We start from the raw sequence: 115,343 nt of genomic DNA, 5'->3' as shown, positions 1-115,343 counted from the left end.
AATTATTGGTATTGACTTAGGTACAACAAACTCTTGTGTGGCTGTAATGGACGGCGACAAACCGCGTGTTATTGAGAATGCGGAAGGGGATCGTACAACTCCGTCAATTATTGCTTATACAAATGATGGCGAAACCTTAGTCGGTCAGCCTGCGAAACGTCAAGCAGTAACAAATCCAAAAAATACATTATTTGCAATCAAACGTTTAATCGGTCGCCGTTTTGAAGATCAAGAAGTACAACGCGATGTGAACATTATGCCATTTAGCATTGTGAAAGCAGACAACGGCGATGCGTGGGTTGAAGTGAAAGATGAAAAAATGGCACCACCGCAAATTTCTGCTGAAGTGTTGAAAAAAATGAAGAAAACAGCAGAAGATTTCTTAGGTGAGCCAGTAACTGAAGCGGTAATTACTGTACCAGCTTACTTCAACGATGCACAACGTCAAGCAACCAAAGATGCTGGCCGCATTGCAGGTTTAGATGTTAAACGTATTATTAACGAACCAACAGCAGCAGCGCTTGCTTATGGATTGGACAAAGGTAAAGGCAATCACACTATCGCAGTATATGACTTAGGTGGTGGTACATTTGACTTATCTATCATCGAAATTGACGAAGTAGATGGCGAAAAAACCTTTGAAGTGTTAGCAACCAATGGTGATACTCACTTAGGTGGTGAAGACTTTGATAACCGTGTAATTAACTACTTAGTTGACGAGTTCAAAAAAGAGCAAGGTGTTGATTTACGCAACGACCCACTTGCAATGCAACGTTTGAAAGAAGCAGCAGAGAAAGCGAAAATCGAACTTTCTTCAGCACAACAAACTGATGTGAACTTACCTTACATCACTGCAGATGCAACAGGGCCAAAACACTTAAACATTAAATTAACTCGTGCGAAATTAGAAGCCTTAGTAGAAGATTTAGTAGCACGCTCATTAGAGCCTGTGAAAGTGGCATTGAAAGATGCAGGTTTAAGCGTATCAGACATTGATGATGTGATCTTAGTAGGTGGTCAAACTCGTATGCCATTAGTACAACAAAAAGTGGCTGAGTTCTTTGGCAAAGAGCCTCGTAAAGATGTGAACCCTGATGAAGCTGTTGCAATCGGTGCAGCAATTCAAGGTGGTGTATTAGCTGGTGATGTGAAAGACGTATTGTTATTAGACGTAACACCGCTTTCATTAGGTATCGAAACAATGGGTGGCGTGATGACTACCTTAATTGAGAAAAACACAACGATTCCAACGAAGAAATCACAAGTGTTCTCAACCGCCGAAGATAACCAAAGTGCAGTAACCATTCACGTGTTACAAGGTGAGCGTAAACAAGCGTCTGCAAACAAATCACTAGGTCAATTTAACCTAGAAGGCATTAACCCAGCACCACGTGGTATGCCACAAATTGAAGTAACTTTTGATATTGACGCGGACGGTATTATCCACGTTTCAGCGAAAGATAAAGGTACAGGTAAAGAACAACAAATTACCATTAAAGCGTCATCTGGTTTAAGCGAAGATGAAATCCAACAAATGGTGCGTGATGCAGAAGCCAATGCAGAAGCTGACCGTAAATTTGAAGAATTAGTTCAAGCGCGTAACCAAGCTGATCATCTTGTTCACAGCACACGCAAACAATTAGGCGAAGTTGGCGATCAATTATCTGCTGATGATAAAGCCCAAATTGAAAAAGCCGTGAGCGAACTTGAAACAGCAGCGAAAGGTGAAGACAAAGCTGAAATTGAAGCGAAAACCAAAGCATTAGTGGAAGCATCACAAAAATTAATGCAAGCCACAGCACAACAAGCTCAAAGCGGTGAACAACCACAACAAAACAACGGTGATGATGTGGTAGATGCTGAGTTTGAAGAAGTGAAAGACAATAAATAATTCACATTCAACAATAATCCAAAGGGCATAGCAATATGCCCTTTTAGCGTATAAAAAATAGGATAAAAATGGCAAAACGAGATTATTATGAAGTGCTTGGCGTTGAACGTGGTGCAGATGAAAAAGCGATTAAAAAAGCCTACAAACGCCTTGCAATGAAATTACACCCCGATCGCAATCAAGGGGATAAAGAAGCTGCCGAGAAATTCAAAGAAGTGCAAGAAGCCTATGAAATTCTAGGTGATAAAGAAAAACGTGCTACTTACGATCAATATGGACACCAAGCCTTTGAACAAGGTGGATTTGGTGGCGGTGCTGGCGGCGGTTTTGGTGGCTTCAGCGGTGCTGATTTTGGCGATATTTTTGGTGATATGTTCGGCGATATTTTCGGTGGTGGTCGCTCACGCCAACAGCGTGTTGTGCGCGGTGAAGATTTACGCTACGACATCGAAATTACCCTAGAAGAAGCGGTTCGTGGAACGAAAAAAGAAATTCAGTTTGATACCTTGGCAGAATGTGATCATTGCCACGGCACTGGGGCCGAAAAAGATTCTAAAGTGGAAACCTGTCCAACCTGTCACGGTGCGGGACGAGTACGTCATCAGCGTGGTTTCTTTGTAACTGAAGATGTGTGTCCAACTTGTCACGGCACAGGTAAAAAAATTGAAAATCCGTGTAAAAAATGCCACGGTGAAGGACGCGTTTACAAGAAGAAAAATCTTTCCGTTACCATTCCAGCAGGCGTGGATACCGGCAACCAATTACGCTTAGCTGGTGAAGGTGCAGCAGGGGAGTTTGGAGCGCAAGCGGGGGATTTATATGTGGTGATTCACGTTAAACCGCACCATATTTTTGAGCGCGATGGCAATAATCTTTACTGCGAAGTGCCAATTAGTTTCACAATGGCAGCGCTTGGTGGTGAAATTGAAGTGCCAACCCTTGATGGTCGCTTAAAAGTGAAAATCCCAGCAGAAACCCAAACAGGCAAATCCTTACGTTTACGCGGTAAAGGCATTAAGTCTGTGAGAACAGGTTATACTGGGGATCTCATCTGCAAAGTGATTGTGGAAACCCCAGTGAAACTCAACGCTGAACAGAAAGAGTTATTAAGAAAATTTGAAGAAAGCCTTGAAAGCGGTAAGAAAAAACACCGCCCGAAATCTTCAAGTTTCTTTGACGGTGTGAAAAAATTCTTTGATAATTTAGGCAAATAGCTTGTTAAATTCGCTGAAATAGTGAATTAAAACAGGATTATTTGAACTAAACCAGCCTTTAAATTAAAACGATCGCATTTTATAAGTGCGGTCGTTTTTTTACGTTTTTTGTGATGGCTATCACGGTCGTGCTTGAAATAAGCTATTGCATAATAACTATAAATGCTATAAAATTCGCCCGTTTTTGCTTTAGATAAAGCAAGTGAAATTTCGTTCTTCTGCGTTGCAGAAAATTGTTTTAATCATATAGAGGAATAAGATTATTAAAACCGTAAAAAAAGCACCAACAACAAATCGCCCAAATCGCATTAACGAAGAAATTCGGGCGAAGGAAGTTCGCTTGATTAACCAAGATGGTGAGCAAGCAGGAATTGTCAGTCTGCAAGAGGCTTTAAATAAAGCGGAAGAAGTAAATCTCGATCTCGTGGAAATCAGCCCAAATGCTGAGCCACCAGTTTGCCGTATTATGAATTACGGTAAGTTTCTTTATGAAAAAGGCAAAGCAGCAAAAGAGCAGAAGAAAAAGCAAAAAGTTGTTCAAGTTAAAGAAATTAAATTCCGTCCGGGAACAGATGAGGGTGATTACCAAGTTAAATTGCGTAGCATCTTACGTTTCTTGGAGGATGGCGATAAAGTAAAAATTACCGTGCGTTTCCGTGGACGCGAAATGGCTCACCAAGATATTGGTTTAAATGTGTTAGAGCGTGTTAAACAAGATACCTCAGAAATCGCAATGATTGAGTCAGCACCGGGTAAATTAGAAGGTCGCCAAGCTGTAATGGTGATTGCACCGAAGAAAAAATAATTTTATTTCTTGCGTAAAACGGATGGATCTTATAGAATTCATCCGTTTTTCTTTGCAGAAAAACAAAGTGATAATCAGGTAAACTACGCAACCTGATTTCCTTGTGTATGATAGCCTTTGGCTAACAAATAGAAATAATTAGTGCTTTACAAGTAATTTATTATTAAATTGATAAATTCGCCTAATTATCCAACCTAACTTAAACAATGCGGAGTTATTTAAACAATGCCTAAAATTAAAACAGTACGTGGTGCTGCGAAGCGTTTCAAAAAAACAGCTTCTGGCGGTTTCAAACGTAAACAATCTCACTTACGTCATATTTTGACTAAGAAAACCACTAAACGTAAACGTCATCTACGTCATAAATCAATGGTTGCGAAAGCAGACCAAGTTTTAGTTGTAGCCTGCTTGCCATACGCATAAGCGTAAACAAGTAAAGCGTACGTCAAGTGAATTTTAGTTAATAATATTGTATAGGAGATTAAATAATGGCTCGTGTAAAACGTGGTGTTATTGCAAGAGCTCGCCATAAGAAAATTCTTAAGGCAGCTAAAGGTTATTATGGTGCGCGTTCACGCGTTTATCGCGTTGCGTTCCAAGCTGTAATTAAAGCAGGTCAATATGCTTATCGCGACCGTCGTCAGCGTAAACGTCAATTCCGTCAATTATGGATTGCGCGTATCAACGCTGCAGCCCGTCAAAATGGCTTATCTTACAGCAAATTTATCAACGGCTTGAAAAAAGCATCTGTTGAAATCGATCGTAAGATCCTTGCTGATATTGCAGTATTCGACAAAGTTGCATTTGCAGCATTGGTTGAAAAAGCAAAATCTGCGCTTTAATTTTTAAAGACTGATTGTGAAAGGACGCTCTATAGCGTCCTTTTTCTTATAAACCGATTTTATCCAAATACGCATAAGAATAATTTATCAAGGTTTTTTATTCGCTTAAAGAGCGGTGAAAAAATGATGAATTTTCCCACCGCTCTTTGCTCTGTAGGGGCAGACCTATGTGTCTGCCCGAAACAATATTTTCTAAACAACTGATGGGAAAATGAACACGGGCGAACACATAGGTTCGCCCCTACGAGGAAATAATGGTAAATCTCACCTACCCCTTCTCTACAAAAGAGAGTAACTTTTCACTGGGAATAAATAGAGCTCGGTAAAAGTTAATAAAATAAAAAAAGAGCGGTGGAATTTTGGCTCTTTAAAAAGAACCTGTAGGGACGGACCTATGTGTCCGTCCGTATAAAACCAAAAGCAAAGTACGGCGGAATTTTGGCTATTTAAAAGAGCCTGTAGGGACGGACCTATGTGTCCGTCCGTATAAAACGAAAAACAAAGTGTGATGGAATTTTAGCGATTTAAAAAGATCTCGTAGGGACGGACCTATGTGTCCGTCCGCACAAAATTAAAAACAAAGCTCGGTGCAAATTTTATTTATTTTTTGATTGTTTTTAGTAAACTTGCCCACAAATAGATAAACAGAAAACCTTGAAAATCATTCATACAATTTATCATTTCACGCCTGATGAAAACGGACGTGATCCTATATATAAAACCAATGAAAAATACAAAACACAAACAACCATTTAGCCCATTACAAAAAGCCTTATTTGCTCAATTAACGGAGATGATGAACGTGGATTATCGCCGTCTGCAAGGGCGAATTAAAGGGCTGCATCAAACCAAAAATCCGCAAACTCAAGAAAAAGTCGCAGCAGAAATTCAACTACAAATTCAACAGGCGCAAGCACGTTTACAGCAACGAGAAAGTGCGGTGGAAAAAATTGAATTTCCTGAAAACTTGCCGGTAAGCCAGCGCAAAGATGAAATTCTCAAAGCCATTGAGCAAAATCAAGTGGTGATTATTGCAGGGGAAACGGGGTCAGGAAAAACCACTCAGTTGCCGAAAATGTGCCTTGCATTAGGGCGTGGAAAAAAAGGCTTGATTGGACACACTCAACCGCGCCGCATTGCCGCACGCTCTGTGGCAACACGCATTGCCGAAGAGCTACATTGTGAGCTAGGAACTCTGGTGGGTTATAAGGTACGTTTTAACGATAAAATCAGTGATGATACCCAAATTAAGCTGATGACAGATGGTATTTTGCTCGCTGAAATTCAAAGCGATCCTTTTTTAAATCAATACGATACCTTGATCATTGATGAAGCTCACGAACGCAGCCTGAATAACGATTTTATTCTTGGTTATTTAAAACAGCTGTTGCCAAAACGCCCAGATTTAAAAGTGATTATTACCTCGGCAACCATTGATGTAGAGCGTTTTTCGCGTCATTTTAATAATGCGCCAATTATTGAAGTTTCGGGGCGAACCTATCCTGTGGAAGTGCGTTATCGCCCTGTGGCGGAAACGGAAGAACAAGATCAAATTCAGTCCATTCTCAATGCCGTTGATGAATTGCAGGCGGAGGGGCGGGGCGACATTTTGATTTTCCTAAATGGTGAGCGTGAAATTCGTGACACCGCAGAAGCCTTGGAAAAACAGCACTTAAAACACACTGAAATTTTACCGCTCTTTGCTCGCTTATCGGCGCAAGAGCAAAATAAAATTTTTCACCCAAGTGGCTTAAATCGCATTGTGCTTGCTACCAACGTGGCAGAAACTTCATTAACTGTACCGGGCATTAAATATGTGATCGACCCCGGCACGGCGCGCATTTCCCGTTATAGCTACCGCACCAAAGTGCAACGTCTGCCTATTGAGCCGATTTCACAAGCTTCGGCAAATCAACGCAAAGGGCGTTGTGGACGGGTATCCGAAGGGATTTGTATCCGCCTTTATTCGGAAGAGGATTTTAATCAGCGCCCAGAATTTACCGATCCTGAAATTTTGCGTACCAATCTTGCCTCGGTTATCTTACAAATGACCGCCCTTGGGTTAGATGATATTAGTGCATTTCCTTTCGTTGATGCTCCTGACAAACGCCATATTCAAGACGGCATTAAGTTATTGGAAGAATTGCAAGCTTTCCAAATTGTGAAAACCAAGCACGGCGAAAAACGTCAGCTCACGCAAATTGGACGCCAGCTTGCTCAGCTACCTGTTGATCCCCGCTTGGGTAAAATGTTGCTGAGTGCCGTAAACAGCAATGCGTTGCACGAAGTGATGATCATTGTGTCGGCACTTTCAATTCAAGATCCTAGAGAGCGTCCACAAGAAAAACAACAAGCGGCAGATGAAAAACATCGCCGTTTTGCGGATAAAAAATCAGATTTTCTCGCATTCTTAAACTTGTGGAATTATCTGCAAGAACAGCAAAAAGCCTTGAGCAAAAATCAGTTCCGCCGTTTGTGTCAGAAAGATTATTTGAGTTATATCCGCGTACGCGAATGGCAGGATATTTATCATCAAATTCGTTTAACTGTGCGCGAGATGGGCTTGCCGATTAATTCGCAAATAGCAGAATATCCGCAAATTCACACCGCACTTTTATCAGGTTTGCTTTCTCATATTGGTATGAAAGAAGCGGAAAAACAGCAATATTTAGGCGCAAGAAATGCCCATTTTGCGATTTTTCCGAATTCCGTGCTATTCAAGAAGCAGCCAAAATGGTGTATGGCAGCAGAATTAGTGGAAACCTCTAAATTATGGGGACGAATGGTGGCAGAGATCGATCCCGAATGGATCGAGCCATTGGCACAGCATTTAGTGAAAAAATCTTATGCCGAGCCACGTTGGTCAAAATCCAAAGGGGCGGTTATCGCTAATGAAAAAGTTACCCTTTATGGCGTACCGATTGTGGCAAGTCGCCCGGTGAACTATGGAAAAATTGATCCAGCGGTGAGCCGTGAAATTTTCATTCAATCTGCCTTGGTGGAAGGAAATTGGCACACGAAACACACCTTCTTCTTGCAAAATCAACGCCTGATTCGCGAAGTGGAAGAGTTAGAGCATAAAACGCGCCGCCGAGATATTTTGGTGGACGAACGCCGTTTATTTGAATTTTATGATCAACGCATTGGCACAGAAGTGGTGTCGCAAAAGCATTTTGATACTTGGTGGAAAAAAGCGCGGCAAAAAGATCCTGAATTGCTGAATTTTGAAAAAGCCTTTCTCACCAATGACAACGCCAATGTCAGCGAGCTAGATTTCCCTAATTTCTGGCATCAAGGCAATTTAAAATTAAAGCTTAGCTATCAATTTGAACCGGGTATGGAAGCCGATGGCGTAACCGTGCATATTCCTTTGCCACTGCTTAACCAAGTGGAAATGCAGGGTTTTGACTGGCAAATTCCGGGCTTACGCAAAGAATTGATTATCGCCCTGATTAAATCTTTACCAAAAACATTACGCCGCCATTTTGTGCCAGCACCGAATTATGCGGAAGCCTTTCTTGGGCGCGTGAATGATGTGGACAAACCTTTGCTAGAAACGCTGTCTGCGGAATTACGCAAAATCACAGGTGTTTATGTAGCCCCTGATGAATGGAATCTCGCACAAATTCCACCGCACTTAACAATGACATTCCGTGTGGTTAATGAAAAAGGTAAGAAAATTGCCGAGAGCAAAAATTTAGATGAACTCAAAGTGAGTCTGAAAGCGCAAGTGCAGGAAACCTTGTCAGCGGTGGCAGACGAAGGCATTGAGCAAACAGGGATTCATTTATGGAATTTCGACCAATTACCGCAATATTATGAGCAGAAAAAACAAGGCTTTACCATCAAAGCCTATCCTGCCATTGTGGACGAAAAAGATTCTGTTGGGATCAAATTATTTGAAACAGAATTTGAGCAAGCTGTCGCAATGGAACAGGGACTACGCCGTTTATTATTGCTTAACGTGCCATCACCGATAAAGTATTTGCACGAAAAACTGCCCAACAAATCAAAATTAGGGCTGTATTTCACGCCCTTTGGCAAAGTGCTGGAATTGATAGACGATTGTATCGCCTGTGCCGTGGATAAATTAGTGCAAGATTTTGGCGGTTTTGTGTGGAATGAACAGGATTTTGAACGCCTAAAAGACTATATTCGAGCCAATTTAAACGAAACTACGGTGGATATTGCCAAACAAGTGGAAGAGATTTTGACGCTCGTGTTTGAAATCAACAAACGCTTAAAAGGCAAAATGGATTTCACCTTAGCCTTTGCTCTTTCGGATATTAAAGCGCAAATTAATCATCTTATTTACCCAAATTTTGTGCAGAAAACGGGTTATCAACGCTTGCCTGATTTATTACGTTATTTGCAAGCCATTGATAAACGCATTGACAAATTACTGCAAGATCCCAACCGTGATCGTGCTGCAATGTTGCGGGTAGAAAATGTCGAAAAGGCGTATCAGCAGTTATTATTAAAATTGCCAAAATCCAAGCCAATCCCCGCAGAAGTGGCAGAGATCCCTTATATGATCGAAGAACTACGCGTCAGCCTATTCGCCCAACAACTCGGAACGAAATATCCTATTTCGGATAAACGAATTTTGAATGTGATTAATGAGGTAGGGTAGCAGCACAATTATTGAAAAGTCACCGCACTTTATTTATTGCTTTTTTCTTGGTGTAGCTAACGGGTTTCGCCGTTGGCGACTTCCTTTCTTTTGCTTACCCAAAAGAGAGTAAGCAAAGAAAAGAGCCCCGATCATCGTCAAATTTCTCTTACTTTCAGATTGTGTTATTTTGTCTTGCCGTACTGGCGTACTGTCTTCGCCAAAATGCCTTGTCTGTAAGTGAGAAATTTGACGAACTCGCGTTTTCCTCATTTCAATAAAATTTTTTTCACGAAAAATCAGCCTGATGTTCGCTTTGCTCTCGCTTGGCGTGATTTTCCGTGAAAAAAATTTTATCTCCATTCGGGCGGTTTGGACGGGGAAATTCTATTAGGGAGAATTTTAAAGTGCGGTGGGAATTTTGGGATTTTTAGAAAATACAAAGAAAACTCCCTTATTTCAGCCACAGCGTGGCTGTGTTATCTAACCGCCTACGGCTCGTAGTGGTGAAGTGTCTTCCAGAACAAATCTCCCCTAACCCCTCTTTACTAAAGAGGGGGATTGATGGGGGCAATCTATGAAAACGCACCATCTCCCGTGTAAATTGCCTTCATTTTTAACAAATTTTTAGAAAAGTAACGCCTGAACGCAGCGAAGCGAGTATGGGCTTACTTTTCGTTAAGAAAATTTGTTAAAAATGAAGATCAGCAATTTAGTCGGGGGCTTTTTTCTTTGCCTACTTTCTTTTGAGCAAGCAAAAGAAAGTAGGTCGCTCAACGAGCGAAACTGGTTATTAATCACAAAGAAAAAAGTGATTTAACGGCGACATAAAAACTTTACTTGCTTCCATTCGGGGAACGCAAAAGAAAGTAGGTCGCCAACGGCGAAATCCGTTATTAATTCCAAAGAAAAACGAAATTTAATATAGAAAATTTAAGATAAAGTGCGGTGGAAATTTTTCAGATATTAAAAACCTCAGAAAATTACACCGCACTTATTATTTTTTATAACTTAACCTTAAACATCATAAGTGCCCATTACGCTCGCTTGCGCAAGGATATGATTTTGCATTGCGAAGTGTAAGTCATTAAATCTAAAACCTGCTTTAAGATCGAGTTTGGTGTCTAAGGCGTAAACGATTAATTCATAGCGGTGACGGCAATTTGGTGGGGCCATTCCTCCGTAGAATGAGGCTTCAGCGATGTCGAATTTGCCTAATACACTCGCCCAACTGTTTGCGCCTTGCACATAATCTGTCGCACTTTGGCTTTCATTTTCTTGTACGGAGGTGCGTTCTAAATTGGCAATGAGCCAATGTATCCACACAAAACCGCTGGCGGTAATGGCGTCTTTATCTTCTAACACCACTGCGAAAGATTTTGTGCCTTCTGGTGCATCTTCAATTTCAAAAGGAATAGAGTAAGTTGGCATTCCGTTTGAGCTAAATTGCGTGCCGCGTTTTCCATATTTATCCAAAAAAACGCCTTGTTCAATGGCTTGGCTGGTTACTTTCATCCTGTTCTCCTTAATGAAAATAGTTGATAGCAAGAAATTAGAAATAAAAAGTAAAATAGTTTTAACCTTTCATTAATAATTTATCGGAAAAAATAAATCAAAGAAGTCATTTATTTGAATGGGATCACAGTAAATTCTAAGCAAGTTTTTTATATTAAACAAGCAGTAATCAAACAGTTTGAGGTTTTATATGGGAATTAGACAACTTTGGCAAGGAATGCAAACCTTGAATAATAAAAAACTTTTTTGCTTTCTTTTTTCTATTATTTTTGCTTTATTGCTTACCTTGCTTTCTTCCGATGCAAGTTTCACGAAAATTCAAAATTATGTGTTATTTCTGCTATTGTTGACGGTTAGGTTTATGGTGAACGGAAAAGATCCCTTTTTCCATCAGTATATAGTGTGATTTGATTGTTTCTAGTCTTTTTACTGAAGCAATGAAGAAAACCAAACTAATATTATTGTGGGGTTTTAATCAACCGTTACGATTGGTAGTGCGGGCGAAGTGGTAAAAAATTAGATACTGCATTAACGTTAGCGCAAGGATTAAAAGGCAGTAAGCCATAATTCACAGCATAATTTAAAATCTCGTTTATCAAGCGAATAGTGCGTTTTAGTGTGTCGCTTTTGCCTTGCTGGCTTAACGGTTCAAGGGATTTAATCACCACATTAGGCAGCATTTCAGCAACGGGCAAATGTCCGAGCAAAGGGAAAACATAAGTTTCCAAGCGTCGCCAATTCTTCTTCAAGGTGATAGGCTCAATTTCTAATGCTTTTTTCTCTTTCCACTTTTCAGCTACGGACAGAAAGCAATTTTCTATCTGCTCATTGATAGCCTGTTCTTCTTCCTTGGCTTTCTCTTGCGGATCGATACCTTGAGCAAGTAACGCACGAAATTCTTCACGCTTAGCGCGAGCCTGGGCTAGGGTAATGCTTGGGTAAACTCCAATCGTAAAAGTAGTTCTCTTTTTCGTAACTGGATGATAATAATTAAATAGCCAAGCCTTAGCGCCAGTAGGCTTAACTCTTAAAATAAGCCCGTTACCGTCGGTTAAGTTATACTCTTTATTTTTGATTTTAGCCTTATCTATTTCTGTGTTGGTGAGTGGCTTCGTGATGCGTGGCATAAGCATTCCTCGTAGTTGTAGTAACAAGATTTTTTGGGAAATATTTTAAAGTGTAGCATCTTGTTACTAAACTTGTTACTAAAATCCGCGCCTTAACTCAATTAGCTACGATTAGTTGCGATAGGTGAAATGCGATAAACCCTTGGAATTACAGGCATTAAAAAAGCCTTTCGAGTGGTTACGAAAGGCTTAGTTAAGTGTTTTGGTGCCTGGGCGAGACCTGATCTAAATAAAAATTTTATTATAAATCAATATGATGATAATTGGTTTATTTATTATAGTTACTATCGTAGTTACTAAAAATGAAGTTCATCTAAATTCATTTCCTGCTAGCTTGCTATTCTATTCTTACTTTTTATTAAATCAAATATATTTTTTTATAACTGTGTTCACCGTGTTCACCTTTTAAAATTTTAAAGAAAAAATACTTATATATTAATATCTTATATTCTATTTTTAGGGTGAATACTAGTGTTCACCGGTATTCACCCGTGTTCACCCTTTAAAAATCCTATTTTTCTTTCCTTTCTTTGGTTAAAAAGTAATCGTTTAAACTTTATTAACTTTTCATAACTTACCGTATCTAATCGCCTAAAAAATAAGCTATTTACTTTCCTAAATATCTGTTTATCTTGTGATATGGGCTAATTGTAGCCTTCTTAATTAAGAAGAAATTTGAGGCAAAAAATGAATATTCATAGTGAAATCAGAAAACAGGTTTTAGCTAATCTTCAAGGAAAGATCGAAGGGATTGAGCGCTTTATTAATGGGCGTCCAGTTTTTGCGGATGTTGAAAAAGAATTGCCGGCGATTGCGGTTTTTATTGATGAAGTGATGCTAGAAGAAATGACAATGTGCGGAAATCAAGGCGACGGCGTTTTAACGGTTGGGATTTATTTGCCGTTCTATATGACAGAAGAAGCCTTAGATGAAGTTGCTGAACTTGTTACTAATATGCTAGCTGATGCTGAAATTCCTGTATTAGATACCTTCAGATTAGCAAAATTTAGTTATAGCTATGATGAAGCTCAAGCAGCTTGGATCTCAGCTAATTTGCATTATGAAATTCAATATCAACAATAAGGGTTTAAATTATGTTTAAAAAGTTATTAGAACTTCGCCAACAAAAAGCACAACACGCGGCAGAAATGCGCGCTTTGTTGGAAAAAGCAGAAAAAGAAAATCGTTCATTAAACGAGGAAGAAAGCGGTCAGTTTGATAAGCTGAAAGAGTTAGTTAAACAGATGTCTGATGAAATCGCCCGCTATGAAGCGGTGGCAGATGAAGAACGTAGTCAAAAAGGTGAGCCAGTAGAAACCCGCAATAAAGCCCAATTTACCAATGATGAATTACGTCATTACATTAAAACGGGTGAGTTGCGTTCTAATCTTTCCACTACGGCAAATGATGATGGCGGCTATTCCGTGATCCCACAATTAGACAAAGAAGTGATGAAACGCTTAACAGATGATAGCGTAATGCGTCAGATTGCTAATGTGGTGCGTTTGCCTGTTGGTGCGAAAGAATATAAGAAATTGGTTTCTGCTGGCGGTGCTATGGTGAACCACGGTGAAGAAGGTCAAGCTCGCACAGGTACTAACACCCCGAAATTAAATGAAGTTACCATTGCACTAAATCCAATCTATGCTTATCCAAAAACAACCCAAGAGATTTTAGATTTTTCTTCTATTGATGTGTTGGGCTGGCTGACTGAAGAAATTAGCGAGAGCTTCACCGAAACGGAAGAAGTTGATTTAACTTCTGGCGATGGCGACAAGAAAGCAAAAGGGCTATTAGCTTATACGCGTTCTACTGCGAATGATAAAGCCCGCACTTTTGGCGAATTGCAAAAATTAGAAGTTACCAGTGCGGACAAAATCACGGCTGACACGCTGATCGATTTATTCTACACCTTGCATAGCAAATACCGTAAAAATGCGGTTTGGGTGATGAGTTCAAGCATTGCGGCCACATTGCAGAAATTGAAAAATAAAAACGGTGATTTTATTTGGCGTGATGGTTTAACGGTTGATGCGCCAAGCACGTTATTAGGTCGCCCAGTTTATTATTTGGAAACAATGCCAACCGGTGGCGCGGGTAAAGCGGTGCTTGCTTTTGGTGATTTTAAACGTGGTTATTACATTGTGGATCACGAAACCGGCGTGCGTACTCGTCCAGACAATATCACCGAGCCGGGCTTTTATAAAGTTCACACGGACAAATATTTGGGCGGTGGCGTGGTGGATAGTAACGCCATCAAGTTTATTGAAACAACAGCATAACCAATCAGAGGGGCTTTCAGCCCCTTTTTTGTCAGTAGGTAGATTATGAATAAAGATTTTGAAATCCGTTCATCTGATATTCAAGCACAAGATAAAAAGCTGGTTGGCTATGTGGTGCAATGGAATAGCCCAAGTGAATTGATCTGGGGGGATTTTGTTGAACAGTTTGCACCGAATGCTTTTGCAGCGAGTTTAGCCAGTGGCCAAGATGTGCGGGCGTTATTTGAACACGATCACACTAAGCTACTTGGGCGAACCAGTGCCGGCACATTGAAATTGGAAGAAGATGCCGTTGGATTGCGCTTTGAGCTTACTCCGCCAGACACCACGTTAGGGCGTGATTTATTAGTCAGTGTAGAACGTGGCGATATTTCAGGAATGTCTTTTGGCTTTTATGCCAAGGCGGAAGCGTGGGATTTTGAAGCCACGCCGTGCTTGAGAACGGTCAATAGTGCGGAATTGGTGGAAATCACTGTAACCAGCATTCCCGCTTATCCTGAAAGCAATGTGCAGATTGCCAACCGTTCAATGGCGCAAGCCAAAGCAAAAATGCAGCAAAAAACCACCGCACTTTTATCTTATTGGGCTGATTTAGCGGGGTTATAAGATGTGGCCATTTAAACGTAAGACAGAACAACGTAGCCAGCCTTTGGGAATTGATGAGTTAATTTCTTATTTAGGCGTGGCAAATACGTCAGCAGGTGAGTTTGTTAGCCCACAAACGGCGGAAGCCTTGCCGGCAGTAATGAATGCCGTTACCGTGATTGCGGAAGCGGTGGCGTCGATGCCGTGTTATTTGTATCAATTAAAGCAAGATGGGCGTGAGCGTGTTTTCGATCACCCTGTTGATTATTTATTGAATGAAATGCCGAACCGCAATCAAACGCCGTATCAATTCAAATATACCCTAATGCGCCATTGTTTACTAAATGGGAATGCTTATGCCGTGATTGAGTGGAATAAGCAGGGTGAGCCAGTCAGCCTTACGCCTTATCAGCCTAGTGCGGTGAATATTTTGCGCACGCCAAAAGGTGAGCATATTTATCAAATCACCGATTTAGACGGCAAAACAAAGAATTATTTGCAAGATGAAGTGTTGCATTTGCGTCATTCTTCACTTGATGGCTTTATGGGACGTTCACCAATTGCTATTTGTCGCGAAACCGTAGGCTTAGGAATGGCACAGCAAAAACACGGTGCGGCAGTGATGAAGAATGGCTTGATGGCCAGCGGGCTAATTACAACGGCAGAATGGTTAGATGAAGCCAAAGGCAAGAAAGCATTGAAAGCCTTGGAACGTTACAAAGGGGCAAAAAATGCAGGTAAAACGCCAGTGCTTGAAGGCTCAATGGAATATAAGCAGTTAGGAATGACAAACCAAGATGCGGAATGGTTGGCAAGCCGCACGTTTACGATTTCCGATATTGCGCGCATTTACAATATCAGCCCGATCTTTTTGCAAGATTATTCCAATAGTAGCTATTCCAATTTTAGCGAAGCAAGCCGTGCTTTTTTATCGCAAACCTTACGCCCGTGGCTGACTAACTTTGAACAACAGTTAAAAGATGCGTTGATGGTGGACGTTAGCCGCCAAAGCAAGCAACGTTATTTAATTGAATTTGATACCAGTGATTTATTGCGAACCAGTCAAAACGATCGCTTCAATAGTTACGACACGGCCATTAAAGCCGGCATTATGAACCCTAATGAAGTGCGCAGACGTGAAGGGCTTTCGCCTTATGTTGGTGGTGATGAATTTAGCCAAGCGTGGAAACAGACCGTAGAAGTGAAAAAAGGTGGTAACAATGGCGAGAATGATTAGAGCCGGAAAATATAACAAAGTGATCACCTTGCAAGCACGCAATCACGAGAAAGAAAAGCAGCTCAATCCTTATGGTGGCAATAAAACATTTTGGGAAGATGTGGCAACGGTGCGGGCAAGTATTGAACCCTTGCAAGGGCGCGAATATTTTAGTGGGCCATTTCAATTAGGTGAAAATATTATCCGCGTGCGCATTCGTTATTTGCCCAATGTAACAAGAAAAATGCGGGTGAAATATGGCGATCAACATTGGGACATTTATTCAGTAATCGACAGCAAGGACGAACACAGAGAACTGCAGTTAATGTGTAAGGAAGGGGAAGCTTATGGCGAACGTTGATCTTGTTATTCCGCTAGAGGAAATCAAAGCACACTTGAACATTATGGAAGATTTTGATCTTGATGATGACTTGTTAGAACGCTATGCCGTAGTATCAATCGAAGTGGCACAACGTCATATAGGGAAAACTTTTGCGGAAGAAGAAAGCGCAACCACAATCCCTTTTTATCCAACAATCAAAGTGGGCTGCTTGATGTATATTGCTTATCTCTACACAAATAGAGAAGCCGTTACTGACTTGGCAAATTTAAAACCCGCACCGATGACAATCAAATCCTTGTGGGAAGTGTACCGCGAACCCTGTATCTATTAAGGTGATGTTATGCCTTATCAACCTTTAAAGCGTTGTTCTTTCCCTGGTTGCCGTAATCGCGTGAAATCTGGCAGATGTGAAGAACATCAGACTAAACCAAAAGACAACCGCCCAAGCAGTAGCGCAAGAGGCTATGACCACAAATGGAGCAAATACCGCGCACAATACCTAAAGCATAATCCTTTGTGCGTGATGTGTTTAACAAAGGGATTACATACGCCTGCAACAGTAATCGACCACATCAAGCCCGTAGAGAATGGGCAAGCTGATCCGCTCTTTTGGGTAGCAAGTAATCATCAGGCCTTATGCCGTGATTGCCACAGCTACAAGACAAGGGTGATAGACAAGCGCGGATTTGGGGCGAAGAAGTAAGTTGTGGTGATATAACCATCACTACTTCAACCGTGGGCATATGCCCACAGTTCATTCAGTTGTGTACATATGTACACGGTTGCAAGTCAATCATTTCGATATCGAAACACTTCAGCCGTTGCGATATCGAAACAACTGAACCAGTCCAAAATTGGGCGCGTTGATTAAATGTTAGACGAAGTACAGAGATGGATTTTACAAAACTCAATTTTGAGCTTTGTTTTAAAATCAATAGGATAGGTGAACGCAATTTTGCGTTTAGCTTTAAAAACAATGAGATAGACACGGTAGGGGGAGTTTTAAAAAGAAAAGCCGAAAGCCGTAGAACCGCCCGTCCCCTCAAATTTTTATGCACAGTGATTTTTTTGAAAATAAGGAAAACAATGAATAAACGAAAAAGCTATAAAGCACCTGAATTTTTAGATGAGATTGCTAAATCACAATGGAAAGCACGCATTAAGCAACTTTCAGAACGTGGCGATATTAAACCCGAAGATTTAACAAACCTTGAAATTTATTGCGAAAACTACGCAATTTGGCGCCATTCTGTGGCAGATTTAGCGAAAAATGGCTTTATTATTATCAATTCTCAAGGTACACAATCACGCAACCCAGCACTTTCTGCAAAATCAGATGCGGAAAAAGTGATGATTAAAATGTCTTCCTTGCTGGGGTTCGATCCTGTTAGTCGCCGTAAAAATCCGGTAGAAACGGAAGAAACGGACGCTATTGATGAAATCTTGGTGATGTAAATGCCGTGGCATCGTTATGCTGAGCAAGTGCAGAACGGGGAAATTATCGCTTGCCAGAAAATCAAACAAGCCGTAGCCCGTTATTTTGCGGATTTAAGCAACCCTGATTATTTCTTTGATGAAAGTGCGGTGCAAAAATTCCTTGCTTTCTCTCGCTTATGTCCGCACGTCAAAGGGCATCTAAGAGGGCAGCCGATCGAATTATCGGATTGGCAAATCTTTCTTTTTGCTAATTTGCTTGGTTTCAAGCGCAAAGAAACCGGCTTGCGAAAATACCGATCCGCCTATGTGCAAGTAGCAAGGAAAAATGCGAAATCTGCCGTTGCGGCCGTATTGGCGAATTGGTTTCTGATTATGGAAAAAGGGCAACAAGATATTTACACCGCAGCCGTAAGCCGTGATCAGGCGCGTATTGTTTTTGATGATGCGCGCCAAATGTGCTTGCTTTCTGCACCATTGAAAAAGCGGATCAGCATTCAACAGCACAAACTGATCAACCCCAAGAATAACAGCTTAATGCGCCCACTGGCAGCCAAATCTAGCACCATTGAAGGAACTAACCCAAGCCTTGCTATTGTTGATGAATATCACCTACACGCAGACAACAGCGTTTACAGTGCGTTAGAACTTGGGCAAGGAGCAAGACCAGAAGGGCTATTATTTGCCATCACCACCGCAGGCAGTAACACCATTTCAGCGTGCAAGCAGCATTATGACTATTGCGCCCAAATTCTGGCAGGCAATGAACAGAATGATAGCTTGTTTATTCTGATTTTTGAATTAGATGATGAAAGCGAAATTGACCAACCTGAAAACTGGATCAAAGCCAACCCCAATATTAACAAATCTATCCCGCAACTTGATTTTGAAAACACCATCAAAAAAGCCCGTGGCATACCTTCCGAATGGGTGGAAATGCTCACTAAACGCTTTAATGTATGGTGCCAAGGACAAACGCCGTGGCTAAGTGAAGGCAGCTGGGCGCAGTGCAAGCGTGATTACAGCGAACAAGATTTACTTCACCAAGATTGCTATATGGGCTTGGATCTCTCTTCAACCAACGATTTAACCAGCATTTGCTACACCTTCCCACAAGAAAAGAAAGTGCGGTTGATAACGCGTCATTATTTGCCTGAATATCAGCTTAATAATGTGGCCAACAAAAATCGCGCCATCTATCGCCAATGGGTGCGGCAAGGTTGGCTAAGGGTAACAGAGGGGGATTGTATCGATTATGACAAAATCCGCGATGATATTTTGAAAGATGCCGAACAATTCAACATAAAAATGATTGGCTTTGATGTTTGGAATGCCACACACCTAAGAACCCAGCTACAAGCGGCAGGGCTAGAAGTTGAACCCTTCCCGCAAACCTATCAACGCTTTAGCCCCGTGGCAAAATCAACGGAAGTCTTAATCAATCGCCAAGTGATAGAACACAACGGCGATCCCGTGCTTGCCTGGGCATTGTCTAACGTCGTAATGGAAACCGACGCAAACGCCAATATCAAGCCAAACAAGAAAAAAGCAGCCAATAAAATTGACCCAGCGATCGCCTTCTTGATGTCTTTTGGCACTTATCAGCTTGAATATGGTGATGTGATTTTTGAACTATCCAACGAACATCAACAGGCATTAGAACAATTTAACGGAATAGATTTATAGATGAACAGTGAATTAATTTATCTGCTGATTTACAGCGGTGCAATGTATTATTTCTTTTATTATTGGAGTAAATAAAATGAGTGTATCAGTCAAAATAACAGGATTGAAAGAGATAGAACGCAATATTAATAAAACAATAAAAAATATTGCCAAAAATGCGAGAAAACCAATTAGAAAAGCCCTAAATGCAGGTGCAAGAGAATTAGAAAAAGCCATTAAGCCAACCGTGCCAATTTTAAAAACAAGCACCAATTTCCGGCAAAAAGGCACAATAAAAAATAATATCAGACACAAAACAAGTGTAGCCAAGAATGGATTAAGTGGACTAACTAAAATCCGCGTAATGCGAACCAAAGGGCGAAAAATGGCAAGAGTTGGGCAAGCGGTAAGAGATAGAACCGATCCATTTTATTGGTGGATGGTTGAATATGGCACAGTAAAAATGAAAGGCCGCCACTTTATGGAAACAGGTGCAGAACGTGGCAAGGCTCACGCATTGAAAGTAACAAGAGAAACCTTTGAAAAAGAATATAAAAACGGGTTAAAATTGAAATAACACCAAATCAAACACGCCTAGGCTGATCACCGAAAACAAGCCCCCTTAGCTTGCTGGCGTGTTTCCATTCATAAGGGAAAATGCGAAAGGGGCATTTATGGGAAATATAATTGAGAAACTTTTAGACGCTTTAGAAAAAATAGAAAAGGAAGCTAATTTAAGCCAAGATGAGATGACAAAGGCTTTTGAAGAATTATGCCCAAGTATAGAAAGTTTTGGAAATGATGAAGAAAATATTTTAAATGATATTCTCTATAATCAATTAAATAATAAGAATATAAAAGATAATATCTTTCAATTATTAGATTTTTTAGAAAATATTTTTGTTGATTCATTGAGTGCAAAAAATGACTTTATGCTGAATGATCTTAAATTTATCTTGCTTGATGATAATGAATTGAAAAATGAAATTTCTGCCCGTTCAAATATTGATGTTAGAAATAAAAGACTATTTTTAATAGTAAAAACATTTTTGAAAACAAAAATAAATGAACTATACGCTTATTCAAATGTAACGCCTAAAGCGGATAGAATAATAAAAGGAAAATCTAAAAAATCCAAAAAGCCTGAACAAGTTAAAGCTGAAGAATATGCGATAGATATATGGAAAAAAGATCCCGCTATAACGCAAGAAAATATGGCTTATCAATTAAAAGATAAATTAGAATTATCACAAACTATACAAACAATAATTCGTTGGATTAGACCTTTCCAGCCTAAGAAGTAAGAATAGAATGATCAAAAGCAGCTTATTCACTATGATAATCTGCTTTTTTATTATTATAAGTAACTTATTGATTTTTCAAAACTTCTAAATTCCTTTCTAATACCCCTCGTAACGTTACGAACCCTACAAATAGTTCAACAAACGAGAGGTATTTTTTATGAACCAATCACAAACCCAATCTAAAAAATTGATTTCAGGCAAAGAAGTTACTGCCGTTGTTGGCTTTGGCCGCACAAAATTAAATGAACTAGTCAAAGCAAATCAATTCCCCCAACCTATCCGCTTTTCACAAAACTTTATCCGCTGGGATTTAGAGGAAGTGAATGCTTGGATTGAAGAACAGAAAGCGACAAGGGGGCAATAATGAATAACGCATTGAAATTACTTTTAGAGCCAATAACGCACAAATTCCACCACAAGGAAATAAATGGCGTAAATGCGCGTAATTTGCATAAAGCTTTGCAAATTGGGCGAGATTTTTCAACGTGGATAAAAAACCGTATTGAAGAATGTTCATTTATTAAAGACAGTGATTTTATTATTGTTGAAAATTTGAGTTCCCCAAAACGGGGGAGCGCAAATAGTGAACAATTTACGCCCGAAATAGAGAATATAAATAAACAATCATCAAAAGCACGCCCGCAAAAGTTGATTGATTACATCATCACTTTTGATATGGCGAAACACCTTTGCTTATTGGAAAAAAACGAAGTGGGCCACGCAATCCGCCAGCACTTTATCGAAGCAGAAAAGCAATTTGCGCAGGTTGCCCCTCACCTACACCGCAACACCTTAGAGCGAACCAAAGCAAGGCTTGCCACGATTGACCACAATCGAGCAATGACAGACGCCATCAAAGATTACTACCAACGCCAAGGCAAAGAGTCAAAGCCGTATCACTTCAGCAATGAACAAGTAATGCTAGATAGCTTGCTTTTAGGCGAAAACGTCCACCACTGGAAAGAAAGAACTGGCGTGGCAAATGTGCGGGATAGCTTTACGACAAATCAACTTAATTTGCTCAAATTACTGCAGCAGACAAATACCACGTTACTTGTATTAGATATGCCGTTTAAACAACGCAAAGCGAACCTTGAAGCATTGTTACAGCGAATGAACCGAACCAATTTTGGTTTGGTTGAATAGCAGATATAGCAAAGGCTACTGAAACCAGTAGCCCCGCTATTAAAGGATTTTACTAATACGTCTTATTTATTTGCTATTGGATACATTGCAGCAATGTTATTTAACTGGGCATCACTATGAACAAGATACGCAGAAACGGACTTGGCATATTGCAACCTACAATATCAATAGTTAATAAAAAAACGAATGAACTAAACCCAAAGGATATTCTATGAATTTAATTCAAAATGATTTTATCAAACGTGAAAATAATTCATAACCAAAATTCTTTACAACCGAGGCAAATTTATCGTATTTTAACACCGCACTTTCAAACAGTGCCGAGCCTGAGAACTCGAACAATAAACTTGTGGCGGATAAATGCACGCCTATTAATGCGTGTTTTTTTATGCGTAGCACAAACACACCCAAAGAACGCCTAAAAATGGCGTGTTCTTCTATGGTAGCGTGTTATGGGAAAGGTTTCGCCCTTTGCTGTGTTCCACAAGTCGCAGTTTCTCAGCCCGTAACACGTTACCGCCCAAGCCTGAGAACTTTCGCGGTAACTTCACGAAAACTATTTACTTGTGGAGCAAACGCAATGAAACTCTTCATTTTTGCGGCAATCCGTCGCACAGACTTAACCAACAAAATTTATAAAATCCGCATTTTTGCTGAAACTGAAATGCAAGCAAGAGCAAAATTAGCTAAGCAATTCGTTCTTATTTTTGCCGGTTGCATTAACGTTAAAAACTTAGCAAAAAACGACCGCACTTTATCCCCTATCGTACTCACTTCAGCTATGGCGGAGGTGCAGAATGGATAACAAAGATTTAGCCTTTCAACTAGGGCTTTTAGAGCGTGATATTGAAAATCTTCATCAACCAGCAACACTTATTCACGCATTAGCTCACTATTCAGATTTAGACAAGTTTGACTATTGTGAGTTAGAAGAAGCGTTAAAAGGTATTAATACAGCACTTTATAACCATATTAATTCATTAAATCACCGTCTGAATTTTATTAAAGAAAAATTGGGGGTGAACAATGACTAAACCAACTAAAACCACACAAGAACAACACTATTTGCAAGCACAATCCCGCTTATGGGAAGCCTATACCATTGTTTTAATGGCAGCTAATGCAAATGAAGAACAAGTGAATGTCATTGATATGCAAACCGCTTTGCGTGGTGCGCTGGTATTAATGGATCAAGGTTTAGCGCATTTAGGGGAGGTATAGAATGGCCAAAGCAATACGTTCACGCAGAACAAAAATTAAACCTTTTGAACCTGAAATCTTGCCAAACTGGGAGCAGTTAGTCAAAGCGATTAAAGATGCCGAGCTTTATCTTGGCTTTGCCAAAAACTATCTACATAACGGGCATTTAAAAGGGGCGGTAGATGCGTTGAAATCTATCAAAAGCAGCGCAACAAAAGGATTAAAAGTTAAGAAAGGGGGAAGCAATGAATAATGATGAAGTCAATTTTGATAAATTGAATGAAACCGAATTACAAGCAATAGGCATTCACAACGGTAATTTTATCAATGGCACAAATAACCCTGAATTTCCTTATTTGGCCGTTGCTTTTGATGAATTGGCTAATGTGTTGGCTGGGATTGCCGAGATTGATCCGCTTTCATCAATACAATTTGCCAAAGAAGCGAATGTCATTTCTCAAAGATTGCTTGAACTTGCCCCTAAAGCACCAACAAAAGATTACAAGGAATTGATGAAATTATTCAGTAATGAAGAAATTGCCGAACATTTACTTAATTCAGTGATTTGTGGCTTTTTGGCTGGGCAACTTCAACAAATGGTAACAAAAGTTCTCACACAATTAGAAAAAGTAAAACGCGGGGGAAATAATGGGAAAATTCACTAAAAACGCACCGCACTTAAAAGAGCCGTGGAATAATCGCCCTTTTGATGATTTACTTGTTCTTGTTGGCTCTCGTGCGTGGGAAGTATGGAACAAGGGAGCAGGTATAGAGTGGCAGAATATCGCCGATGGCTTGCAAATTGCACCATTTAAAACCGCAGGGGGAGAAATCCCCCGCTATGCGCAAAACCCCGTGATTTTGAGTGATAGTCAGTTAGATGAACTTGCTAATTTGCGTATTGCCACCAATGAACAACGTGCAATAAAGCTCATTCAATGTGGTGAGCTTTCTCAAGAAAAAATCACCGCACTTTGCTTAAACCTTGCCACCACCACGAAAGCCGAAATCGTGGAGCTGGTTGACGGTGCTACCTTGACCTTGAACGAAAATTTAAGCGGTTATATTCAACGCCTGCGAGAACAAGGCGAAGAAGCAGAAACCGCTAAAATTATCGCACAAGCAAGCGAGAATGAAGCTATGACAGTGAAAGACAAATCTGCAACGAGCGAAAAATCTCGCGCGTTTAAGCAGTGGTTAGGATTGGATTTAGCTTTACAACGTGGCAGCCGTGAAATCTATGCTTATAACGGCACAATTTGGCAACAGTTAGACGATGAAACCTTGGAAGAAAAAGCCGTAGAATTTTTTGAGACAAATCAACTTTTATATAGTGATAAAACCATTGAAAGGCTAATCAACACGTTAAAAATACAGCTGCCGAAAATGATTGAGCCAAGCCCTGCACTCATCTATTTCAGAAATGGCACATTAAACCGCAGCACGTTGTTATTTGAGCCAATCAAGCGGGAAGATTTTGTTACTTCTCATTTGAATTGCGATTATAGCAGCCAGCCACAAAATACGCCGCACTTCGATCAGTGGTTGGAATTTGTCGCCAATGGTAACGACCAGAAGAAAACAAATATTCTGGCGGCGCTTTATGCCGTTTTAACCAACCGCTACGATTGGCAGTTATTTCTTGAAATCACCGGCGACGGCGGAAGTGGCAAATCTGTTTTTGCCAAGATTGCGACAATGTTGGCCGGCGAGGATAGCACCGTACCGGGAAGCCTAGAAGAAATAGATAGCCCGAAAGAACGCTTACTTTTCTTCAATCAAAGATTAATTATTTGTTCAGAACAGGCACGCTATGGCGGAAATGGAGCGGGGTTAAAGAGCATCACCGGCGGCGACACGGTAAAAATTGAACCGAAATATAAAAACGGGTTTAAAGCCGTTATTCAAGCAATTGTGATGATAGTCAATAACGAAGCCACTCGATTTACAGAACGTTGCGGGGGAATTGACCGCCGTCGCGTAATCTATCACTTCGATCGCGTTGTACCTGATGAAAAGCGAGATCCGCAATTACTGGCAAAGATTGAACAGGAAATTAGCGGCATTGTGTTTCAGCTTATGCAACGCTTTAAAGACCCGATAGACGCAAAGCGGGCTTTGCATAATCAGCAGACCAGCGCAGAAGCATTAGAAGTGAAATCGCAAACTGACCATATCACGGAATTTTGCGGGTATTTCCTGACAAGTGATAAGTGCGATGGGCTTTTTATTGGCAATGCAAGAATGTTTGGGAAAGAAAGAACGCATCTTTATCCTGCTTATCTTGCTTTCACGGGCGCAAGTGGCATAAAAGAGCTGAACCTAAATAATTTTGCCATTTCACTTAGGCAAGGCATCAAACAACAGCGCAATGAATTTGATTATAACAAACAAAAAACCAAAGCAGGGGTTAGAACGAACATTCACTTTAAAGACGTGGACGAGTTCATAAAAAACTTTTTAAAACAATGAGTTAAGGGCAGAAATGCCCTTTTTTTATTGCCTAAAAGGGTGATCACCGGGTGAATATGGGTGTTCACCCCTTAACCTATTGAAATATAAAAGGAAAACAGGAAAATAAGCGAGGTGAACACCCTTTTGCAAAAAAAATTTCTTTGATTAACTTTTCTTTTCGCACGCTTCCACATAATCGCCCCAAAGCTGCATTACTGGTTTACGCTGTTCAAGATAATCAGAACGATTATAAGCACGTCGAACTTGATCTTTAATGCCGTGAGATAGACAAGCCTCAATAACATCAGGCGAAATCATCGGCTCATACTCATTCAGATAAGTGCTACCAATTGAGCGCAATCCGTGGCCTGTCAGTTTGTCTTTATATCCCAAATCAACAAGCGCTTTATTCACAGTTTGGCTATTCATTGGCTTGTTTGGCACTCTCGCACTTTGGAAAACATACTGCGCATTGCCCGTAAATTCTTGCATTACATTCAGTACCTGCTGGGCTTGGGTGGAAAGTGGCACGATGTGCGGCTTTCTAGTTTTCATTTTTTCTGCGGGGATAGCCCACAACGATTTAGCCAAATCAATTTCAGTCCATTCTGCGCTACTGGCTTCAATTGGCCGCGTCATCGTTAAAAGCTGGAATTTGATTAAGCAGCGAGTAAATAGCGTCATCTTTGAATTTTGTAGCTTATAAAGCAGCTCTGGCAATTCTTCAGGGCGAATAGTGGGATTATGCTCATTCTTGCCAAAATTAAACACCGCATTAACATTAGCGCAAGGATTAAAAGGCAATAAGCCATAGTTCACGGCATAATTTAAAATCTCGTTTATCAAGCGAATAGTGCGCTTTAGTGTGTCGCCTTTGCCTTGTTGATTTAACGGTTCAAGGGATTTGATCACCACATTAGGCAGCACTTCAGCAACGGGCAAATGTCCGAGCAAAGGGAAAACATAAGTTTCCAAACGCCGCCAATTCTTCTTCAAGGTGATAGGCTCAATTTCTGTAGCTTTTTTCTCTTTCCACTTTTCAGCTACGGACAAAAAACTGTTCTCTATTTGCTCATTGATAGCCTGTTCTTCTTCCTTGGCTTTCTCTTGCGGATCGATACCTTGAGCAAGTAGCGCACGAAATTCTTCACGCTTAGCACGAGCCTGGGCTAGGGTAATGCTTGGGTATGCGCCTATGCTGAATTTTGTTCGTTTTTTGCTAAAGGGGCGGTGATAATTAAATTGCCAAGTTTTCGATCCAGTAGTAGAGATAAGTAAAAATAGCCCATTGCCATCGGTTAAAGTGTAGGGGGTGTCTTGTGGCTTTGCCCGCTCAATTTCTGTATTAGTTAAAGGCTTGATAATACGCGCCATATCTAGGATCTCCGTAATTTTAGTAACTATGAAAGAGCGATTAGTAACTATATTCCGCTCGTGGTTACTATTATAGTTACTAAAAACTGCGGTTTAAGTCAATTAGCTACTATTAGTTGCGATAGGTAAAATAAGCTAAACCCTTGAAATTTCAGACATTAAAAAAGCCTTTCGCGTGGTTACGAAAGGCTTAGTTAAGTGTTTTGGTGCTCTGAGCGAGACTTGAACTCGCACGTCCTGCGGACACTACCCCCTCAAGATAGCGTGTCTACCAATTCCACCATCAGAGCAAAATTCGGTTTAAATTATTGTGGAATATCTGAATTTTGTTTTTTTTCCACTTTTGGTTGCTGTTCTTGAATTTTTTCGGCAACTTGTGAAAGATTATCAAATTTGCCTTGTTTAACTTCACCGTGGTGAGAATTAATATTCGCGATAGCAAGGCTAGTAATAAAGAAGATAATTGCTAAGATTGCCGTTGTGCGAGATAAAAAGTTACCCGCACCACTTGAACCAAATACTGTACCTGATGCACCGCCACCAAATGAAGCACCTGCATTCGCCCCTTTACCTTGTTGGATTAGAATAAAACCAATAAGGGCAACAGATACAACTAAGTAGATAATTAACAGTGCTTGATACATTATTTCTTCTCTTATTATTGGATACCAAAAATTAACGGGCGAATATTAGCGAATATTAAAACGCTGCGCAAGGAATTTTCTAAAAAAAATCATTGATTGTTTTAATTATAAGCAATTTAGCGTTCAACAAAATTTACGATTTTCTCACCGCACTTTTCTTTCTCGGTACTTTTGCTTTTTGAGTTGTTGCCTGCTGCCGTGATAATGCACTCAGCTGTCGCAGCGCATCAAAATTGGTATAACTGAGCATTGCAGGCAGGGATTGCACCAATTCGTGCATAAATTGATGATAACTCAGCGCTTTTTGGCTAATACTGTTGAGCTGTGCTTCCCAGTGGGCGGTCATATCTGGTAGCGTGGCGATGTCAGGCAAGGCTTGAATTAAAATTCGTCCTGTTTCAGTGCTATGAATATGACGCCCTTTTTTATAAACAAAACCACGCTTAAATAGCAGTTCAATAATGCTGGCGCGCGTGGCTTCTGTGCCTAAACCATCGGTTTCGCGTAGGATTTTTTTCAACGCTTTATCTTGTACGAAACGCGCGATCCCAGTCATTGCGGAAAGCAGCGTTGCATCTGAAAACGGTTTTGGCGGTTGCGTTTTTTTACTCATAATTTCGCCTTTTTCACAGAATAATTCTTGTCCTTTTTTTACTTCAGGCAGCAAGGGTTCAGCGTTATTTTGTTCATCATTTTCTTTGCCCCAAAGTTCTTTCCAGCCAGCCACTTGTAAATTGCTCGCTGCTGCGGCAAATTTTCCCCCTGAAATATTTAAGGTTATTTTACAGCGGCGGTATTCCGCATCTGCGCAGAATTGGGCGAGATATTGGCGCGCGATAAGCTGATAAATATTGCGTTCCATTTGCGTCAGATTGACAGGCCGATTTTTTGCCGTTGGAATAATTGCGTGGTGTGCTTCCACCTTTTTATCATTCCAGCAACGGTTTCGCTGTTCAGGATTGATAATAGTCGGTAACGACTGATAATCAGGCGCGTGAATGGAAATGGCATTCATCACCTTATGGCGTTCAGCGAAATGTTCTTCAGGCAAATAACGGCAATCGGAACGCGGATAAGTAATCAAGCGGTGCGTTTCATATAAGCGCTGGCAAGTATCCAGCACTTCTTGTGCTGAAAGCCCATAGCGTTTTGCCGCATCAATTTGCAAGGCGGAAAGGGAATAAGGCAAGGGCGCAGTTTCTTTTTCGCGTTTGTCTTGATAATCCGTTATCGTTGCAGGCTGGCCAGTAATACGCTTCACCACATTTTCCGCTAAGGCGCGGGAAAGCACACGGCCGTCTTCATCTTGATAATCCTCGCACGCTTTACTTGGCTGCCAAAGTGCGGTGAATTTTTGCGGAATTTCTTCCTTAGTTTGTACAAAAGCCTGCACTTCAAAATAATCTTTCGGTTGGAAGTTTTCAATTTCTAAATCACGGCGAACGATTAAGCCCAGCACAGGCGTTTGCACTCGTCCTACCGAAAGCACGCCACGATAGCCCACATTCTGTCCACGCTTAGTGTAAGAACGCGTCATATTGATGCCATATAGCCAATCCGCTCTGGCGCGCGCAAGCGCAGAGGTGGCAAGAGGGATAAAGTTTTGATTCGATTGTAATTTTTTTACCGCTTTTTGCACCGCACTTGGGTTTAAATCGCTAATTAAGCAGCGTTGAATTTGTGCTTTTTTCTCAGCCGAAAGATTGGCGTAGCTAAACACTTCGTCCACCAATAATTGCCCTTCACGATCTGGGTCGCCGGCATTGATAAGTTGATCGGCTTGATGAATCAGCTTTATTACCGTATCTAGCTGTTTTTTCACTGATTTTTTGGGGATAAGCAGCCATTTTTGTGGCACGATAGGTAAATCTTCCACGCGCCAAGTTTTGAATTTGGGATCGTAAGCGTCAGGTTCGGCTTGTTCTAACAGATGACCAACGCACCAAGTAACACAATCATTTTCACCACAGCGAATAAAACCATCGCCGCGCTGATGAGGTTTGGGCAACACATCAGCAATGGCGCGGGCAAGACTAGGTTTCTCGGCTATAAATAATCGCATAGGGGACAACATCAATCATCTAAAACAAAGTTCGGCATTCTAACACAGATTTGATTATTCCCAATTTATTAATTTTTCGTTAGAATGTCGCCACTTATTAACATTGAGGATAAAAATTATGTTTGGAAAAGGTGGCTTAGGCAACTTAATGAAACAAGCTCAACAAATGCAAGATCGTATGCAAAAAATGCAAGAAGAAATTGCACAGTTGGAAGTAACAGGCGAATCAGGCGCAGGCTTGGTAAAAATTACCGTGAATGGTGCGCATAATTGTCGCCGTATTGAAATCGATCCTTCGCTAATGGAAGACGATAAAGAAATGCTCGAAGATCTTATCGCAGCAGCGTTCAATGATGCAGTTCGTCGTGCAGAAGAATTGCAAAAAGAAAAAATGGCATCCGTTACCGCTGGAATGTCATTACCGCCCGGCTTTAAAATGCCATTCTAAATTTTCCCTAATTTTGCACCGCACTTCGTTTCTTATTAAAAATCAAAGTGCGGTGCGTTTTTTGTTTATTTTTAGGCAAAACAATGCAAACAAGCCCATTATTAGAAAATCTTATTGACGCATTACGCTGTTTACCTGGTGTCGGCCCGAAATCTGCACAACGAATGGCGTATCATTTATTGCAACGAGATCGCAGTGGTGGAATGGATCTGGCGCGTGCATTAACTGCCGCAATGTCGCAAATTGGCCACTGCGAACAGTGCCGAACCTTTACTGAAGAAGAAGTTTGCACCATTTGCAATAATCCACGCCGTCAAAACACAGGCTTGCTTTGTGTGGTAGAGCAGCCTTCCGACATTCAAGCCATTGAACAAACAGGGCAATTTTCAGGGCGTTATTTTGTGTTGATGGGGCATCTTTCCCCCTTAGATGGTATTGGGCCAAAAGAAATTGGGTTAGATTTACTCAATCGGCGCTTGCAAAATGAATCGTTCAGTGAAGTGATCCTAGCAACCAATCCAACCATAGAAGGCGAGGCCACGGCAAACTATATTGCAGAGCTTTGTATGCAACACAATATCAGAGTAACTCGCATTGCACACGGCATTCCTGTAGGCGGTGAGCTAGAAACTGTGGATAGCAACACCCTCGGGCATTCTTTCTCAGGGCGGAGAGAGATTCAGTATTAAATATTGGAAAATTCAATGCGGGTATAATAAAGAAAAGAATGGTGCGACTAGCTGGACTCGAACCAGTGACCCCCACCATGTCAAGGTGGTGCTCTAACCAACTGAGCTATAGTCGCACTGAAATTTGCGAGCTATCTTAGCGAGTTTTATTGCGTAAGACAAGCACGTTTTGCATATCAAATAATTAATTGACATAAATTTAATCAATGGCTTAGCGTTTTTTGCTGTTTTTTTCGTGTGGGCGATCTCGATCTCGTCTTGTTTTAGGCGTATAATAGCCCGCAATTTTTAGTTTGTATTTTGAAGAACAATGGAGTAAGTAATGTCTAGAAGACTAAGAAGAACCAAAATTGTATGTACTATGGGACCTTCTACAGACCGTGGTAATAATTTAGAAAAAATTATTGCGGCGGGCGCAAATGTAGTGAGAATGAACTTTTCTCACGGTACGCCTGAAGATCACATTGGGCGTGCGCAACGTGTGCGTGAAATTGCACAAAAATTAGGTAAAACCGTGGCAATTTTAGGGGATCTACAAGGGCCTAAAATCCGTGTTTCAACCTTTAAAGATGGCAAAATTTTCTTAAATGTTGGTGATAAATTTGTTTTAGACGCAGAATTACCAAAAGGTGAAGGTGATCAAGAGTCTGTAGGTTTAGATTATAAAACCTTACCGCAAGACGTTGTTCCAGGTGATATTTTATTATTAGATGATGGTCGTGTTCAGTTAAAAGTATTATCTACTGAAGGCGCGAAAGTATTCACTGAGGTGACAGTTGGCGGCCCTCTTTCAAATAACAAAGGGATTAACAAATTAGGTGGTGGTTTATCTGCAGATGCCTTAACTGAAAAAGATAAAGCTGACATTATCACTGCAGCGCGTATTGGTGTGGATTACTTAGCGGTGTCTTTCCCACGCTCAAGTGCAGATTTGAACTACGCGCGTCAATTAGCGGAAGAAGCAGGACTTAAAGCAAAAATTGTTGCGAAAGTAGAACGTGCGGAAACCGTAATGAGTGATGAAGCAATGGACGATATTATCCTAGCTTCTGACGTGATTATGGTGGCACGTGGTGATTTAGGGGTTGAGATTGGCGATCCTGAATTAGTGGGGGTGCAGAAAAAATTAATCCGCCGTTCACGTCAATTAAACCGTGTGGTGATCACCGCAACACAAATGATGGAATCGATGATCAGCAACCCAATGCCAACGCGTGCGGAAGTAATGGACGTAGCAAATGCGGTATTGGACGGTACAGATGCAGTAATGCTTTCAGCGGAAACTGCTGCGGGTCAATACCCAGCTGAAACAGTAGCTGCGATGGCGAAAGTATGTTTAGGCGCAGAAAAAATGCCTAGCGTAAATGTTTCACGCCACCGTGTTGATCGCACTTTTGAAACGATTGAAGAAGCGGTTGCGATGTCAGCAATGTTCGCGGCGAACCATATGAAAGGAGTGGCGGCAATTATTGCAATGACAAACAGCGGTCATACAGCGAAATTAATGTCGCGTATTAGCTCTGGCTTACCAATTTTCGCATTATCACGTCATCAAGAAACCTTGAATCTTTGTGCGTTATATCGTGGTGTTGTGCCAGTTCATTTCGATCAAGAAAGCCGTACAATCGAAGGCTTAAAAGCTGCGATTCAATTGTTGAAAGATAAAGGGTATTTGGTAACAGGTGATCTTGTATTATTAACTCAAGGTGATCTTTTAACTTCTGGCGGAACAAACACTTGCCGCACATTAGTGGTTGAATAATCTGATTTTTAACCAAAACTAGGTTTGAAAAAGAAAAGTTACCCACAAAATGGGTAACTTTTTTATTTGACGCCTATCAACTTTAGTCGGAATAACATTTCCTTATTTTTCCTACTGATTGTTATAATGACGAAGTTTAATTTGATCGGGAGAAAGCATAATGAGCGTATTTAGCAAAGACCAAGTATTAGACAGATTTCGTTTTCGTGCCGCAACACGTTATTACGATCCAAATAAAAAAGTGAGTCGTGAAGATTTTGATTATATTTTAGAGCTTGCACGTTTATCGCCAAGTTCTGTAGGCTCAGAGCCTTGGCACTTTGTGGTCATTCAAAATCCCGAATTGCGTGAAAAATTGAAACCAGTGAGTTGGGGAATGGCAACGCAACTTGATGATGCGAGTTATGTAGTGGCGCTTTTAGCAAAGAAAAATGCCCGTTACGATTCAGATTATTTTCATAATGCTTTGGTTAAGCGTGGATTAACCGCAGAACAAATGGAAAAAGCAAAAGAAAAATACCGCACTTTTCAGCAAAATGATATGAAAGTGCTAGAAAGTGAGCGTGCATTATTTGATTGGACAAGCAAGCAAGCCTACATTGCACTAGCAAATATGATGACTGGCGCGGCATTTATTGGTGTGGATAGCTGTCCGATTGAAGGCTTTAACTATGAAGCGGTAAATCAAATTTTAGCCGAGGCTGGTGCGTTTGATCCTGCGGAGTGGGGCGTTTCTGTGATGGTAACCTTTGGTTATCGTGCGAAAGAGATTAAAGCCAAATCAAGAAAACCGATGGAAGAATTAGTAACTTGGGTGGAATAGCAGATTTAATCTAAATAAAGAAACTCCTATATTTTATTCTAACGATCTATTTTTTAAAACCCACTGTCCCTGACCTTGATGAAATCGTTCCCTTACCCCCAGCCAAACTTCCACCTTGGGACGGTAAAATCGCTTTTCAACGTTGGTTTGAAGGCCCTTCACCGCAAAAACCAAGTGATGAGTTAATGCAGAAACTGGCTGAAAAAGCCGGGTTAGATTGGCAGACTGGATTGCCGATGAAAAAATAAGGGAAAAACCACCGCACTTTTTATTGAGAGCAGAAAAAAGTGCGGTGGAAAATTAAGGCGGATTTATGGTTTTTGTTTAAACATCACTGTTCTATTTTTATCCTAATGTAGCGAGGTTAGACTAATGAAATCAATCAAAAAACTTGTATTATTCAGTCTTATTGCCAGCTTGTGTGCGTGTCACACAGTGGCCTCAACCAGTAAGGATAAGCCAATGCAAAAAACCAACAGCATTTTAGATAATCTCACCTTTGAGTGTAAACACGAAGTGCGTCCATCTATTGATAAAGAAGTACATAGCCTCTATGACTATGCCCTTTATCATGATTTACACAATATGTGGCGGGGCAAGAAAGGTGATGAGGTCTGGCAAAATATGGCCGTGTATTACCGTATTGCTGCCTATAATGGTGATTATCAAGCCAATTTACGCCTACAGTGGCTGCTGGAAACCAAACGTGTGGTGGTGAAGAAACCACAAACAGAAGTGTATCACTTAAATAAAGAACTGGAAAAAACTTTACCTGCCACGGCGATGTATAAACTTTACTACCACCTTGATAGTAACTATGGGGTAAAAACTACCCCAGGGGGAAAGTTTGCTTATCTGCGTAAAGCAGCTGATATGGGAAGTCGAGATGCACAATACGAGATTGGGCAAATATTATTTAGGCTTCAAGATCCAGGCACTTTACGATTTCGATTAGATTTGAGGGAGCGGTTATTAGAATGTGCGTCTAATCAAGGTCAAGGAGATGCGGCAGAATGGTTAGGTATTTATTATAATTCTGATAAAAAATATAACAAGGCTATAGAATATTATCATACTGGGGTCAAGGCAGGTAATCAGCAATCAGCATTCAGATTGGCAGAGGGTTTTAGTGCGATAAGCTCTAAACAACCAGAGTATTTAGGTGTTCATGTAGACACTGAACGTTCAACGCGCTATGAAATGATCAGTAGTTATTTGTTTAAATATTACTTTTTAAAACCCACTGTCCCCGACCTTGAGGAGATCGTGCCCTTACCCCCAGCCAAACTTCCGCCTTGGGACGGAAAAATCGCTTTTCAACGTTGGTTTGAAGGCCCTTCACCACAAAAGCCAAGCGATGAGTTAATGCAAAAACTGGCTGAAAAAGCAGGGCTAGATTGGCAAACTGGATTGCCGATGAAAAAATAAGGGAAAAACCACCGCACTTAAGTGCGGTGGTTTTTTCTCAATTTTTAGTTTTTATTAAGCCAGTTCAGCACGCAATTTCTTCGTCACATCAACCATTACTTCTAATTGCTGTAAGGTTTCTGTCCAACCGCGGGTTTTTAAGCCACAGTCTGGGTTTACCCATAAACGCTCTTTTGGTACCACTTTCAAGGCTTTGCGTAGCAGATGTTCGATTTCCTCTGGTTTTGGTACGCGTGGGCTGTGAATGTCGTACACGCCTGGACCGATGTCGTTTGGATATTTGAAATCAGCGAATGCGTTTAACAATTCCATATCTGAACGTGAAGTTTCAATGGTGATCACGTCCGCATCCAGTGCCGCAATGGCTGGCAAGATGTCGTTAAATTCGGAATAACACATATGGGTGTGAATTTGTGTGTCATCTTGCACGCCCATTGAGCTTAAACGGAATGCTTCGCCTGCCCATTGTAGATACGCGTCCCAGTCTGCACGTTTAAGCGGTAAGCCTTCGCGGATTGCTGGTTCGTCAATTTGGATCACTTTAATGCCTGCTTTTTCTAAATCTAACACTTCGTCAGAAAGTGCCACGCCAATTTGTTTACACACGGTGGCGCGTGGAATATCGTTTCGCACGAACGACCATTGTAAAATCGTAACAGGGCCGGTGAGCATTCCTTTCATTACTTTGTTGGTTAGGCTTTGTGCATATTGCGACCAACGAACTGTCATCGGCACAGGGCGAACGACATCACCGTAAATAATTGGTGGCTTAACGCAACGTGAACCGTAGCTTTGCACCCAACCGAATTTGGTAAAGGCGAAGCCATCTAATAATTCACCGAAATATTCCACCATATCGTTACGTTCCGCTTCACCGTGTACTAACACGTCTAAATCCAAACGCTCTTGCTCACGCACCACCAATTCAATTTCTTTTTTCATCGCCGCTTCGTAATCTTCAAGGCTTAATGTGCCTTTCTTAAATTGCGCACGCGCTTGACGAATTTCGCTGGTTTGTGGGAATGAACCAATATTTGTGGTTGGCAATAATGGTAAATTTAGCCACGCATTTTGTTTTGCAATACGCTCAGCAAATGGCGATTTACGTTGATCTGCGCCTGCTGGCAAATTAGCTAAACGTTCAGCCACTTCAGGGCGATGAATTTCAGTGCTGTTGGCTCGCGCATCTGAGGCGGCTTGGCTAGCATCTAATTCTGCTTGCACTGCGGAACGGCCTTGCTCAAGTGCGGTCTTAATTACCGATAATTCTTGCACTTTTTGAAGCGTAAACGCCAGCCAGTTATAAAGTTCAGGTTTATTTTCTTTTAATTGCACTTCCACCGATAAATCATAAGGGCTATGCAATAAAGAGCAGCTTGGCGCAATCCATAAACGCTCGCCCAATTTCGCTTTTAACGGCTCAAGCACATCTAGCACTTGGTTGAGATTCGCACGCCATACGTTGCGTCCGTCAATCACACCAGCTGACAGCACTTTGTCATAATCGGCAAAGGCAGCCAGTTGCTCAGGCGCACGCACTAAATCAATGTGTAAGCCGTCCACAGATAAGGATTTCAATAAGTTCGCGTGTTCTGCTACCGAGCCAAAATAGGTCGCCAATAATAATTTTGCGTTTACTTTTTCGCTTAACTCAGCATAAACCGCTTGATACGCTGCAACCCACTCAGCAGGTAAATCTACCGCAAGGGCAGGCTCGTCAATTTGAATCCATTCCACACCTTCTGCGGCTAACGCATTAAGAATTTCCACATAAACAGGTACGAGTTTATTTAATAATTCAAAGCGATCAAAGGCTTCACCTTTTTCCTTACCTAAATGTAAGAACGTCAATGGGCCAACAATGGTCGGTTTCACATTTAAACCAAGGGCTTTTGCTTCACGAATTTGTTGCACATAATGGGCTGGGTTGGCTTTAAATTCGGTGCTTTTGTGGAATTCTGGCACTAAATAGTGATAGTTGGTATCAAACCATTTTGTCATTTCAATGGCGAATTGCTCTTTGTTACCACGCGCCAGTTGGAAATATTGATCAAGCGTTAATTGCTGGCTATCAAAACCAAAACGCGCAGGAATTGCCCCTGTTGCCACTTGCAGATCTAAAATATGATCATAAAAAGTGAAATCGGCCACTGCCACATAATCCGCATTGGCAGCTGCTTGGTGTTTCCAGTTAATCTCACGCAAGGCTTTGGCAATATCTAATAAATCTTGCTCTGCAATCTCGCCACGCCAATAACGCTCTTGGGCAAATTTAAGCTCACGTTTCGCACCAACACGCGGAAAACCTAAAAGATGAAATGTTGTCATAATCGAACTCCTGTCTTTATTATTAATCAAATAGACGTCTAAACGTCTTTCTTGCGTCTAATAATGCCGAAAGGCTCAGTATTATGCAACGTCATAATTTTCACGTTTTGTATGAATAAAATTAATATTCATATAATGGCAAAAAATTTACTCAAAAAGCACCGCACTTTAGCTAGCGTGCTTTGTTTATATAAATCATTGTGTTGTGCTACAATCTCGCTCATTTTAACCTTTTAGGATCATCAAAATGAAAAAAGCCCTATCACTTATTGTGTTATACAGTGTGCTATTACTTGGAAGCGAATTACTCTATCGCATTGTGTTTGCTGTTCCAGCTTTGCCTATGGGTAAATTAGCGGAGAATTATGCGTTTATTTTGGTATTTGTTGCATTGTTATATTTTGTTAAATCAAGGGTAGCGCAATGCTTGCTTCTTGCTTTCTTTGCAATGAGTTTTATTGGTAACAATATCCATTATGCTGCTTATCAAGGCTGGATCACGCCAATGAATTTATATTTGCTATTTAAAGAATGGCACGAAGTAATAGGGGCAACTAGCTCATTGGTTGGAAAGACATTATTTCCAGCATTATGGGGTTTGTTAGAAGTTATTTTTGTCAGCTCTATTTTATGTTTTCAACGTAAACGTTCTTGGATTGCTGATGGCGTATTTTTTCTCTTGATGATTTTCGGTATTGTTCGTGTGGCTTTAGATGAGAGTAGAAGCGTCATTTCCCCAAAACTTTCTTATAGCCGAATTAAAACGAATTATCTCAGCTTAAGTTCATTTGCCGGACATACCTTACCCTATAAGTTTTTGCACTTAAGTGTTGTGCCTGATTATCAAATGGCAGAGCCACAAGTTGCGAGCAAACCTAAAGTTCGCAATATTATTTTCTTACTTGGTGAGAGTGAAAGTGCTAAACACGTCAGTTATTTTGGTTATGATTTTGAAAATCGAAACACCACGCCATTTTTAACTCGGTTTGCTCAATCTGATGCTCAACCTATTGTCAAAGAAACCTATTCTGCGGGATTACTTACTGCAATTGCACTTCCTTCTTTATTCAATGCTATTGAATATCCAAATGGATTATCCCAAATTTCTAAAGGTACAACGAATTTATTTCGTTTAGCTAAACAGCAAGGCTACCAAACTTATTTTTATACTGCGCAATCTCAAGAGGATATGGATCTGCTTAATTTATTAGGTAAAACGTGGATTGATGAGCTGAAATATCCTACAAATCTTGGTTTTGGATTTAAACAACATATGCCCGATAGGGAATTATTACCCTTATTGAAAAAGATTAATTTACAGGACGGTAATCATTTCATTATTTTACATCAGCGTGGTTCGCATATGCCTTATGGCAAGATTTTAACGGCGGAACAAAAAGTATTTGGCGATAAAACGGCAAATGATGAATATGACAATACTATCTATGCCACAGATAAATTAATGGCAGAGATTATTCATTATTTGCAACAGCAACCTACGAAAGACTGGTTGTTTGTTTACACTTCTGATCACGGGCAATTTGTTACCCCTGAGCGTCATATTCAGGCAACAATGGACGAAGATAATTATCTTGTTCCAACGGTGTTATATACCCCTGACAGTGTGTTGCAACAACAATTACATCAAGATTTCTCACAATGTGATCGTTTATTTCATCAGCAGATTGCTACGTTATTGTTAAATAGCTTTGGTTATCAACAGCGAATTAGTTCTTGTGAACAAGGGTATGTCAATAATAATGATCTTTCAGGCGATCAGGGTTATTTACAAATAACGCCAAATGCAATCAAGTGGGTGAATCCTAGCAAATCTCTTAAATAAAGAAAATGAGGTAGAGTAAAGCGCTATCTCATTTTTGATCTTTCTTCTCTGTCAATTCTAACCTGTACAGTACTCCTATTTTTGTGTTTTGACAAAGCATATGCAGTTAAAAATAGGAGTGCCATTTCATAAAAAGATTTTATGTTGTTTAACGATGCATTTACTTCCTGATATTTTGTGTTAGGATAATAACTTATTTTTCTTTAAAAAAAAAGGTGTTTTGTAATGCAACGTTTTGATTCGAAATATTTTTCTTTGAGTTTTTTCGCGTTTTTTAGTGCGTGTTATTGTTATGGGCAGGAAAATGTTGAAAGCACACAGCAACTCGCGCCAATTTTTGTTGAGGCTGAGGCGGTGAGAAATGCTGTGCCAGATCATTATCTCAATACGCAGTATCGTATAAATCAAGGCCAGCTTAGCAATAATCATTCCACCACATTAGGGGCTGTGGTAGAGAAAGTATCTGGTGTGCAAAGTAGCGCCTTTGGGCCAAATGCTTCTCGCCCTATTATTCGAGGTTTGTCGAGCCAGCGTGTGGCAGTGTTAGCGAATAATATGCCAATTAATGATTTAGCCGTGGTGAGCGGTAATTTGGCGACTTCAATTAACCCGTTAAATGCTACGGGGATTGAGATTAGTAAGGGCGGTGCCGCGGTGCTTTATGGCGGAAGAAGCCTTGGTGGGGCAATCAATATTTTAGATGATGCTATTCCAAAACAAATTTCACAAAATAAAATAAGTGGTGAGGTTAGCCTAAATAAAGGTTTTAATGCGCCTAATCAAGGGGCTTTTAAACTGAATATTAATAATGGTGAACATTGGGCATTTTATCTTGATGGTGCAATGAGTAAAATTTCGTCAATAAAAATACCGCACTTTAGTAAAGCAGGTGTGTGTTATGATAAGGCTTATTTGCAGTCTCGCACGGATTTACAGCGTCAATGTCAAGTGAGCATTCCTGTGTTATCTAGCCTTAATCCTGCGTATTTTAAATATATTAGCCAATATTATTTGGATAATTATCAAGATAAAAGTTTGGGGCTAACTGAGGAAGATAAATATACCAATCGTCGTGGGTTTATGGGGGGAAATCCTGAGAATCCACTTTATGTGCCAAACAGTCCTTACTATATGGAAAAATTTGGTGATTTGAAGGAATATCACTCCTACCCCAAAGGAAGAATTCCAAATAGCCATTCTGCAACACGCACTTTTACTCTAGGCAGCAGTTATATTGATCATTTTGGTTATACTGGGGTGTCTTGGCATTATTTTGATACGGATTATGGTGTGCCGGGCTTTGCTTATTTAGCTAGCCAAGCGAATGAGGGATATGCGCCTGTAACAGTGAAAAACCAAACCCACCGTTTGAATTGGGATACCCATTGGGTGATGCCGATCAAAGGAATTGAGAGCGTAGATTTTCAAGTGAATTATCAACACGCGAAGGATCAAGAGTTCTTAGGGGCTGTGATGTCTAATGGTTTTTTGTCTGATAATTATGCTTATCGATTATCTGCAATTCACGCCCCTTTATTTGAGCGATTAATTGGAACTGTTGGTACGGATTTTTCATATCAAAAGGTTAGTGCCAAAGGTCAGGATAGCTACCTTCCCGATTTAAAACGCAAAGCATACAGTATCTTTGCGATTGAAACCCTTGATCTTGCTCCTTTTACGTTGGAGGTTGGACATCGTATTGGAAAAGTGCGTTATCAGTTAGGAGAGTTGCATCGCGAGAGATCGCAAAGTGTTGGAGCTTACTATGCAAAAGATCGTCATTTTTCCTTACAAAATACTCATTTCGCTTTTCAATTTAATCCTAGCGAAAGTAGTTATATTAAGCTTCAGCGTACTTTTGCTGAACGGGCATTAGAAATGAATGAATTGTACGCTAATAATAACCATTATGCTCTGTTGATTGAAGAAAATGGTGATGCACGTTTGCAAAAAGAGAAGAACCATACTTGGGAAATTTCTGCCGGTATTGGGCAAAATGGGTTCAATGGGGCGGTGAGCTGGTATCGAAATCATTTTGATCATTTCACTTATTTAGGTTACACCAGTCTTGTGCGCAATGGTTTAATGGTAAAACAATGGCGTCAAACACCGCTCATCTTAACTGGGTGGGAAGTGGATTTAAGTTATCAATTAGAAACATCGCATTGGGGTGTTTGGAATTGGCATCTCTTCTATGATCATATTAAACAAAAATTGCCACAGCGTTTAACGGGATTAGGCAATTATTTACCGAATTTACCGTCTTCGCGTTTTGGTGGGGATGTGAATATGGAGTATAAAAATTGGCGCGCCTTTCTTGCGGCAACGCATTATAAAACACAGAAGTATGTGAGTAATGAAGTTGATGAGAAGCTAGTTAATCCATCATTTACTTTGGTAGATATGGGCATCAGCTATGTTTACCCTTGGAAACAAAGTGAAATGGAAATTTATTTCCATATTAATAACTTAACTAATCGAGAAGCGCGTTCGAATACTTCTCCATTAAAATTTCTTGCGCCACAGGCTGGGCGAAATGCCGTATTTGGGATAAAAGTGAGCTTTTAGCTTTATGCTCCCTCATCGTTGAAGGTGGGGGAGTTACACAAAGATAAATTGGACAAGTATCATATACAAACCTGTGCCGACAATCATTGATAAAAACATATTCTTTTTCCAAAAATGTAAGCCTAAAACCACCGCACCTGCGATAAAATCGGGCGCGCCAAAATAGGCGGTGGAAAAATCAATGTTTTTATAACAATACACCACTAACATTCCAAACATTGCGGCAGGCAATACTTTACCTAAATAGCGAATATAGGGAGGAGCAGAGCGATGTGCAGGAAAAATAATAAAAGGTAAAATCCGACACAGTTGCACGGCAAAAATGGCAATAATGATAGTAAGGATTTGTTCTGTTAAGGTCATTATTCCACCTTGTTTAATTAGCTGGTTAATTTAGGTCGCCAAAGGGTTAGCGCGACTAAGATTCCGATAAGGGTTGGAATGAGAAAATGATTTTTACCAACCACAATTAAGCACACTAACGCGATACCTAAGCCTAACAAAGAACTTTCGTGTGATTTTTCTTTCAGCCAATTTTCCGCAAAAATAACCAGAAAAAGTGCTGTCATCGCAAATTCAATGCCTTTTAAGTTAAACGGCACGAGATCGCCAAATAAATTGCCGATCACCGCACCAATCACCCAATAACAATGCAAATATAAACTCACAAATAGCATATACCAGCCTTTATCTAAGCGCGGTGGGATTTTTGCCATATAATTGAGTGAAAAACTTTCATCTACCAGCGTGCTGATCAAATACCAGCGTTTTTTACCCAATTTTGAATGGTATTTTTCCAGCATAGAAAGGCTATAAAAGAGCTGGCGTAAGCTCACCATTAAGGTCAGCAAGAAAATATGCAAGGGCGCGAAAGCCATCACTAATGCCCCTGCAACAATAAATTCGACTGATCCCGCGTAAATTAATGCCGCCATAAAAAAGGGATACCACGCGCCAAAACCTAGGGCTTTCATATAAAGGCCGTAAGCCATGCCAAGAAAAAGAAAGCCGATCACCATTGGCAAAGAATAAGGAAATGCTGCCTTGGCTGCCGCCCAAACTGGGCTTGAATATTGTGCTGATTGATTACTACTCATCTAAAACAGATAACCCCGGTAATGTAGAAAAACTTTGTGCTTTCACCGTTTGATAAAAATCATCGACAAAAGCGACATCTGCATCTATTTCACGGAATGCAGCATAAAGATTGCTGTATAACCCTTGTGGAGTGATTTTTCTTGCCACAATATAGCCGCGATCTAAATAAGGTTTTGCTGCCCAAAATGGCAGTGCGGCAATGCCTCGTTTACTGGCAACAAGTTGAATAATGGCAATGGTTAATTCGCTAGTACGGCGAGTTGGATTAATGCCTTGTGGATTTAACACTTTTTTCAGTAAATCCAGCATATCATCAGGTACGGGATAAGTAATTAACGTCTGAGCGATGAAATCTTCCGCTTGCCAAATTTCTTTGTTTGCTAATGGGTGATCTTTGGCACATAAGCCTACCATTTCGTAGGAGAATAACGGCTTATGCACAATGCCAGCGGTTTCCTCTATTTCTGATACCACTGCCCAATCCGCACGATGGCTGAGTAACAAGCCTACGGTATCTGTATGAAATCCTGATACAATATCCAACTCAACTAACGGCCAATTTTGGCGAAAACTATCCATAGCCGGCATCAACCAATCAAAGCAGGTATGGCATTCCACGGCAATACGCAATTCCCCCGCTTCACCTTGTTTAACTCGTGCGAGATCGCGCTCAGCCTCCACAACTTTAGGCAAAATATCATTTGCCAACTTAATTAACCGCTCCCCCGCCGAGGTAAAACGCAGGGGCTGGCTTTTACGCTCAAATAACGGCAAGCCGTATTGCTCTTCCAACAATTTAATTTGATGAGAAAGGGCTGATTGGGTGAGATACACACGCTTTGCCGCCAGCGAAACACTGCCTGTTTCTTTCAGCGCTAAGAGTGTTTTTAAATGGCGCAGTTCTAGAAATATAGGTTTCATTACATTACTTATCACAATCAAAGAATGGTGGGATTATACAATAAAAAGTTAATGCTTTCAGTTAAATAAAAATTGGACTGTTTTCCTTAGTAGTAAATGGATAGCGACATTTTATGATGATGGCGGATTTTCCTGTCGCTTTTATTTCTGTGAACGTTATATAATTTATTCCAATCTTACTGTCTCAAGGAAATGAACCGTGCGGAAATCTAACTCTTTTTTTATTGCTGTTTTCGTTGTGCTTTCTAGTTTATGCACCTTGCCTGCACAAGGGAAATTAACCGTCTTTGCTGCTGCCTCAATGACCAATGCGCTAGAGCAAGTGAAAGCGAGCTATCTCAAACTTCACCCTAAAGAAGAGATTGATTTTTCTTTTGCGTCTTCTTCCGTATTGGCACGCCAAATCTCGCAGGGTGCGCCGGCAGATATTTTTATTTCGGCCAATCAAAAATGGATGGATTTTTTAGCCGAGCAGAATGCGATTGACCCCAAAACGCGGGTGAATTTAGTGCAAAATACCTTGGTGATGATCGCGCCGAAAAACAGCAAGATTGAAAGTGTGAAGCTAGAAAATCCGCAATGGCAAGCGAATTTAAAAGAGAGTTATCTCGCCGTGGGCGATCCTGCGTACGTTCCCGCAGGGAAATATGCGCAACAAGCCTTAACCAGCCTAAATCAGTGGCAGGCAGTGGAAGAAAAACTCGCGCGCGCCAATAATGTGCGTGCGGCATTGGCCTTGGTGGAACAAGGGGAAGCGCCCTTAGGTATTGTGTATGGCACCGATGCGGCGGCAAGCCAAAAAGTGAAAGTGGTGGCAATTTTTCCTGCAAATTCTCACGCCCCGATTGAATATCCTGCGACGATTGTAGCAGGGCATCATAACCAAGAAAGTCAAACTTTTTTAGATTATTTAACATCTGACGAAGCGAAGCAAATCTTCACTCAAGCTGGCTTTTCGGTGAAATAAAAGGATTTAATGCAAATGGATTGGCAGATGTTTTTTCATTTTTCCCCCGCTGAGTTGAATGCCATCGCCTTGAGTGTGAAAGTGGCGTTAGTGTCCGTGCTGGCAGGATTACCTTGGGCGATCTTGGTGGCTTGGCTGCTGGCACGGAAAGATTTCTGGGGAAAATCGTTGCTCAACGGCATTATCCATTTGCCTTTGGTTTTACCGCCTGTGGTGGTGGGGTATTTATTGTTAATTGCAATGGGGCGAAATGGCATTATCGGGCGTTATTTATTGCAATGGTTCGATTTTAGCTTTGGTTTTAGTTGGTATGGTGCGGCGTTGGCCTCTGCCATTGTGTCTTTCCCATTAGTGGTGAGATCGATCCGCTTGGCGATTGAAAATGTGGATTTCAAGCTCGAACAAGCAGCGCGCACCCTGGGAGCGTCTGCCTTGAAAACCTTTTTTACCATCACCTTGCCCCTTGCGTTACCCGGCGTGTTGGCAGGCGTTATTCTGGGATTTGCGCGTTCGCTAGGGGAATTTGGTGCGACCATCACCTTTGTTTCCAATATTCCAAAAGTTACGCAAACCATTCCCCTTGCAATGTTTTCCTTTATTGAAACCCCAGGGGCAGAAAGTGCCGCAGCGCGTTTATGTCTCATAGCCATTGCTATCGCCTTGATTTCCTTACTCATTTCTGAATGGTTAGCAAAATACACACAAAAACGCTTAGGACAATCCAATGTTAGAAATTAATGTACGCAAACAATTAGGCAAAATGGCGTTTGCGGTGGATTTGCAGCTGCCCACGCAAGGCGTAACGGCATTATTCGGCTTGTCTGGTTCGGGCAAAACCACGCTGATTAATTTAGTCAGCGGTTTGTTGCAACCTGATCAGGGTTATATTCGTTTGAACGGACGAGCGTTAGTCGATACGCAAAAGCAGATTAATCTTCCGCCTAATCATCGTAATGTGGGCTATGTTTTTCAAGAGGGCAGATTGTTCCCCCATTATTCGGTGAAAGGCAATTTGTGCTATGGAATGAAGCAGAAAGATAGCGCAGAATTTATGCGCATTGTGCAGCTTTTGGGGATTGAACATTTGCTTAAACGCTATCCGATCACCTTATCAGGCGGTGAAAAACAGCGTGTTGCCATTGGACGAGCGTTGCTCAGCCAGCCTGAAATTTTGCTGATGGACGAACCGCTTTCCGCCCTTGATCTGCCGCGCAAATTAGAATTATTAGATTATTTGGATAAACTCGCGCAAGAAATTGCTATTCCCATTTTATATGTTACTCACAGCCTTGAAGAATTAGCACGCTTAGCGCAACAAGTGGTGTTGTTGGATCAGGGCAAAGTGATCGCCTATGATCAGTGGCAAAATATGCAAGACAGCCCATTGTTTGCTCTTTGGCGAGAAAGAGAAAAGTAAAGCGAAAAACAAAAGTGCGGTAAAAAATTTCAACATTTTCCACCGCACTTATTTTCTTTGCTATTTTTCTTTCCTATGATTTTTTCTTCGCTAACATTGTTACAAATTTCATTTTGATGCGATTACCGTTTTCATCGGTTTTGTGCAGTTCGCCCATTTCTTCTTGGTATTTAATCAATTCCCAATCTTGATAATAATTTTTCAGCTCGCCCTCTTTAAAAGTGAAAGAAAACGGCATTGGACAAGGCACATCATCAGTACTCATTGCCGCCACAATCAAGTTATAACCGCCTGCGTTTGTGTGATTTTGCATATTCTCAATAATGGCAGGAATGGCATTGCGGTCAAGGAACATAAACACCACGGTGGAAAGAATAAAATCGTAATTTTCCTGAATATTGGCATCATTGATATTGTAAAGTGCGGTCTGAATATTGAGATTTTCTTTTTCTGCCGTGCTGGTGAGGAAAGCAAGGCTGTTTTCGTTGTGATCCCAAGCGGTAACATCGTAGCCGAGTAGGCTTAAAAAGAGCGAGTTGCGTCCTTGTCCACAGCCAAGATCCAGCACTTTACAAGGGGGAATAATTTCTACCGCACTTTTCACTTCAGAATGGGTTGGCGTCATATTGTATTTTTTGCTGAAGTAATCTTCTTTTTTGCAATAAAATTCTAAATAACATTCCAGATCATCAGATGCCGCTTCCACGCGGTGCCAAAGTTGAGGTTCAACAAAAGGCGTATCATCTTGCGCGGTGAAAATATGTTCGCTCACCACTTCGCCGTCTTCCGTTAAAACGTAAAACTTCAATTTGCCTTGTAACACGGTGATTTTGCCCCAAGTGCCAACTTTGGTGTTGTGTTTTTCTTGGAACATTTTCGGCAGGCTGTCTTTGTTCCATACAGGCATTTTTTTGTAGCAAATTAATTCATTTTTCATTGTATTTCTCCAAATATGAAAATAGTTGAGTGATATAGTAGGAAATTAATTCGCCTAAGGCAATAAGGCAAGGCAAAAAGTCGCAAAATACCTGCGTAAGATCATTTTTTGCCCTATAAAGATCGTAAAAAAAGGGAAATTTTGCTACAATCCAAGCCTTTATAAGAAGAATTTTTACGCTGTTTTAGCACTTAAAATGGAAAATACCATTTAAAAGGGGATTGGGAGGATTTATGCGTTGTCCTTTTTGTTCAACAGAAGAAACCAAAGTGATCGATAGCCGTTTGGTGTCCGATGGCTTTCAGGTTCGCCGCCGCCGTGAATGTGGCCATTGCCACGAGCGTTTTACCACCTTTGAAATTACCGAATTAGTGATCCCAAAAATTATTAAAAGTGATCAATCCCGTGAACCCTTTGATGAAGAAAAACTGCGCCGTGGTATTCAGCACGCTTTAGAAAAACGACCAGTGAGTTCTGATGATGTGGAAAAATCCATTAACCGCATTATTCATCAACTGCGCGCGACAGGGGAACGTGAAGTGCCAAGCCATTTTGTCGGCCAGCTGGCTATGAATGAGCTAAAAAAATTAGACAAAGTGGCCTATATCCGTTTTGCTTCCGTTTATTTAAGTTTTGACGACATCAACCAATTTACCAAAGAAATTGAGAGCCTGAAGGATTAATATGCAACAAAATGCACAACAATTTACCCAGCAAGAGCAGCAGTTTATGCAAATGGCGTTGGATCTTGCTAGCCAAGGGCGTTTTACCACCACGCCAAATCCTTCCGTGGGCTGCGTTTTGGTAAAAGGCGGCAAGGTGATCGGAAAGGGGTTTCATCTAAAAGCAGGGCAGCCCCACGCAGAAGTAATGGCATTGCGTGAAGCTGGGGAAAATGCGCGTGGTGCAACGGCTTACGTTACCCTTGAGCCTTGTTCCCATTTTGGCCGCACGCCACCTTGTGCCAAAGGATTAATTGAAGCAGGCGTGGCGAAAGTGATTGCCGCAATGACCGATCCCAATCCGCAAGTAGCAGGGCGTGGATTGAAAATGCTCGAACAAGCTGGCGTGCAAACTGCGGTGGGATTATTGGCCGAAAAAGCAGAGTTGCTCAACCAAGGTTTTCTAAAAAGAATGCGTAGCAATCGCCCATTTGTGCAACTGAAAATGGCAATGAGCATTGATGGACGCACCGCAATGGCAAGTGGGGAAAGTAAATGGATCACGGGAGAGCAGGCTCGCCAAGATGTGCAGCAATACCGTGCGGCCGCTAGCGCAATTCTTTCTACCAGCCAAACGGTGCTAATGGATAATCCTATGTTAAATGTACGTTGGGAGCAACTTCCGTTGAGTGTTCAGCAACAATATCCTGATAGTGAACTGCGTCAGCCTGTGCGGATCATTTTAGATAGCCAACACCGCGTAACGCCAGAATGTCAATTATTTCAACAACCTACGCCAGTTTGGTTGGTGAGTTCTGGTGCAAGAGATATGCAAGGTTTCCCTGATTTTTGCCAAGCAATACAGATTGAAAAAAGTGCGGATTTTTTCACCGCACTTTTAACCGAACTGGCGGAACGCCAGATTAACAGCGTATGGATTGAAGCGGGCGCACAATTAGCGGGGGCGTTGATTGAAGCAAAATTGGTTGATGAATTAATCGTTTATATTGCGCCGAAATTATTAGGCGATGCAGGCAAAGGACTGTGCCATTTGCCTCATTTACACAAATTGGCTGATGCCCCTTTATGGCAGCTGCAATCTGCAACGCCAGTGGGGGAGGATTTAAAGCTCATTTATCAGCCGAAAAACTAACCCAAGTTCAAATTTAACAAAAGTAAAGCAACAACCAGAAAAAACAAAAAATACAAAGAGAATCAGAATGTTAAGAAAGATTATCCAATCGATCATCATTGGTTTACTTGCCGCAGGGGCAATTTTGTTGATTAGCCCTTCCCTGAAGCAAGGTCAGCCTTTGTTTCAAAAAGAAATCTTTTCTTTTAAAGATGCGGTTCGGCTTGCCTCGCCTGCTGTGGTGAATGTGTATAGTCAATCTTTCACTTCAGTGAGTGGACAACCGCAGATCACTAATCTTGGCTCAGGCGTGATAATGGCGAAAGAGGGGTACATTCTCACTAATAAACACGTTATTCAAAATGCCGATCAAATTGTGGTGGCAATGCAAAATGGACGAATTTTTGAAGCGAGTTTAATTGGCTCTGATAATCTCACCGATTTAGCTGTGCTGAAAATCCGTGCAGATAACCTGCCGACCATTCCTAACACCAAGCGTAAATTGCACGTTGGTGATGTGGTGCTGGCCATTGGTAATCCTTATAATTTAGGACAAAGTGTTTCGCAAGGCATTATCAGTGCCTTAGGGCGCAACGCTGTAGGCGATTACATTGGACGACAAAATTTTATCCAAACAGATGCGTCCATTAATCGCGGAAATTCTGGCGGCGCGCTGATAAATTCCCTTGGCGAATTAGTGGGAATTAGCACCCTGAGTATTGGTAAAAATGCCAATGAAATTGCCGAAGGGCTGAATTTCGCCATTCCCATTGATCTTGCCAATGACGTAATGAAAAAAATTATCCGCGATGGACGCGTGATCCGCGGTTTCCTAGGTATTCAAACGGACGTATTGTTTAGCGATGGGCAAGCGAGCAGCAAAGGCATTGAAATCACCAGTGTGAGAGAAAACAGCCCTGCGGCTAAAGCAGGCTTGCAAGCGGGTGATATTATGTTGCAATTTGGCGATATTAAAGCAGAATCGCCCGCGCAAATGATGAATGTGATCAGCAACACCAGACCAAACACCAGGGTGAATATGGTGATTTCACGCTTAGGGAAAATAATTACATTACCTGTAACCATTGAGGAATATTCGGTGAATTAAATGTCTTTACAATCTCTACAACCTAGCCATTTTTTTGCTTGTTTGGATCGTTTGAAACTCATTCAACGCTGGTCTTTAATGCGTAATATTGAAAAAGAAAATCTTGCCGAACACAGCCTGCAAGTGGCATTTGTGGCGCATATGCTAGCGGTGATCAAAAATAAATTTTATTCAGGGCAGGTGAACCCTGAACGCATTGCCGTAATGGCAATGTATCACGATAGCTCAGAAATTTTTACCGGTGATTTGCCTACGCCAATTAAATATTTTAATGACAGCATTACTCAAGCCTATAAAGAGATCGAAAGTGCGGCGGAATTTCATTTATTGAGTTTATTACCTGAAGAACTGCAAGCTGATTTTGCTCCTTATTTACATAGCGAGCAGTTTTCTGATGAAGAAAAACACCTTGTAAAACAAGCGGATCTGCTTTGTGCTTACATTAAAGCGAAGTTTGAATTGGAGCAGGGGAATCAAGAATTTTCATCAGCAAAAACGCGTTTAGAAAAATTAATGGCAGAATGGCACAGCGAAGAAATGAATTATTTTATTCAAGTGTTTATTCCGAGTTTTGGGCGTAGCCTTGATGAAATTGCGTTGTAATGGCTGAATTAATAAGTGCGGTGGAAAATTTCAAAAAATTCCACCGCACTTTATTTTTGCTTTAATGTGATGACATTTTCTCGTTTTTATTCTGATTAAACCAAGCCAGATAATCAAATTGATCATAATAGCGTTTGCCAAGCCAGCCAGAATAAGCAAAAAGATCACCGACACAATCTTGTTGTTCAAAGCCTTTAATATAAAAAGCAGAACGAATTTCGGGATAAGGTTTGTGGGTGAATACCACTTTGTTTTTGTAAGGCAAGGCATCAAAATCGTTGAGATCTTGTTCTGTACAGCCATCGCGATCGGTCATAATGATAAAAAGATTATCGAAATCAATACGTTGTGAACGCTGTTGCCATTTTTCTTGAGCTTGTTGAGCATTGGCATAATGCACAAAATGGATTTTTATATCATCTAAATAAGCCACAGGGTAGGGCTTATCGTTATCTTCTACAAATTTTAGCGGTTGTTGCTGATAGTGTTCAATGCGTTGCAAATAACGAATGAAATCTTGTGGCTTAAGGTATAAATTCACAAAAGGTGAATTGAATGGTTGCCCTAAATCGTGCAACATAAATGCCCCATTGCAATTACTGGCTAATACGCTCATTCCCTTATTTTTCAAGCTATTACGAAGTTTGGGATTAATGAAAAGTTTGCGCATTAGCGCGCTGATTTTAGTTTTGATGAAAGAAAATAACATTATTAATCCTTTAACCGTTCTTTTTCTTGCTCAATGGCTTTTTGGCGGCGGCGGTTTAATTCTTCGCGGATTTTTTCTTTTTGAAATCCGTCAGCAATCACTTGTTGCACATCAACTTGTAATGCGGCTTGGTACAGTTTGAATAGAAAATCCGCTTGCGGGTAATCCACTTGCTCAAAGCCTGTGCGGCCTTTGGCATCGGCAGTGCAAACAAGTAACACTTCTTTAAAACGTTCTGGCTTACGCCACACATCGAGTTGATTGAATAATTTTAAGATAGTGGCAGGGCGTAGCTCAAAGGCTCGGTGAACGTTGGTATGCGTTTCGCAAACAAGGCACGCCAGTTCTTTAATGTAACTTGGCACTTTGAGCCGATTGCAAAGATTGCGCGTTGGCATAACGCCTTTTTGTTCGTGGCCAAAATGGCGTGGCAGAAGATCTTTTGGCGTGAGCGCTTTGCCAAGATCGTGGCAAATTGCCGCAAAACGCACCGCACTTTTTTGTTGTGCAGGGCTATTTTCAGTGAGCTTTGTGGCTTGTTGCAACACCAGCATTGTGTGGATAAAGCTATCCACTTCGGGGTGATGTTGCACGGGATTTGGCACGCCGTAAAGGGCGTTAAGCTCAGGGAAAAGTACCGCTAATGCTCTAATTTTTCTTAAAATATCAAAATAAATTTCAGGATTTGGCGTTTGTAAGGCTTTTTCTGTTTCTAGCCAAACGCGTTCTGCCGTGAGATGTTCAAGCTCGCCCGATTTGGTGATTTGTTTCATTAAGGCAAAGGTTTCAGGGGCAATTTGGAAACCTAAATAATGGTAACGCGCAGCAAAACGTGCCACTCTTAACACGCGCAAAGGATCTTCGGCAAAAGCAGGGGAGATATGGCGCAGTAGGCGATTGTTCAGATCATTGATACCACCGTAAGGATCGTGCAACTTGCCTTGGCTATCTTGCGCAATGGCGTTAATGGTGAGATCGCGGCGGATCAGATCTTGTTCTAAGCTAATGTCGGGGCTGAAATCGCACACAAAACCAGTGTAGCCCACACCCGCTTTTTTTTCTGTGCGTGCAAGGGCATATTCTTCTTTATTTTTAGGATCAAGAAAAACGGGGAAATCTTTCCCCACTTGAATATAGCCTTGTTGCAATAGTTGCTCTGGCGTTGCGCCAATTACCACCCAATCTCTGTCTTTAACAGGGAGATTGAGTAGTGCATCGCGCACGGCACCGCCAACTAAATAAATTTCCATTTTGCTGAATGGGGTGGTTATGCCCAGCCATCACGGCGGCGACGTTTTGGCATAATGAAAGGTAAGATTAAACCAAGTAGCAAACCAACACCTAGCACTGAACCGCCATAAATAAACCATTGGATCGCAATTTCACGTTTGCCTGCATCAAGCATTGCTTCTAAATCGCGGTTTTTATTTTTGGTGATTTCAAGTTCACGGTTGAGCTGAGAATTTTGCTCTAATAATTGGCTGCTTTGTTGCTCAGCTTGTTTGGTGCGGCGTTGCATTTCGCTGGTGCGTTGTTGCCAATCACCGTCTAATTGATTGAGTTTTAAGGTTAATTCTTCAATTTTTGCTTTTAATCTTGGATTTTCATCTTTACTGCTCGGCGTGCTAGAAAGTTCAGAGGTTAAGATCCAAGCTTCACGATTTTTGCTATCACGAATAAGCGTATAGCGATCTTTGTGGTTTAGCACGGTTACCGGTTCGCCTGAACGAATTGCCCCTGCAATTTTAAATTGATCGCCCGCCCCTTTGCGTAAAAAGGTGGAAAGGTTTTCTGTTACATAACGGGTTTCCGCTTGCGCGAAGGGTACGGAAAGAAAGAATAAAAACAAGATCTTAGTAATTTTTCGCATTACAACACCTTAAAAAATAGACAATAAAAAAGTGCGGTAAATTGTACCGCACTTTCTTTCATTCACAAAATCTTTGTCTTATTTTGTGTGCTTTTTCTATGGCTTACGCAAATTAGATGAAAATGGCGTGCAGCACATAGTAAATTAAAATCGCAAAGAATGCGCCTGCAGGTAAGGTGATCACCCAAGAGGCGATAATATTGCGAATTACCGTTAAGTTTAATGCGGCGATACCACGCGCGAAGCCGATACCTAAAATCGCACCAACAAGGGTTTGAGTGGTGGAAATTGGTAATCCCGTACCAGAAGCGAGTACCACGGTGGTTGCCGTTGCAAATTGAGCTGAGAAACCACGGCTTGGGGTGAGATCGGTGATCCCTGTGCCAATGGTTGCCATTACTTTATAGCCCATAATAATCAATCCTAACGCAATACCTGCCGCCCCTAATGGCAAGATCCACCAAGCAAGTGGGGTTTTTGCCATAATTTCACCGCCGTTATCCACAATAGACACCACGGCAGACAATGGCCCAATAGCGTTAGCCACATCGTTTGAACCGTGCGCAAACGCCATTGCACAGGCGGTTAGTAGCATTAGTATACTAAATACTTTTTCTACTGCACCGAATGTGCCTGATTTCACTGTTTGATGGAATTTTTTGCTACGAAAATAGAAATGACTGGCCACCACAGAAATGGCGCTGATGCCTAATGAAATAAAGAAAGTTTCGCTACCAGTTAAATGTAAGCCAACGTGCTTTAAGCCTTTTATCATTGTTACTACGGACAAAATAAAGATGGTGAGTCCCATATAATACGGGCCATATTTTTGTGCGTTGCGTAACGGTTTTTCCGTATCGAAAATGAGTTTTTGTGTACTGAAGAAAATGCCATATGCCACTAGGCCTGCAATCACAGGGGTGATAAACCAACTGCCCACAATATTGCGGATAGCTGACCAATCAATTGAGTTTGGCCCAACAGTAATTAAACCAAAACCGATAATTGCGCCAATAATGGTGTGTGTGGTGGAAACTGGCCAGCCCATTCGCGAGGCGATGAGCAACCATAATCCAGAAGAAAAGAGGGCCGCCATCATACCTAAGGCCAAAATTTCTGGTGTGGCGATATATTCTGTTGGATTTAAAACCCCGCTTTTAATGGTTTCTGTTACTTCACCACCGGCTAAATATGCCCCAGCACATTCAAAAATCATCGCAATGATAATGGCTTGTTTGGCGGTAATTGTGCCTGAACCTACAGAGGTTCCCATTGCGTTAGAAACATCATTTGCACCCACGCCAAAGGCCATAAAAAAGCCAAAAGCCGCGGTGATAATCACTAGTAAAGTGCCATATTGTTGAATAACTTCCATAGTATTATTCCTATGCTGTTTAACAATTATGAACGAGCCAACATTAATTCAATGCGTGAACCCACACGTTGCGCTTGATCTGCAAGCACACCAATCCATTCAAGGATTTTGTATAAAAACATCGCGTCAATCGGGTTAAATTCATTTTCCATTGAACGCAACATTAAGCGTAATTTAATTTGCATTTGATCCGTATCGTCTTCAATATCATCTAGGGTTTGGATCATTCGATTCACAAATTGGACTTCACGGCCTTTGAAACCCGTTTCAAGTAAACCGTCCATTTCATCAATCACCAAATGAGCTTGCTCTGCTGCGTCAATACTGCGAACGACATATTTCATAAAATCTTCTTGCATTTCAGGAGGGAATGGACATTGGCGACCAATCATTCTGCCTGCAATATCTTTGGCGTAGTTCGCTAATTTATCTTGTTGCGTAACCAATTCTAATAAATCAGTACGTTCAATAGGCATAAACAAACCGCGTGGCAGTTTTAAGCGAATTTCACGCTTTAATGTATCTGCTTGGCGTTCTGTGTCAGAAATCTTTTTGCGTAATTTCTCTGCATTTTCCCAATCACCTTGGAAAGTGTATTCAAAAAATGGAATGAGATATTTACAACAATCAGTTACCTTAGCAGAATGACGTGCTAAAGGCTTTAATGGGGAATGGGCAAATAATCCTAAAATATTATTTACAGCCATAAGATAACTCCTTCTAGGGGTTAGGTTGATAAATTTTTGCGCATATTCATCTTGTTCAAGGCTATGCGGGCGTAAAAATACACTATATTTCATCGAAAAAACAAGGAATTTATTAGATAATATGAAAAAACTTGATTAAGATTGGAAGGAATAGACAAAATGAGTACAGAAATTGAATTAAAACTACTAATTCCGCAATTTGGCTTAAATTCATTCAAGCAAAATTTACTGAAAAACGCACCGCACTTTCATCAGCAGGCATTTTTAGGTAATACTTATTACGACACCGTCGATAAATTTTTCGCGCAGCACCAAATGGGCTTGCGTGTTCGCAAAGAAAATCAACAGTTTACCTTAACCTTAAAAACCAAAGGGGAAGCACTAGGTGGCTTGCATATTCGCCCTGAATATAATTTGCCACAGCAAAATGAAACGCCTGATTTGGCGCGATTAGTGGAAAACTATGATCTCGATCTCAGCTGGAAAACACTTGCATTACAGCCGATTTTTGCCACGGATTTTACGCGAGAAACTTTCCTTATCCGCCCTGAATTTTCGTCAGAAACGCCAAAAACACAGGAAACAGCAGAAATTGAAGTGGCGCTTGATCAAGGCAAGATTTTGGCTGGTGATAAACAGGTAGAAATTAGCGAAGTGGAATTTGAGTTAAAGCAAGGTAATGTGGCGGATTTGCTCGAATATGTACGTTCTTTGCCATTGGAAAATGGCGTGCGATTAAGTGCCATTAGCAAAGCGCAACGGGGTTATGCCTTGGCAGAAAATTATCAGCCTAAAGCACAAAATTGGTTAGATAAATGGCGAGATTTTTTAGATTTCGCGCAAAGTGCGGGCAATTTTTCGCAAAAATTAACCGCACTTTTCCAGCTGGAACAAGGTCTAATTGAAGAAACCTTTGCCCTAGGGAAAACCTATTTTGCTGAAGACTTTTTGCGCACGGTGGAGCGAATCGGCGCGTTTTTCAATCTTTATCATTTTTATACGGAAAATGGCAATTTGTTGGAAAATGCTTTCAATCAACAAGGTTTAAGCGATGCGCTTAAAACAGATTGGCTGGCGTTGGTGGAAAGTAGTCAGCAATGTTTGGCAGAATGTAAACAGCTGATTGCACTTCATAGCGAAACCAAAAATAACGCCGAAGTGATCGCGCAATTATTTGATTTATTGCAATCGGCATTTTATTTACAGCGAATGTTAAATCTGATTTCGCTCACTTATGTTGAAGAGAATGAAGCAGCGAATTTGGAAAATTTGGAGATGAACAATGGCTAAAGCAAAAACCGCTTTTGTGTGCAATGATTGCGGTGCGGAATATGCCCGCTGGCAAGGGCAGTGTAATGCCTGTAAAGCGTGGAACACCATCACTGAAATTCGCCTTGCCCCAGCCAAAGCAAGCCGAGCCGATCGCTTCAGTGGTTATGCTGGGGAAACGCAGGCAAAAATCCAAACCTTGGCAGAAATCAGTTTGCAAGAAGTTCCCCGTTTTCACAGCGGTTTTTACGAGCTTGATCGCGTATTAGGCGGGGGTATCGTGCCGGGCAGTGCCATTTTGATTGGCGGACACCCGGGGGCAGGGAAAAGTACCTTATTATTACAAGTGATGTGTGGTTTAGCACAAAATATGACCGCACTTTACGTTACAGGCGAAGAATCCTTGCAGCAGGTGGCAATGCGCGCCAATCGTCTTGGGTTGCCAACAGATCGGCTGAATATGTTGTCGGAAACGTCCGTAGAGCAAATTTGCCATTTGGCCGATCAGCTTAAACCACAAATCATCGTGGTGGATTCCATTCAAGTGATGCACCTTGCGGATATTCAATCTTCACCAGGGAGCGTTTCCCAAGTGCGGGAATGTGCCTCTTTTCTGACCCGTTATGCGAAAACTCGCCAAGTCGCCATTATTATGGTGGGACACGTGACCAAAGACGGCACGCTGGCAGGACCTAAGGTGTTGGAACACGCCATTGACTGCTCGCTATTATTAGAAGGGGAGGCGGATAGCCGTTTTCGCACCTTACGTAGCCACAAAAATCGCTTTGGCGCGGTCAATGAATTTGGCGTATTTGCGATGACAGAGCAAGGCTTGCGCGAAGTGAAAAATCCTTCCGCCATATTCTTAAGCCGTGGGGAAGAAGACACCGCGGGCAGTTCCGTAATGGTGCTATGGGAAGGCACGCGGCCGTTATTGGTGGAAATTCAAGCCTTGGTGGATCACTCAATGCTCGCCAATCCAAGACGGGTTGCGGTGGGCTTGGAACAAAATCGCCTTGCTTTATTGTTAGCTGTATTGCATCGCCACGGCGGCTTGCAAATGTCCGATCAAGACGTGTTTGTCAATGTGGTAGGTGGCGTAAAAGTGAGTGAAACCAGTGCAGACTTGGCCTTATTACTGGCGTTAATTTCCAGTTTCCGCAATCGCCCATTGCCAAAAGATCTGGTGGTGTTCGGCGAAGTGGGATTAGCAGGGGAAATCCGCCCCGTACCAAGTGGACAAGAACGAATTTCCGAAGCAGCCAAACACGGCTTCACCCGAGCTATCGTACCGTTTGCCAATAAACCAAAAAGTGCGGTGAAAAATATGCAAGTTTTTACCGTGAAAAAATTGATTGATGCGTTAAATATTTTAGATAACATATAGAATATACCTCTTTCTGGGGAGGAGTGTTTTGCGATTTAATTAGTTATAATACAGGATTGCTTATAACTAATTAAAATTCAATGAACTTTAAGAAATCTAATCTTTTATTTAAATCTTTTTCTAATCCAATTAAATTAGGCATTAGTTTAGCTATTGTGGCGTTGAACGCGGAGGCATCTCGAGTAAGGGGAGATGTTGATTACCAATATTTTCGTGATTTTGGTGAAAATAAAGGTCTCTTTTCAATCGGTGCGACAAACATTCATATTTTTGACAAAAACGGTCAAGATGTAGGCATTATGTTGAAAGATAATATTCCTATGCCTGATCTCAAAACAGCAAATAAGAATGGGGCATTTGCCAATTTAATCGATCCTTCCTTTATAACTAGTGTTCGGCATAATGTCGGATATTCTCAAGTTTTATTTGGTGGAGAAGATACAAACCCAGATTCTCACCATTTTTCTTACCTTTTGGTTAATCGAAACAATTTTCCGGATGAATGGGATGGGGTCACTTATTCAAACCCGCAAGATAAAGATTATCATATCCCTCGTTTACATAAAATGGTAACGGAGGTAGCTCCCGCAGAACTTACCGATGTATTAACGCCAAATGGAAAAGAAAATACAAAAATTTTGACGGATTTAACGCGTTTTCCTCTTTATATACGAGTGGGTTCAGGAAAACAAGAGGTTCAAGAAAGTGCGGAAGATAATAGCAAAACGATCAGTTTGAGTAGTGCATATAAGTATGTTATAGGTGGTGTCACTCACACAATGAGTGAAGCTAATGCGACTAATGTTGTGGCAAATGGAACGATCACGCCAGAAGGAAAACGGATCACGGATAAGCCAATAACCTTATTTGGTTCTATTTATGGGCCAATGGTAAGTTATGGACGAAGTGGTGATAGTGGTTCTGCATTACTGGGGTATGATGCTCAAAAGAAAAAGTGGGTGATTGTAGGTGTTCTAAAATCTGATTATGGTTATGGGAACATTTGGTCATTGTCACGCCCTTCTTATGTTAATGCTATACAAGAAAGAGCCAAGGCGGGGACTATTCAGAATACGCAACAAAATCAAGTTTGGGAATGGAGTGTTGATGCTCTTCACCCTGAAACCAGTAGTATTAAAGCGGGAGAAAGCACCGCATTGGCTGTGCCTTTAAGAAATGAATCTTTAAAATCACAAGATACAGATAAAGAACGTCCATCATTAGATTATGGGAAAAGTGTGATTTTTGATGGTGTAGATGGGGGTGTTTTATTAGTTAAAGACAACATTAATGCGGGAGCTGGAGCACTCTATTTCAATACAAATTTTACTGTGAAGCCTGAAACGAACCAAACGTGGTTAGGTGGTGGCGTTTTGGTTGCTAAGGATAAAACAGTAACTTGGAAAATAGCTAATCCTGAAGGCGATCGTCTTTCAAAGTTAGGGACAGGAACTTTATTGGTTCAAGGTGTGGGAAATAACCTAGGAGATATTAGTATCGGTGATGGAACTGTCATTTTAGATCAGCAGGAAGATGAGCAAGGTCGAAAACAGGCATTTAATCAGGTTGGCGTGGTAAGTGGGCGTCCGACCTTGGTTTTACAAAGTGCGGATCAAATTGATCCGAATAAATTGTATTTTGGTTTTCGTGGCGGACGTTTAGATTTAAATGGTAACGATCTCAGCTTTAAACGTATCCAGCATTCTGATGATGGTGCAACAGTTGTTAATCATCGCACGGATAAATCATCGAATTTAACCTTAACAGGTGTAAAGGTTTCCGAACAAGATTTAACTTGGGGAAATTGGGGAAAAGCTGGCTCTGACATTTATGAATATGCTATAAGCGGGCGAAAGGATTATTTCGCTTTAAAATCAGGTGGCAAAGCAGGAAGTTATTACCCTACAAACCAAGCTAGTTCAGATAGTTGGGAATATTTAGGTAGCGATCGTGCGGCGGCGATTCAAACGATCATTGATCGCAAAAATGCACAACAGACCTTAACCGCGTTTGCCGGTTATTTCGGTGAAAAAGCTTCCGACAAAACAAATGGTGGCTTAAATGTAAATTATCAGCCAGTGGTAGAAGAATCAACGCTATTATTAACAGGTGGAATGAACCTTAATGGTGATTTTTCAGCTAAAGGTGGTAAGGTTGTTTTTGAAGGTGTGCCGACACCACACGCACGTGATGTGTTGAATAATCGTGAGGTCATTTTTGACGATGATTGGATTAATCGTGATTTCTCAGCGAAAAATATTTCTGTTGCCAATAATTCTACACTCACTGTGGGGCGAAATGTTTCTTCCCTAGATGGAAATATCCAAGCTACGGATAATGCAGTATTGAATTTGGGATATCAATCGGGACAAAAAGTTTGTTTACGTTCTGATTATACAGGAAGTGTCAGTTGTGATTCCCCAAGTTATAATGAAAAGACTTTGGCAACGATTCCAAGAATGGCATTAACAGGGGATATTACTTTAACGCAACAAAGTCAGTTAAACTTAGGGAAAACGGATTTTGTTGGTTCAATTCAAGGAGAACATTCGAGTCGGACATCGCTATCTCCCGAAGCACATTGGACATTAACGGGTGATAGTACGGTAGGAAATTTACATTTAGACCAGAATTCACAAATCACACTTAGTCAGAATGACAAACCATTTAATACCTTAACCGTTAATGGTGATTTAAGCGGAAATGGAAAATTTTATTACCGCACTAACTTTTCTACATTAAACAGCGATAAAGTTGTGGTAAACGGAAAAGCATCAGGTAATCATCTACTTGTAGTGAATGATATTGGCAATGAACCACAGCGTAGCAAAGATCGCCTAACCTTAATAACAGCTAATTCATCTGAAAATTTAACCGTAACATTGCAAAATAGTTATGCGGATATTGGTGCTTACCGTTATAACTTGATTCAAGAAGGGAGCACATTCCGTTTATATAACCCTATTGTTGAAAAAGAAATTGCGGAAGAAGAACGCAAAGCCGCAGAAGAACAAGCACGCCGTGAAGCGGAAGCAAAACGCTTAGAGGAAGAGCGTAAAGCCGCAGAAGAACAAGCACGCCGTGAAGCGGAAGCAAAACGCTTAGAGGAAGAGCGTTTTGCCGCGGAAGANCAAGCGCGCCGTGAAGCGGAAGCAAAACGNTTNGAAGAAGAGCGTAAAGCNGCAGAAGANCAAGCNCGCCGTGAAGNGGAAGCAAAACGCTTNGAAGAAGAGCGTAAAGCNGCAGAAGAACAAGCCCGTCGTGAAGCGGAAGCAAAACGCTTAGAAGAAGAGCGTAAAAAAGCTGAACTAGATCGCTTGAAACAAGCACAACTCGTTAGTGGCGTATCAAATACCGCATTGTCGGAACTTTCTGCACAAGGAAATGCAATATTACGCAGCGATCAACATTTAAACCAACGTTTGTTGCAAGAAGGTGGCGAGCAAACTCAAGTATGGACGAATGTCGATTATCAAGAGGCTGATTATCAATCAGATAATTACCGCGTTTATAAACAGCATAGTAACTACACTGAATTAGGTGTAGAAAGTGCTGTAAATGAGCAAGGCATTAGTTTAGGTGCGATAGTGTCGCAAACGCGCGGCAACATTGATTATGAGAATGCAAGCGGCAAGATGACTTATTCGCAAGCTACGGTTTATGCCAAAGTGCAAAGTGAGTCAGGTCTGTTTGTTGCGGCAGACATCGGTTATGGACGTTCTAATAATCGCATCACTTTAGATGAGCAACGTGCTGATTTTAAACGTAATATCGTTAGTTTTGGTGCAACATTAGGTAAGAAGTGGGTGCTAGGATACCTAGATCTCAAAGCAATAGCTGGGGTACGCTATCATCACCTCACGGCTGCTGATTATGAGCTGAAAGGTCGTGCGGTTCATACTCGTGCTTTAGATTTTGTTAATTATCATGCTGGAGCAGAATTATCCAAAACTTGGCAGTGGAACACGCTTTCTATTTCACCGAGTCTTGCCCTTTATTATTTCGATGCGAGTCGTAAAACATTTAACAATGCGGTTACTGTGAATAACAACGGTTTACAGCAACAGTTTAATCGTGGCTGGCAGTATCAAGCAGGACTCAATTTGAATATGGGGGCTTGGTCAGTGGGGACAACCTTCTCTTATGAGAATGGTGATGAATCTTCTCACAGCCGCCAATTTGGTTTAAAAGTGGGTTATCGTTTTTAAGTTTGATAATTAAGCAAAATAAAAGGCATTCAATCTTGGTTGAATGCCTTTTTTTGCTATTCGCTTTTCGTTAAGTGCGGTGTTATTTTGCCAAAATTTTTTGTATCGTAGCTGTAATATCTTCCGCTTGCATAATGGTGGAAATCACTGCAACACCGTCTGCACCGGCTTGTAAAAGGGCTGGAACGTGTTCGGTTCTAATTCCGCCAATGGCGACCAAAGGCTTATTGATGCCTTGCTGGCGCAAGGTGGAAATAAAGTGAATGCCCACAACAGGGGACGGATCTTCTTTAGAAAATGTGGTAAAAATTGGCCCACAGCCATAGTAATTCACGCCGAGAAAGGCGTTATGGCGTTGAGCTTGTTGCAAGGTATTGACGGATAAGCCAATTAACATTTTGCCTTCAATTTGTTGGGCTAATTGTTCTACAGGCGTATCTTTTTGCCCAACGTGAATGCCGTCTGCGTGCAACTTTTTTGCGAGTTGAACATCATTATTCATAATAAAAGGCACATTATATTGTTGGCATAAATCTTGGCATTGGCGGGCAAGTTGTTCAATTTTTTGCGGATCTTGCAAAGAAAATTGCCCTTTCTCACGAAACTGATAACAGGTTATCCCCGCTTTTAGCGCTTGTTCTAAACGTGTTAATAAGGTTTGTTGTGGGTTATTGGCATAGTCGGGCAGATGACGGCAATCTTGTGTACCCGCCACTAAATAACAGCGTAAAATTGATTTATCCATTTTTTTGCTCCTGTGAATACGCCCAGTGATTGGTTGGGCCGTGTCCGTGTCCGATATTTAAAGGGTGCGTGATGGCGCTGGTAATAAAGGCTTTGGCAGTTTTGCAGGCTTGCTCCAACGGTTGCCCTTTGGCAAGTTCAGCGGTTAAGCAAGCGGAAAAAGTGCAGCCTGTGCCGTGGGTATGCGGCGTGTTAAAACGTGGGCTTTCCAAGACAAAAGATTCTGTCGGCGTGAAAATAAAATCTTGGCATAGCGCACTTCCGCTGTTTTGCTGATGGCCACCTTTTATAATTACGGTTTTTGCACCCATCTGTTGTAAACGTTCAGCAATTTGCGTAATACTGTGTCGATCTTCAGCTTTTAATCCTGTTAAGGCTTGTGCTTCAGGCAGATTTGGCGTTAGCACATCGGCTAAAGGCAATAGTTGCTCACGCATTGCTTGAATTGCCGATTGTTCCAATAAACTTGCGCCCCCTTTGGCGATCATCACCGGATCGATAACCACATTCGCAAATGGGTGCTTACGCAAAAAAGCGGCCACGGTTTGGATAATTTCAGCCGTGCCGAGCATACCAATTTTTACCGCATTGGGCGTGAAATCTTCTACAATTGCCTTGAGTTGCGCTTTAATGGTGCTAAGGGGGATTAAATGAATATCCGTTACGCCTAAGGTGTTTTGTGCAGTAACAGCGGTGATCACGCTCATTCCAAATACATTACGCATTTGAAAGGTTTTCAGATCGGCTTGAATACCCGCACCACCGCCACTATCTGATCCAGCAATGGTCAGGGCTTGTGCAATATGAGTCATTGTTGCTCCTTAGTTTTCAATGTGAACCTGTGCGAATTGCGCCACTTGTTGATCATTGAGTTCACCAAGTTGATCTAAAAGTGCGGTGTAAAATTGCCCATATTTTGTGCTTCCTAAGTCTTTCGCAGCCAGTTGCCCTGCCACCGCATAGGCTGTACTGGCTTGTACTACCGCATTAAAAGGTTGGCTTGGGGCGACCGCTAAAAAAGCCCCTAACACCGCGCCAAGCAAACAACCTGAGCCTGTGATTTTAGGAAACATTGGCGTGCCGTTATCAATGGTCGCCACTTGCACGCCATCGCTGATATAATCTACCGCACCGCTCACTGCCACAACACATTGATGACGTTGCGCGGCCAGTTTGGCAATTTGTGCCACATCGCCTTCACCTTGCCCTGCGTCCACACCTTTCGCCGCCCAATTCACCCCTGCTAACTGGGCAATTTCCCCGGCATTGCCACGAATAGCGGTGAATTTTACTTTACTCAGTAATTCAGCCACCACGTCCTTACGGTATTGCGTTGCCCCCACGCCCACAGGATCAAGCACCACAGGAATACCTGCTTTATTCGCAGCTTTACCAGCCGCCAACATAGCTTTCACTTTGAAAGGATCGAGCGTGCCAATGTTAATCACCAAGGCAGCGCTAAATTGAGCAAGATCCGCCATTTCTTCTTCGGCATCTGCCATAATTGGTGATGCGCCTAAGGCTAACAGCCCATTCGCTACATAGTTTGCCACCACAATGTTGGTGATGTTGTGGATTAAAGGATTGGTTTGGCGAATTTTCGTGATTAAATTAAAGTCCATTTTTTTCTCCTATGAATAAAAATCAAGCGTAAAAAAAGCCCAGTCCCATTGCCTTTATAATAAAAAATCATCTATAAAATCAATGTGATAGGGAATGATGTTGTGGAGTGACGATTTGAAAATAGAAAAGGGAAGAATAAAGTGCGGTTAAAAATATTGCGATTTTGCATAATAAGTTTCCTACGTCAGTGCTAACTGGATCAGGTTCAACGGGTATCATCTCAGCTACACAAAGCAGCACCCCGACTATTTAATAGCTTCACTCTACAAAGAAATAGGCAGAAACACAATCTCACCATTCAGAATTTCCGCATTTTGCGCAAAGTATTTTTTCGTTTTGCGAGCAAGATCGCAAAAATTGTTTAACAAGATTGCGAAAGAGCGGTGCTTTTTTCATCATATTTTTATTTTTAATTGTAGGCGTAGGGTGGGCTTTAGCCCACCATTTTTATCAGGGTTGGCAATGGCCAAGGTTATTCAATCCCAAATGGTGGGCTAAAGCCCACCCTACGTTTCTACGTTTCTTATGAGAGGGGCAGAAATAATGCCAAATTATCGGAGAGATTTTACAAAAGGCGCGTGTTATTTTTTTACATTGACATTGCAAGATCGTACAAAATGTTACCTTACTCAGCATATAGAAAAATTACGGCAAGCCTATCAAGAAACAATGAGAAAGTATCCCTTTGAAACCATCGCAATCTGTGTGTTACCTGATCATCTGCATTTCATAATGCAATTACCACAGGATGATGATAATTATTCTAAGCGTATTGCTTTTTTTAAAACGATATTTACGAAATTATTACCAAAGGCGTATCGCAATGAGAACCAAAGTCGCATAAAAAAGCGAGAAGCCGGAATATGGCAAAGACGATTTTGGGAGCATCGTATCCGTGATGAACTAGATTTGAACAATCATTTAGACTATATCTATTTCAATCCCGTTAAACACGGTTATGTTAATGCCCCCAAAGATTGGCCGTTTTCCTCATTTCGAAGAGATGTTGAAAGAGGATTTTTTCCATTGAATTGGGGTAGTTAATAAAAGGTGTAATCGGAGTGGCATAGAGCGTAGGGTGGGCTTTAGCCCACCGTTTTTTATGAATTGGGGACAAGGTTATTCAATCCAAAATGGTGGGCTAAAGCCCACCCTACGAGGTGTTGTTATGATGGTATTATGCGAGCAAGATCGCAAAAATTGTTTAACAAGATTGCGAAAGTGCGGTGCTTTTTTCATCATATTTTTATTTGTAATGGTAAGTTGTCATTTTATGTAAGAATGAAATTTTCGCTTAAATTAGATGTGATTTTATGGCTGGTGATTGGCGCAGGCTTGAGTTTGCTTTATGTGTCGAAAGCCTTATTGCTTAGTGTTGAGTTAATGCTTTGCACTGTGGGAATTGGGATCTTAGCTGTTTTGACAGCCTATCTTTTCGACTACTATAAAATCGCAAAAGGGCTGGTTTACGGCGTGATTTTTGTATTGAGCTTGGGCTATTTTCATCATCAAGCTCAGCAAATTTTGACCCAAGCGGAGCAGAGCGCCAGTTTAAACAAGATTAGCATTCCAATTAAGATCGAGAAAATCTTACATCAGCAAGATTATCAAACGGTGATTGCCACTGGGAAATTGGCGGAAAATTTGCCTAGCCAGCGAATATATTTGCAATGGCAAAACTCAGAGAAAAATTTGGAAAATCAGGCAGCAGAGCAAATTAAAGTAGGGCAAATTTGGCAAGCAGAATTATTGCTCAAACCCTTATCAAGCCGTTTAAATCAAGGGGGCTTTGATCGGCAAAAATGGTATTTCTCACAAGGTATCACTGCCTATGGCAGAGTAAAAAGTGCGGTGCAAATTTCGCAAGATTTAGCGTGGCGAGACCGATTATTGCAGGCCAGTTTTCAGCAGACCCAAGACTTACCAATGCAAGGTTTATTGTTGGCGCTGGGCTTTGGCGAACGGGCGTGGCTTAATGCAGAACACTGGCAAATTTATCAGAAAACCAATACGGCACATTTAATTGCCATTTCTGGATTGCATATTGGTTTGGCGATGTTGTTTGGCTTTGCTATTGCCAGAGCGGCACAGTTTTTCTTGCCCACGCATCGAATCGGGGCAATTTTGCCATTATTGTGCGGTGCTTTTATTGCTTTAATTTATGCCCAGTTGGCTGGGTTTTCTCTTCCCACCTTAAGGGCATTACTTGCTTTGGGATTGGTATGTCTGATCCGAGTGTTACGCTGTTATTATACGCCTTGGCAATATTTCCAATGTGTGGTGACATTGCTCATTTTATGGGATCCGCTGATGTTACTTTCCGTTAGTTTTTGGCTTTCCGCAGGGGCGGTGGCAAGCCTGATTTTGTGGTATCAACTTGTGCCGTTGGATTTAATCCAATGGCAAATTTATCCCATTAAAAATCAGTGGGTGAAAAAAATCCTGCGCTGGATTTTCTCCTTGTTTCATCTACAACTCGGTTTGTTGTGTTTATTTACCCCGATTCAGCTTTATTTTTTTCACGGAATGTCTTTATCGGGAATGATGGCGAACCTGTTAGCCGTGCCAGTGTTTAGTTTATGTCTTGTGCCAATGGTGCTGTTTGCAGTGTTGAGCCAAGGGGCGTTTAATTCGTGGCAAGGGGCGAATTATTTAGCAGAAAAAATCACGGCGTTGCTCAGTCAATGGCAAGGGAATTGGATGGATTTGTCAGAAAATCAATCGCAATGGATCGTCATTTTGTTGCTCATTTTGGGGTTGGGGTATGTGCTTTATTTGCAAAAATTGCCGCAAAAAGTAGCGAAAAAACCGATCTTAGCAGGAAACAAGAAAATTTTATTCAATGCAGAAAAATTGCCCAGTCCGTTATTTTTACAAAAAATGAAACCTATTTTTGCTGGGTTACTTGGAATAATGCTGATGAATTTGGCGTGGCAAGAGATAAATGTGCCTAAATGGCGATTGGAAACCTTAGATATAGGGCAGGGCTTGGCAACATTATTGGTGAAAAATCAGCGTGGCATTTTATATGATACGGGCGCAGCGTGGCGTGGGGGAAGTATGGCTGCGCTAGAAATTTTGCCTTATTTGCAACGGCAGGGCATTGTGCTGGATTACCTTATTTTAAGCCACGACGACAATGATCACGCAGGCGGAGCTGAAGCGGTGTTGCGGGCTTATCCCAATGCAATGCTTATTACGTCATCGGAAAAAATCGAGCGAAAAACGCACCGCACTTTTTGTCTTCAGGGGCAACAATGGCAATGGCAAGGATTACGCATTACCGCGCTTTCCCCACAAAAGATCCGTAAGCGTGCAGAAAATCCAGATTCTTGCGTGTTGTTGATTGATGATGGGCAGTATAAAGTGCTTTTAACTGGTGATGCTGATAGCCAAACAGAACGGCAATTTGCTGATTTAGCAGGAAAAATAGAGATATTGCAAGTAGGGCATCACGGTAGTAAAACCTCTAGCAGTGAATATTTGCTTAAAACAACACAACCTAAGATCGCCTTGATTTCTAGTGGTCGTGGTAATCCGTGGCATTTTCCCCATTCCGTGGTATTAGAGCGCCTAAAAGCACAACAAAGTGCGGTGTATAATACGGCAGATTTTGGGCAGATCAGCCTGTTATTTTTCCCCGAACAGATAAAAATTTATACCGCAAGATCGGAATTTTCCCCTTGGTATAGGGGATTAAGTATCGGGGATTAATTGGCTTGTTGGCAAAATAAAGGTAAAATGGCGCAGTTTTTTAACTGAAATGAAGAAATTATGCAAGATAAAGACTTAACCACGTTGCAAACGTTCAAACGCTTATGGCCGATTATCGCCCCTTTCAAAATGGGGTTGATTGCCGCCGCCGTTACATTGGTTTTCAATGCATTGGCGGACGCAGCATTAATTCAAATGCTTAAACCGTTGCTTGATGACGGTTTTGGTAAAGCGGACGTGAGCTTTTTACGCATAATGGCTGTGGTGGTGGTGCTGTTGATTATTGTGCGTGGCGTAACAAGTTTTGTTTCAACTTATTGTTTAGGCTGGGTTTCGGGCAAAGTGGTGATGACCATTCGCCGCCGTTTATTCAAGCATTTAATGTATATGCCTGTGCCGTTTTTTGATCAAAACTCCGCAGGCAAATTGCTTTCGCGCATTACTTACGATAGCGAACAGGTCGCCAATTCTTCATCAGGATCCTTGGTGACCATTGTGCGTGAAGGGGCGTATATTATCTCTTTACTTGGCGTGATGATTTATACCAGTTGGCAGCTTTCTTTGGTGCTTTTTGTGATTGGGCCGATTATTGCGGTGCTGATTCGTATGGTATCGAAAAAATTCCGTGAGTTAGGTAAAAATATGCAAAACTCAATGGGGGAGCTGACGTCTTCCGCAGAACAAATGCTGAAAGGACATCGCGTGGTGCTGTCTTTCGGTGGACAAAAAATTGAAGAAGAACGCTTTAATAAAGTGAGTAATGATATGCGCCGCAAGGGAATGAAAGTGATGGTGGCAGATGCCATTTCTGATCCTGTGGTGCAAATTATTGCCTCTTTCGCCCTGTCGGCGGTGTTGTATTTGGCAACCGTGCCAGAAATTATGAGCCAAAACCTAACGGCAGGCTCTTTCACGGTGGTGTTTTCTTCAATGTTGGCGATGATGCGACCGTTGAAATCGCTCACCAATGTGAACGCACAATTTCAACGCGGAATGGCAGCCTGTCAAACCCTGTTTTCTATTTTAGATATGGAAACGGAAAAGGATAACGGCACGTATGAAGTGGAAAAAGCCAAAGGAAATATTTCTTTCAAAGACGTTACGTTTAGCTATTCAGGCAAAGATCACCCTGCGTTAAATCATATTTCTTTTGACATTCCGCAAGGCAAAACGGTGGCATTGGTGGGGCGTTCTGGCTCAGGAAAATCGACTATTGCCAATTTGGTTACGCGTTTTTATGAGATTGAACAAGGGGAAATCACCCTTGATGGCGTGAATATTCAAGATTACACGCTGAATAATCTGCGTGAAAACTGTGCGGTGGTATCACAGCAAGTGCATTTATTTAATGACACCATTGCCAATAATATTGCCTATGCTGCGGCGGATAAATACAGCCGTGAAGATATTATCAAAGCGGCTAAAGCGGCGCACGCAATGGAATTTATTGAAAAATTAGAAGATGGCTTAGACACCGTGATTGGCGAAAACGGTGCAAGTTTATCAGGCGGACAACGTCAGCGCTTGGCGATTGCTCGTGCTTTGTTGCGTAACTCCCCTGTATTGATTTTAGATGAAGCGACCTCTGCATTGGATACAGAATCTGAACGTGCAATTCAAGCGGCGCTTGAAGAATTGCAAAAAGAGCGCACGGTTTTAGTGATTGCCCATCGTTTATCCACCATTGAAAAAGCCGATGAAATTTTGGTGATTGAACACGGTGAAATCAAAGAACGTGGCACGCATCAAGAGTTGCTCGCATTAAATGGTGCTTACAAACAGCTACATCAAATGCAATTTAATCATTAATACTATATTGGTGTACGAATTTTCCGCGTACACCAATCTATCCATTTTAATGAGGTGATAATGAGTTTTTGGTATCAATCCAACCTTTTGGCAAAGGCGCTGAAGTGGTTATTATCACCTTTCGCCCTGTTATTTTTACTCATCACTTGCCTGCGTGCGTGGCTATATCAGCGCGGCATTTTGGCTTCTTACAAAGCCCCTGTGCCTGTAGTGATCGTGGGGAATTTGTCTGTAGGCGGTAATGGAAAGACCCCAGTGGTGATTTGGCTAGTACAGCAGTTACAGCAACAAGGGGTGAAGGTGGGGGTGATTTCTCGCGGCTACGGCAGCAAAGCCACCCATTACCCGCGTTTAGTTGCCGTGCAGGATAACCCCATTGAAACGGGCGATGAACCCTTGCTGATCGCCAAACGCACCAATGCCCCCGTGTGCATTTCGCCGAACCGTCAGCGGGCGATAGAACATTTACTCGCGCATTTTCCTTGCCAAGTGATTATTAGCGATGACGGCTTACAGCATTATAAATTGCGACGCGATAAAGAAATTGTGGTGCTTGATGCGCAGCGCCAATTTGGTAATGGTTTTGTGTTGCCCGCAGGGCCACTGCGTGAGCCAATTTGCCGTTTAAAATCTGTCGATTGGATTATCAATAACGGCGCAGAAACGCCTTTTAGCCAAACGGTAATGACATTAACACCGCAGGTTGCCATTCATTTGCAAACGGGGGAAAAACGTCCTTTGCAGGATTTTGCCCAACAAAACATCACAGCCATTGCAGGCATTGGCAACCCACAGCGTTTTTTCTCAATGTTGCAAAAGTTGGCGATCAATGTGGTGGAAAGCCAAGCCTTTCAAGATCATCAGGCTTATGATCTCACATTATTTGAAAAATTTGATAAAAACCAACCGCTCTTTATGACCGAAAAAGATGCGGTTAAATGCCAACATTTTGCGCAACCCAATTGGTGGTATGTGCCTGTTGAAGCAGAAATTAATGATGAACAAAGTGAACAATTTATTGCCGCGTTGATCCAACAAGTAAAAACTGCGCCAAAAAGCACCGCACTTTAATTTATCTGTTTTATGCACCGCCAGATGAAGCGGTTAAACATAGCCTTCTGAAAAGAAGTGGAGAAACTTTAATGAACGAAAAATTACTCGATATTCTCGCTTGCCCGATTTGTCAAGGGCGTTTGAAATATGACAAAGAAAATGAACAGCTGATTTGCACCTTTGAACAACTGGCTTATCCCATTGAGCAGGGCATTCCTGTGTTGTTAGCGGAGCGTGCAATTGCCTTGCAATCAGAAAACGAGAGACAAGAAAAAGCGCAACAAGAAGGAGCAGAATAATGGCAAAATTCACGGTAATTATCCCTGCACGTTTTGCTTCAAGCCGTTTACCAGGTAAGCCTTTGGCAGATATTGCAGGCAAACCAATGATTGCCCACGTTTGGCAAAAAGCACAGCAATCAGGTGCGAGCCGCGTGGTGGTGGCAACGGATAACCAAGCTGTGGCGCAAGCTGTGCAAGCCTTTGGCGGCGAAGTTTGTATGACGTCAGAACATCACAATTCAGGCACGGAACGCTTGGCGGAAGTGGTGGAGAAATTAGCCCTTGCCGATGATGAAATTGTGGTGAATATTCAAGGTGATGAGCCATTAATTCCCCCTGTGATCGTGCAGCAAGTGGCGGATAATTTGGCAAAAAATGGCGTGAAAATGGCGACCCTTGCTGTCCCACTGAATGATGCGGAAGAATTATTTAACCCGAATGTGGTGAAAGCGGTGGCGGATCAATCGGGCAATGTCTTATATTTTTCCCGCGCACCGATCCCTTGGAATCGCGATCAGTTTGCCGGCTTATCTGATGAACAAAAAACGCAACTTGTGCTACAAAGCCAGTATTTACGCCACATTGGCATTTATGCTTATCGTGCAGGCTTTATCAAGCAATATGTGCAATGGCAACCTTCAGCGTTAGAAAATATAGAATCTTTAGAGCAACTTCGCGTGTTGTGGTATGGCGAAAAAATTCATATTGATTTAGCCAAAGAAGTGCCTGCAGTAGGCGTGGATACGCCAGAAGATTTAGAAAAAGTGCGGGCGATTTTAGCGTAATTTTTCGATTTTATTCCTTGGGCGATTTTTCGCCCATTCTTTTTTATCAGCAGATCCTAATATTTTAGAAATGACCTTTGATGCCAAAAAGTTTCTCGCTAACGTAACCCACGATCCCGGTGTTTATCGTATGTATGACGATAAAGATCAGGTGATTTATGTGGGCAAAGCCAAAGATTTAAAAAAACGCTTATCCAGTTATTTTCGGGCGAATTTATCCAGTAAAAAAACGGAAGCCTTAGTTGCCAGTATTCATCGCATTGAAACCACCATCACATCAAGCGAAACAGAAGCTTTGCTATTAGAGCATAATTATATTAAAACCTACCAGCCACGCTATAACGTGCTATTGCGTGATGACAAATCCTATCCCTATATTTTGCTCACCAAAGAACGCCACCCGAGAATCACTGCCTATCGGGGAAGCAAAAAAATTCAAGGCGAATATTTTGGCCCTTATCCTAATGCAGGGGCGGTGCGCGAAACCCTTTCGTTGTTACAAAAATTGTTCCCTGTACGGCAATGTGAAAATTCCGTTTATCGCAATCGCTCACGTCCTTGCTTGCAATATCAAATTGGACGCTGTTCCGCGCCTTGCGTGCCAGGCTATATTTCCGATGAAGATTACAATCAACAAGTGAATTTTGCGCGTCTTTTCTTGCAAGGCAAAGATCAACAAGTGCTAGATCATCTTGTGGCAAAAATGGAGCAAGCGAGCCAAGCGTTGAATTTTGAAGAAGCAGCACGCATAAGAGATCAAATCCAAGCGGTGCGCGCGGTGATCGAAAAACAATTTGTCAGCAATGATCGCCTTGATGATATTGATATTATCGCCATCGCCTACCAACTGGGCATCGCTTGCGTGCAAGTGCTGTTTATTCGACAAGGCAAGATTTTGGGCAACCGCAGTTATTTCCCGAAAGTGCCAGCCAATACGGATTTATCCGAGCTCACCGCCACGTTCGTGGGGCAATTTTATTTGCAAGCGCACCAAGGACGAACCGTGCCGAACACCATTATTGTGGATCATAAATTAGCAGAAAAAGCTCAATTAGAAACCCTGCTCGCGGAACAAGCAGGGCGTAAAGTACAAATTCAAGACAGCGCCAAAGGGGATAAAAGTAAATATTTACAGCTTGCACAAATGAATGCGAAAGCTGCGCTGGTTACCCAACTGAAACAATCCGCGCTGATCCACGAACGCTACCAAGCGTTGCAAGCGTTGCTCGGCATTGAAAAAATCCAACGAATGGAATGTTTTGACATCAGCCACACAATGGGCGAACAAACCATCGCTTCCTGTGTCGTGTTCAATCAAGACGGGCCGCTGAAATCCGATTATCGCCGTTTTAATATCACTGGTATTACGGGCGGTGATGATTATGCTGCAATGGAGCAAGCCTTATTGAAACGTTACGATAAAGATCTGGAGGCAGAAAAAATTCCTGATGTAATTTTTATTGACGGTGGTAAAGGGCAGCTCAACCGCGCCTTGCAAGTGTTCGATCAACTGAACGTAAAATGGGACAAAAAACGACCGCACTTAATTGGCGTAGCAAAAGGCGTGGATCGTCGCGCAGGCCTAGAAACGCTCATCATTAGCAAGCAAGATCGCGAAATTAATCTTCCGCCAGACAGCCTTGCCTTGCACCTAATCCAACATATCCGTGATGAAAGCCATAACCACGCCATCAGCGGCCACCGCAAAAAACGCCAAAAAGCCTTCACCCAAAGCGGATTAGAAACCATCGAAGGTGTTGGCGCAAAACGCCGCCAAGCCCTATTAAAATACCTTGGCGGAATGCAAGGCGTGAAAAAAGCCACCCTTGACGAAATCGCTTCCGTACCAGGTATCTCAAAAGCGTTAGCAGAGAAAATTTTTGAGGCGATGAAGGGGGAGTAGAATAACCCCAAGATCTGGTTGTTGATGCAAATTAAAAATAAAACTTGTATTAGTAGTAATTAATGCAAGTTTTATTTTTATAAATTAATTCTATTTTTTAAGCAAACTAATAATTTCATTCAAAGATTTAATTTCATTCTCTTTTTGCTGTAAAAGCAAATCTTTTGAATGCAATAATTGTTGCTGATTTTCAATAATCAATTTTAATTTTTCTAATTCTAAAGTTAAAGCACTATCAGAAGAGTAATAATTAGCAACATTATTGTTATTAGAGCAGTTTTCACCAAAATACCACATTGGCATTCTTTTATCTAAATCAATTAAATCATTTACACTAATATTAAATATATTGGCAATTTGTTCTAACTTGTCATAATGCAATTTTGATTGTCCGCGTTCTATCTTGGCATAACCTGTTACCGACATTCCCATTCTATCAGCCATTTCTTCTTGCGACCATTGACGGATTTCTCGCATAACACGAACTTTATCATAGATTTCCATAGTTTAACCTTCCAAGTAAATTGTGATTAACTAAATTTTTCGCAGTATATCACTTTTTAAGCATGGGGGCTATGTTGTTTTTCGGTAAGGCTTTGAGTTTTTTTAGTAACTAAATGAGTTAATTTTGTAACGGTTTGATTCTGGAATATTAACCAGTAAAAAATATAGAATCCTACCAATATTAAATATTAATTTGAGAGTATTCTATGTTAGAACTTAAAGAAGTAGAGTTAATAAAAGAAATTATTAAAAAAAGAAATATTAAATGGTTATGTCATTTTACCCCTAGAGAGAATCTAGAATTTATTAAAAGAGATGGATTACAACCTAGAAATCTCATAACTCATAATTATCAAGTTACAGATACTGGTCGTTTCGATCGTTTCAAAAATTCTATTTGTTTATCTATTAGTAAGCCTAATAAACGGATGTTTGATAGAAAAAAAGAAAGCGGGTTAGATCTATGTCTATTATTAATTAGCCCTGATGTTTTATTTGAAAAGGAATTTTTGTTTTATCCTCATAACGCAGCAACAGCAAGTTATAGATATATAGATATCAATGCGATAAGAGGTTCTCAAGCATTAGATAATTTATTTTCACCTTCTATTTCTTATCAGAAATCAAATTTACCTCCTCAAACTATTTCTCGATCTAATGATTTATTAGACAGCGAAACAACTTCAGATCAAGCAGAGGTCCAGTGTTTAGATGTTATTGAGCCTAAATATATAGAATATATTCTTGATGAAAATATTATTCCTTTAGAGTATAAAGATATACTAAACTATATAGAAAGCAGAAAGGAAAAAATCAGTGAGCTTTTAGGAGTAATTAGTTCTACTTCAAGAACAAAGGTACCTAACTATATAGATGATATTTCTAAAGAAGATAGTGATAGTAAAGCGTACAATAAAAACTCTAAAACATTTAGAAATAATAGTATGCCTGCTGTTAGAGAAATTTTAATGAAGTCTTATAATCGTGAGTTAAAACAGAATAAAGATAATGATATATTAATTAAAGAAAATGTTAAAAAAGAAGAAAATTATAAATATAATGTTAAAGAGAAAACAAAAATTGATGAATTACATAAATATAAAAAAGTAGACGTATCATCATCTTCTAGTGGTGATAACCTTTGTATTAGTATAATTATAATTATTATTATCTTGTCATTTTTAATTTTATAGAGGTTTTTAATATGAATAAAAAAAGTATCGGAAAATCAAAGCGTCCCATATTCATTCCAGATAGAGAAAATATTGGCGTAATAGAAAAAAATATTGAATTTGATTGGCATATGGGGATGAGCTCAGAAGTTAGAAGACGTTCTATACATAGCCTACATAATGAGGCGAAAAAATATGGCTATAAAAAAATATTAGAGGCTTCAAGTAAATCTGAACAAGAAATTGGTATTCAATTAAGTGCATTTTTTCTCAGAAATATCAAGGGATATCCTGTTGAAAATCTCTTCCAAAGTAGCAAGGTATTTGAAAATGGAGGGCCATACAGAGATTTGTTGACAGTTACACCAAGGGAAGCTAAAAAAGATCAAAGATTAAAAGAGAGTGGAAATCTCATTAATTTTACTTTTAATGGAAAAGATTACCCTCTTGAACCTAAAAGCTTATTTTATGATTGGCTATATCTTAATGTTTTATTTTCTGATAGAAATGTAGAGTTAAGGGATTCATTATTTGATCAAAAATTTGATGCTTTTACAGATATTGAATTTAATCCCGATAAGTCCTTTAGTTGCCAAGCGAGAACGTTAGCTTTATGCGTTTCTCTTTATGAAAATGAAAGCGTGAAAGATTTTATTCAAGATCCTATAGGTTTTTCAACAGAGTTTAAATTATACAGAGCAGGAAATTCTATTTCGGAAGAAAATAAGAACCTTACACTTTTTTAATTTTTACTATTAAAGATTTTATGTAAGTTTATAGTTCACTATAAAAGTGAGAGTTTTCCATTTTAAATGTGAGTTAGAAAATCAGTCTAAATTAAAAAAGAAGCTCTCATATTTTATAATTTAATTTGTAGAAATTATTTCTCTTAATTTTCTAATGTGTTAATAAGATTTTCATCAAAATCTAAAAATAATTCAAGAAAGTTTAAATCCGCTTTAGGTTTAAAAGGGCGTAAAATAACATCACCATTTTTACCTTGTAGAATCTCTATTGTATCCAGATCTAAACGAAAGCTTGAAGGAATTTGTACTGCTTGGCTATTTCCACTTTTAAATTGAGAACCAATTAATCCCCTACAAAGAAGATTGGCATTTCGATAGTTATTTTGATTAGTCAAAAAATAAGGCTAACTGAAAAGTTAGCCTTTGGTGTTACAATAAATCACATTTTCTCAACAGTCTTAATCCCCAACAGATCCAACCCTTGTTTTAAGGTTTTCTCTGTGAGTAAGGCCAATTTCAAACGGCTGAGTTTAATGCTTTCATCTTCATTGTTAAGAATTGGGCAATGTTCGTAGAAACTGGAGAACACGCCAGCTAATTCATAAAGATAGGCGCAAAGAATATGTGGTGAACCTTCTTTTGCCACTTGTTGGATTGCTTCTTCAAACTGGAGCAATTTAATGGCTAAAGCACGCTCTTTTTCATCGACTACTTTGATTGGCGCATCTGCAAGCTGTGCAGGGCTAATGCCAGCTTTGTTGAAAATGGAGCGGATACGCGTGTAAGCATATTGCATATAAGGCGCGGTGTTGCCTTCAAAGCTGAGCATATTATCCCAATCAAACACATAATCGGTAGTGCGATTTTTGGATAAATCCGCATATTTCACTGAGCCAATTCCCACCGCTTCCACTACGGCTGATTTTTCCTCAGGAGAAAGTGCGGTGCTTTTTTCGCTAATTAATTTATCCGCACGCTCGATGGCTTCATCAAGAAGATCCGCTAATTTTACTGTGCCACCGCTGCGTGTTTTGAACGGTTTACCATCTTTGCCAAGCATCATTCCAAAGTTTTTATGCTCTAATTGGAAACTCTCTGGCACATAACCTGCTTTGCGGGTAATCAACCACGCTTGTTGCATATGCTGGCTTTGACGGGTATCCGAGAACACCAATACGCGATCGGCTTTTAAGGTTTCATAACGATATTTGGCGGCAGCGATGTCTGTGGTGGTGTATAAAAATCCACCATCTTTTTTCTGCACGATCACGCCCATTGGATCGCCATCTTTGTTTTTAAATTCATCAAGATAAACCACCAATGCGCCATCATCTTCCACGGCCAATCCTTGCGCTTTCAAATCTTCCACAATAGCAGGGAGCATTGGGTTATACAGGCTTTCGCCCATCACATCTTTTTCTGTTAAGGTAACGTTTAGGCGATCGTAATTGCGTTGATTTTGTTGCATTGTAATATCAACCAATTTTTTCCACATTGCGCGACAGTATTCATCGCCACTTTGCAATTTCACCACATAACCACGGGCTTTTTCAGCAAAGGCTTCATCGTTGTCGTAATGTTCTTTCGCCGCACGGTAAAAGGCTTCTAAATCGCTTAATTCCATTTCACTAGCGTGTTCATTTTCCATTTTTTCTAAATAGGCGATAAGCATACCGAATTGCGTTCCCCAGTCACCAACGTGGTTCGCACGGATCACGTTATGCCCTAAAAACTCAAGGGTACGCACTACGGCATCACCAATAATGGTTGAACGCAAATGCCCAACGTGCATTTCTTTTGCTACATTAGGTGAAGAATAATCCGCCACGATGGTTTCTTTTTTATCCGTGTGAATGCCAAGGTGATCGTCTTTTAATGCGGTTTGCACGTTATCCGCAAGCCAAGTTGGTGAAAGAAAAATATTAATAAAGCCAGGGCCTGCAATTTCAATTTTGTCGGCAATAGGGCTAAGATCAAGATGTTCTAGCACTTTTTGTGCAAATTCACGGGGATTTAAACCCAATTTTTTCGCCGCTGCCATAATGCCGTTAGCTTGATAATCACCAAATTGTGGTTTGTTAGATTGGCGTACTAGGGCTTCGCATTGTTCATCAGCGCCTGCTTGGATCATCGCGTGCTTAATTTTGTCAGATAAAATGGATTGAATATTCACGGTTTATCCTTAATTTTTAATTGTGAAAATAAAATAATACGCTATGATACCTTCTTTCTGAATTAAGACAAAGACAAAGCAAGAAAAAATGACAAGAGCGGTGCAAAATTTTTCATTTTTTGACAACCCTTTCTTTTCCTACGATGAGTTTGCCAAATTTGAGCAGCATATTTTACAACTAGCGGAAAAAATGGCGTTGCCGTTGCAAGATTATGTGATTGATCATCTTGCTGTGCGAGTGAACAGCGAGCAATCCGCGCAACGCTGGCTCAGTGAGTTATTAAAGTGCGGTAAAATTTTAAGCGATAATTTCGTTAATGGGCGAAAAATCTATCTTATTCAATTAGATACACCATTAACGTTTGCTAATCAGCAAGTGCAAATCGTGGAATTGCCGTTCCCGAAAAATAAACAATATCCACAAGAAGGTTGGGAGCATATTGAAGCGGTTATTCCTTTTTTGCCTAAGGAAACAGCAAATGCGTGGATTGAACGGATAAATTCACATTTTTTATGGAACAAAATCACAGATGTACGCGTCAAAGTGAGTGAACCTAAGGTAGAGGGTGAAACGCTCCCAAATCCTTCAATTGCAGTGAGTGGTGATAACGCCGTGTGCATTAAGGTGCATCCTTATCATATTAAGACGATTGTGGCGTCTTGATAAGGGAATAAAGATAATTAGTTAAATAAAGGTGTATTTCTTATGAAAAAAATGAGTTTAGCATTAGCGATTTTAATGAGCTTGGGCTTAGCAGGTTGCGCAAATCAGGATATTTACAGCGGTGATGTGTATTCTGGCGGACAAGCAAAAGAAGCGCGTTCAATCAGCTATGGCACAATCGTTTCTGTAAGAGCGGTGAAAATTCAAGCGGAAAATGAAGGTGTGATCGGCACAGTTGGTGGTGGTGTGCTTGGTGGTATCGCAGGTTCTGGCATTGGCGGCGGCACAGGTCAAGCTATTGCAACGGCTGTAGGCGCAATCGCGGGTGCGGTAATTGGTAGCAAAGTAGAAGAAAAAGCAAGCCAAGTGAATGCACAAGAATTAGTGATCCGAAAAAATGATGGTAAGCAAATTGTTGTTGTACAAAAATACAACGAAAAATTTGTTCCGGGTGCAAAAGTTCAAATCGTAGGCGATTCAAAACTTAATGTATCGGTGATGTAATTTTTTCTTTTAACAAAGTGCGGTGATTTTTCACCGCATTTTTTATGCGCTAAAAATGTGATCTAGCTCTCTAATCTCGTCAAACTCTGTTTACAATTCGTTAACACTTCCATATATTCTTTCAAGATGGTTGATTCTCAACCGCATTTTTTCTTTTTATCCTATGTTATGGAGGTCTGATTTATGGATAGCGCAACGCTACTTCCTTTGGTGGGTATTCCCATTGTTGTAATTGGGTTTGCCTTACGTTTTAATCCTCTACTTGTGGTGGTTGCGGCAGGTTTAGCCACAGGTTTAATGGTGGGAATGGATTTTGGTCTGTTACTGGAAACTTTCGGTGAAAAATTCATTAACAGCCGTTCTCTTGCCACATTTATCCTGATTTTGCCGGTTATTGGATTATTAGAATATTACGGCTTGAAAGAGCGCGCTCAGGCTTGGGTGGCGAAAATGGCAAGTGTTACTTCAGCACGCATTTTGATGCTTTATTTTGTGATGCGTGAAGCTACCGCCGCATTAGGTTTAATATCTTTAGGCGGACACGCACAAACTGTACGTCCTTTGCTTGCACCGATGACAGAAGGGGCTGCGGTCAATAAATATGGTGATTTACCACAGCATATTCGCGATAAAATCAAAGCTCATTCCGCCGCCTGCGACAATATTGCCGTATTCTTTGGAGAAGATATTTTTATCGCCTTTGGTGCGGTATTGCTGATTGATGCTTTCTTGAAAGAAAACGGCATCACCAACGTAGAGCCATTACACATTGGATTATGGGCAATTCCAACTGCGATTGCTGCATTAGTGATTCATATGTTCCGCCTTGTACGCCTTGATGCGAGTATTCATCGCGATGTGTTGGCGTGGCAAGCCCAAACAGGTAAAGCAACAGAGGAGGCGAGCAAATGACCTTAATCAGCATTAATTCCGTTTATTATTTAATTGGCATTATTGTGATGATACTCGTGGTAATGACCTTGCGTGATAAAGCAAATGCTAAACGATTTACCACCGCACTTTTCTGGTTCTTATTTGGCAGCATTTTCTTATTTAGTGATTTAATGATCGCTACCTTAGGAAAAGCGCTTACTTACCGCATTGTTGGGGCAGTTGTAATCGTCATTGCGTTATTGGCTGGACTTGGCTTAGTAGGAAAAGGCGAATACCCAATGGCAACTGATGAGCAACGTGAAGCTTCATCAAATAAATTGAAAAACTGGTTATTCTTGCCCGCAGTATTAATTCCTGTGGTTACAGTGATCGGAACGATCTTCCTGAAAGGCGTATCCATCGGTGGCGTATTCTTGCTTGATCAAAAATATCTCACCCTTGCTGCATTATGCTTAGCTTGTATCACCGCGTTATTAGTCGGTTGGAAACTCACAGGCGGCTCGCCATTGCAAGCGGTAAGCCAATCCAGACGTTTGGTGGACACCATTGGCTGGGCAGCAATTTTACCGCAAATGTTGGCAATGTTAGGCGGTGTATTTGTGGCAGCGAACACTGGGGAATCGGTGCAAAAAGTGGTGAGCTTGTTTATCGACCCAAATAATCGTTTCTTACTCGTTGCCACTTATTGCTTAGGAATGGCGCTCTTCACAATGATTATGGGTAACGCCTTTGCTGCTTTCCCAGTGCTAAGTGCGGGGATTGCCCTGCCGTTTTTAGTGACGATGCACAATGCTGATCCAGCACCGCTGTTTGCGATTGGTATGTATGCGGGTTATTGCGGTACATTAATGACCCCAATGGCAGCAAACTTTAATATCGTGCCTGCCGCATTGTTAGAATTAAAAGATAAATATCAAGTGATCAAAGTGCAGATTCCTTCTGCGGTATCTATTTTGATCGCCAATATTATTCTGATGTATTTCATTATTTTTTAGGGAGCAAGTATGAAACTCACTCAACAACAGGCGACTGAATTTGCCAATATGCCCTTGCAATTTTTACGCCAAGAATACCCAAATCATATAATGCACCTGCTTAATTCTGAAGCCGATGTGCAATCGCCGCGTCAGTTACACCCGATTTTTTACGGCTGTTTTGACTGGCATTCTGCGGTTCACGGCTATTGGCTTTTATTACGCTGTGTAAAAATTTATCCTAATTTAGACAGCAAAGCGGAGATCGAAAAATTATTCGCCGAACATTTCACGGCAGAAAATGTGGCGCACGAGTTGGCTTATTTTCACGCGCCATTCCGTGCTTCTTTTGAACGCCCTTATGGTTATGCGTGGATCTTGGCGCTTGCTCAAGAGCTTAAACAATCCGACTTACCGCAAGCAGAGCAATGGTATGAATTATTGCAACCGCTCACCTTGGATATTCGCCAAAAATTACTCGATTATCTAGGTAAATTAAGCTATCCAATTCGTGTTGGGACGCATTTTAACACCGCCTTTGCATTGGTTTTGGCGTTGGATTATGCAAGAGCAATGCAGGATCAAGAATTGGAAAATGCCATTTTACAGGCGACCGAACGTTATTATCGCCAAGATAAAAATTACCCAGCCAATTATGAACCCGCAGGGGACGATTATCTTTCAGGGGCATTAACGGAAGCCTTGTTAATGAGTAAAGTGTTAGCGGATTTCCCAGCTTGGTTTGCCGAGTTCTTGCCTGAACAACAGCTCAACACTTTGCTAAGTCCGGCAGAAGTGAGCGATCGTGCTGATCCAAAAATTGCCCATTTAGATGGCTTGAATCTGAGCCGTTCGTGGTGCTTCAAACACATCGCAAAAGCGCTACCTGCGGATCACGCCTTACAAACAGCACTTAAAAATGCCATTCAACAGCATCTTCAAGCAAGCTTAGATCACGTTGTAGGTAGTCATTACAGCGGTGCGCACTGGCTTGCGACCTTTGCCTTGTTGGCGTTGGAATAATCCATCACGTTGCTTTCGTTTAAAAAAGCAAACGATAAAAACTTGAGAAAAAATAACCGCACTTTGAGCGATTCGTCAAAGTTGCGGTTTTCTTTTGATCAGAAATAAAATCCCTTTTTCTTTTTCTTTTTCTTTTTCTTTTTCTTAATTCTCCCTGCAATTTGGTATATGATAGGCATAAATTTTTATCGTAATCAAAAACGGATTTATGGCGAAACAATACCCTTCAAGCTCGAAAGATAAAAAAGTTGAGCAGATTAACATTCCCCCTCATTCCATTGAAGCAGAACAAGCGGTCATCGGCAGTATGTTGCTGACAGATGCCCATTGGGACGCCGTATCTGAGCGCATTATTGCCGAAGATTTTTATACCTTTGAGCATCGTCTAATTTTTCAACACATAATGAATTTGATCCGCAACAATAAACCTGTGGATCTTTTAACCTTAGATGAAACCTTAAAAGCCGCTGGCGTGAGCGAAGAAGTGGGCGGTTTTGCCTATTTAGCCGAGCTTTCAAAAAATACGCCAAGTGCAGCGAACGTGCTGACTTATGCGGATATTGTGCGAGAAAAAGCCATTTTGCGTGAGCTAATTGCGTCCAGTAATAAAATTGCTGAAATGAGCTATCAAACCAAAGGGCGAGATGTTAAAGAAATTCTTGATGATGCCGAGCGCGAAGTGTTTAGCATTGCAGAAAAGCGTACCACAGCGACCGAAGGGCCGCAAAATATCATTGATATTTTAGATAAAACCATTGATAAAATTGAATTGCTAAGCGCGAGCGAAACCCATAACGGGGTAACAGGGGTAACCACAGGGTTTATCGATTTAGACCGCAAAACAGCAGGCTTGCAACCTTCTGATTTAATTATTGTCGCCGCACGCCCTTCTATGGGGAAAACCACCTTTGCGATGAACTTGTGTGAAAATGCCGCATTAGCCAGTGATAAACCTGTGCTAGTGTTCAGTTTAGAGATGCCATCAGAACAAATTATGATGCGTTCCTTAGCCTCTCTTTCTCGTGTGGATCAAACGAAAATCCGCACAGGGCAAGGTCTAGATGAAGGGGATTGGGCGAAAATTGCCAGCACTTTAGGAGTGTTTAAACAAAAGCCAAATTTGTATATTGATGATTCTTCAGGCTTAACGCCAACCGAATTGCGTTCTCGTGCAAGACGAGTATACCGCGAACACGGTGGCTTGAGCCTGATTATGGTGGATTACTTGCAGTTAATGCGTGCGCCAGCCTTTTCTGATAACCGTACCTTAGAAATTGCAGAAATTTCACGCTCTTTGAAAGCTTTAGCCAAAGAGCTGGAAGTGCCAGTGATTGCCCTTTCTCAGCTTAACCGTACCTTGGAAAATCGCGCGGATAAACGCCCAGTAAACTCGGATTTGCGTGAGTCTGGCTCTATTGAGCAAGATGCGGATTTGATTATGTTTATTTATCGCGATGAAGTGTACAACGAGAATTCAGAAGAAAAAGGCATTGCGGAAATTATTATCGGTAAGCAACGTAATGGCCCAATTGGTAAAGTGCGGTTGAAATTTAACGGACAATTTTCCCGTTTTGACAACCTTAAAGATCAGCCAGAATATATTCACGAGTAGGCATTATGATTGATGTAAAACCCGCAACAGCAAAAATTAGTTCGCACGCATTAAAACATAACATCAAGGTGATCAAACAAAAAGCGCCAAATAGCAAGGTGATCGCGGTGGTAAAAGCCAATGCCTATGGACACGGCGTGGCGTTTGTGGCGTCCGTGTTGGAAGAATTTGTCGATTGCTTTGGTGTGGCACGTTTAGAAGAAGCGCTGACGTTGCGTTCCAACGGCATTACCAAGCCCATTTTATTATTAGAAGGCTTTTTCCGCGCCAAAGATTTGCCGATTATTGCGGTGAATAATATCCAAACTATCGTGCATAACAAAGAACAATTAGAAGCTTTACAGCAAGCCGATTTACCTAACCCGATTAAAGTCTGGCTTAAAATTGACACGGGAATGCATCGCCTTGGTGTTGCCTTAGATGAAGTGGAAACATTTTGCCAAGCCCTTGAAAAATGTCCAAATATTGAACCGCACTTTGGTTTCGTCAGTCATTTTAGCCGTGCCGATGAATTAGAATCTGATTACACGCAAAAACAACTTAACGCCTTTCTTCAAGCTACCGAAAATAGAGCAGGGGAGCGTAGCATTGCGGCATCAGGGGGCATTTTATTTTGGCACGAAGCGCATTTAGATTGGATTCGCCCCGGCATTATTTTATACGGCATTTCGCCGAACAATGTACCAAGCCGAGAATACGGCTTAATTCCTGTAATGACGCTAACTTCATCACTGATTGCGGTGCGTGAGCATAAAAAGGGCGAACCTGTAGGCTATGGCGGAAAATGGGTGAGCGAACAAGATACCAAAATTGGTGTGGTCGCCATTGGCTATGGCGATGGCTATCCAAGAGATATGCCAATGGGAACGCCCGTTTATCTTAATGGTCGCCTTGTGCCAATTGTGGGCAGAGTATCAATGGATATGCTCACCGTTGATCTTGGCAAAGACAGCCAAGATCAAGTGGGCGATGAAGTGATCTTATGGGGCAAGGAATTGCCTATCGAAGAAATCGCAGCAATAAGCGGCATTTTAAGTTATGAATTAATAACAAAACTCACCCCACGAGTTTTGACGGAATATATTGATTAATCTGGTGTTTTTATAAACGATTTAATCGTGCTGTTATAAAAATGGATTTCTATTCTTAACAATTAAAGGAAAAACAATGAAAAATATCAACCCAACTACCACTAACGCGTGGAAAGCCTTAGAACAACACAAAAGTAACCTAGGTGAAACCACGATCCAGCAATTATTTGCGCAAGAACCCAATCGTTTTAAAGATTATTCTTTAACCTTTGATAACGAGATTTTGGTGGATTACTCAAAAAATAACCTTACCCAAGAAACTTTAGAGTTATTACGTCAATTAGCGGAAGAATGTGGTTTGCAGGAAGCCACAGAAGCAATGTTCACTGGGGAAAAAATCAACCGCACGGAAAATCGTGCTGTTTTACACACCGCACTTCGTAACCGTTCAAATACCCCTGTATTGGTGGACGGCAAAGATGTAATGCCTGAAGTGAATGCCGTGCTGGCGAAAATGAAATCTTTCTGTGATCGCGTCATTTCGGGCGAATGGAAAGGCTACACAGGCAAAGCGATCACTGATGTGATTAACATCGGCATTGGTGGCTCGGATTTAGGGCCTTATATGGTAACTGAAGCCTTGCGTCCTTATAAAAACCACCTCAATATGCACTTTGTGTCTAACGTGGACGGCACGCACATCGCGGAAACCTTGAAAAAAGTGAACCCAGAAACCACCCTAGTGCTAGTAGCATCAAAAACTTTCACCACGCAAGAAACAATGACCAACGCAAATTCTGCCCGTGATTGGTTCTTAGCCAGTGCGAAAGATGAAGCACATATTGCAAAACATTTCGCCGCACTTTCAACGAACGCAAAAGAAGTGGAAAAATTCGGCATTGATACCGCACATATGTTTGAATTCTGGGATTGGGTTGGCGGACGCTATTCCTTATGGTCGGCTATCGGTTTATCTATCGCCCTTTCTATCGGTTTTGAAAACTTTGAAGCCTTGTTATCAGGCGCGCACGAAATGGATAAACATTTCCGCAATGCACCACTGGCTGAAAATATCCCAGCGACTCTTGCCTTAGTGGGGTTATGGAACACCAATTTCCTTGGTGCACAAACCGAAGCGATTTTGCCATATGACCAATATTTACACCGTTTCGCTGCTTATTTCCAACAAGGCAATATGGAATCAAACGGAAAATATGTGGGACGTGATGGCAAAGTAGTAGATTATCAAACTGGTCCAATTATCTGGGGCGAACCTGGGACAAACGGACAACACGCGTTCTATCAATTAATTCACCAAGGGAAAATTTTAATTCCTTGTGATTTCATTGCCCCAGCACAAACCCACAACCCACTTTCAGATCATCACCTGAAATTATTGTCTAACTTCTTCGCTCAAACTGAAGCACTGGCTTTCGGTAAAAGCAAAGAAGAAGTGGAAGCAGAATTTGTCAAAGCGGGCAAATCCCTTGATGAAGTGAAAGACATCGTGCCATTTAAAGTGTTCACAGGTAACAAACCAACCAATTCCATCTTATTGCAAAAAATTACCCCATTTAGCTTGGGCGCACTCATTGCAATGTACGAACACAAAATCTTCACGCAAGGTGTAATCTTCAACATTTTCAGCTTTGACCAATGGGGTGTAGAGCTTGGCAAACAGCTCGCCAACCGCATTTTACCAGAGCTTGAAAACAACAACGAAATCACCAGCCACGACAGCTCAACCAACGGTTTAATCAACCAATACAAAGCGTGGCGTTAATTTATTTTTAATTTGAAAATAAAAGTGCGGTGATTTTTCACCGCATTTTTTTCGTATCAATAAAATGTTTCCTAGCAAGAAAAACACCTTTTCCAATAATAGGTATTGGCACGTTTTCGCTTGTGATAGAATCCGCACGATTTTTTAACCTTAGGAGAAATTAATGAAAAAATTAGCTTTTGCAGGCGCATTATTTGCTTTTGCAGCAACAAGTGCCAGTGCCATTGATGTAGTCAGCAAAGATGGCAAGGTGGATTTTGGTTCACGTTTTGAAGCAACGGTTATTGCTAATAATGTTGATGGCGGTTGGGAGATGATCTGGGGGTCGAAAGAGCAACTTTGGCTGACAGAACGTGCAGGCAGAAATATCGTGAGCATTGATCCAAAAACAGGTGAGAAAACCGTGTTGTATCATTTTGCTAATGCTTATGAGAAATTTCCACATCAAGGCGTGTTAGGGTTAGCCTTAGATCCAAATTTTGATGCAGGTGAGCCTTATGCTTATGCGGCTTATACTTATGCTGATGGCGAGAAAAAATTCGCCCGTATTGTACGTTTAACCTATGATGCGAAAGCCAATAAATTAGGTGATGAGCAAATTGTGATTGACCACATTATCGCAGGCGTGGATCACAATGCAGGACGCATTAAATTTGGCCCAGATGGCAAACTTTATTACACCACAGGTGATTTAGGTTATAACCAAGGTAAACACGTTTGTGATGAAATCACTTCACAAAAATTACCAACGGCAGAACAAGTGAAAAATCACGATCACAGTGCTTATAACGGCAAAACCTTGCGTATCAACAAAGATGGCTCAATCCCTGATGATAACCCTGTAATTAAAGGCGTGAAAAGCCATGTTTATACTTATGGACACCGCAATCCACAAGGTTTAGTGTGGGTGGGGAATCACCTTTATAGCACAGAACAAGGCCCATCAAGTGATGATGAATTGAACAAACTTGAAGCGGGTGGAAACTACGGCTGGCCGCACGTTGCGGGCTTTAAAGATGATTTGGCTTATGTTTATGCTAACTATTCGGCAGCGGTGAATTGCCCGAGCGTGAAATATGATCCGAATGTGATCCCTGAAGGCGTGCCAACGCAAAAAGAAACGGATTACAAAGAGCCTGTGGTTGATCCGGTAAAAACTTTCTTCACGGTTAATAATAACTACAACTACACCAATGCGACTTGTGGCAAGTTGTCATATATTTGTTGGCCAACCATTGCCCCAGGTAATGCGGTTTATTATCCAAAAGACGGCGTAATCCCAGAGTTCCGCAATTCATTATTATTAGCAACCTATAAGAGCGGTTCGATTTATCAAGTAAAAATGAATGAAGACGCAAGCAATGTGCAAGGGGATACCGCGAAATATTTCACCAGTGCAAACCGTTATCGCAATGCGTTAGTGAGCCCTGATACCCGCAAAATCTATGTGGTAACAGACAATATGGGGAACGGTCGTCAGTTAGATGACACGCCAACATCAAAAATGGCAAACCCAGGATCAATTATTGTGTTTGAATATATCGGTCAATAATTCTTCTTTCAAATAGAAAAAGTGCGGTGAAAAATTGAAAAAATTTCACCGCACTTTTTATCGCATTATTTTTTCCAAATAATATGATATTGGCGATCTTCTTCTTGATGAGAAATGAGGAATTTCGCGAAAATATCGTCCATTTCGTCTTGCTCATTGACTAAGCCGATCCAAACTTCGGCATATTCTTCAGGATCAATTAGCACGCCGATTTCTTCTTCCCAATCTTCTGCGGTTTCGACAAATTCTACCGCGCCGCGTTCTTCAAATTGGAGATTAAAAAGCAGAATATCTGCGGGATCAAGGTTTTCCCCCGCCATTTCAAGAAAAATATCGTAGGCAATATCAATGGCTGTATCGGGATCGAGTTTTTGTTTTTGTTCTGTCATTGGTTGTCTTATTTAGGTGAAAAGGGTAGGTATCATAACATAAGAATAATGGCGAAAGAAAAGTGCGGTGATTTTCCACCGCACTTTATTTTTTGCTCGATTAGCTTTTAGCCCGTATTACGCATTCCCGCTGCGATACCTGTGATGGTGATCATCAAGGCTTGTTCAACATCAGGATTTGGATTTTCTGGATTTTCACGCAAGCGGCGTAATAATTCCACTTGTAATAAGTTAAGTGGATCGGTGTAAATATTACGCAGTGCGATAGATTCAGCAATCCAAGGAAGATCAGACATTAATTGATCTTCGTGCGATAAAGACAGAATTGTTTGAATATCCGCTTTTAATTGTTCGCGTAATGATTGCCCTAAATACCACAATTCAGGTTTCACAAGGTGCTGATCGTAATGCTCTGAAAGCCAAGTGTCGGTTTTGCTGAATACCATTTCCAACATTCCGATACGCGTAGAAAAGAACGGCCATTGTTTACACATTTCTTCGATCACATCACCTTTGCCTTGTTCAATGGCTAAACGCACAGAAGCGCCTGCACCAAGCCAAGCTGGGAGCATTAAGCGGTTTTGCATCCACGCGAAAATCCAAGGAATAGCACGCAAACTTTCTACCCCACCATTTGGATTACGTTTTGCAGGGCGTGAACCTAATGGCAATTTTGACAGCTCTTGTTCTGGCGTTGCAGAACGGAAATAAGGCACGAAATCTTTATCGCCACGCACCACGCCACGGTAAATTTCGCAAGACGTGGTAGAAAGCTCGTCCATCACTTCACGCCACGCCGTTTTTGGCTCTGGCGGTGGTAATAAATTGGCTTCTAAAATTGCGCTAGCATAAAGATCTAAACTGCCCACTGCCACGGCTGATAAGCCCAGTTTAAAGCGGATCATTTCCCCTTGTTCAGTAACACGCAATCCGTTTTTCAATGAGCGTGGTGGCTGAGAAAGTAATGCTGCGTGTGCTGGTGCGCCACCACGTCCGATTGTGCCGCCGCGTCCGTGGAATAAGGTGAGTTCAATGCCGAGTTCTTCACACAAATTCACTAGCTGTTCTTGCGCACGATATTGCGCCCAAGAAGCCGCCATCATTCCTGCGTCTTTGGCACTGTCGGAATAGCCGATCATCACCATTTGTTTGTTGTCAATCACGCCACGATACCAACCGATATTGAATAATTGGCGCATTACTTCTTCAGACGCATCTAAGTCATCAAGGGTTTCAAACAATGGCACAACAGGCAAATGATAAGGCACGCCCGCTTCTTTCAAGAGTAAATGCACGGCAAGCACGTCAGAAGCCGTGCGCGCCATAGAAATAATGTAGCAGGAAATCACGCCCTCTGGCTGTTCTGCGATCACTTTACAGGTATCTAACACTTCTTGCGTTTCTGCTGAAGGTTGCCAATCACGCGGTAACAGTGGGCGGCGTGAGCTTAATTCACGGATTAAGAACGCTTGTTTGTCATCTTCCGTCCATTGTGAATAATCGCCTAAACCGATATAACGGGTGATTTCCGCAATGGCATCGCTATGACGTGTACTTTCTTGGCGAATATCAAGGCGAGAAAGGGATAAACCAAAGCAACGGATACGGCGTAAGCAATCAAGTAGCGCGCCGTTAGCGATAATGCGCATTCCGCATTGATGTAGAGATTGATAACAATCGTAAAGGGGTTCCCAAAGCTGTTCGTCATCAGTGAGCAGTTCTTGCTCAGTTACAACTGGGGTTCTGCCCTCCAATAAATCGCCGTAATTCGCCACGGTTTTGATCAATTTGCTACGCAAATCTTTCACCACAAAACGGTAAGGCTCTAGGTGATCGCCATATTTAGCACGAAATTCTGGCGTGCATTCAATCACAGAAAGTTCATCAGCAAGTAATTTAATGTCTTCTAAAAAGAGTTCTGCGGCTTTCCAACGATTCATCAGCAACACTTGGCGGGTGGTTTGCGCGCTAACAAATGGGTTTCCATCACGGTCACCGCCCATCCAAGAAGAAAAACGCACAGGGGCAAGATCCACTGGCAGCTGCACCGCAAAATTTTTCTCTAAATGGAAGTTAAATAAACGGCAGAATTCTGGCACGGCTTTCCATAAACTGTTTTCAATCACCGCCATTCCTGCTTTGGCTTCATCAACGGGCGTTGGACGTTGAGTACGAATTTCATTGGTATGCCAAGCAAGAGCAATCAGCTGCATTAAGCGGCGTTTAAGTTTGGTGGTTTCCGCTTCGGTTAAATCATCGTGTTCCAAACGGCTTAAACAGCGGTTGATTTCAACGTGTTTATGCCCGAGTGAACGGCGTGTTACCTCTGTTGGGTGAGCGGTAAGCACCAGCTCAATAATCAGTTTCTGTACCGCATCAAGCACTTTTTCTGTTGGCACATTTTGCGCTTTTAAGCGTTGAAAGAGCGCTTCTAAGGTACGGTCGGAAGACTCTTGGTCAATATGCTGACGGGAAATGGTTTGATATTGCTCAGCAATATTGGTGAGGTTTAAGAAGTGGCTAAAAGCACGCGCCACAGGAATGATGTTTTCATCGGAAATCGTGGCTAGTATTTCAAGCAATTGTTCACGGGATTTTTCATCACCTGCACGGGAATTTCTTGATAACACGCGAATTTTTTCAATTAAATCAAGAATTTCACTGCCTTGTGCATCACTAATGGTTTCCCCTAAGAAATGCCCAAGCATATTGATGTTGTTACGCAACGTTGTGTATTGTTGGATCATAAGCACCTCACAAAAAAGTAAATTCGTTTTCTGAGATAGATATAATCAAAAATAGGGAGAAAGGTCAATTATTTAAAAGATAAAAAATAATATAAATCAAAAGTGCGGTGGTTTTTCTATAAATTTCTGCAATTTTTTTATATAAAATCTAAATAAGTTACAAATTTGTTAAAAAATAGAAATAAAAACGCCCGCACTTAACGGGCATTATACTGAGCGGATAAATTGGCGTTAATTACATTTTTTCACCGAGCTACGGATCACCAATTCAGGGTGCATTTCAATAATTTCGTGCTGGCCTGATTTCTCACTAATGCGTTGGAACAATAAGTTCACCGCTTGTGCACCTAAACGAGATTTAGACTGGTGTATCGTAGTGAGCGGTGGCGAATAAAAACGTGAGGCGTGGATATTATCATAGCCAATAATGGAAATATCATCAGGCACTTTCAGCCCTTTTTCACCAATGGCCGAAATTGCGCCTAGCGCCATTACATCATTACAGCAAAACACGGCTGTTGGCAATTCATCTTGTCTTAAGATTTTATTCATACATTCATAGCCGTCTTCTGGCTCAAAAAAACCCTCCATCACCCAGTTAGGATTGATAGGCAAATTGGCGTCTTCCATTGCTTTAACAAAGCCTTCATAGCGTGTTTTGGCGGTGGTTTTGATTAATTCTCCCGCAATAATACCAATGGCTTTATGTCCGTTATCAATCAGATATTTGGTTGCCATATAACCGCCCTCAAAGCTGTTATCTTGAATAATATCTGTGTTTTGATTATTCGGCCCCCAATCCATTACCACCATTGGAATATCCGTGAAATTCGCCAATAGATCAAGAGAATCTTGCGTATATTCTGCGCACATTACCAATACGCCGTCCACGCGTTTTTTGGCTAACATTTCTAAGTGATTTTTTATTTTTTCAGGTTCATTTTGCGTGTTACATAAAAATAAAGAATAACCTTGGCGATAACAATGCTCTTCCACGGCGTGAATAATTTCCGCAAAATAAGGGGCTTCACTGGTGGTTACGATCATTCCAATGGATTTTGTAGTGTTTACTTTCAAGCTTCTTGCCACCGCACTTGGTGAATAATTCAATGCTTGAATGGCATCACGTACTTGCTTTTCTGTTTCTGGCGCAACAAAACGGGTTTTATTGATTACATGAGATACGGTCGTTGTGGATACGCCCGCCATTTTTGCCACATCTTTAATTGTTGCCATAAATCCTCCAAAAAATTTTGGCTATTATAAAGGGCGAAATCGAATTGTTAAGGCTTATTGTGAAAAAATTTGCGCTGTATCACAGCTTTTTCTCGTTTGTTTAAGAAATTTTCTTTTTTTCGCAATTTTGCTATAATCCCGAGAAATTTTATCAACTTTTAGGAGTAAATTATGGGTACATTTGGCTATGCAATGATGATGGTGGTTCTTTCACTTAGCGTGATCCTTGTTCTTGCATCATCGATTTTTTAATGATTTGATCCAAAGAAAAGCTAAGTTTAATAAAACTTAGCTTTTTTATTATGTCTTTGATGCAAAAAATAAGCCCTACATTTGTAGGGCTTATTGCGTTCCTAAATAAAATCAAACGAAATAGAAAATTAAAGTTTATCTGCGTTTTGTTTTAAGTATTTTGCAACGCCTTCTGGGCTATCTTTCATCCCTTCTTTACCTTTTTCCCATTGAGCTGGGCAAACTTCACCGTGCTCTTCGTGGAATTGTAACGCATCTACCATACGGATCATTTCGTCAATGTTACGACCAAGTGGAAGATCGTTTACAACTTGGTGACGAACAACGCCATCTTTGTCGATTAAGAATGAAGCGCGAAGTGCAACGCCTGCTTCTGGGTGTTCGATACCGTAAGCTTGTGCGATGTCGTGTTTAACGTCTGCTACCATTGCGAATTGAACTTCACCGATACCACCGGCATCAACAGAGGTTTTACGCCACGCATTGTGAGTGAATTGAGAGTCGATAGACACACCAACTACTTCAACACCGCGATTTTTGAATTCTTGATAACGGTGATCGAATGCGATGATTTCAGATGGGCATACGAAAGTAAAATCTAAAGGCCAGAAGAAGATAACAGCTGGTTTACCTTTGATGTGTTCTTTTAAGTTAAAGTTATCAACGATTTCACCGTTGCCTAATACTGCTGATGCAGTAAAATCTGGTGCTTGACGAGTTACTAATACCATAGTACAAATCTCCTATAAAAAATTGATGATAGATATGCTTAAACAACAATAAGCGTAAATCGGCAAATATTCTAAAGAAAAGCACCGCACTTGAATAGCTGTTTTTATCTATTAAATTGATTATTTTTACCTAAGTTTAATAAAAGTAAGGAAAATTTATGAAAGCAAATACCACATCAAACACCACTTTTGTCCACGCTGGACGCAAAAAGAGAATGACGCAAGGCAGTGTCAATCCAGTGATTCAGCGAGCTTCTTCGCTAGTTTTTGATTGCCTTGCAGATAAAAAAGAAGCAGGCAAAAATCTCACCAAAGGCGCATTATATTACGGCCGCCGCGGCACACTCACTCACTTTGCTTTGCAAGATTTAATGTGTGAATTAGAAGGTGGTGCAGGTTGTTATCTTTATCCTTGTGGAGCAGCAGCAGTAACCAATGCGATTCTTTCTTTTGTCGCCACAGGGGATCATATTTTGATGACAGGGGCGGCTTATGAGCCAACTCAAGTATTCTGTAATGTGATTTTGCAAAAAATGGGCGTGAGTACCACTTATTATGATCCGCTTATGGGCGCGGAAATCGCCAATTTAATGCAGCCCAATACCAAAGTAGTGTTTTTAGAATCACCAAGCTCGCTCACAATGGAAGTGCCTGATATTCCTGCCATTGTAAAAGCCGTGCGTGCGGTGAATCCTGACGTGGTGATTATGATTGATAACACTTGGGCAGCAGGCGTGTTGTTCAAGGCATTGGAACACGGTATTGATATTTCGATCCAAGCAGGCACGAAATATTTAGTCGGCCATTCCGATGCAATGATTGGTACGGCGGTGTCTAACGCCCGTTGTTGGGATAAATTACGCGAACATTCTTATTTAATGGGGCAAATGGTAGATGCGGATACCGCTTATATGACTGCGCGCGGTATTCGTACCTTAGCGGTTCGCCTTAAACAACATCAAGAAAATAGCATAAAAGTGGCGCAATGGCTGGCTCAACAGCCTGAAGTCAAAGCCGTGTATCACCCTGCTTTGCCAAGCTGCCCAGGACACGAAAACTTTAAGCGGGATTTCACTGGTTCAAGTGGGTTATTTTCTTTTGAGTTAAACGAAAAATTAACCCAAGAACAATTAGAACGTTTTATGGATCATTTTGAACTCTTCTCAATGGCGTATTCTTGGGGGGGATTTGAATCTTTAATTCTGTATAACCAACCTGAAGAAATTGCCAAAATTCGTCCAAATATTGCACGCAAGCTCACTGGCACATTAATTCGTGTGCATATTGGTTTTGAAGAAGTTGAAGATTTAATCGCGGATCTGAAAGCTGGCTTTGAACGCTTGAAAGGCTAAACTTGAAAGGCTAAAAGCAAAGACCCCACCTAAAAAGTGGGGTCGTTTTTTGGCTAAAAATTAATTTTCTTTTTTCAGTTTGATTTCTTGCACCCATTTATTCACCAAACGTTTCCCTTCTTCTGCTGAACCAAAACGCTCGAAGTCAATATTAATCGGTTTTAAGGTTTTTGGATCAACGGATTTCGGTGAGGCGGTCGCATTCACATTCGTTGGAATTTGATACACGCCCGCTTCACGCCACGGAATTTCTTGTGCTTCTTTGGAAAGTGCCCAATCCACAAATAATTTCGCGTTATCTAAATTTCTTGCGCCTTTAATAATGCTTAATCCGCCAAGAGAATAACTATCGCCCTCACAAGGCAAAATGGCTTCCACGGGCGCACCATTTTCTTTCTCCGTTGCATAACTATGCACAAATCCTACGCTCACGGCGCTTTCGCCACGCGCTAGGTTGCTGGTAACTTGGTTGCTTTTCATATATTGCGACACGTTTGCATCAAGCTGTTTTAAATATTCAAAGGCTTTTTCTTCCCCTAAAAGCTCAATGAGCGTAACAATGGCCGTGTAAGTTGTGCCTGAAAGCTGAGGATCTGGCACTTGAATTTGTCCTTTTAAGCGTGGATCGAGCAAATCTTTCCAGCATTTTGGATAGTCTTTAATACCGAGTTCAGCAAATTTTTCCGTATTCACGCCAAAGCCGAGCACAAGCATATACAAAATAGAGGTGAGATCACCTTTTTTATCCAACAAGGCTTTAAATTGTGGCATTGTTTCCGCTTGTTTTGGTGAGCGATAAGGGCTAAGCAAGCCGAGATCTGCCGCCTGATAATGCAATTCAATTGTGCCGCCATACCACGCGTCTGCTTGCGGATTATTTTGTTCCGCTTTTAACTTGGATAAGGTCGCCCCTGTGCTGTTACGCACAAATTGAGTTTGCACATTGTATTTTTTACTAAAAGTTTGAGTGATTTTCTCGCAAGTTGTGCTTTGCACACTGCAATATATTGTTAGCTTGCCTTCTGCGTGAACGGCATTAGAAAGTAGAGTAGCCGAGCCTAAACAAAGTGCGGTGTAAATTTTGCTTAAATTTTTATTTAGAAAGTTCATCATCACTCCTTTTCGTTCCCTTTCACATCAATAATAAACACTTCCGATTGCGATCCTAATCGCATTGGAATCCCCCAAAATCCATAGCCTGAGGTTACGAAAAAATGCCCGTTGCCAATTTTCTCATAACCGTAATCTAAACGATATAACACTTTTGTGATTAAATTTGCGGGAAACACTTGCCCTTTATGGGCGTGGCCTGAAACTTGAATATCAATCGGCAAGGTGGAATGTTCCATAATTTCTGTTGGACGATGATCTAACAGAAAAATCGGTAAATCCCTTTTTGTTTTATCACGGGTTTTATCAAGTGCGGCTAAAATTTGTTTAGTTTTTGGACGTGCTTTGAATAAATCATCATTGCGTCCAATCAGCACAAAACGGTTATCCACTTCTAGCGCTTGATCCATCAGAACCGTAATGCCCGCCTTGCGAATTTCTTTCGCAATGGCTTGTTGCTGACCAAAGAAATCGTGGTTGCCTAAGGTGGCATAAACCCCAAGGGGCGCACGCAGTTTCGCAAGATGTGGCTGCATTTTTTCTGCTACATAAGCGCGAATATTATCATCCATAATATCGCCTGGCAGCAAAATAATATCCACCTTTTGTTCATTCATTATTTCAGCCAGTTGATCTAACTGTTTCCCACCAAATAAACGCCCAAGGTGAAAATCACTCGCCATTCCAATGCGCAGTGGCTTGAAAGGCTTATCTAGCGTGATTTCATAATGAATTACCTGTGGCGTGTAAGCATTATACACACTCAAGCCAATCAAACTGGCTAAACCAAGGGGATAAAGCCAAGCTAAAGTGCGGTGCAATTTTTGCTTAAATTTTTGTTTTCTAAAAATAAAGTAAATCGCTACGCACACCAAACTGACAAAACTGGCAAAGAGCAAAAACGCCAAAATAAACGCGCTGGTGCGGAACATTGGGTAAATGCGCGACACAGTGAGCAAAATAATACTATTTGCGCCGAGATAAGTAATAAGGGTTAAAATTTTACGACAAACAGGACTGGTATTTTGCAAATAAAGCCAAGATAGCGTGCGGTTAAAAATATAAATGAAGAATTGTAAAAAAATAATACAAATTGCGAAAATAATTTGGTATCGCATTACGAACAGCTTTCCTAAAATAAAAAATCATAAAGAGCGGTTATTTTTAACCGCACTTTATATTTTGTCAATGGAAAAGCTTAGTCAAGCTTAATTTCTTCAATCCAACGCTTAATCAAGCGCTTACCTTCTTCATCTGAACCAAAGCGTTCAAAATCAAAGTCAATGAGTTTTAAGGTTTTTGGATCAGTGGAATTTGGTGAGGCTTTGGCGTGAATATTGGTTGGAATTTGATACATTTTTTCTTCGCGCCACGCAATTTCTTGCGCTTCAGGCGTTAATGCCCAATCCATAAATAATTTTGCATTTTGTAAATTTCTTGCCCCTTTCAAAATGCTGATGCCGCCAAGGGAATAGCTGTCGCCTTCGCAAGGTAAAATGGCTTCCACAGGCGCACCGTTTTCTTTCTCGGTGTGATAACCATTAATAAAACCAATGGTTACCGCCGCATCACCACGGGAAAGATTGGATTTCTCTGTACCACTTTTAGCATATTGAGAAATATTTTTATCTAAGGCTTTCAAATAACGAAAGGCTTCTTCTTCACCGAATAACTGTACTAGCGTTGCGATAAAGGTATAGCCCGTGCCAGTATTGCGCGGATCAGGCATTTGAATTTGATCTTTAAATTTTGGATCGGTTAAATCTTTCCAGCATTTTGGATAGTCTTTAATGCCTAATTGTTTGAATTTTTCGGTGTTTACGCCAATGCCTAACACAATAATGTAGCCAATGGAGGTAACATCGCCGTGTTTGTCGAGCAAGGCTTTAAATTGTGGCATAGTTTCCGCTTGCAATGGTGAACGATAAGGCTCGAGTAAGCCTAATTGTGCGGCTTGAAAGTGCGGCTCAATTGTGCCGCCGTACCAAATATCCGCTTGAGGCAAAGCTTGCTCCGCTTTGATTTTGGCAAGGGTTGCGCCCGTGCTGTTACGCACAAATTTGGTGTCCACGTTATATTTCTTGGCAAAAACTTGCGCCATTTTTTCGCAGACAGAATGTTGCACGCTGCAATAAACCGTTAATCGCCCTTCAGCTTGCGCATTGTGGCTGAATAAAAATAGGCTGCCTGCAGCGCAAATAGGAAGAAGCGATTTGGCTAAAAATGATGAGAGAAAGGTCTTAAATTGCATTGTCATTTCCTTATTAACAAATGATTAAAAAGTGATATTGACGAGCAAGAAAGAAATTAGAAAGGTAAAGCAGAAAATTCCGCAAAATAAAGGCGTTTGCAAGAATATGATCTAATTAGTTTCCTACGTCAGCATTAACTGAATCAGGTTCACGGGTATTATCTCAGCTTGTTTGGATATTCCATCAAGCACCCCGACTAATTCTCGTTTAGTATAGAAAGGGCAGGCTAGGGCTGTCAATGATAAAAAGGTTAAATGGCATTAATTAATGATGAAAAGATTTAATAAAAATAATGAAAAAAATTACCGCACTTTTCTTTTTATTTAGGAAAGAAAATAACTTGCATTTTTATTTTTAATAAACAGAGAAAAAAGAAAGTGCGGTGAAATTTTTTCAATTTTTCACCGCACTTTGTGATAGGCGTTGATTAAGCTGGTGCTTGGAAGATCACTTGATCGGCTTTTTGTGTATATTGATTAAGTTGATCAAAATTCATATAGCGATAAGTGTCGTCTTTGTCCTGCTGTAAATCCGCCACATAGGCTTGGTATTCTTCTGGCGTTGGCAGTTTGCCGAGTAGTGCTGCTACGGCGGCGAGTTCTGCGGAAGCCAAATACACATTCGCCCCTTGTCCTAAACGGTTTGGAAAGTTGCGTGTTGAGGTAGAAACCACGGTGGCGTTGTTTGCCACGCGCGCTTGGTTACCCATACAAAGTGAACAGCCTGGGATTTCAATACGCGCACCACTTTTACCGTAAATGCTGTAATAGCCTTCTTCTGTTAATAGACTGGCGTCCATTTTTGTTGGTGGTGCAAGCCATAGACGGGTTGGAATCACGTCTTTGAATTTGGCTAATAATTTTCCAGCAGCACGGAAATGTCCAATGTTGGTCATACAAGAGCCGATAAACACTTCGTCAATTTTATCCCCTTGCACTTCAGAAAGCAGTCGAGCGTCATCAGGATCATTTGGTGCGCATAAAATCGGTTCTTTGATTTCGTTGAGATCGATTTCAACCACCGCGGCATATTCTGCATCAGGATCAGCGCTGAGCAATTCTGGGTTTTCTAACCATTTTTCCATTGCTTTGATACGGCGTTCAAGGGTGCGCGCATCGCCATAGCCTTCTGCAATCATCCATTTGAGCAACACGATATTAGAATTGAGATATTCAATGATCGGTTCTTTATCTAATTTGATGGTACAAGCCGCCGCAGAGCGTTCAGCAGAAGCATCGGAAAGCTCAAAGGCTTGTTCCACTTTAAGGTGTTCTAGCCCTTCAATTTCTAAAATGCGGCCTGAGAAAATATTTTTCTTGCCTTGTTTTTCTACGGTGAGTAAGCCTTGTTGGATCGCATAATAAGGAATAGCGTGTACTAAATCACGCAAGGTGATCCCCGGTTGCATTTCCCCTTTGAAACGCACTAGCACGCTTTCAGGCATATCCAACGGCATTACGCCAGTGGCAGCAGCGAATGCCACCAAACCTGACCCCGCAGGGAAAGAGATACCAATCGGGAAGCGTGTGTGCGAATCGCCGCCAGTGCCTACGGTATCAGGCAATAACATACGGTTGAGCCAAGAGTGGATCACGCCGTCCCCTGGACGCAGGGATACACCGCCACGGTTCATAATAAAATCTGGCAGGGTGTGGTGAGTAACAACGTCCACCGGTTTTGGATAGGCAGCCGTATGGCAGAAAGATTGCATCACCAAATCCGATGAAAAACCTAAACAAGCGAGATCTTTTAGCTCATCACGAGTCATTGGGCCGGTGGTATCTTGCGAGCCGACAGATGTCATTCTTGGTTCGCAATATTGCCCCGGGCGAATGCCCTCTACACCACAAGCGCGGCCGACCATTTTTTGGGCAAGGGTAAAGCCTTTGTGGTTATCCGCAACGGCTTGTGGTTTGGCGAATACATCATTATCAGGTAAGCCAAGGGATTGACGCGCTTTATGGGTTAGCCCACGTCCGATAATTAATGGAATACGTCCGCCTGCGCGTACTTCATCTAATAACACATTGGTTTTTAAGCTAAATTCAGCCAAAACTTCATCGCTATCGTGCTTGCAGATTTTGCCTTGGTATGGGTAAATATCAATCACATCGCCCATATTGAGCTTGCTGACATCTACTTCAATTGGCAATGCTCCCGCGTCTTCTAAGGTGTTGAAGAAAATAGGGGCAATTTTTCCGCCTAATACCACGCCGCCTGCGCGTTTATTCGGAATGTAAGGAATATCTTCCCCCATAAACCACAACACTGAGTTAGTGGCAGATTTGCGTGATGAACCTGTGCCGACCACATCACCCACATAAGCGAGCGGATAGCCTTTTTCTTTTAACGCATTAATTTGTTGAATTGGCCCAATGTTGCCGGCGTCATCAGGCTGAATGCCTTCTCGTTCATTTTTCAGCATTGCTAAGGCGTGTAAAGGAATATCAGGGCGCGACCACGCATCTTGCGCGGGGGAAAGATCGTCCGTGTTGGTTTCGCCCGACACTTTAAATACGGTAACGGTGATCTTTTCATCTAATTTGGGACGTGATAAATACCAGTCTGCATTCGCCCAAGATTCAAGAATTTGTTGCGCGTAAGGATTGCCTTGTTTGGCACGTTGTTCTACATCGTAGAAATTATCGAACATTAAAAGGGTGGAAGAAAGGGCAGTGACGGCATAAGGGGCGAGGGCTTCATTATCAAGGGCTTGCAGCAAGGGTTCTATATTATAACCACCTTGCATTGTGCCCAAAATTTGCACCGCACTTTCTGGGCTAATCAATGGCGAATGGGCCGTGCCATTGACAATTGCAGCAAGGAAGGACGCTTTGACATAAGCTGCTTCGTCCACCCCTGCTGGCACGCGGGTTTTAAAAAGCTCAAGGAGATAATCGGCTTGCTCAGCAGGGGGATTTTTTAATAATTCGATAAGCTGTGCGGTTTGTTCAGCATCTAATGGTTTTGGTACAACACCTTGTGCCGCACGTTCATCAATATGTTTTTGGTAATTTTGTAGAAAGTTTGACATTGTGTTTCCTCTTATTGCTTTTATCGTTAGGGGTAGCACTTTTCTTGTTTTCACTTTCTTGCGTTAAACAAGAAAAGTGCGGTGTTTTTTGAGAGAATTTTTGCGATTTTTTGCTTAGAAAACTTTCTTAAATGGCTTAATAATCACCTCGCCATAAACGCCAGCTTCCACATAAGGATCTTGGCTTGCCCATTGTTGTGCCGCTTCAAGGCTGTCAAATTGGGCGATTACTGTTGAGCCAGTAAATCCAGCTTCACCGGGGTTTTCGTCATCAATGGCAGGATTTGGGCCTGCAGTTAAAAGGCGGTTTTCTGCTTGTAATTGTTTTAAACGTGCAAGATGTTGTTCACGCACCGCAAGGCGTTGAGCAAGGGTATTGGGTTTGTCTTGAGCAAAAATAACGTAATACATAGTTTCTCCTTTTTTAGGCTTCATCAATTAACGCAAGGGCTTTTTCTAGCTCTGGGTTATTTTCTCTTGGAACAACACGCGGTCGTCCGTTGCTATCTACTGCAACAAAGCTGAATACGGCTTCGGTTACGCAATAGCGTTCACCAATGGGTTCGCTGGATACTTTTTTCGCCCACACTTCAATTTTAATTTGCAATGAAGTGCGTCCCACTTTCACGCAGCGGCCGTAGCAACATACCACATCGCCCACAGAAATCGGGCGGATAAAGGTCATACTATCCACCGCCACGGTAACCACACGGCCGTGCGCAATTTCTTTGGCTAAAATTGCACCGCCCATATCCATTTGCGACATAATCCAACCACCGAAAATATCGCCGTTGGCATTGGTATCAGAAGGCATCGCAAGGGTGCGTAATAACAATGTGCCTTGTGATTGGCGGCCCGTTTTGGTTTCAATAAATGCAGACATAATGTTTTCCTATTGTTCTTTATTCTCTGTTTTTGGAAGATAACGATAAATATAAACGCCTGTTGCGACTGTTGCAACAAGGCTAAGTCCAATAATGCCGAAGGTTTTGAAATCTACCCAAAGATCATCGGAAAAATATTGGCTGATGATGATATTTAGGATCATACAAAACAGAAAAAATCCTGCCCAGCCTAGATTTAATTTATTCCAAACGGCATCAGGCAGTTGAATTTCTTTGCCTAATAATTGCTGAATGAGCGGTTTCTTAAAAATCACTTGGCTGATGATTAATGCCAAGGCAAACAAGGCATAAACTACCGTTACTTTCCATTTTAAAAATTCTAATTCGTTGAAATAAGCGGATAAAGCGCCAAAAAAAACCACCGCACTTCCCATAATGAGCTGTTGTTTTTCAATTTTGCCGTATTTCAGTTTCAGCACCACAAGCTGAATTATTGTCGCAATAATCAAGGCGATGGCCGCTTCACGAATGCCGACTAGTTTATAAACAGCAAAAAAAACTAAGAGCGGTATAAATTCTAAAATTTGTTTCATTATTGTTGATCCTTGCGCATAAATAAGGTGTAAAAGCGATAAGTGAAAAGTAACGAGAATACGCCAACCACAGCGCTTAAAAATAACATTACCACATCAAAAACAAGGTTATCGCTCAATGAAGAAATGCGTCTTACCACAAATGGCAGCACCACATAAATTAACAAACAATAAATAAACAGCGGCGCAGCGCGTTTCACGCCACTTAACCAGCTATTTTTCAAGGCTTGCATAATGCCCACGGGCTGAATCAGATATTCTGTAGAAGCGAGGCTTAAGCGTACAAAAATAAAAAAGCCGAGTAACATCGCCACCAAAGAGAGGATTGAAGGGGATTGTCCTTGTAAAATGGCAAACAGACTTTCTACCAAGCCGATCATTAAGGGAATAAACCCAATCACACTCACTGCCACCACGCCAGCAAAACGTTGTAAAGTTAACACCGCACTTTGGTTTAAGGGATTTTGGTTTAACGGATTTTGCTGCTGAACGCTAATGCGGTGAAACGTGAGAATCCCCCAAGAAGAAATAAATAAGCTAACTAACTGTTGTGCTACGCCAATTACCAAAAATTCTGCGCTGATATTGCTTGGCAAAGGCAAATTTTGCCCATTGGCTTGGCTGATTTCAGGCATCGGCACGACCGAGCTTAAAAGAAAATAGAAGATTAACGAGCTAATAAAAAAGAAAAAGATAAATTGTTGGGTAATCTTTTTTTGATTACGCATAAAATTCCAACAATCTTGAAAAATTTGAGTAAAATTAATGTTCATTAGTTTGCTTCCAGTTAAAAATCATTGCGACATTATACAATAACTTGTCGAGCATTGCCCTTTCCTTATGTTGAAACCCTATCTTGTTATGAATAATGGCTTTTTGAGTTACAACGCTTAATTTTGTGTTAGATCAAATTTTCTCTATTGTTAAACAAAATGAAAAGTGCGGTAAATAAATTTTTCAATTTTTTTAACAAAAATTTAAAAAATTTGAGCTATATCACAAAAGTGATAACTATTTGGTGGTATATTTCGCAACGTGTAAAATACACAAAGTTTGTAAGGATATTAACTATAGAGGTACTTTTTATGAAAAAAACACTGATTGCACTAGGTTTAGCAAGTCTTTTGGTTGCCACTTCAGCCAATGCACATCAAAGCGGAGATGTATTATTAAGAGCAGGTGGCGTGTTTGTGAGCGCAAATTCTGATTCTCACACTAAAACACCAATAGATGTTAATTTGAAAGTAAGTGATAATGCGCAATTAGGGCTAACCGCGACTTATATGCTTACAGACAATATTGGCGTGGAATTATTGGGTGCAACACCATTTTCACATAAGATTAAAGCGAATGTTCCTGCGGCAGGTTTAAATTTAGGACAAGTTGCTAAACTTAAACAACTTCCACCAAGTTTGTATATGCAATATTATTTCTTAGATAAAGATGCGGGTTCTCGTCCTTATGTCGGGGCGGGTTTAAATTACACCAGATTCTTCAGCGCAAAATCCACTCACGCTGCGGTAACTGATTTACAAGTGAAGAAAAATTCTTTTGCACCAGTGGTTAATTTAGGGATTGATATTAAGCTTACGGACAATCTTTATTTCAATACTGCAATGTGGTACACAAAAATCAAAACCACGGCGAAATTCAAAGCCTTAGGCGCAGATCACGAAGTAGATGTTAAACTTAACCCATTTGTATTCTTTATGGGGTTAGGATATAAGTTCTAATTCAGTTGTCTTATTTTTTAGCCTGCATTGAATGTAGGCTTTTTTATCTTTTATTCTTTAATTGAAAGATTGAAATTTTCACCTATCCCCTTTATAGTAAATGTTAAATTATTGTTACGCAGTATAAAGAGGGATCAAATGTCAGCGACTCAATTAATTACGCAATTAGCGCAAATTGTTACTCCTAAATACCTTATTACCGATCCGCTAAAAGCGGAAGAATACACCACAGGCTACCGCTTCGGGCAAGGGAAAGTGCTAGCCGTGGTGCGCCCTGGATCATTATTAGAATATTGGCAAGTGTTAAAAGCTTGTGTTGCAGCCGATGTGATCGTGATTTCACAAGCAGCAAATACAGGGCTTACAGGTGGTTCAACACCAGCTGGTGATGATTACGAACGGGATATTGTATTGATTAATACAATGCGAATGACAGGTATTCAGCCTATTAATAATGCAGAACAAGTGGTGTGCTTTGCTGGTTCGCGTTTAAACGATTTGGAATCATTGCTGAAAGAATACAAACGTGAGCCGCATTCTGTTATCGGTTCATCTTGTATCGGCGCTTCGGTGATTGGCGGAATTTGTAATAATTCAGGTGGAGCCTTGGTGCAACGTGGGCCAGCTTATACGGAAATGGCATTGTACGCACAGTTAGATGAGAACGGTGAATTACACCTCATCAACAATCTTGGCATTGATTTAGGTGATAGCCCTGAAGAAATTCTGACCAACTTGCAAGAAGGACGTTATCAGCGTAAAGACATTCATCTTGATTGCGGTAAAGGACACGATCACGATTATTGCCATCATGTTCGCCAAATTGACGCGGACACACCAGCACGTTTTAATGCTGATCCGAATCGTCATTATGAAGCGTCAGGCAGCGCAGGAAAATTGGGCGTGTTTGCTGTGCGTTTGGATACCTTCCCGCAAGATAAAGAAAGTGCGGTGTTTTATATCGGCACAAATGATACCCAAGTTTTAACTGATATTCGCCGTCATATTTTGGCTGAATTTAGCAGTTTGCCGGTATCAGGTGAATATATTCATCGTGATGCCTTTGATATTGCCGCAGAATACGGGAAAGATACTTTCTGGGTGATTAAACGTTTTGGTACGCACCGTTTACCAAAATTATTTGCCTTAAAAGCCAAAGCCGATCGCTTAATGAAAAAATTCGCTTTTTTACCAAATCATCTCAGCGACAAAGCATTGCAATTTGTTTCTAAGTTATTGCCGCAACATTTGCCACAAAGTTTGAGAGATTATCGTGATCAATATGAACATCACTTAATCTTAAAAATGGGTGGGGAAGGCGTGAAAGAAGCAAGAGAATATTTGCAAAGCCTATTTGCAGATAGATCCAAAGGAGCATATTTTGAATGTAGCCCAGAAGAAACCCAAGCTGCAATGTTGCACCGCTTTGCTGTTGCTTCCGCTGCCATTCGTTATCGTGCCATTCACGAACCTGAAGTGGAAGAAATTGTGGCTTTGGATATTGCTTTACGCCGTAACGATCAAGATTGGTTTGAGAAATTGCCTGCTGAGTTAGAAAATAAATTAATTCATAAACTCTACTACGGACATTTTATGTGCTATGTGTTCCACCAAGATTATTTAGTCAAAAAAGGCTACGATTGGGAAGAAATCGAACACAAAATGTTAGCCTTACTTGATAAACGCGGTGCGCAATATCCAGCGGAACATAACGTAGGGCATTTGTATGAAGCGAAACCTGAATTGAAAGCCTTCTACCAAAAATTAGATCCGACCAATAGCTTCAACCCAGGCATTGGTAAAACTTCTAAAAAGAAAAACTGGGCGTAATTATGGTTTGAGTGAAAAACGAAAGTGCGGTCTAATTTTTAGAAAAATTTAGCAAAATGCCTAGACATTCATCTAGGCATTTTTTCTATATTTTCTTCTTAATTAATTCCGCCATCATTTCAATATGGGCGGGTTCTGCGTTAAGAGCGGGGATATATTGGAAAGATTTTCCGCCGTTATGCAGGAAAATGTCGCGGTTTTCTACTTCAATTTCTTCCAAGGTTTCTAAACAATCGGCAGAGAAACCAGGGCAGATGACGGCGACTTTTTCAATGCCTTGGTTTTTTGTGGCATTTTGTAAAAAATGATCTGTATAAGGCTGCAACCATTCTTCACGCCCGAAACGAGATTGAAAGCAAAGTTGCCATTGGTTTTCTTTTAATCCAAGGTGATCTACCACGGCGATGGTGGTTTGTTTACAATGCTCGCGATAATAATCCCCTTCTTGCTCATAACGTAATGGAATGCCGTGATAAGAAAAGAGCAGGAATTCATCGGGTTTCATTTTTGCTTTGATGGATTGCACGAGTGCATCAATATATTGTTCATCAAGATGATAAGAATGGATAAACTCAAACGGCACAAGCCCACGAATGGATTTTAATGATTGGGCAAAGCAATCTAATACTGCTGCCGTTGTAGTGCTGCTGTATTGCGGATAAAGCGGTAGCACAATGATTTTATCCACTTGATTTTTGAGCAAATTTTCCACCGCACTTTGCATTGAAGGATTGCCATAAGTCATTCCAATTTCCACAAGAGCGTTAATGCCTTGTTGATCGAAATAGTACTGTAATTTCTGCTGTTGCTGTTTAGAAATCACCAATAATGGCGAGCCTTGTTCTGTCCAAACACTGCGGTAGGTTTCTGCCACACGTCTGGAACGGCGAGGCAAAATCACGCATTTTAATAGCGGCCACCATTGCCAGCGAGGCAGATCTACCACGCGTGGATCGGTAAGAAATTGCCATAAATAGCGTGAAAGGGCTTTGGGTTCTGGTGCGTCTGGCGTGCCTAAATTAGCAAGAATGACGCCGATTTTTTGTCTGTTCATTGATTCACCACGCTTAATGTGAGTTTTGCAAAGCAGCATAGTTTATCCGCTTGATCTTTAATGTCAATTTGCCAAAATTGAGTGGTTTTGCCTAAGCGAATAGGGGTGGCTCTGGCGGTTACCACGCCTTCACGTACGGGGCGAAGGTGGCTGGCGTTAATCTCTAGTCCAACCACCGCTTGCTTTTCTTCCACGCAACAAAAACCCGCCATTGACGCAACGGTTTCCGCCAATGCCGCAGAAATTCCGCCGTGTAAAAAGCCCATTGGTTGAGTGGTGCGCTGATCAACAGGCATTGTGGCTTCTAACCAATCGTCCCCTTGCGCGGTAAATTGAATGCCTAAATGCCCAACAGCACATTGGGCGTTGAATTGATTAAGTTGTTCTAAAGTAAAGGTTTTTTTCCAAATTTTCATCATTTTTAGCTCAGTAAGGTGAGTAACGCCTGCACGGGGTGTTTTGGTTGCCATTTGGCAAAACGTTTTATTTGACTACGGCAAGAATACCCTGTAGCAAGGCATTGTTCGGGATTTTTGCCGTGAAGTTTTTTCGCCCAAGAACTGGCATAGATAGCCTTAGACATTTCGAAGTGTTGCGTTTCGTGTCCAAATGTCCCTGCCATTCCGCAGCAGCCCACGTTTTCCACCTGTAAGCTTTGCCCAAAATGGGTGAAAATTTCTTGCCATTCTTTCGGGCTGTTCGGTAAACCTGTGGCTTCGGTGCAGTGAGGGAAGAGATACCAATCAGAAAAAGTGCGGTCATTTTTCACCGCACTTTTTACGGCTTGGCTGAAATGCGCGGACGGAAGCTGATTTTTCAGCCATTGGTGAGCGGTTAGCACTTGGAAATCACCGCGTTCATCGCCTAAAATCTCACGATATTCATCACGATAAGAAAGCACAATGGCAGGATCAACCCCCACTAACGGCAAGCCAAGTTTTGCCATTCGATTTAAAAATGTCGCTTGATTCTTGGCAGTTTTGGCAAAGCGACTTAGGAAACCTTTAATATGTTGGGCTTTGCCATTGGGCTTGAACGGCAACAAAATAGGGCGATAGCCGAGTTTTTGCGTTAGTGCGACAAAATCTGCTACCACTTTGGCATCATAATAAGAGGTGAAAGGATCTTGCACGATCAGAAACATTTTATCTTTTTCTCGCTCATTGAGGCGTTCCAGTTGCTCTAAGGAAAGCCCTTGATAATTCAGCTCAACCAATTGTTGTTGCAAATTTGGCTGGCTTAATCGCGGTAAACCCACCATTCCCAAGCATTTTTTCGCGATAGGCTGTGTGATTTTTGCCGCTGTGAAAAAATTAAAAAACGTTGGTGCTTTTGCCATATAAGGCGCGATCAATTCTACATTAGACACCACATAATCTTTGAGTGGACGTATATAACGTTGATGGTAAAAATGCAAGAATTTCGCACGAAAGCTCGGCACATCAATTTTAATCGGACATTGGCTAGCACAGGCTTTGCACGAAAGGCAGGTATCCATCGCGGCTTTCACTTCGTGGGAAAAATCATATTCGCCACGGGCTTTTTGCAGACTATGGCGAATTTTAGCGACAAAATCGGTGAGCTTTATTTGGCTTTGGCGAAAATCTAATTGATCGGCAGAAATGTTTTGATTTGCCAGTAAACGCAGCCACTCACGCACCATCGCAGCCCGTCCTTTCGGTGAGAAAAGGCGATTTTTGCTTACTTTCATTGACGGACACATCGTGCTATGCACATCAAAATTAAAGCATAATCCATTACCATTACAGTTCATCGCCCCTGAAAATTCCTGCTTCATTTGCACGGGGATTTGCCTGTCTTGATCTGCTCGCATTGGCGATAAGATAGAATAGAGCGATTGGCTACTTTCAAGTGCGGTGCAAATTTTACCCGGATTTAGGCGATTTTGCGGATCGAATAGGGTTTTGATATAACGCAGCTCTTGCCATAATTCAGGCGTGAAAAAGGTTTTGCCATATTGCGAGCGCATTCCTTTGCCGTGTTCGCCCCAAATTAGTCCGCCGTATTTGTGTGTGAGATCTGCCACTTGATCGGAAATTTGCTTGAATAATTTCACTTGTTCAATATCGCATAAATCAAGGGCAGGACGAACGTGCAATACGCCCGCATCAACGTGGCCGAACATTCCGTATTCTAACTGGTGAGCGTCTAACAAAGCTCGAAACTCGCTGATGTAATCCGCCAAATGTTCAGGTGGCACGCAGGTGTCTTCCACAAAAGGAATGGGCTTAGCCGCACCTTTCGCATTCCCTAGTAAGCCCACGGCTTTTTTACGCATCGCATAAATACGCTCAATGGAAGGCAAATCACTGCAAACTTGATAGCCGATAATATCATCTTGATTCTGCGCAATTTTCTCATCAAGCTGCGCGCAAAGTTGTGCCACTTGTTTTTCAATCAGGGCTTTGCTGTTGCCGGCATATTCCACAATATTCAAGCCAAGAATGGGTTTTTTTTGATCTTCAGTAAGTAGATCGCTTACGGAGTGCCAAATGATGTCTTGTTTGGCGAGATTTAGCACTTTGCTATCCACCGTTTCCACTGAAAGGGCATTGGCTTTGAGCATAAAAGGTGCGTTACGCAACGCGGCATCAAAAGAGCGGTACTTTATATTAATTAATGTGCGATATTGTGGGATTGGCGTGAGATCTAAAGTCGCTTCACAAATAAACGCAAGTGAGCCTTCTGAGCCTGTTAAAATGCGTGAAAGGTTAAATTCTGATTCATCATTATTAAATACATTTTTGAGATCGTAACCCGTTAAAAAGCGATTAAGCTGTGGCAAATCACGCAAGATTTCAGGGCGTTTTTGTTGGCAACGCTGGAAAATTTCTTGATGTAAATGACGGTTGCGCTGAGAAAGCGGTTGTTGCTGTAATGATTGCTCGAAATCTGCGGTTTTCAGCGCGTGGGTGTCAATCACTTCGCCATCGATTAAGACGGCACGCAAACCTAAAACGTGATCGGAGGTTTTGCCATACCGCAATGAGCCTTGCCCTGAGGCATCGGTGTTGATCATTCCTCCTAGGGTCGCACGGTTACTGGTGGATAATTCAGGCGAGAAAAACAACCCATAAGGTTTCAAAAATTGATTCAGTTGATCTTTTACCACGCCGGCTTGCACTTTCACCCAACGTTCTTGTACATTGAGTTCAAGAATTTTCGTCATATAACGCGAAAGATCCACAATAATATTATTATTTAAGGCTTGCCCATTGGTGCCTGTACCGCCGCCGCGTGGGGTAAAGGTGAGCGAAAGGTATTTTTCTTTTTGAGCTAATTTAGTGAGGCGCACCACATCTGCCGTATTCTTAGGGAATAAAATGGCTTGTGGCAGTTGCTGATAAACACTGTTATCCGTTGCAAGACTTAAGCGATCCGCATAGCTTGAAGCAATGTCGCCCGTAAAATGTTGGCGTTTTAATTCATTGAGATAATCTGAAACTAAAGGGGATAATTGTGGAATATCAGTTAATGAAGGTAGCATAATCAACTCTTAATTTTTGGCCCATAATCGATCAAATGAAGGAAATTTTAGCATATTCTACCAAAAACACACAGGGACAATTTGCCGTAAATTGAGTGAGATAGGGAGTAAAACAATGAAAAATCTGTTTAAAAAACGTTCATCTAAATGTGGTTTTTGCTACGGAAAAATAGGGCTAAAACGGTTTAATTGTTTAAATTATAAGCTAATGGGCTAAAAATCGTTTGATTTTCTTTTTTATCAGGTCGATAATATAACCACTTAAAGTTTAGGTTAAATAAGAAATCTGAATGGGTTCTAGCCTTTCTTTAAGTGATAGAACAAAGGTTATTTCCTTTTTAGGCTATTTAACTGACATTAATTTTATAAAAAAGTTTTTGTTTTTTTATAAAAAGCGTTTAAGATCAGAAAACACACTTAGACGGTGTTTTAGGTTTTTTTAGTTTTAATAACTAAATCAACGTTTATTTTTAATTTAATGATGACTAAATAATAGAGGATCATCCAAATGAAAAAAACTGCAATCGCATTAGCTATCGCTGGTTTAGCAGCAGCATCAGTACAAGCAGCTCCACAAGCAGGCACTTTCTATGCTGGTGCAAAAGCGGGTTGGGCATCTTTCCACGATGGTTATGGCCGTTTAGATAACAATGCTACCTACGGTGTTTTACGTAATTCTGTAACTTATGGTGTATTCGGTGGTTACCAAATTACTGATAACTTCGCTGTTGAGTTAGGTTACGATGACTTTGGTCGTGCTAAACTTCGTAAAGCTGGTAAAACAGTTGCTAAACATACTAACCACGGTGCACACTTAAGCTTAAAAGCAAGCTACCCAGTATTAGAAGGTTTAGATGTTTATGGTCGTGTAGGCGCGGCATTAATCCGTTCTGATTACAAAAATAAGAAAGGTGCAACCACTCTTCTTGGTGAAGATGCGCACAGCTTAAAAGTATCTCCAGTATTTGCTGGTGGTTTAGAATATAACCTTCCATCATTACCAGAGTTAGCATTACGCGTTGAATATCAATGGGTTAACGGTGTTGGTCGTTTAGAGCAAAACGGTAAACGTGTAGATTACACACCAAACATCGGTTCTGTAAGCGCAGGTTTATCTTACCGTTTCGGTCAAGGTGCACCAGTTGTAGCGCCTAAAGTTGTTTCTAAAACTTTCGCATTAAGCTCTGATGTAACTTTCGCTTTCGGTAAAGCAAATTTACGTCCAGAAGCGCAAAGCGTATTAGACGGTATCTACGGTGAAATCGCGCAATTAAAATCTGCAAACGTTGCAGTAGCGGGTTACACTGACCGTATCGGTTCAGAAGCATCTAACTTAAAATTATCTCAACGTCGTGCAGATACTGTAGCAAACTACTTAGTATCTAAAGGTGTTTCTCAAAACGCTATCTCTGCAACAGGTTACGGTGAAGCTAACCCAGTAACTGGCACTAAATGTGACGCAGTTAAAGGTCGTAAAGCATTAATCGCTTGTTTAGCTGATGACCGTCGTGTAGAAATCGCTGTTAAAGGTAACGAATAATTTTTCGTTAATACTTTGATAAGTTTATGAAAAAAGACCTAAACGAAAGTTTAGGTCTTTTGTTATCTCGTCATTTTATCGTTAAGGAAAAGAAAATGAAAAAGTGGATTATTGTGCTAATCGTGGCTGTGATCGCAGGTTTCACACTAATGACAAGCTACAATGGTTTAGTGCAAGCGGAAGAAAAAATTGATTCCGTATGGGCAAATGTTGAATCGCAATACCAACGCCGTGCAGATCTCATTCCAAACATCGTGAATACCGTAAAAGGTCAGGCTAATTTTGAAAAAGAAACTTTAACAGGTGTAATGGAAGCCCGTGCAAAAGCGAGCCAAACAAAAATTGATCCAAGCAATATGACAGAAGAACAGCTTGCACAATTCCAACAACAACAAAATTCTGTGGGCTCTGCCTTATCTCGCCTGTTAGTTACTGTAGAAAAATATCCAGATCTTAAAGCGCACGAAGGCTTTATGAATTTACAAGCACAATTAGAAGGCACGGAAAATCGCATTAATGTGGCGCGTGATAAATTTAATGAAGCGGCGCGTGAATATAACCAAAAAATTCGCCAGTTCCCAACGAAATTAGCGGCGATGATTTTTGGTTTCAAAGAAAAACCTTACTTCAAATCTGCAGTAGGATCTGAAAACGCGCCTGTTGTAAGTTTTAACTAAGAGCAGTCTATTATGGCGCTATTTTCAAGAATCCCTTTTGATAAAAAGCAAATCGAGGCGGCAATCGTTCGCCTCGAACAACAAACTTCGGCAGAGTTGCGCGTTTATATTGAACGCCACATTCCAAAGGCATCAAACTCAGTCCTTGAACAAGCTTTATCTGTTTTCCAGAAGTTAGAAATGACAGCCACAGAGGCGCGTAATGGCGTGTTGATCTACATTGCCTATAAGGATCACCAATGTGCCATAATTGGTGATGAAGGTATTCATCAGTATGTCGGGGAAAACTTTTGGCAAGCGCAATGCACTGAAATGACAAATCATTTTAGCCAAAAGGTTTATACTGAAGGCGTTGTCAATATTATTGATAATATTGCTCAAGTTTTGGCGCAATATTTTCCTATTCAGCCAAATGATCGTAATGAGCTTGATAATGAGGTGATTATTAATGATTAAGCTAATGAAAAGTGCGGTCGTTTTTTTGCTTGTTTTTTTGAGTTTAAGTGCAAGCGCGGTCAATTTCCCACCACCGCCTAATCCTTTTCATTATGTGAATGACTATACCAAAACGCTCACTCCATCGGAAAAACAGCTTTTGGAAAATAAGCTCATTGCTTATTCTAAAGAAACCAGTTCGCAAATTGCGGTGGTATTAATTCCAACCACAGGGAATTATGATATTGCACAATATAGCTTTGAGTTGGGTGATAAATGGGGAATTGGGCGTAAACAGCTTAATAATGGCGTATTAATGCTGATCGCTATAAATGATCGCAAGATTTTTATTGCCACAGGACAAGGACTTGAAGGTGCGCTGCCTGATGCTTTTCTTTCTCGAGTGATACGCAATGTGATTACGCCAGCCTTTAAACAAGGGCATTATATGCTAGGCATTGATCGCGGATTGGATTACATCATTGCCGCAAGCAAAGGGGAATATGACGCTGCGCAAACAGAAGATGATGATTGGACACAATATATTCCAATCATAATGATCAGTATTTTTGTCTTATTTGTACTGTTTGGCGAACTAAGTTGGCGTAGAACGCCTTATATCAGCCCTACTAATAATCACAATGGACAAATTTTCCGCCAACCCCCTGTCCGCAGACGCCGTAGTGGTGGATTTGGTGGAGGCTTTGGCTCTGGCGGCGGCTTTGGTGGTTTTGGTGGCGGTTCTGGCGGAGGCTTTGGCGGCGGTGGCTTCGGTGGCGGTGGTGCTGGCGGGAGTTGGTAATACCTGATTATTATACTCGGGTTATTGGTATCTCAAGCCCCTTATGCTACAATCAGCCCACTTAATTCAAAACGAGGATAATTATGGAAACCTTAGAACGTATTAAAAAACAAATTGCTGAAAACCCTATTCTTATTTATATGAAAGGCTCACCGAAATTCCCTTCTTGCGGGTTCTCTGCAAGAGCGGTAGAAGCCCTAATGAATTGTAAAGTGCCTTTTGGCTATGTGGATATTTTGCAAAATCCTGATATTCGTGCAGAGCTACCCGCTTATGCAAACTGGCCAACCTTCCCACAATTATGGGTAGAGGGTGAGCTAATTGGCGGTTGTGATATTATTTTAGAAATGTATCAACAAGGTGAATTACAAACTTTATTAGCTGAAGTTGCAGCGCGTCATAAAGAAGAAAATTAATGAAATTTACACCGCACTTATATAAGTGCGGTTTTTTTTAGATTAATTTTTTATTGGGTAAAACCGTGAATTACTTCACAAATTTGAATATTACTCTTTGCTTATTGAAAATGACTTGCGTATTATTTATGCCATAACAAGTGCTATTTTAATAGCCTGATGGTCATATTTTGCTTTCCGAGTGTGCCTCTAATGAGGCACTTTTTTTATTTCCTATTTTATTTAAGCCAAGGTTTCACATATTCAGGATTGAGTAGATCAATTTCTGTTTGCCCCCAATATAAATCCA

105 protein-coding genes, 2 tRNA genes, 3 pseudogenes and 2 riboswitches (2 of these 112 running past the window's edge) are annotated in these 115,343 nt (G+C 41.2%); of the genes and pseudogenes, 71 read left to right on the top strand and 39 right to left on the bottom strand.

What is annotated here, in order from left to right:
• From dnaK to hrpA, 6 genes are all read left to right on the top strand, one after another.
• Window positions 1-1,891, top strand: the 3' portion of a protein-coding gene (dnaK, locus tag ACNAV8_RS02165) for a molecular chaperone DnaK (protein ID WP_035688348.1). 8 nt of this gene lie to the left of the window's left edge; the window shows 1,891 of its 1,899 coding nt (coding positions 9-1,899); the start codon falls outside the window, past its left edge; the stop codon is at window positions 1,889-1,891.
• A gap of 68 nt (window positions 1,892-1,959) precedes the next feature.
• Window positions 1,960-3,105 (top strand): molecular chaperone DnaJ, encoded by a 1,146-nt coding sequence (gene dnaJ, locus ACNAV8_RS02160; protein ID WP_415777125.1) that lies wholly within the window; start codon window positions 1,960-1,962, stop codon window positions 3,103-3,105.
• A gap of 259 nt (window positions 3,106-3,364) precedes the next feature.
• Entirely contained in the window at window positions 3,365-3,910 is a 546-nt protein-coding gene (gene infC, locus ACNAV8_RS02155; RefSeq protein ID WP_462934450.1) for a translation initiation factor IF-3, read from the top strand.
• A 225-nt stretch (window positions 3,911-4,135) separates the two neighbouring features.
• Window positions 4,136-4,333, top strand: coding sequence for a 50S ribosomal protein L35 (rpmI, locus tag ACNAV8_RS02150; RefSeq protein WP_005596065.1), 198 nt, complete (start codon window positions 4,136-4,138; stop codon window positions 4,331-4,333).
• A 65-nt stretch (window positions 4,334-4,398) separates the two neighbouring features.
• A complete protein-coding gene (gene rplT, locus ACNAV8_RS02145; RefSeq protein WP_005546410.1) occupies window positions 4,399-4,752 on the top strand; it encodes a 50S ribosomal protein L20 in 354 nt (117 codons plus the stop codon).
• A 724-nt stretch (window positions 4,753-5,476) separates the two neighbouring features.
• On the top strand, window positions 5,477-9,385 hold the full coding sequence (gene hrpA / locus ACNAV8_RS02140; protein ID WP_415777124.1) for an ATP-dependent RNA helicase HrpA: 3,909 nt from the start codon (window positions 5,477-5,479) through the stop codon (window positions 9,383-9,385).
• 996 nt (window positions 9,386-10,381) lie between these two features.
• Here hrpA and ACNAV8_RS02135 read toward each other — a convergent pair.
• Both ACNAV8_RS02135 and ACNAV8_RS02130 read right to left on the bottom strand, forming a co-directional pair.
• The gene (locus ACNAV8_RS02135; protein WP_415777123.1) at window positions 10,382-10,879 is read right to left on the bottom strand and encodes a YbhB/YbcL family Raf kinase inhibitor-like protein; all 498 of its coding nucleotides are present in this window, start codon (window positions 10,877-10,879) and stop codon (window positions 10,382-10,384) included.
• 482 nt (window positions 10,880-11,361) lie between these two features.
• Window positions 11,362-12,006 (bottom strand): integrase arm-type DNA-binding domain-containing protein, encoded by a 645-nt coding sequence (locus tag ACNAV8_RS02130; RefSeq protein ID WP_415777122.1) that lies wholly within the window; start codon window positions 12,004-12,006, stop codon window positions 11,362-11,364.
• A gap of 687 nt (window positions 12,007-12,693) precedes the next feature.
• Between ACNAV8_RS02130 and gpU the strand changes: the two genes are divergently transcribed.
• The 20 genes and pseudogenes from gpU (at window position 12,694) to ACNAV8_RS02030 (ending at window position 25,653) form a co-directional block, all read left to right on the top strand.
• Window positions 12,694-13,089, top strand: a complete 396-nt coding sequence (gene gpU / locus ACNAV8_RS02125; protein ID WP_415777121.1) for a phage tail terminator protein — start codon at window positions 12,694-12,696, stop codon at window positions 13,087-13,089.
• 11 nt (window positions 13,090-13,100) lie between these two features.
• Window positions 13,101-14,288, top strand: coding sequence for a phage major capsid protein (locus ACNAV8_RS02120; RefSeq protein WP_103855057.1), 1,188 nt, complete (start codon window positions 13,101-13,103; stop codon window positions 14,286-14,288).
• Between the two features lie 45 nt (window positions 14,289-14,333).
• A complete protein-coding gene (locus ACNAV8_RS02115; protein ID WP_415777120.1) occupies window positions 14,334-14,894 on the top strand; it encodes an HK97 family phage prohead protease in 561 nt (186 codons plus the stop codon).
• Window position 14,895: 1 nt separating this feature from the next.
• A complete protein-coding gene (locus tag ACNAV8_RS02110; RefSeq protein WP_415777119.1) occupies window positions 14,896-16,110 on the top strand; it encodes a phage portal protein in 1,215 nt (404 codons plus the stop codon).
• A complete protein-coding gene (locus ACNAV8_RS02105) occupies window positions 16,094-16,450 on the top strand; it encodes a phage head closure protein (RefSeq protein ID WP_165383102.1) in 357 nt (118 codons plus the stop codon). Before ACNAV8_RS02110 ends, ACNAV8_RS02105 begins: the two co-directional genes overlap by 17 nt.
• Window positions 16,437-16,763: a head-tail connector protein gene (locus ACNAV8_RS02100; RefSeq protein ID WP_103855054.1), complete on the top strand. Its 327-nt coding sequence runs from the start codon at window positions 16,437-16,439 to the stop codon at window positions 16,761-16,763. Before ACNAV8_RS02105 ends, ACNAV8_RS02100 begins: the two co-directional genes overlap by 14 nt.
• Before the next feature lie 9 nt (window positions 16,764-16,772).
• Window positions 16,773-17,135 carry an HNH endonuclease gene (locus ACNAV8_RS02095; protein ID WP_046098031.1) on the top strand — a complete coding sequence of 121 codons (363 nt, stop codon included), beginning with the start codon at window positions 16,773-16,775 and terminating at the stop codon, window positions 17,133-17,135.
• A 383-nt stretch (window positions 17,136-17,518) separates the two neighbouring features.
• On the top strand, window positions 17,519-17,887 hold the full coding sequence (locus ACNAV8_RS02090) for a phage terminase small subunit P27 family (protein ID WP_103855053.1): 369 nt from the start codon (window positions 17,519-17,521) through the stop codon (window positions 17,885-17,887).
• The gene (locus tag ACNAV8_RS02085; RefSeq protein ID WP_415777118.1) at window positions 17,888-19,552 is read left to right on the top strand and encodes a terminase large subunit; all 1,665 of its coding nucleotides are present in this window, start codon (window positions 17,888-17,890) and stop codon (window positions 19,550-19,552) included.
• A 76-nt stretch (window positions 19,553-19,628) separates the two neighbouring features.
• On the top strand, window positions 19,629-20,108 hold the full coding sequence (locus tag ACNAV8_RS02080; RefSeq protein ID WP_103855052.1) for an HK97-gp10 family putative phage morphogenesis protein: 480 nt from the start codon (window positions 19,629-19,631) through the stop codon (window positions 20,106-20,108).
• 97 nt (window positions 20,109-20,205) lie between these two features.
• Window positions 20,206-20,835: a hypothetical protein gene (locus ACNAV8_RS02075; protein WP_415777117.1), complete on the top strand. Its 630-nt coding sequence runs from the start codon at window positions 20,206-20,208 to the stop codon at window positions 20,833-20,835.
• A gap of 157 nt (window positions 20,836-20,992) precedes the next feature.
• Window positions 20,993-21,199, top strand: a complete 207-nt coding sequence (locus tag ACNAV8_RS02070; RefSeq protein WP_039135572.1) for a helix-turn-helix transcriptional regulator — start codon at window positions 20,993-20,995, stop codon at window positions 21,197-21,199.
• On the top strand, window positions 21,199-21,981 hold the full coding sequence (locus tag ACNAV8_RS02065; protein WP_103855995.1) for an antA/AntB antirepressor family protein: 783 nt from the start codon (window positions 21,199-21,201) through the stop codon (window positions 21,979-21,981). Before ACNAV8_RS02070 ends, ACNAV8_RS02065 begins: the two co-directional genes overlap by 1 nt.
• A gap of 304 nt (window positions 21,982-22,285) precedes the next feature.
• Window positions 22,286-22,534: pseudogene (locus ACNAV8_RS02060) on the top strand (ash family protein); the annotation flags it as partial.
• A gap of 27 nt (window positions 22,535-22,561) precedes the next feature.
• On the top strand, window positions 22,562-22,786 hold the full coding sequence (locus tag ACNAV8_RS02055) for a host cell division inhibitor Icd-like protein (protein WP_415777116.1): 225 nt from the start codon (window positions 22,562-22,564) through the stop codon (window positions 22,784-22,786).
• Complete coding sequence (locus ACNAV8_RS02050; RefSeq protein ID WP_103855993.1) at window positions 22,779-23,015, top strand: hypothetical protein; 237 nt, start codon at window positions 22,779-22,781, stop codon at window positions 23,013-23,015. The genes ACNAV8_RS02055 and ACNAV8_RS02050 overlap by 8 nt, the downstream gene beginning before the upstream one ends.
• Window positions 23,008-23,202 (top strand): hypothetical protein, encoded by a 195-nt coding sequence (locus ACNAV8_RS02045; protein ID WP_103855992.1) that lies wholly within the window; start codon window positions 23,008-23,010, stop codon window positions 23,200-23,202. Before ACNAV8_RS02050 ends, ACNAV8_RS02045 begins: the two co-directional genes overlap by 8 nt.
• Before the next feature lies 1 nt (window position 23,203).
• A complete protein-coding gene (locus ACNAV8_RS02040) occupies window positions 23,204-23,434 on the top strand; it encodes a hypothetical protein (protein ID WP_046098022.1) in 231 nt (76 codons plus the stop codon).
• Complete coding sequence (locus tag ACNAV8_RS02035) at window positions 23,427-23,846, top strand: hypothetical protein (protein ID WP_415777115.1); 420 nt, start codon at window positions 23,427-23,429, stop codon at window positions 23,844-23,846. The genes ACNAV8_RS02040 and ACNAV8_RS02035 overlap by 8 nt, the downstream gene beginning before the upstream one ends.
• On the top strand, window positions 23,830-25,653 hold the full coding sequence (locus ACNAV8_RS02030; RefSeq protein ID WP_415777114.1) for a DNA primase family protein: 1,824 nt from the start codon (window positions 23,830-23,832) through the stop codon (window positions 25,651-25,653). Before ACNAV8_RS02035 ends, ACNAV8_RS02030 begins: the two co-directional genes overlap by 17 nt.
• 147 nt (window positions 25,654-25,800) lie before the next feature.
• Here the strand turns inward: ACNAV8_RS02030 and ACNAV8_RS02025 are convergent, their stop codons facing one another.
• From ACNAV8_RS02025 to ACNAV8_RS02010, 4 genes are all read right to left on the bottom strand, one after another.
• Complete coding sequence (locus ACNAV8_RS02025; protein WP_415777113.1) at window positions 25,801-27,009, bottom strand: integrase arm-type DNA-binding domain-containing protein; 1,209 nt, start codon at window positions 27,007-27,009, stop codon at window positions 25,801-25,803.
• Window positions 27,010-27,213: 204 nt separating this feature from the next.
• Window positions 27,214-27,299 (bottom strand) — tRNA-Leu (locus tag ACNAV8_RS02020).
• Window positions 27,300-27,314: 15 nt separating this feature from the next.
• A complete protein-coding gene (secG, locus tag ACNAV8_RS02015) occupies window positions 27,315-27,653 on the bottom strand; it encodes a preprotein translocase subunit SecG (RefSeq protein ID WP_415777112.1) in 339 nt (112 codons plus the stop codon).
• Window positions 27,654-27,786: 133 nt separating this feature from the next.
• Entirely contained in the window at window positions 27,787-29,715 is a 1,929-nt protein-coding gene (locus tag ACNAV8_RS02010; protein ID WP_103854960.1) for a DNA topoisomerase III, read from the bottom strand.
• Window positions 29,716-29,833: 118 nt separating this feature from the next.
• On the opposite strand from ACNAV8_RS02010, the gene ACNAV8_RS02005 reads away from it, so the two are divergent.
• Together ACNAV8_RS02005 and recR are read left to right on the top strand one after the other, a co-directional pair.
• Window positions 29,834-30,163, top strand: coding sequence for a YbaB/EbfC family nucleoid-associated protein (locus ACNAV8_RS02005; RefSeq protein ID WP_103853095.1), 330 nt, complete (start codon window positions 29,834-29,836; stop codon window positions 30,161-30,163).
• Window positions 30,164-30,246: 83 nt separating this feature from the next.
• Entirely contained in the window at window positions 30,247-30,852 is a 606-nt protein-coding gene (gene recR / locus ACNAV8_RS02000) for a recombination mediator RecR (protein WP_103854961.1), read from the top strand.
• Between the two features lie 39 nt (window positions 30,853-30,891).
• On the opposite strand, the gene ACNAV8_RS01995 is transcribed toward recR, so the two are convergent.
• A tRNA-Val gene (locus tag ACNAV8_RS01995) sits at window positions 30,892-30,968 on the bottom strand.
• A gap of 206 nt (window positions 30,969-31,174) precedes the next feature.
• Here ACNAV8_RS01995 and pyk point away from each other — a divergent pair.
• From pyk to ACNAV8_RS01975, 4 genes are all read left to right on the top strand, one after another.
• Entirely contained in the window at window positions 31,175-32,614 is a 1,440-nt protein-coding gene (gene pyk / locus ACNAV8_RS01990) for a pyruvate kinase (protein WP_103853093.1), read from the top strand.
• 160 nt (window positions 32,615-32,774) lie between these two features.
• Window positions 32,775-33,437 (top strand): NAD(P)H-dependent oxidoreductase, encoded by a 663-nt coding sequence (locus ACNAV8_RS01985; protein ID WP_103853092.1) that lies wholly within the window; start codon window positions 32,775-32,777, stop codon window positions 33,435-33,437.
• Window positions 33,438-33,451: 14 nt separating this feature from the next.
• Window positions 33,452-33,685 (top strand): DUF6396 domain-containing protein, encoded by a 234-nt coding sequence (locus tag ACNAV8_RS01980; RefSeq protein ID WP_370445392.1) that lies wholly within the window; start codon window positions 33,452-33,454, stop codon window positions 33,683-33,685.
• 214 nt (window positions 33,686-33,899) lie between these two features.
• Complete coding sequence (locus ACNAV8_RS01975) at window positions 33,900-34,865, top strand: SEL1-like repeat protein (protein WP_415777111.1); 966 nt, start codon at window positions 33,900-33,902, stop codon at window positions 34,863-34,865.
• A 54-nt stretch (window positions 34,866-34,919) separates the two neighbouring features.
• On the opposite strand, the gene metE is transcribed toward ACNAV8_RS01975, so the two are convergent.
• Window positions 34,920-37,193 carry a 5-methyltetrahydropteroyltriglutamate--homocysteine S-methyltransferase gene (gene metE, locus ACNAV8_RS01970; RefSeq protein WP_103854964.1) on the bottom strand — a complete coding sequence of 758 codons (2,274 nt, stop codon included), beginning with the start codon at window positions 37,191-37,193 and terminating at the stop codon, window positions 34,920-34,922.
• Window positions 37,194-37,440: 247 nt separating this feature from the next.
• Between metE and ACNAV8_RS01965 the strand changes: the two genes are divergently transcribed.
• Window positions 37,441-39,036: a phosphoethanolamine transferase gene (locus ACNAV8_RS01965; protein WP_103854965.1), complete on the top strand. Its 1,596-nt coding sequence runs from the start codon at window positions 37,441-37,443 to the stop codon at window positions 39,034-39,036.
• A gap of 225 nt (window positions 39,037-39,261) precedes the next feature.
• Window positions 39,262-41,604, top strand: a complete 2,343-nt coding sequence (locus ACNAV8_RS01960; protein ID WP_415777110.1) for a TonB-dependent receptor — start codon at window positions 39,262-39,264, stop codon at window positions 41,602-41,604.
• Window positions 41,605-41,637: 33 nt separating this feature from the next.
• On the opposite strand, the gene ACNAV8_RS01955 is transcribed toward ACNAV8_RS01960, so the two are convergent.
• From ACNAV8_RS01955 to ACNAV8_RS01945, 3 genes are read right to left on the bottom strand one after another with little or no spacing between them, the layout of a single operon-like run.
• Window positions 41,638-41,967, bottom strand: coding sequence for a branched-chain amino acid transporter permease (locus tag ACNAV8_RS01955; RefSeq protein WP_103855478.1), 330 nt, complete (start codon window positions 41,965-41,967; stop codon window positions 41,638-41,640).
• Between the two features lie 17 nt (window positions 41,968-41,984).
• Entirely contained in the window at window positions 41,985-42,701 is a 717-nt protein-coding gene (locus ACNAV8_RS01950) for an AzlC family ABC transporter permease (RefSeq protein ID WP_103855479.1), read from the bottom strand.
• Window positions 42,694-43,623: a LysR family transcriptional regulator gene (locus tag ACNAV8_RS01945; RefSeq protein WP_103855480.1), complete on the bottom strand. Its 930-nt coding sequence runs from the start codon at window positions 43,621-43,623 to the stop codon at window positions 42,694-42,696. The genes ACNAV8_RS01950 and ACNAV8_RS01945 overlap by 8 nt, the downstream gene beginning before the upstream one ends.
• Window positions 43,624-43,822: 199 nt before the next feature.
• On the opposite strand from ACNAV8_RS01945, the gene modA reads away from it, so the two are divergent.
• From modA to modC, 3 genes and pseudogenes are all read left to right on the top strand, one after another.
• Window positions 43,823-44,590, top strand: coding sequence for a molybdate ABC transporter substrate-binding protein (gene modA / locus ACNAV8_RS01940; protein WP_103855481.1), 768 nt, complete (start codon window positions 43,823-43,825; stop codon window positions 44,588-44,590).
• A gap of 15 nt (window positions 44,591-44,605) precedes the next feature.
• A complete protein-coding gene (modB, locus tag ACNAV8_RS01935; RefSeq protein WP_103855487.1) occupies window positions 44,606-45,328 on the top strand; it encodes a molybdate ABC transporter permease subunit in 723 nt (240 codons plus the stop codon).
• Window positions 45,315-45,992 (top strand): annotated as a pseudogene (modC, locus tag ACNAV8_RS01930) (molybdenum ABC transporter ATP-binding protein); the annotation flags it as partial. The gene modB and the pseudogene modC, both read left to right, overlap by 14 nt.
• Window positions 45,993-46,080: 88 nt before the next feature.
• Here the strand turns inward: modC and tehB are convergent.
• Window positions 46,081-46,944, bottom strand: coding sequence for an SAM-dependent methyltransferase TehB (gene tehB / locus ACNAV8_RS01925; RefSeq protein WP_265753964.1), 864 nt, complete (start codon window positions 46,942-46,944; stop codon window positions 46,081-46,083).
• 233 nt (window positions 46,945-47,177) lie between these two features.
• Between tehB and nrdR the strand changes: the two genes are divergently transcribed.
• From nrdR to yfbR, 4 genes are all read left to right on the top strand, one after another.
• Window positions 47,178-47,627 carry a transcriptional regulator NrdR gene (nrdR, locus tag ACNAV8_RS01920; protein ID WP_103853080.1) on the top strand — a complete coding sequence of 150 codons (450 nt, stop codon included), beginning with the start codon at window positions 47,178-47,180 and terminating at the stop codon, window positions 47,625-47,627.
• 1 nt (window position 47,628) lies between these two features.
• A complete protein-coding gene (gene ribD, locus ACNAV8_RS01915) occupies window positions 47,629-48,759 on the top strand; it encodes a bifunctional diaminohydroxyphosphoribosylaminopyrimidine deaminase/5-amino-6-(5-phosphoribosylamino)uracil reductase RibD (RefSeq protein WP_103855483.1) in 1,131 nt (376 codons plus the stop codon).
• 67 nt (window positions 48,760-48,826) lie between these two features.
• Window positions 48,827-49,846 carry an outer membrane-stress sensor serine endopeptidase DegS gene (gene degS / locus ACNAV8_RS01910; protein ID WP_103855484.1) on the top strand — a complete coding sequence of 340 codons (1,020 nt, stop codon included), beginning with the start codon at window positions 48,827-48,829 and terminating at the stop codon, window positions 49,844-49,846.
• Complete coding sequence (gene yfbR / locus ACNAV8_RS01905) at window positions 49,847-50,449, top strand: 5'-deoxynucleotidase (protein WP_103855485.1); 603 nt, start codon at window positions 49,847-49,849, stop codon at window positions 50,447-50,449. It begins immediately after the preceding gene.
• Window positions 50,450-50,510: 61 nt separating this feature from the next.
• Here the strand turns inward: yfbR and ACNAV8_RS01900 are convergent, their stop codons facing one another.
• The 5 genes from ACNAV8_RS01900 to ACNAV8_RS01880 form a co-directional block, all read right to left on the bottom strand.
• Complete coding sequence (locus ACNAV8_RS01900; RefSeq protein ID WP_181022028.1) at window positions 50,511-51,158, bottom strand: DUF1919 domain-containing protein; 648 nt, start codon at window positions 51,156-51,158, stop codon at window positions 50,511-50,513.
• A 2-nt stretch (window positions 51,159-51,160) separates the two neighbouring features.
• A complete protein-coding gene (locus ACNAV8_RS01895; RefSeq protein WP_415777109.1) occupies window positions 51,161-52,408 on the bottom strand; it encodes a multifunctional CCA addition/repair protein in 1,248 nt (415 codons plus the stop codon).
• A gap of 17 nt (window positions 52,409-52,425) precedes the next feature.
• On the bottom strand, window positions 52,426-53,028 hold the full coding sequence (locus tag ACNAV8_RS01890; RefSeq protein WP_115249906.1) for a TIGR04211 family SH3 domain-containing protein: 603 nt from the start codon (window positions 53,026-53,028) through the stop codon (window positions 52,426-52,428).
• Between the two features lie 112 nt (window positions 53,029-53,140).
• Window positions 53,141-54,403 (bottom strand): inorganic phosphate transporter, encoded by a 1,263-nt coding sequence (locus ACNAV8_RS01885; protein WP_103855615.1) that lies wholly within the window; start codon window positions 54,401-54,403, stop codon window positions 53,141-53,143.
• Window positions 54,404-54,429: 26 nt separating this feature from the next.
• The gene (locus ACNAV8_RS01880) at window positions 54,430-55,110 is read right to left on the bottom strand and encodes a TIGR00153 family protein (RefSeq protein ID WP_103855614.1); all 681 of its coding nucleotides are present in this window, start codon (window positions 55,108-55,110) and stop codon (window positions 54,430-54,432) included.
• A gap of 159 nt (window positions 55,111-55,269) precedes the next feature.
• On the opposite strand from ACNAV8_RS01880, the gene ACNAV8_RS01875 reads away from it, so the two are divergent.
• The 4 genes and pseudogenes from ACNAV8_RS01875 to ACNAV8_RS01860 form a co-directional block, all read left to right on the top strand.
• Complete coding sequence (locus ACNAV8_RS01875; protein WP_415777108.1) at window positions 55,270-56,400, top strand: CYTH domain-containing protein; 1,131 nt, start codon at window positions 55,270-55,272, stop codon at window positions 56,398-56,400.
• Complete coding sequence (radA, locus tag ACNAV8_RS01870; RefSeq protein ID WP_103855613.1) at window positions 56,393-57,766, top strand: DNA repair protein RadA; 1,374 nt, start codon at window positions 56,393-56,395, stop codon at window positions 57,764-57,766. The genes ACNAV8_RS01875 and radA overlap by 8 nt, the downstream gene beginning before the upstream one ends.
• An 80-nt stretch (window positions 57,767-57,846) precedes the next feature.
• A pseudogene (locus ACNAV8_RS01865) lies at window positions 57,847-60,896 on the top strand (S6 family peptidase); the annotation flags it as partial.
• Window positions 60,897-61,008: 112 nt separating this feature from the next.
• Window positions 61,009-61,974, top strand: a 966-nt coding sequence (locus tag ACNAV8_RS01860; RefSeq protein WP_415777107.1) for an autotransporter outer membrane beta-barrel domain-containing protein, incomplete at its 5' end; no start/stop codon positions are given.
• Window positions 61,975-62,056: 82 nt separating this feature from the next.
• Here ACNAV8_RS01860 and thiE read toward each other — a convergent pair.
• Genes thiE through thiM form a run of 3 tightly spaced genes read right to left on the bottom strand, consistent with a single transcriptional unit; the run spans window position 62,057 to window position 64,340 of the window.
• Window positions 62,057-62,719, bottom strand: a complete 663-nt coding sequence (gene thiE, locus ACNAV8_RS01855; protein ID WP_415777106.1) for a thiamine phosphate synthase — start codon at window positions 62,717-62,719, stop codon at window positions 62,057-62,059.
• Window positions 62,712-63,530 carry a bifunctional hydroxymethylpyrimidine kinase/phosphomethylpyrimidine kinase gene (gene thiD, locus ACNAV8_RS01850; RefSeq protein WP_415777105.1) on the bottom strand — a complete coding sequence of 273 codons (819 nt, stop codon included), beginning with the start codon at window positions 63,528-63,530 and terminating at the stop codon, window positions 62,712-62,714. The genes thiE and thiD overlap by 8 nt, the downstream gene beginning before the upstream one ends.
• Before the next feature lie 9 nt (window positions 63,531-63,539).
• The gene (gene thiM / locus ACNAV8_RS01845) at window positions 63,540-64,340 is read right to left on the bottom strand and encodes a hydroxyethylthiazole kinase (RefSeq protein ID WP_103855661.1); all 801 of its coding nucleotides are present in this window, start codon (window positions 64,338-64,340) and stop codon (window positions 63,540-63,542) included.
• A 160-nt stretch (window positions 64,341-64,500) separates the two neighbouring features.
• Window positions 64,501-64,595, bottom strand: a riboswitch (TPP riboswitch).
• Between the two features lie 289 nt (window positions 64,596-64,884).
• Between thiM and ACNAV8_RS01840 the strand changes: the two genes are divergently transcribed.
• From ACNAV8_RS01840 to uvrC, 7 genes are all read left to right on the top strand, one after another.
• The gene (locus tag ACNAV8_RS01840) at window positions 64,885-65,385 is read left to right on the top strand and encodes an REP-associated tyrosine transposase (protein ID WP_415777104.1); all 501 of its coding nucleotides are present in this window, start codon (window positions 64,885-64,887) and stop codon (window positions 65,383-65,385) included.
• A gap of 237 nt (window positions 65,386-65,622) precedes the next feature.
• Window positions 65,623-68,055, top strand: coding sequence for a DNA internalization-related competence protein ComEC/Rec2 (locus ACNAV8_RS01835; protein WP_103855702.1), 2,433 nt, complete (start codon window positions 65,623-65,625; stop codon window positions 68,053-68,055).
• A gap of 60 nt (window positions 68,056-68,115) precedes the next feature.
• Window positions 68,116-69,864 carry a lipid A ABC transporter ATP-binding protein/permease MsbA gene (gene msbA / locus ACNAV8_RS01830; protein ID WP_415777103.1) on the top strand — a complete coding sequence of 583 codons (1,749 nt, stop codon included), beginning with the start codon at window positions 68,116-68,118 and terminating at the stop codon, window positions 69,862-69,864.
• Window positions 69,865-69,924: 60 nt separating this feature from the next.
• Complete coding sequence (gene lpxK / locus ACNAV8_RS01825; protein ID WP_103855703.1) at window positions 69,925-70,935, top strand: tetraacyldisaccharide 4'-kinase; 1,011 nt, start codon at window positions 69,925-69,927, stop codon at window positions 70,933-70,935.
• Window positions 70,936-71,006: 71 nt separating this feature from the next.
• On the top strand, window positions 71,007-71,216 hold the full coding sequence (locus ACNAV8_RS01820; RefSeq protein WP_103855704.1) for a Trm112 family protein: 210 nt from the start codon (window positions 71,007-71,009) through the stop codon (window positions 71,214-71,216).
• Window positions 71,216-71,983, top strand: coding sequence for a 3-deoxy-manno-octulosonate cytidylyltransferase (kdsB, locus tag ACNAV8_RS01815; protein ID WP_103855705.1), 768 nt, complete (start codon window positions 71,216-71,218; stop codon window positions 71,981-71,983). The genes ACNAV8_RS01820 and kdsB overlap by 1 nt, the downstream gene beginning before the upstream one ends.
• Before the next feature lie 70 nt (window positions 71,984-72,053).
• Complete coding sequence (gene uvrC, locus ACNAV8_RS01810; RefSeq protein ID WP_415777102.1) at window positions 72,054-73,886, top strand: excinuclease ABC subunit UvrC; 1,833 nt, start codon at window positions 72,054-72,056, stop codon at window positions 73,884-73,886.
• 90 nt (window positions 73,887-73,976) lie between these two features.
• On the opposite strand, the gene ACNAV8_RS01805 is transcribed toward uvrC, so the two are convergent.
• Window positions 73,977-74,390, bottom strand: coding sequence for a helix-turn-helix domain-containing protein (locus tag ACNAV8_RS01805; protein ID WP_103855706.1), 414 nt, complete (start codon window positions 74,388-74,390; stop codon window positions 73,977-73,979).
• Between the two features lie 206 nt (window positions 74,391-74,596).
• Between ACNAV8_RS01805 and ACNAV8_RS01800 the strand changes: the two genes are divergently transcribed.
• Both ACNAV8_RS01800 and ACNAV8_RS01795 read left to right on the top strand, forming a co-directional pair.
• Window positions 74,597-75,583 (top strand): hypothetical protein, encoded by a 987-nt coding sequence (locus ACNAV8_RS01800; RefSeq protein ID WP_415777101.1) that lies wholly within the window; start codon window positions 74,597-74,599, stop codon window positions 75,581-75,583.
• Window positions 75,584-75,594: 11 nt separating this feature from the next.
• Complete coding sequence (locus ACNAV8_RS01795) at window positions 75,595-76,308, top strand: DarT1-associated NADAR antitoxin family protein (RefSeq protein ID WP_103853049.1); 714 nt, start codon at window positions 75,595-75,597, stop codon at window positions 76,306-76,308.
• A gap of 143 nt (window positions 76,309-76,451) precedes the next feature.
• Here ACNAV8_RS01795 and ACNAV8_RS01790 read toward each other — a convergent pair whose 3' ends face one another.
• Both ACNAV8_RS01790 and argS read right to left on the bottom strand, forming a co-directional pair.
• Window positions 76,452-76,703: an antitoxin gene (locus ACNAV8_RS01790; RefSeq protein ID WP_245872567.1), complete on the bottom strand. Its 252-nt coding sequence runs from the start codon at window positions 76,701-76,703 to the stop codon at window positions 76,452-76,454.
• A gap of 44 nt (window positions 76,704-76,747) precedes the next feature.
• Window positions 76,748-78,481, bottom strand: coding sequence for an arginine--tRNA ligase (argS, locus tag ACNAV8_RS01785; RefSeq protein ID WP_103855279.1), 1,734 nt, complete (start codon window positions 78,479-78,481; stop codon window positions 76,748-76,750).
• Window positions 78,482-78,569: 88 nt separating this feature from the next.
• On the opposite strand from argS, the gene ACNAV8_RS01780 reads away from it, so the two are divergent.
• The 9 genes from ACNAV8_RS01780 (at window position 78,570) to ACNAV8_RS01740 (ending at window position 88,518) form a co-directional block, all read left to right on the top strand.
• Window positions 78,570-79,145 carry a VOC family protein gene (locus tag ACNAV8_RS01780; protein ID WP_103855280.1) on the top strand — a complete coding sequence of 192 codons (576 nt, stop codon included), beginning with the start codon at window positions 78,570-78,572 and terminating at the stop codon, window positions 79,143-79,145.
• Window positions 79,146-79,187: 42 nt separating this feature from the next.
• The gene (locus ACNAV8_RS01775) at window positions 79,188-79,649 is read left to right on the top strand and encodes an outer membrane lipoprotein (RefSeq protein ID WP_103853046.1); all 462 of its coding nucleotides are present in this window, start codon (window positions 79,188-79,190) and stop codon (window positions 79,647-79,649) included.
• 183 nt (window positions 79,650-79,832) lie between these two features.
• Window positions 79,833-80,561 carry a DUF969 domain-containing protein gene (locus tag ACNAV8_RS01770; protein ID WP_415777100.1) on the top strand — a complete coding sequence of 243 codons (729 nt, stop codon included), beginning with the start codon at window positions 79,833-79,835 and terminating at the stop codon, window positions 80,559-80,561.
• A complete protein-coding gene (locus ACNAV8_RS01765; protein ID WP_103855281.1) occupies window positions 80,558-81,538 on the top strand; it encodes a DUF979 domain-containing protein in 981 nt (326 codons plus the stop codon). Before ACNAV8_RS01770 ends, ACNAV8_RS01765 begins: the two co-directional genes overlap by 4 nt.
• A 9-nt stretch (window positions 81,539-81,547) precedes the next feature.
• Window positions 81,548-82,540 (top strand): DUF2891 domain-containing protein, encoded by a 993-nt coding sequence (locus ACNAV8_RS01760; RefSeq protein WP_103855282.1) that lies wholly within the window; start codon window positions 81,548-81,550, stop codon window positions 82,538-82,540.
• Window positions 82,541-82,748: 208 nt separating this feature from the next.
• Window positions 82,749-84,152: a replicative DNA helicase gene (locus tag ACNAV8_RS01755; protein ID WP_103855283.1), complete on the top strand. Its 1,404-nt coding sequence runs from the start codon at window positions 82,749-82,751 to the stop codon at window positions 84,150-84,152.
• Window positions 84,153-84,160: 8 nt separating this feature from the next.
• On the top strand, window positions 84,161-85,243 hold the full coding sequence (gene alr, locus ACNAV8_RS01750) for an alanine racemase (protein ID WP_415777132.1): 1,083 nt from the start codon (window positions 84,161-84,163) through the stop codon (window positions 85,241-85,243).
• 76 nt (window positions 85,244-85,319) lie between these two features.
• Window positions 85,320-86,966, top strand: coding sequence for a glucose-6-phosphate isomerase (gene pgi, locus ACNAV8_RS01745; RefSeq protein ID WP_415777099.1), 1,647 nt, complete (start codon window positions 85,320-85,322; stop codon window positions 86,964-86,966).
• Window positions 86,967-87,129: 163 nt separating this feature from the next.
• On the top strand, window positions 87,130-88,518 hold the full coding sequence (locus tag ACNAV8_RS01740; RefSeq protein ID WP_103854977.1) for a glucose/sorbosone family PQQ-dependent dehydrogenase: 1,389 nt from the start codon (window positions 87,130-87,132) through the stop codon (window positions 88,516-88,518).
• A 65-nt stretch (window positions 88,519-88,583) separates the two neighbouring features.
• On the opposite strand, the gene ACNAV8_RS01735 is transcribed toward ACNAV8_RS01740, so the two are convergent.
• The 4 genes from ACNAV8_RS01735 to ACNAV8_RS01720 all read right to left on the bottom strand — a co-directional run bounded on the left by ACNAV8_RS01735 (window position 88,584) and on the right by ACNAV8_RS01720 (window position 93,873).
• On the bottom strand, window positions 88,584-88,907 hold the full coding sequence (locus ACNAV8_RS01735) for an HI1450 family dsDNA-mimic protein (protein ID WP_103853038.1): 324 nt from the start codon (window positions 88,905-88,907) through the stop codon (window positions 88,584-88,586).
• Between the two features lie 107 nt (window positions 88,908-89,014).
• Window positions 89,015-91,654 carry a phosphoenolpyruvate carboxylase gene (ppc, locus tag ACNAV8_RS01730; protein ID WP_103854976.1) on the bottom strand — a complete coding sequence of 880 codons (2,640 nt, stop codon included), beginning with the start codon at window positions 91,652-91,654 and terminating at the stop codon, window positions 89,015-89,017.
• Window positions 91,655-91,885: 231 nt separating this feature from the next.
• On the bottom strand, window positions 91,886-92,890 hold the full coding sequence (gene purR, locus ACNAV8_RS01725) for an HTH-type transcriptional repressor PurR (RefSeq protein ID WP_415777098.1): 1,005 nt from the start codon (window positions 92,888-92,890) through the stop codon (window positions 91,886-91,888).
• A 380-nt stretch (window positions 92,891-93,270) separates the two neighbouring features.
• Window positions 93,271-93,873 (bottom strand): peroxiredoxin C, encoded by a 603-nt coding sequence (locus ACNAV8_RS01720; RefSeq protein ID WP_103855102.1) that lies wholly within the window; start codon window positions 93,871-93,873, stop codon window positions 93,271-93,273.
• A gap of 158 nt (window positions 93,874-94,031) precedes the next feature.
• Here ACNAV8_RS01720 and metC point away from each other — a divergent pair, with 158 nt between their 5' ends.
• Window positions 94,032-95,225, top strand: a complete 1,194-nt coding sequence (gene metC / locus ACNAV8_RS01715) for a cystathionine beta-lyase (RefSeq protein WP_415777097.1) — start codon at window positions 94,032-94,034, stop codon at window positions 95,223-95,225.
• A gap of 60 nt (window positions 95,226-95,285) precedes the next feature.
• Here metC and ACNAV8_RS01710 read toward each other — a convergent pair whose 3' ends face one another.
• The 8 genes from ACNAV8_RS01710 to ACNAV8_RS01675 form a co-directional block, all read right to left on the bottom strand.
• Entirely contained in the window at window positions 95,286-96,335 is a 1,050-nt protein-coding gene (locus ACNAV8_RS01710; RefSeq protein WP_415777131.1) for an ABC transporter substrate-binding protein, read from the bottom strand.
• 2 nt (window positions 96,336-96,337) lie between these two features.
• On the bottom strand, window positions 96,338-97,453 hold the full coding sequence (locus tag ACNAV8_RS01705; protein ID WP_415777096.1) for a metallophosphoesterase: 1,116 nt from the start codon (window positions 97,451-97,453) through the stop codon (window positions 96,338-96,340).
• 80 nt (window positions 97,454-97,533) lie between these two features.
• On the bottom strand, window positions 97,534-98,586 hold the full coding sequence (locus tag ACNAV8_RS01700; RefSeq protein WP_103854924.1) for an ABC transporter substrate-binding protein: 1,053 nt from the start codon (window positions 98,584-98,586) through the stop codon (window positions 97,534-97,536).
• 103 nt (window positions 98,587-98,689) lie between these two features.
• Window positions 98,690-98,792, bottom strand: a riboswitch (TPP riboswitch).
• A 222-nt stretch (window positions 98,793-99,014) separates the two neighbouring features.
• The gene (gene acnB / locus ACNAV8_RS01695; protein WP_415777095.1) at window positions 99,015-101,621 is read right to left on the bottom strand and encodes a bifunctional aconitate hydratase 2/2-methylisocitrate dehydratase; all 2,607 of its coding nucleotides are present in this window, start codon (window positions 101,619-101,621) and stop codon (window positions 99,015-99,017) included.
• A 114-nt stretch (window positions 101,622-101,735) separates the two neighbouring features.
• The gene (locus tag ACNAV8_RS01690) at window positions 101,736-102,032 is read right to left on the bottom strand and encodes a YciI family protein (RefSeq protein WP_103853029.1); all 297 of its coding nucleotides are present in this window, start codon (window positions 102,030-102,032) and stop codon (window positions 101,736-101,738) included.
• A gap of 13 nt (window positions 102,033-102,045) precedes the next feature.
• Entirely contained in the window at window positions 102,046-102,504 is a 459-nt protein-coding gene (gene yciA / locus ACNAV8_RS01685; RefSeq protein ID WP_103853028.1) for an acyl-CoA thioester hydrolase YciA, read from the bottom strand.
• A 9-nt stretch (window positions 102,505-102,513) separates the two neighbouring features.
• Window positions 102,514-103,059 carry a septation protein A gene (locus ACNAV8_RS01680; protein WP_103853027.1) on the bottom strand — a complete coding sequence of 182 codons (546 nt, stop codon included), beginning with the start codon at window positions 103,057-103,059 and terminating at the stop codon, window positions 102,514-102,516.
• Window positions 103,059-103,787, bottom strand: a complete 729-nt coding sequence (locus ACNAV8_RS01675) for a hypothetical protein (protein WP_415777094.1) — start codon at window positions 103,785-103,787, stop codon at window positions 103,059-103,061. Before ACNAV8_RS01675 ends, ACNAV8_RS01680 begins: the two co-directional genes overlap by 1 nt.
• 357 nt (window positions 103,788-104,144) lie before the next feature.
• Here ACNAV8_RS01675 and ACNAV8_RS01670 point away from each other — a divergent pair, with 357 nt between their 5' ends.
• Both ACNAV8_RS01670 and dld read left to right on the top strand, forming a co-directional pair.
• Entirely contained in the window at window positions 104,145-104,792 is a 648-nt protein-coding gene (locus ACNAV8_RS01670) for an OmpW/AlkL family protein (RefSeq protein WP_103854928.1), read from the top strand.
• Window positions 104,793-104,930: 138 nt separating this feature from the next.
• The gene (gene dld, locus ACNAV8_RS01665) at window positions 104,931-106,622 is read left to right on the top strand and encodes a D-lactate dehydrogenase (RefSeq protein ID WP_103854929.1); all 1,692 of its coding nucleotides are present in this window, start codon (window positions 104,931-104,933) and stop codon (window positions 106,620-106,622) included.
• Between the two features lie 85 nt (window positions 106,623-106,707).
• Here the strand turns inward: dld and hemH are convergent, their stop codons facing one another.
• The 3 genes from hemH to ydiJ are packed head-to-tail and all read right to left on the bottom strand — an operon-like array spanning window position 106,708 to window position 111,184.
• Window positions 106,708-107,676 carry a ferrochelatase gene (hemH, locus tag ACNAV8_RS01660; RefSeq protein ID WP_415777093.1) on the bottom strand — a complete coding sequence of 323 codons (969 nt, stop codon included), beginning with the start codon at window positions 107,674-107,676 and terminating at the stop codon, window positions 106,708-106,710.
• Window positions 107,673-108,092 (bottom strand): hotdog fold thioesterase, encoded by a 420-nt coding sequence (locus ACNAV8_RS01655; RefSeq protein WP_103854930.1) that lies wholly within the window; start codon window positions 108,090-108,092, stop codon window positions 107,673-107,675. Before ACNAV8_RS01655 ends, hemH begins: the two co-directional genes overlap by 4 nt.
• 5 nt (window positions 108,093-108,097) lie before the next feature.
• Window positions 108,098-111,184 (bottom strand): D-2-hydroxyglutarate dehydrogenase YdiJ, encoded by a 3,087-nt coding sequence (ydiJ, locus tag ACNAV8_RS01650; protein ID WP_415777092.1) that lies wholly within the window; start codon window positions 111,182-111,184, stop codon window positions 108,098-108,100.
• Window positions 111,185-111,692: 508 nt separating this feature from the next.
• Here ydiJ and ompA point away from each other — a divergent pair.
• From ompA to grxD, 5 genes are all read left to right on the top strand, one after another.
• Window positions 111,693-112,724: a porin OmpA gene (ompA, locus tag ACNAV8_RS01645; RefSeq protein WP_103854988.1), complete on the top strand. Its 1,032-nt coding sequence runs from the start codon at window positions 111,693-111,695 to the stop codon at window positions 112,722-112,724.
• 95 nt (window positions 112,725-112,819) lie between these two features.
• Window positions 112,820-113,401, top strand: a complete 582-nt coding sequence (locus tag ACNAV8_RS01640) for a LemA family protein (protein ID WP_103853020.1) — start codon at window positions 112,820-112,822, stop codon at window positions 113,399-113,401.
• Window positions 113,402-113,413: 12 nt separating this feature from the next.
• Window positions 113,414-113,857: a TPM domain-containing protein gene (locus tag ACNAV8_RS01635; protein WP_415777091.1), complete on the top strand. Its 444-nt coding sequence runs from the start codon at window positions 113,414-113,416 to the stop codon at window positions 113,855-113,857.
• Window positions 113,850-114,638, top strand: coding sequence for a TPM domain-containing protein (locus tag ACNAV8_RS01630; protein WP_103853018.1), 789 nt, complete (start codon window positions 113,850-113,852; stop codon window positions 114,636-114,638). The genes ACNAV8_RS01635 and ACNAV8_RS01630 overlap by 8 nt, the downstream gene beginning before the upstream one ends.
• A gap of 83 nt (window positions 114,639-114,721) precedes the next feature.
• Complete coding sequence (grxD, locus tag ACNAV8_RS01625) at window positions 114,722-115,054, top strand: Grx4 family monothiol glutaredoxin (RefSeq protein WP_103853017.1); 333 nt, start codon at window positions 114,722-114,724, stop codon at window positions 115,052-115,054.
• A gap of 218 nt (window positions 115,055-115,272) precedes the next feature.
• Here grxD and ACNAV8_RS01620 read toward each other — a convergent pair whose 3' ends face one another.
• Window positions 115,273-115,343, bottom strand: partial view of a DUF3298 and DUF4163 domain-containing protein gene (locus ACNAV8_RS01620; RefSeq protein ID WP_103854989.1) — the final stretch only. It continues 820 nt past the right edge of the window; only the last 71 of its 891 coding nucleotides appear in the window; its start codon lies beyond the right edge, outside the window; its stop codon occupies window positions 115,273-115,275.

The sequence above is a fragment of the Avibacterium endocarditidis genome, from assembly GCF_965138825.1.
GTDB classification, from domain to species: Bacteria; Pseudomonadota; Gammaproteobacteria; order Enterobacterales; family Pasteurellaceae; genus Avibacterium; species Avibacterium endocarditidis.
This window is presented reverse-complemented; position numbering and strand designations above follow the sequence as displayed.

Coding starts and splice junctions, on each gene's coding strand:
- kdsB (WP_103855705.1), top strand. CDS start 71,216: ATGGCAAAATTCACGGTAATTATCCCTGCACGTTTTGCTTCAAGCCGT.
- ACNAV8_RS01895 (WP_415777109.1), bottom strand. CDS start 52,408: ATGGAAATTTATTTAGTTGGCGGTGCCGTGCGCGATGCACTACTCAAT.
- ACNAV8_RS02130 (WP_415777122.1), bottom strand. CDS start 12,006: ATGCCACGCATCACGAAGCCACTCACCAACACAGAAATAGATAAGGCT.
- ACNAV8_RS02075 (WP_415777117.1), top strand. CDS start 20,206: ATGGGAAATATAATTGAGAAACTTTTAGACGCTTTAGAAAAAATAGAA.
- ACNAV8_RS01760 (WP_103855282.1), top strand. CDS start 81,548: ATGAAACTCACTCAACAACAGGCGACTGAATTTGCCAATATGCCCTTG.
- degS (WP_103855484.1), top strand. CDS start 48,827: ATGTTAAGAAAGATTATCCAATCGATCATCATTGGTTTACTTGCCGCA.
- uvrC (WP_415777102.1), top strand. CDS start 72,054: ATGACCTTTGATGCCAAAAAGTTTCTCGCTAACGTAACCCACGATCCC.
- ACNAV8_RS01965 (WP_103854965.1), top strand. CDS start 37,441: ATGAAAAAAGCCCTATCACTTATTGTGTTATACAGTGTGCTATTACTT.
- ACNAV8_RS02110 (WP_415777119.1), top strand. CDS start 14,896: ATGTGGCCATTTAAACGTAAGACAGAACAACGTAGCCAGCCTTTGGGA.
- ACNAV8_RS01675 (WP_415777094.1), bottom strand. CDS start 103,787: ATGCGTAATCAAAAAAAGATTACCCAACAATTTATCTTTTTCTTTTTT.
- rpmI (WP_005596065.1), top strand. CDS start 4,136: ATGCCTAAAATTAAAACAGTACGTGGTGCTGCGAAGCGTTTCAAAAAA.
- grxD (WP_103853017.1), top strand. CDS start 114,722: ATGGAAACCTTAGAACGTATTAAAAAACAAATTGCTGAAAACCCTATT.
- ACNAV8_RS02085 (WP_415777118.1), top strand. CDS start 17,888: ATGCCGTGGCATCGTTATGCTGAGCAAGTGCAGAACGGGGAAATTATC.
- ACNAV8_RS01900 (WP_181022028.1), bottom strand. CDS start 51,158: ATGTTATTTTCTTTCATCAAAACTAAAATCAGCGCGCTAATGCGCAAA.
- ACNAV8_RS02100 (WP_103855054.1), top strand. CDS start 16,437: ATGGCGAACGTTGATCTTGTTATTCCGCTAGAGGAAATCAAAGCACAC.
- gpU (WP_415777121.1), top strand. CDS start 12,694: ATGAATATTCATAGTGAAATCAGAAAACAGGTTTTAGCTAATCTTCAA.
- ACNAV8_RS01710 (WP_415777131.1), bottom strand. CDS start 96,335: ATGAACTTTCTAAATAAAAATTTAAGCAAAATTTACACCGCACTTTGT.
- secG (WP_415777112.1), bottom strand. CDS start 27,653: ATGTATCAAGCACTGTTAATTATCTACTTAGTTGTATCTGTTGCCCTT.
- ACNAV8_RS02095 (WP_046098031.1), top strand. CDS start 16,773: ATGCCTTATCAACCTTTAAAGCGTTGTTCTTTCCCTGGTTGCCGTAAT.
- ACNAV8_RS02055 (WP_415777116.1), top strand. CDS start 22,562: ATGAAACTCTTCATTTTTGCGGCAATCCGTCGCACAGACTTAACCAAC.
- ACNAV8_RS01740 (WP_103854977.1), top strand. CDS start 87,130: ATGAAAAAATTAGCTTTTGCAGGCGCATTATTTGCTTTTGCAGCAACA.
- ACNAV8_RS01735 (WP_103853038.1), bottom strand. CDS start 88,907: ATGACAGAACAAAAACAAAAACTCGATCCCGATACAGCCATTGATATT.
- metE (WP_103854964.1), bottom strand. CDS start 37,193: ATGACAACATTTCATCTTTTAGGTTTTCCGCGTGTTGGTGCGAAACGT.
- ACNAV8_RS01840 (WP_415777104.1), top strand. CDS start 64,885: ATGCCAAATTATCGGAGAGATTTTACAAAAGGCGCGTGTTATTTTTTT.
- ACNAV8_RS01720 (WP_103855102.1), bottom strand. CDS start 93,873: ATGGTATTAGTAACTCGTCAAGCACCAGATTTTACTGCATCAGCAGTA.
- ribD (WP_103855483.1), top strand. CDS start 47,629: ATGCAACAAAATGCACAACAATTTACCCAGCAAGAGCAGCAGTTTATG.
- recR (WP_103854961.1), top strand. CDS start 30,247: ATGCAAACAAGCCCATTATTAGAAAATCTTATTGACGCATTACGCTGT.
- ACNAV8_RS01875 (WP_415777108.1), top strand. CDS start 55,270: ATGAGTACAGAAATTGAATTAAAACTACTAATTCCGCAATTTGGCTTA.
- ydiJ (WP_415777092.1), bottom strand. CDS start 111,184: ATGCTACCTTCATTAACTGATATTCCACAATTATCCCCTTTAGTTTCA.
- ACNAV8_RS01835 (WP_103855702.1), top strand. CDS start 65,623: ATGAAATTTTCGCTTAAATTAGATGTGATTTTATGGCTGGTGATTGGC.
- ACNAV8_RS01670 (WP_103854928.1), top strand. CDS start 104,145: ATGAAAAAAACACTGATTGCACTAGGTTTAGCAAGTCTTTTGGTTGCC.
- ACNAV8_RS01700 (WP_103854924.1), bottom strand. CDS start 98,586: ATGCAATTTAAGACCTTTCTCTCATCATTTTTAGCCAAATCGCTTCTT.
- modB (WP_103855487.1), top strand. CDS start 44,606: ATGGATTGGCAGATGTTTTTTCATTTTTCCCCCGCTGAGTTGAATGCC.
- ACNAV8_RS01795 (WP_103853049.1), top strand. CDS start 75,595: ATGAATAAAAAAAGTATCGGAAAATCAAAGCGTCCCATATTCATTCCA.
- nrdR (WP_103853080.1), top strand. CDS start 47,178: ATGCGTTGTCCTTTTTGTTCAACAGAAGAAACCAAAGTGATCGATAGC.
- ACNAV8_RS01880 (WP_103855614.1), bottom strand. CDS start 55,110: ATGGCTGTAAATAATATTTTAGGATTATTTGCCCATTCCCCATTAAAG.
- ACNAV8_RS02115 (WP_415777120.1), top strand. CDS start 14,334: ATGAATAAAGATTTTGAAATCCGTTCATCTGATATTCAAGCACAAGAT.
- ACNAV8_RS02010 (WP_103854960.1), bottom strand. CDS start 29,715: ATGCGATTATTTATAGCCGAGAAACCTAGTCTTGCCCGCGCCATTGCT.
- hemH (WP_415777093.1), bottom strand. CDS start 107,676: ATGAACAGACAAAAAATCGGCGTCATTCTTGCTAATTTAGGCACGCCA.
- ACNAV8_RS01690 (WP_103853029.1), bottom strand. CDS start 102,032: ATGTATTACGTTATTTTTGCTCAAGACAAACCCAATACCCTTGCTCAA.
- pgi (WP_415777099.1), top strand. CDS start 85,320: ATGAAAAATATCAACCCAACTACCACTAACGCGTGGAAAGCCTTAGAA.
- ACNAV8_RS01755 (WP_103855283.1), top strand. CDS start 82,749: ATGGCGAAACAATACCCTTCAAGCTCGAAAGATAAAAAAGTTGAGCAG.
- yciA (WP_103853028.1), bottom strand. CDS start 102,504: ATGTCTGCATTTATTGAAACCAAAACGGGCCGCCAATCACAAGGCACA.
- ACNAV8_RS02050 (WP_103855993.1), top strand. CDS start 22,779: ATGGATAACAAAGATTTAGCCTTTCAACTAGGGCTTTTAGAGCGTGAT.
- ACNAV8_RS02005 (WP_103853095.1), top strand. CDS start 29,834: ATGTTTGGAAAAGGTGGCTTAGGCAACTTAATGAAACAAGCTCAACAA.
- radA (WP_103855613.1), top strand. CDS start 56,393: ATGGCTAAAGCAAAAACCGCTTTTGTGTGCAATGATTGCGGTGCGGAA.
- ACNAV8_RS01765 (WP_103855281.1), top strand. CDS start 80,558: ATGACCTTAATCAGCATTAATTCCGTTTATTATTTAATTGGCATTATT.
- pyk (WP_103853093.1), top strand. CDS start 31,175: ATGTCTAGAAGACTAAGAAGAACCAAAATTGTATGTACTATGGGACCT.
- ACNAV8_RS01780 (WP_103855280.1), top strand. CDS start 78,570: ATGACAAGAGCGGTGCAAAATTTTTCATTTTTTGACAACCCTTTCTTT.
- ACNAV8_RS01985 (WP_103853092.1), top strand. CDS start 32,775: ATGAGCGTATTTAGCAAAGACCAAGTATTAGACAGATTTCGTTTTCGT.
- ompA (WP_103854988.1), top strand. CDS start 111,693: ATGAAAAAAACTGCAATCGCATTAGCTATCGCTGGTTTAGCAGCAGCA.
- dld (WP_103854929.1), top strand. CDS start 104,931: ATGTCAGCGACTCAATTAATTACGCAATTAGCGCAAATTGTTACTCCT.
- dnaJ (WP_415777125.1), top strand. CDS start 1,960: ATGGCAAAACGAGATTATTATGAAGTGCTTGGCGTTGAACGTGGTGCA.
- hrpA (WP_415777124.1), top strand. CDS start 5,477: ATGAAAAATACAAAACACAAACAACCATTTAGCCCATTACAAAAAGCC.
- ACNAV8_RS02040 (WP_046098022.1), top strand. CDS start 23,204: ATGGCCAAAGCAATACGTTCACGCAGAACAAAAATTAAACCTTTTGAA.
- thiM (WP_103855661.1), bottom strand. CDS start 64,340: ATGGACTTTAATTTAATCACGAAAATTCGCCAAACCAATCCTTTAATC.
- ACNAV8_RS01950 (WP_103855479.1), bottom strand. CDS start 42,701: ATGAGTAGTAATCAATCAGCACAATATTCAAGCCCAGTTTGGGCGGCA.
- ACNAV8_RS02035 (WP_415777115.1), top strand. CDS start 23,427: ATGAATAATGATGAAGTCAATTTTGATAAATTGAATGAAACCGAATTA.
- ACNAV8_RS01640 (WP_103853020.1), top strand. CDS start 112,820: ATGAAAAAGTGGATTATTGTGCTAATCGTGGCTGTGATCGCAGGTTTC.
- ACNAV8_RS02030 (WP_415777114.1), top strand. CDS start 23,830: ATGGGAAAATTCACTAAAAACGCACCGCACTTAAAAGAGCCGTGGAAT.
- ACNAV8_RS01680 (WP_103853027.1), bottom strand. CDS start 103,059: ATGAAACAAATTTTAGAATTTATACCGCTCTTAGTTTTTTTTGCTGTT.
- ACNAV8_RS02135 (WP_415777123.1), bottom strand. CDS start 10,879: ATGAAAGTAACCAGCCAAGCCATTGAACAAGGCGTTTTTTTGGATAAA.
- ACNAV8_RS01890 (WP_115249906.1), bottom strand. CDS start 53,028: ATGCGAAAAATTACTAAGATCTTGTTTTTATTCTTTCTTTCCGTACCC.
- ACNAV8_RS02090 (WP_103855053.1), top strand. CDS start 17,519: ATGAATAAACGAAAAAGCTATAAAGCACCTGAATTTTTAGATGAGATT.
- ppc (WP_103854976.1), bottom strand. CDS start 91,654: ATGATCCAACAATACACAACGTTGCGTAACAACATCAATATGCTTGGG.
- ACNAV8_RS02120 (WP_103855057.1), top strand. CDS start 13,101: ATGTTTAAAAAGTTATTAGAACTTCGCCAACAAAAAGCACAACACGCG.
- ACNAV8_RS01630 (WP_103853018.1), top strand. CDS start 113,850: ATGATTAAGCTAATGAAAAGTGCGGTCGTTTTTTTGCTTGTTTTTTTG.
- ACNAV8_RS01885 (WP_103855615.1), bottom strand. CDS start 54,403: ATGGAAGTTATTCAACAATATGGCACTTTACTAGTGATTATCACCGCG.
- ACNAV8_RS02105 (WP_165383102.1), top strand. CDS start 16,094: ATGGCGAGAATGATTAGAGCCGGAAAATATAACAAAGTGATCACCTTG.
- ACNAV8_RS01805 (WP_103855706.1), bottom strand. CDS start 74,390: ATGGAAATCTATGATAAAGTTCGTGTTATGCGAGAAATCCGTCAATGG.
- thiE (WP_415777106.1), bottom strand. CDS start 62,719: ATGGATAAATCAATTTTACGCTGTTATTTAGTGGCGGGTACACAAGAT.
- ACNAV8_RS02070 (WP_039135572.1), top strand. CDS start 20,993: ATGAACCAATCACAAACCCAATCTAAAAAATTGATTTCAGGCAAAGAA.
- ACNAV8_RS01975 (WP_415777111.1), top strand. CDS start 33,900: ATGCAAAAAACCAACAGCATTTTAGATAATCTCACCTTTGAGTGTAAA.
- tehB (WP_265753964.1), bottom strand. CDS start 46,944: ATGAAAAATGAATTAATTTGCTACAAAAAAATGCCTGTATGGAACAAA.
- ACNAV8_RS01960 (WP_415777110.1), top strand. CDS start 39,262: ATGCAACGTTTTGATTCGAAATATTTTTCTTTGAGTTTTTTCGCGTTT.
- yfbR (WP_103855485.1), top strand. CDS start 49,847: ATGTCTTTACAATCTCTACAACCTAGCCATTTTTTTGCTTGTTTGGAT.
- ACNAV8_RS02045 (WP_103855992.1), top strand. CDS start 23,008: ATGACTAAACCAACTAAAACCACACAAGAACAACACTATTTGCAAGCA.
- ACNAV8_RS01770 (WP_415777100.1), top strand. CDS start 79,833: ATGGATAGCGCAACGCTACTTCCTTTGGTGGGTATTCCCATTGTTGTA.
- ACNAV8_RS01775 (WP_103853046.1), top strand. CDS start 79,188: ATGAAAAAAATGAGTTTAGCATTAGCGATTTTAATGAGCTTGGGCTTA.
- ACNAV8_RS02025 (WP_415777113.1), bottom strand. CDS start 27,009: ATGGCGCGTATTATCAAGCCTTTAACTAATACAGAAATTGAGCGGGCA.
- thiD (WP_415777105.1), bottom strand. CDS start 63,530: ATGACTCATATTGCACAAGCCCTGACCATTGCTGGATCAGATAGTGGC.
- ACNAV8_RS01820 (WP_103855704.1), top strand. CDS start 71,007: ATGAACGAAAAATTACTCGATATTCTCGCTTGCCCGATTTGTCAAGGG.
- ACNAV8_RS01945 (WP_103855480.1), bottom strand. CDS start 43,623: ATGAAACCTATATTTCTAGAACTGCGCCATTTAAAAACACTCTTAGCG.
- purR (WP_415777098.1), bottom strand. CDS start 92,890: ATGGCAACAATTAAAGATGTGGCAAAAATGGCGGGCGTATCCACAACG.
- ACNAV8_RS02080 (WP_103855052.1), top strand. CDS start 19,629: ATGAGTGTATCAGTCAAAATAACAGGATTGAAAGAGATAGAACGCAAT.
- ACNAV8_RS01800 (WP_415777101.1), top strand. CDS start 74,597: ATGTTAGAACTTAAAGAAGTAGAGTTAATAAAAGAAATTATTAAAAAA.
- rplT (WP_005546410.1), top strand. CDS start 4,399: ATGGCTCGTGTAAAACGTGGTGTTATTGCAAGAGCTCGCCATAAGAAA.
- msbA (WP_415777103.1), top strand. CDS start 68,116: ATGCAAGATAAAGACTTAACCACGTTGCAAACGTTCAAACGCTTATGG.
- ACNAV8_RS02065 (WP_103855995.1), top strand. CDS start 21,199: ATGAATAACGCATTGAAATTACTTTTAGAGCCAATAACGCACAAATTC.
- ACNAV8_RS01955 (WP_103855478.1), bottom strand. CDS start 41,967: ATGACCTTAACAGAACAAATCCTTACTATCATTATTGCCATTTTTGCC.
- ACNAV8_RS01635 (WP_415777091.1), top strand. CDS start 113,414: ATGGCGCTATTTTCAAGAATCCCTTTTGATAAAAAGCAAATCGAGGCG.
- metC (WP_415777097.1), top strand. CDS start 94,032: ATGAAAGCAAATACCACATCAAACACCACTTTTGTCCACGCTGGACGC.
- lpxK (WP_103855703.1), top strand. CDS start 69,925: ATGAGTTTTTGGTATCAATCCAACCTTTTGGCAAAGGCGCTGAAGTGG.
- acnB (WP_415777095.1), bottom strand. CDS start 101,621: ATGTCAAACTTTCTACAAAATTACCAAAAACATATTGATGAACGTGCG.
- ACNAV8_RS01705 (WP_415777096.1), bottom strand. CDS start 97,453: ATGCGATACCAAATTATTTTCGCAATTTGTATTATTTTTTTACAATTC.
- ACNAV8_RS01655 (WP_103854930.1), bottom strand. CDS start 108,092: ATGAAAATTTGGAAAAAAACCTTTACTTTAGAACAACTTAATCAATTC.